This is a genomic window from Micromonospora sp. WMMA1949 (assembly GCF_027460145.1).
GTDB lineage: Bacteria > Actinomycetota > Actinomycetes > Mycobacteriales > Micromonosporaceae > Micromonospora.
Window position 1 is genome coordinate 5,937,533 of the sequence record NZ_JAPZBG010000001.1, and the last position, 111,024, is coordinate 6,048,556.

Here is a 111,024-nt window from a genome sequence, read left to right on the forward strand (position 1 = left end):
TTGCCTGCACCCCACCCTGACATCGAAGCTCGTCTACCTCATGCCCCCACGAGGAGCGTCATGCCCCGTTCCCGCAGGACACGCCCGCTCGCGGCGGTCGCCGGCGTCGTCGCCGCCGTGCTGGCCGTCTCGCCGGCACCCGCCGCACCACTGACGGCCCCGGCGGCCACCGGCAACACGTGGAGCGCCGACCTCACTGCCGTCGACTCCGACGACGTCAACGTCCGCTGGACCGGCACGGAACTCCGCCTCGCCGACCCGGCCCACCGACCCGCGGCCCGGCACGGCATCGCGGCCGAGGGCACGCTCGTCGTCACGCCGCACTCGCTCGCCGTACCGGCCAACCGGGTCCGCGCCGACATCGTCGCGAGCCCCGGCCCCGACGGCGCCGTCGAGGTGGCGGCGCGTGGCTGGCGGTCGGGCGGGTGGACCGAGTGGCGCTCCGCCGCCGGCGGCGCCGTCTTCGACCAGCCGGTCACCCGGGTGCAGATCCGCGTCGCGCTCACCGCCGGCCGGCCGGCCGCCGCGCCCGCCCTGCGCCGGGTGCGGCTCACCGCCGACTCGGTCGCCGCCGTCACGGCCGCCACCCCGGGCCTCACCTACCGGGTGTACGCCACCCGCGAGGGCCTGGTCGGCGGCACCACCGCCAACGGGCACGTGATCGTCTCCCGGGACCACTTCGTCGCGCTGCCCTCGTTCCGCGGCCTCGCGCCGAAGAACACCGGCGACTACACCGTGCGGGTCTGCACCACCACCCGCAGCCGCTGCGAGTACGCGCCGGTCTGGGACGTCGGACCGTGGAACACCAAGGACGACTACTGGAACCCCAGCAGCACCCGGGAGATGTGGAAGGACCTGCCGCAGGGCCGGCCCGAGGCGCAGGCGGCGTACCAGAGCGGCTACAACGGGGGCCGGGACCAGTTCGGGCGCGTGGTGGGCAGCCCGGCCGGCATCGACCTCGCCGACGGCACGTTCTGGGACGGCCTGCTGCTGACCGACAACGCCTGGGTCGACGTCGCCTACCTCTGGACCGGCACCGGCACCCGGGGCCGGATCGGCAGCGGGCCGCTCAACATCCGCTCCGGCCCGAGCACGAGCAACGCCGTCGTCGGCCTGGCCGCCACGTCCGCCAACGTGCCGATCGAGTGCTCCGTCACCGGTCAGACGGTGAGCGGACCGTACCGGACCACCAGCCAGTGGAACCGCCTCGCGTCAGGACACTTCGTCAGCCACGCGTACGTCTCCACGGTGACCGGCACCATCGTGCCCTGCTGAGGCCGGCTCGCCCGGGGCGGGCCGGCCTGCTGAGAACGGCCCGCCCGAGGTGCGCGCCGGTGTCGCGCCGCTGCGGGTGCGCTGGATGAGCACCACGCAGGCGAGCACCGCACCCGCCACCACCATCGCACCGGTCGTGACCGCCTCGCCGAGCAGCACCGCCGACCAGACCAGCGTGAGCACCGGCTGCACGAGCTGGATCTGGCCCACCTTGGCGATGCCGCCCCGGGCCAGCCCGGCGTACCAGGCGAAGAAGCTGAGGAACATCGACACCACGGTGAGGTAGCCGAACCCGGTCCAGGCGGCGGTGCCGCCCTGCGGCGGGTGGACGAGAGCGGCCACCACCGTGACCGGCACGGTGACCGGGAGCGACAGCAGCAGCGCCCAGCAGATCGTCCGGGCGCCGCCGAGTTCGCGGGCCAGCCGGCCGCCCTCGGCGTACCCGAGGCCGCAGAGCACCACGGCGGCGAGCAGGAACAGGTCGGCAAACGACAGCGTCCCGCGCATCGAGCCGCTCGCGGCGAGGAACGCGAGCACCAGCGCCAGCCCGGCGGCACCGGCGATCCAGAACAGCGGCGGCGGCCGTTCGCCCGCGCGCAGCACCGCGAACACGGCGGTCATCGCGGGCAGCACGGTGACGACCACGGCGCCGTGCGCCGATGTCTGTGTGGTGAGCGCCAGCGAGGTGAACAGCGGGAAGCCGACCACGACGCCGAGCGCGACGATCGACAGCCGTCGCCACTGGTCCCGGATGGGGCGCGGCGCACCGGTCAGCCGCAGGTAGGCCCACGCGAGCAGCGCCGCGCCGACCGCCCGTCCGAACGCGACGAACCAGGGGTCGAGTGTGTGCACCGCGACGCGGGTGGCCGGCAGCGACATGCTGAAGGCGAGCACACCCAGCGCGCCGAGGGCGACCCCGGCACCCGGTTTCGCCGTTACCGTCGTCGGTGCAGTAGCGCTACTCTGTCCCGTCATGAATGATGGTAGCGCTATCGACCGCGTCGTTCGGCACCTGGGTGCCCTGGCGGCCGACGCCGCGCCCGGCACCCGGCTGCCGTCGGTACGGGAGCTGACCGCGCACCATCACGTCTCCCCCGTGACGGTCGCCGAGGCGACCCGGCGGCTCGTCGCGGACGGGCTGGTCGAGACACGTCCGGGCCGCGGCGCGTACGTGGCCGCCCGGCGCACCGGAGCGCCACCGGCGGACCTGTCGTGGCAGACGGTCGCGCTGGGCTCGCGGCGGGGCGGCGAGGAGGAGATGCAGGCGCTACTGGCGCTACCGCCGTCGGGCGCGATTCCGCTGACCGGCGGCTACCTGGACCCGGATCTCCAGCCGGCTGCCGCGCTCGGTGCGGCGCTCGCCCGCGCGGCCCGGCAACCGGCCGCGTGGCAGCGCGGCCCGGTCGAGGGACGCGCCGACCTGCGCGCCTGGTTCGCCCGCGAGGCGGGTGGCGGCCTGCGCGCCGAGGACATGGTGATCTGCCCCGGCGGGCAGGCCGCGCTCTCCTCCACGCTGCGGGCACTCACGATGCCCGGGGACACGGTGCTGGTCGAGTCCCCCACCTACCTGGGCGCGCTCGCCGCCGCGCGCGCCGCCGGGTTGCGGGTGGTGCCGGTACCCGCCGACACCGACGGGGTACGCCCCGACCAGCTCGCCGCCGCGTTCGCCCGTACCGGCGCCCGCCTGTTCTACTGCCAGCCGCTGTACGCCAACCCGCACGGCGCGACGCTCTCCGCCGCCCGGCGCGCCGACGTCGCCGAGGCGGTCCGCGACGCGGACGCGTTCCTGGTCGAGGACGACTACGCCCGCGACCTCACCATCGACGGCGAGGCCCCGCCACCGCTGGCCGCCGACGACCCGGACGGGCACGTCGTCTACCTGCGCTCGCTCACCAAGTCCACAGCACCCGGCCTGCGGATCGCCGCGCTCGGCGCGCGCGGACCGGCCGGGGCGCGGCTGCGCGCCGCCCGGCTGCTCGACGACCTCTTCGTCGCCGGGCCGCTGCAACAAGCGGCGCTGGAGTTCCTCACCGCGCCGGCCTGGGACCGGCACCGCCGTACCCTGCGCCGGGAGCTGCGGGCCCGCCGGGAGGCGCTGCTCGCGGCGCTGGACCGGCACCTGCCGTCGGTGGCGCCGCGCGACGTGCCACGCGGCGGCCTGCACCTGTGGGTACGGCTGCCCGACGGCACCGACGACGTCGCGGTGACGGCGGCGGCCGCCGCGGCGGGCGTCACCGTCTTCCCCGGGCGCCCCTGGTACGCGGCCGAACCTCCCGCCCCGCACCTGCGCCTGACGTACGCCGCCGCCCCACCCGACCAGATGGACGAGGCGATCCGCCGCCTGTCCACCGCCCTCCCCCACTGACCGGCGGGCTCACACCTCCGTCGATCTTGGACTTGTGGTGCCACGTCTTGTCGGCTTCGCCCCGCTATCAGAGGCGCCACAACTCCAAGATCGCCGTTCGGCCCGGGGCCCCGCACCCATCCCGCTCCATCCCCGCGACGCTTCTATAGGTGGGCCGGTTCCGGGAGGGGTTGGTATCGGTAGGGTTCGACGTCGGTGATCGACGAGTGACTCATGCAAGATCTGGCCACCGCAGAAGGGTGTGCCGTGAAGCGCGACCTGTCCTCGTGGGTTGCCGGCGTCGGCCCGGCCCACCTTGCTGGCCTGATCAGAAGCCTGTCCGCGATTGGTGTCGCGTGACTCATCACAGATGTGCCGCCGGGTGATCGTCTCCCGGGCCGACGCCGTCCGAACGTCGTCCCGTGCAAGGGAGAACCGTCCGTGCCTTCCATCCTGGCAGATCGTCTGGCCGGCCGTGTTGACGCGGTCATCGGTGTGGATACCCATACCGATACGCACACCGCCGCGGTGACCACCCCGGTCGGGACAGTGCTGGCCGAGATCACCGTGCCGGCCACCGCCGACGGCGCCGCTGTTCTGCTGGCCTGGGCCGGGCGGCAGACGACCGGGCTGGGAACGGGCCGGCGGGCCTGGGCCCTGGACGGCGCCCGGTGTCACGGGGTCGGCCTGCTGCGTGTCCTGCGCGCCGCGGGTGAGGACGTCCTGGAAGCACCCAAACCCGCTGCCGGACGCCGTCGGCGAGGCGGCAAGTCCGACGCGTTGGACGCCGTGCACGCCGCTCGCGCGGTGCTGGCCGCCGACCACGTCGCCACGCCCCGCGCCGACGGCGACCGGGAAGCCCTGCGCCTGCTGCACGTCTGCCGCCGCCACTACAGCGACACCCGCACCGCCACCATCAACCTGTTCAAATCGCTGATCCTCACCGCCGACGACGATCTACGCACACAGATGCGCGGACTGAACACCCTGCGGCAGGTCCAACACGCCACCACCCTCACCACCGGCACCGGCAGCGGCAGCGGACTTGACCGACTGCGCCGCACTCAACTGGCAGCCCTGGCCGAGCAGATCCTGACCCTCGAGAAGCTCCTGAAAGCCAACCTCGCCGAGATCCGCACCCTGGTCGACAAGCTCTGCCCCACCCTGCTCGACCAACCCGGGATCGGCCCCGTCACCGCCGCGATCGCACTGACCGCCTGGTCACACCCCGGCCGGTTCCGCAACGAAGCCGCCTTCGCCTCACTCGCCGGCGCCAGCCCCGTCCCCGCCAACTCCGGACGCACCATCCGCCACCGCCTCAACCGAGGCGGCGACCGCACCCTCAACGCCGCCCTACACACCATCGCGAAAACCCGCCAACGATGCCACCAACCCACCAAGGACTACGTCGAACGCCGCACCACCGAAGGCCGCACCCCAGCCGAAATCACCCGCAGCCTCAAACGCTACATAGCCCGCCAAATCTGGCGCACCCTCGAAACCAACGCTTGACAAACACCTTCACAGATCTTGCAGTTGGGTGCCCCTCATACCGGGAGTAATCCGGCATCGCGGGGGCCGGAAGTGCAAGATCGCGGGGGCGGGAGGGGTGGGGCGGGGCGGGGTGGGCGGGGTCGGGTCAGTTGCGGGTGATGGTGAAGGTTGTTGTGGTGTTCTTGATGTCCTGGGCGTTGTCGGTCAGGCGGAGGTTGGTGAAGGTCGCCGCGCCGACCGCGGGGCCCTGACCTGGCTCGGGCATCTCGTTGACCCAGATGCCGAAGCCGGACTTCGCGTCGAACGCGTCACCGCTGCGCCGCGCGCCGGAGATCGACACGTTCGTCAGCACCGTGTCGGTGATCGGGTTCTCCGGCTGGCTGCCGTTGTACTTGGTCTGGAACATGATCCCCGAGTACGTCGGGTCGACGATGTCCACGTCGGTCACCCGGATGCCACGGAACTCCTTCGACGCGGAGAACAACCACATCGCCGGGAACGTCTGCGCGCCCCAGAAGTGGCCGCCGGACCGGATCAGGCAGATGTTCTCGAACCGGGTGGGCGGGCTGGCGCCGAACCCGACGAACGGGTAGCCGAAGTCCAGCGAGCTGATCGTGATGCCCGAGTACGTGAGCTGGTCGGCGATGTAGAGGTTGCGGAACACGTTGTCGTACCCGCCGTACACGGCCAGCCCGGCCGCCCGCCAGGTCAGCGTGGCGGTCAGGTTCTCGAACACGTTGCCGTGGTTGCCGCCGGAGCCGCCCTGGTCGGTGGCGGAGAACAACGCGAACGCGTCGTCGCCGTTGGAGCGGCCCTCCGAGTTGGTGACCAGGTTGTTGGTGCTGCCGTTCGTCATGTTCACGGCGTCGGCGAAGGTGTTGCGGAACCGGCTGTCCCGGATGGTCAGCCCGTCCACGCTCACCCCCCAGTACGCGCACACCGTGTGCTCCACCCAGACGCTGTCGAGCGTCAGGTCGTCCACGTCCTTCAGTTCGCCCCACACCTTGCCGGGCCCGTCGATCCGGTTGGTGTAGTTGCCGAAGAACGCCAGGTGGGCGAAGGTCGAGCCGCTCGCCGAGGACTCGACCCGGAAGCCGGCGTCGGTGTTCTGCTGGTTGCGCGGCGTCTGGAAGCGGGTGAACCACATGCCGGCGCCCACGACCTGCACCGCCTTGCCGTACACCTGGAACTTCTGCGCCGTCTCGTACGTGCCGGCGGGCAGGTAGACGCCGACCAGGGTGCCGGTGGTGTCCATCCGGACCGCGTCGAGCGCGTTCTGCACGTCGGCGTGGCTGAACCCGGTGGGCACCTTGTAGCGGGCCGGGTCGGGGTTGGCGCGCGGCGACACCAGTTCGGTGTCGACGAAGTCGATCGCGTACGTGGTGGTGTTCGCCGGGTCCTTCTGGAGCCGGATCCGGCTGCCCGCCGGGACCGTGCTGTCGAGCAGGACGTTCGCCTCGTCGTACAGGTGCCGGGGCGCCCCGGCGCTCGGCGAGTCGCTCGGCCCGGCCTCGGCGCCGTAGAGCCAGATGTGCTTGGAGGTGAGGCTCATCGGCTTGTGCAGCACGCCGTTGACGTAGACGTTGATCGTCGAGTCGATCCCGCCGCCGCCCGGGGCGTCCGGGATGGAGAAGCGGGCGACCAGCGCGTTCGCCGCCGAGCGGGTGGTCCACTCGACGTACGCGCCGGTGGTGTTGAGCGTGACCGCGCGGCGGCCGGACGCCTCCCCGGCGAGGTCGCCGATGGTGCGGTTCGGGCCGATCACCTGCGCGCCGCCGCCGGTCGTGCCGTCCTCGGCCTCGTAGGCGTCGTACGGCAGGTTCGCGCCGCGGCCGACGAACAGCGACCGGTCACTGGTGTTGTTCTGCCGCTTCACCGGCAGCTCGTTGGCGTCGTCGGCGAGCACCACCCGCACCGTGTACCGGCCGTTGGCGGCGGTCCAGGTACCGACCGACACCGGACCGGCGGTGGCCCCGGCCGCGATCGTGCCGCTGTACGAGCCGGTGAGCGTGCGGACCACCGCGCCGGACTGGTCGCGCACCGTCAGCGTGACGCCGTGCGCGCCGCTCGCCGACGCGATCGTGCCCTGGTTGCGCAGCGTCACCGCAAAGGAGACGGCCGCGCCCGCGCTCGGCGTGCCGGGCGACCAGGTGACGGCGGAGGCGACCAGGTCGGAGCTGGCGACCGGGCTGACGGTCAGCGGGGTCGGGCTGGTGTAGGAGTTGTTCGCCTCGTTCTGCTCGATCACCGCGTTCGCCTCGTCGACCTTCGCGGTGAGCAGGTAGCTGCCGGCGTCGCGTACGCCGATGTTGGCCGAGACCGTGCTCGACGCCCCTGCGGCGAGTGCGCCGACGGCGGCGGTGCCGACCTTCGTCGTACCCAGGTAGAGGGTGACGGCGGTGGCGGCGGAGGCCGCGGTGCCGGCGTTGCGCACGGTGGCGGACAGCGTGATCGCGTCGGTCTCCACCGGCGCGGATGGCGCGGCGGTGACGGCGGTGACGGTGAGGTCCGGGTTCGGCGCCGGCACGCCGATGACCTGGAGTTCGGCGACCTGGCCGTTGGAGGAGCCGGAGTTCGCGGTGAACTGGAGCCGCACGTCCGCGGCGGTCGCGGAGACCGGGACGGTCACCGTGTTCGCGCTGTTCGGGTTGAAGGAGTACGTGGCGGAGCCGACCAGGCTGGTGAACCCGGACGCGGACTGCTCCCGCCCGAGCACCTGGAACGTCTGGGTACGCGCGCCCCACGCCGGGTCCGGGTTGAGCTTCACCACGACGGCGCTGATGGCGGCGTTGGCGCCGAGCGCGACGGTGAGCGTGCTCGGGTACGCGCCGGGCGCACCCTCCCAGTAGGTGGTGACGTCGTTGTCGACGGCGTTAGCGGCGGCGAACACGTGCACCATCGACGACGCGGTGGCGGGCTTGCCGACCGCCAGGTTGGTGCCGCCGGTGCTGCTGCCGGTGCGGGTGACGGTGTTGCTGTTCGCCGACACGTTCCCGGCCGCGTCGCGGGCCCGCACGTGGTACGAGACGGTGGCGCTGTCCGGCTGGCTGTCGGTGTACGTGAGCGTGGAGCCGCTGACCGTGGTGCGCAGCGTCCCGTTGGCGTACACCTCGTAGCCGGTGACGCCGACGTTGTCCGTGGACGCGGTCCAGGTCAGCCGGATCTGTCCGCTCGCCGGCTGGGTGTGGGCCAGGTTGCCGGGCGCGGTGGGCGCGACGGTGTCCCCGGTGTTGCCGGTACGGGTCACCGTGTTGCTGTTCGCCGACACGTTCCCTGCCGCGTCACGCGCCCGCACGTAGTAGGAGACGGTGGTCCCGGCCGGCTGGGTGTCGGTGTACGTCAGCGTGGTGCCGCCGACGCTCGTGCGCAGCACCCCGTTGGCGTACACGTCGTAGCCGGTGACGCCCACGTTGTCGGTGGACGCGGTCCAGGTCAGCCGCACCTGGTCGGTGGCCGGCTCGGTGAACGCGAGGTTGCCGGGCGCGCTCGGCGCCTGGGTGTCACCGGTGGCCGGGCCGTAGACCTCCAACTCGGCGAGCTGACCGGCGGGCCAGCCGGTGTTCGCGGTGATCACGACCCGCAGGTAGCGGGCGTTCGTGGCGGTGAAGCCGAGCGTCGCGGTGTTGGCGGCGGCCGGGCTGAACGCGCGGGCGGCGGAGGCGACGACTGTGGTGAAGCCGCTGCCGTCGGCGCCGGCCTGCACCGACAGCGTCTGGCTGCGGGCCTCCCAGGCGGCCGGGAGCTTCAGCACCACCTGGTCGACGGCGCGGCTGGTGCCGAGGTCGACCTGGGCCCACTGGGGCAGCGCGCCGCTGCTCTCCCAGTAGCTGCCCTGGTTGCCGTCGGTCAGGTTGGCCGCGACGTAGGGGCCGTTGACGCTGCTGGCGGTGGCGGTGCGCCCGGCGGCGAGGTTCGGGCCGCCGGCGGCGAGGGCCGGTGGGGCGGGGGCCGCGGTGACGACCAGGCCGACCGCGGCGAGCGCCGCGACGATTCCGGTACGGAGTCTGGACATGGTGGACGGACACCTTCTTCCCGGGGGAGGTGGAGAGGCGTTCGGGGGTGGGGGTGCGGTGGCGCGGCGGGACCGGGGCGGCCCCGCCGCGCCGGGTCAGGAGGCGTACACCTCGAACTCGGACAGCTGGCCGGCCGGCCAGCCGGTGTTGCCGGTAAAGGTCAGCCGCACGTAGCGGCGGTCACCGGCGGGCAGCGCTATCGACACGCTGTTGCCGCCCGCCGGGTCGAACGTGTAGCCCGCCGCCGCCTTCAGCGTCGAGTACGACGAGCCGTCGGTGGAGCCGAGCACCGCCACGGTTTGGGTACGGGTCTGCCAGGCCGCCGACGGGGGCAGCTTCAGCACCACCCGGGCGACCGGCCGGGCGCTGCCCAGGTCGACTGTCACCGACTGGGGGAAGGCGTTGTTGGCGCTCTCCCAGTAGGTGGCGGCGTTGCCGTCCACGGTGTTTGCGGCGCCGTACACGTCGGCGTGGCTGGTCTCCGCGACGGGACGGCCCGCCGCCAGGTTCCCGGCCGGTGGCGCGGTGGTGGGTGGCGCAGTCGTGGCGGGCGGCGGCGTGGTGGTGCCGCCGCCGTACACCTCCAGTTCGGCGAGCTGGCCCGCCGGCCAGCCGGTGTTGCCGGTGACGGTGACCCGGACGAACCGCCGGTCGCCGGACGGCAGCGCGATCGACACGCTGTTGCCGGCCGCCGGGTCGAAGACGCGGCCCGCCGACGCGGCCAGCGTGCTGTACGAGGAGCCGTCGGTCGAGCCGAGCACCGACAGCGTCTGGGTACGCCGTTCCCAGCCGGGCGGGAGCTTCAGCACCACCCGGTCGACGGTCCGGGACGCGCCGAGGTCGACGGTGAGCGACTGCGGGAACGCGTTGTTGGCGCTCTCCCAGTAGCTGGCGGCGTTGCCGTCGACGGCGTTGGCGGCGGCGTACGTCTGGGTGGTGCTGGTGGCTGTCGCCGGCCGGCCCAGGGCCAGGTTCCCGCCGGCCGGCGGCGGCGTGGTCGGCGGCGCGGTGGTCGGCGGGGCCGTCGTCGGCGCTGCCGTGGTCGGCGCCGGGCTGGTCGGCGGCGGGCTGGACGGGCCGTTGCCCCACTGCGGCTGCGGCCACGGCCCGCAGTACGGGGTGGGCGTGTACCAGCCGGAGTTGCCGGTGCCCTGGGTGATCTGGAAGCCGCTGCCGACGCAGTTGTGGATCGGGTTGGACTGCGCGATGCCGGTGGCGCGCACGTTCGTGAACCGGACCTGGCTGGGCGCCTGCACCTGGAGCGCGTACGTGCCCGCGCCGTCGATGCGGACGTTGTCGAACGAGATGCCGCTGGTCTGGCCCTCGATCCAGTGCAGCGCCGCGTACGAGCTGTCCAGGATGTCGGTGTCGGTGACGGCGATCGTGGCGCCCTGGATCGGTTCGTTGAGCGCGGAGAACCAGATCGCGCCGACGCCGAACTGCCAGTTGTAGTCGGAGTTGCCGTTGCGGATCAGCGTGTTGCGGGCCACCGTGATCGTGCCGGCCACTGCTGTCGGCCCGGTGACGCCCGGATAGCGGTTCGCCACGTGGATGCCGCCGCCGTTCGTGACCGAGTCGGCGGTGACGTTGTCCGCAATGGTGATGTCCCGCCCGCCGTACGTGACCAGGTGGTTGGCCAGGATCGTCACGCCGATGGTGTTACGGGTGAAGGAGTTGCCGACGTTCGGCACGCTCTGGGCCCACATGGCCAGCGCGTCGTCGCCGGTGTTGCGGACGAACGTGTTGGTCACAGTGGAGTTGGTGACGCCCCAGTGGAAGTTCACCCCGTCGGCGGTCTGGTCGAGGATGCGGCTGTTGCGGATGGTGAAGTTGTCCATCGGCCCGTCCATCCAGGCGCCGACCTTGGTGTGCTGCAACCACAGGTTGTCCACCACCGAGTTGCTCATCGCGCCGCCGATGGCGTTGACCTGGTCCTCGTCGACGCGTTCCCGGATGTCGCCGATGATGGCGAAGTCCCGCAGCGTGACGTTGCGGCTCGGCCCGCCGGCCTCGTGCGGGCGGATCTCGCCCGAGTAGCCGCCGCCCGGAACGTACTTGCCGTAGATGCCGGCGGCGCGTTTACGGTCGGTCGGGTGCCGCCCGCCCAGCACCGAGTACCAGGGGCCGGCGCCGCGCAGCGTCACGCCGTCGACCACGACGTGGTCCCAGAGCGTGAACGTGCCGGCCGGGATCCACACCGCCCGGCCCTGCGCCTTGCCGGCGTCCACGGCGGCCTGGAACTTCGCCGTCGAGTCGGTGCCGCCGGTCGGGTCGGCGCCGAAGTCGGTCACCACGTCCAGCACGCCGGACGGCTTGGTGATCGGTGCGCCGACCAGCTCGAAGTCGGCCAGGTCGATGGTGAACGTGGGTGACTGGGCGGTCGAGGAGACCTGGAGGCGGATCTTCGTGCCGGCCGGGTACGTGGTGCCGAACATGGTGCGGGTCTCGTCGTAGAAGTGGTGCGGGTTGGTGTCGCCCGGGTTGTTGTTGAACGGGTAGCCGCCGTAGTACCAGCCGTACCGGGAGGTGACCGGCACCGCCTTGACCAGGGTGCCGTTGGCGCGCAGGTCGATGGTGGCGTCGCGGCCGGTGCCGGCGGCGTTGTCCGGCAGGCTGTACCGGAACGTGACAGCGTTGGCCGGGGCGGTGAGCGTGAACTCGACGTACTCGCCGACCGCGTCGAGCGTGACCGCCTCCCGGCCGGACGCCTCCGACGGCAGCGTGCCGTAGCGCCGGTCGGGGCCGATCTTCGTGCCGGTGTGGGCGGCCTGCTCGGCCTCCTGCTCCCGGAACGGCACTGTGGCGCCGCGTCCGGTGATGTCGAACGGGGACAGCCCGGCGGCGGACGCCGGGGTGGCGGTCGTGGTGAGCGCCACGACGACGAGTGTCGAGGCGGCGAGCGTGACGGCGGCGAGGGCGGCCACGCCGGTGCTGCGGTGGCGGTGCGCGGTGCGGTGCTCGGCCATGCGGGGTGTGCTCCCTTTCGTCGGTGGCCAGATCCCCCCGTGCGGCGTTGCCTCTCCTTCCTCCTCCCCAGGTGTGCGGCGTCTGTGGCGGCCGGGACGGGCCGCCGGGTGGTTCGGCGGCGCCGGCGGCGGGACGGGGCCGCCGGCGCCGCGGTCAGGCCGATCGGGTACGCAGCCAGACCGCGGTGTCCGGTGGCAGCCGGTCGTCGTCGAGTGGGCCGCTGGCGAGCAGCAGCTCGTCGTGCGCGGGCAGCGGCACAGCCGCGCCGCCGAGGTTGACCAGGCAGGTGAAGCCGGGTTCGCGGGCGAACGCGAGCACACCGTCCGGTGCGGGCAGCCAGGTCAGCGTGCCGTCGCCGAGCGCCGGTTCGGTGCGGCGCAGCGCCAGCGCGGCCCGGTACAGCTCCAGCATCGAGTGCGGGTCGCCGGTCTGGGCGCGGACCGTGCGGTCCTTCCAGTCGGCCGGTTGCGGCAGCCAGGGCGCGGTGGCCGCGCCGTCGGGGCTGAACCCGAACGGCGGGGTGTCGCCCTGCCAGGGCAGCGGCACCCGGCAGCCGTCGCGGCCCGGGTCGACCCGCCCGGACCGCTCCCACATCGGGTCCTGCCGCAGCTCGTACGGGATGTCCTCGACCTCCCAGAGGCCCAGTTCCTCACCCTGGTAGACGTAGGCGGCGCCGGGCAGCGCGAGGGACAGCAGCGCGGCGGCGCGGGCCCGGCGGGTGCCCAGTTCCAGGTCGGTGGGGATGCCCTCGCGTTTGGCGGCGAAGCTGAACCGGGTGTCGGCGCGGCCGTACCGGGTGACGTGGCGGGTGACGTCGTGGTTGGACAGCACCCAGGTGGCGGGCGCGCCGACCGGGGCGTGCGCGGCGAGCGTGCCGTCGATGCTCTCCCGCAGCGCGGTGGCGTCCCAGGCGCAGCCGAGGAAGTCGAAGTTGAACGCGGTGTGCAGCTCGTCCGGGCGCAGGTAGTTCGCGAACCGCTGCCGGTCGGGCAGCCACACCTCCCCCACCAGGGCCCGCTCGCCCGGGTACGAGTCGGCGATGCGCCGCCACGCGCGGTACACGTCGTGCACGCCGTCCTGGTCGCGGAACGGGTGTGGCCGGTCCGGGTGGACCTCCGGCAGGGTGCCGTCCTTGACGAGCAGACCGGCCGAGTCGATGCGGATGCCGTCCACGCCCCGCTCGAACCAGAACCGCAGGATGTCCTCGAACTCGGCGCGGACCCGGGGGTGGTCCCAGTTGAAGTCGGGTTGCTGCGGGGCGAACAGGTGCAGGTACCAGTCGCCGGGGGTGCCGTCCGGGTCGGTGGTGCGGGTCCAGGTCGGGCCGCCGAACTCGCCGGTCCAGTCGGTGGGCGGCAGGTCACCGCCCGGTCCCCGGCCGGGACGGAACCAGAACAGGTCCCGCTCCGGCGCGCCCGGCCCGCCGGCGAGCGCGGCCCGGAACCACTGGTGCGCGTCGGAGCAGTGGTTGGGCACCACGTCGACGATGCTGCGGATGCCGAGCGCGTGCGCCTCGGCGATCAGCGCCTCCACCTCGGCGAGCGTGCCGAAGACCGGATCGATGTCGCGGTAGTCGGCCACGTCGTAGCCGGCGTCGGCCATCGGCGACGGGTACCAGGGGCTGAACCAGATCGCGTCGACGCCGAGCGCGGCGAGGTGATCCAGGCGGGACCGGATGCCGGCGACGTCGCCGATCCCGTCGCCGTCGCCGTCGGCGAAGCTGCGCGGGTAGACCTGGTAGATCACCGCGGAGCGCCACCACGGGCTGTTGTCGGCCATGGACACGGGCACCTGCTTTCTGCGGGTTCGGTTCTGCGGCGGCGGGCTTGCGGCGGGCTTGTGGACGGCGGCGGCCGTGCGGCGGCGCCGGTCAGCCCTTGAGGCCGCCGGTGGTCAGGCCGGACATGATGTTGCGCTGGAAGATCAGGAACAGCACGACGGTGGGGATCGCGGCGATCACCGACGCGGCGATGACCACGTTCATCGGGGTGCCGCCGGCGAATGCGTAGATGCCGACGCTGACGGTCCGCGTCTCCGGTGACGGCATGACCAGCTTCGGCCAGAGGAAGTCCTTCCAGACCGCCGTCACCGCGAAGATCGCCACCACGCCGAGGATCGGCCGCGACATCGGCAGGACGATGGACCAGAGCGTGCGCAGCGGGGAGGCGCCGTCCATCATGGCGGCGGCCATCAGGTCCTCCGGGATCGAGTCGAAGAACCGTTTCAGCAGGAAGATGTTGAACGCGTTGGCCACCAGCGGCAGCCAGATCGCGAACGGCGAGTCGAGCAGGTTGACGTGCACGATCGGCAGGTCGATCACCGTGACGTACTGCGGGACGATGAGCACCATCGCCGGGATCATCAGCGTCGCCAGCATCATGCCGAGGATCAGCTTGCCCAGCACCGGGCGCAGCTTCGACAACGCGTACGCGGCGGCGGTGTCGAGGACGAGCTGGAACACCACCGCCCCGGTCGCGTAGTAGAACGTGTTGAACAGCAGCTTCGCGAGATCCAGGTTGGTCCAGGCGTCGACGTAGTTGCCCGGCTGCGGATCGCGCGGGAACAGCGTCGGCGGCGTCTGGGCGATCTCCTGGCCGGACTTCAGCGCGCCGGTGACCATCCAGTACAGCGGGCCGAGGAACACCAGCGTGAACCCGGCCACGACCGCGGAGAGCACGACCCAGTAGAGGACGCGGCCGCGACCGCGCCGCAGCTGCGCGTGCGAGATGAGGGTACGGGTGGTGGTGTCGGCGGCCATGTCCTAGTCCTGTCTCGCGGTCAGTCGCAGGTAGACGGCGGAGAACCCGGCCAGCACCACCAGCATGATCACGCCGAGCGCGGCGGCGCCGTTGAGGTCGTTCTGGAAGAACCCGTGCTGGTAGATCAGGTACGCCACCGAGGTCGCCGAGTCCTGCGTACCGGCGCCGTTGGCGAGGATCAGCGGCTCGATGAACAGCTGCATGGTGGCCACGATCTGGAGCATCGCCAGCAGCGCCAGGATCAGCCGGGTCTGCGGGATCGTCACGTGCCGGATGCGCCGCCACACCCCGGCGCCGTCGATCTCGGCGGCCTCGTACAGCTCGCCGGGGATGTTCTGCAACGCGGCCAGGTAGATCAGTACGGCGCCGCCCATGTTCATCCAGGTCGACGCGATCACCATGGCGGGCATCGTCATCGCCTGCGACTGCATCCACTCCGACGTGGGCAGTCCCAGCGCGGTGAGGATCGCGTTGAACAGCCCCGCCTCGCTCGGGTCGTACGCGTAGAACTTGAACAGGAACAGCGCTGAGGCCGGCGGCAGCATCACCGGCAGGTAGACCAGCACCCGCAGGTAGCCCTTGGCGTGGTGCAGCTCGTTGAGCAGGATCGCCACGAAGAACGGCACCAGGTAGCCGAGCACCAGCGCCAGGCCGGTGAAGACGAACGTGTTCTTCCAGGCGGTCCAGAAGCTCGGATCGGCGATGATCCGGCTGTAGTTTTCCCAGCCGACCCAGGTGGTCTCGCCCCGGCGGGTGCGCTGGAAGCTCATCACGACGCCGCGCACCATCGGGTACCAGGAGAAGACGGCGAAGCAGACGACAGCGCCGATGAGGAACGTGTGCCCGGTGACGTTGTCCCGGACCTTGCGGCCGAGGCCGGCGCGGCGTCCGGCGGTACGCGACGGCGGCGGCGCGACGGGGCCGGTACGGCGGGTGGCACCGGGGGCGGTGGTGAGCGCCAAGGCGACTCCTGCGGTGCTCGGGGAGGTGGGGCCGGTGCGCCGGCCCCACCTCCGGTCGGGTCAGCTCTGCGCGGCCAGCAGCTGGTTGACCTTGTCCTCGGCGGTCTTGAGCAGGGCGTCGATGTTCGCGTTCGGGTTGGTCAGCACCCCGGACATCGCGGCGTCGAGCACCGCGTAGATGGCCTGGGCGTTACGCGGCTCGCCCTTGATCGGCACCGGGTTCGCCTCGAAGACCGCGAAGTTCGTGGTGTCCACGTTGGCGTTGGCCTTGCGCAGCTCCAGTTCCTGCTTCTGCGCGTCGCTGCCGCCTGCGAACAGCAGCGGCTGGGGCAGGCCGACCGGGTAGTTCTGCGGCTTGGCACGCACGTAGTCGAACTGGCCCTTGCCGGGGGTGAGCTTCTGGTAGGCGAGCCACTTCAGACCGGCCTTGACCTGCTCGGGGCTCAGGCCCTTCTTGAAGAAGTAACCCTCGCCGCCGCCGAGCGTGGCCTTGGCGGGGCCGTCCTGGCCGGGCAGCGGGCCCATCGCCCAGTCCTGGTACTTGCCCTGGAACTGGCTGACGATCGCCTGGGTAGCGTCCGGCGCGCCGATGAACATGCCGACCTTGCCGGCGCCGGCGTTGGTGAGCAGGTCACCCCACTGGAGCAGCTGCCGGGCGCCCATGCTGTTGTCGCCGTACCGCATGTCCTTGAGGTTTTGCAGGACCTGCTTGCCCATCGCGTTGTTGAAGTCGGCCTTCTTGCCGTCGGCGCTGAGCACCTGGCCACCCTGGGAGTAGAGCAGCGAGGTGAAGTGCCAGCCGCCGGTGTTGCCGGCGCTGTACTCGGCGTACCCGGCGATGCCGTCGCCGAGCGCGGAGATCTTCTTGGCCGCGGCCCGCACCTCGGGCCAGGTCTTCGGCGGGTTGTTGACGTCGAGCCCGGCCCGCTGGAACAGCGCCTTGTTGTAGATCAGGCCCATCGAGTAGTTCTTCACCGGTACGGCGTAGAGCTTGCCGCCGTCGGTGAAGACCTCCTTGAGCGCGGGGTCGACGCTGTCCCAGGTGGGGATCGTGTCCTTCGTGGCGTACTGGCCGATGTCCATCGCCTGGCCGGAGTCCAGCACCTGCTGCAGGTCGGTCATGTAGCCGTAGAAGACGTCGGTGACGGTGCCGCCGGCGAGACGGGCGGTGAAGTCCGGCGGGTTGTTGCACTGCTCGCCGACGCTGACGCTCTTGACGACGATGTCCGGGTTCTGCCGCTGGAACTCGGCGACGTCGTCGTTCCAGTTCTTCAGCAGTTCCTTCTGCGCGCCGACCGGCTGGCAGTCGACGGTGATGGTGACCTTGCCGCCGGCGTCGCTGCTGTCGTCGCTCTTGGTGGAGCACGCCGCAAGGCTGAGCCCGAGGCCGGCCGCGAGCGCTACGGCCGCGACCTTCCGATACTGCGGTACGGACATCTGTCCATCCCTTCGGGAACGGGTGTATCCATGGCCTTCACTGATGTGCGGTGACCGCGCGGCTGCCTGTGGTGGTGGAACGGCAACCGGCGCGCGCCCTGCCTCCGGAAACCGCGCCCCGGGTCAGGTGTGAGTGGAGTCACTGTAGCGACGCCGACCGAGGCCAGCAAGATGCGAACTCAAGAACGCAAAAACACGACGGTACGGCGGAAGGCAGCGCGGTGACGGCAGACTGGAGCGCGGGAGCGCGACCATGGGGGCGCGGGTCGCCACCACCGGACCGGAGATGGCGCGGTGGGCGTGGTGGGCGGGCGGAGCCCGCCGGGGGTCAGCGGCGAGGGGCGGGTGCGGTGGAGCCGCGTACCACCAGCTCGGGCTCGAACAGCAGCTCGTCGTGCAGCACGCCGGCGCCCTCGATCTGGGTCACCAGCAGGTCCACGGCGGCCTGGCCCATCGTCTCGATCGGTTGCCGCACAGTGGTCAGCGGCGGGTCGGTGCAGGTCATGAACGCCGAGTCGTCGAAGCCGACCACCGAGACGTCGGCCGGCACGGCGCAGCCCAGGCGGCGGGCGGCCCGGATGGTGCCCAGCGCCAGCACGTCGCTGGCGCAGACGATCCCGGTGGCGCCGCGCTCGATCAGTTTCGTGGCCGCGACCCGGGCGCCCTCCATGGAGAAGCTGGACCGCTCCACCAGGGACCGGTCCTCGCCCCAGCCGGCGGCCCGGACCATCGCGTCGAGCTTGCGGCGCGAGGGCACGTGGTCGGCCGGGCCGAGCACCATGCCGATCCGCTCGTGGCCGAGGGAGCGCAGGTGCCCGTACGCCTGCTCGACGGCGACCGCGTCGTCGGTGGACACCCGCGGGAAGCCCAGCTCCTCGACGCCGGCGTTGACGAGCACCACCGGCAGGCCCCGGTCGGTCAGGCGCCGGTAGTGCTCGTGCGAGGCGTCGGCGAGGGCGTACGAGCCGCCGGCGAAGATGACGCCGCTGACCTGGTGGTCGAGCAGCATCTCCACGTACCCGGACTCCGGTACGCCGCCGATGGTGCGGGCACACAGCGCCGGGGTGAAGCCGCGCTGCGCGAGCGATCCGGTCACCACCTCGGCCAGCGCCGGGAAGATCGGGTTCTGCAGCTCCGGCAGCACCAGGCCGACCAGGCGGGCGCGCTCGCCGCGCAGCTTGCTCGGGCGCTCGTATCCGAGCACGTCAAGGGCGGTCAGCACGGCGGTCCGGGTCGCCTCGGACACGCCGCCGCGGCCGTTCAGCACCCGGCTCACCGTCGCCTCGCTGACGCCCGCCTTGCGGGCCACCTCGGTCAGGCGCTTCGTCACGGCGGCAATCGTACGTCGGATTCTTGCAAGAAATGAACAGCCGGAGCGGTCACGTCTTGCCGCTGACGGCCGCAGCTGGTCCGAAAGATACGAGCAGATTGATGCTTGAAAGGCGACAGAGCGCTGGAATAGCATGAGGAACCTTGTCGATGGCCTGCGCCGCCGGGGCCACCCGTCCCCCGAGAAAGTGGGTGCTCCGATGTCGCGGAGCGTGCCGAGGACCCTCGCGGCGGCGCTCGTCGCCGCCGCCCTGCTCGTCCCGCCCGGCGCCGCCACGGCGAGCCCGCCGCGCGGACCGGCTCCCGTGGTGACCCGCGCCGGGCTCGACCCCGCGCTGGTGGCCGGGCGCGGCGCGACAGTGGACTACGTCGAGCAGGAGGCCGAACACGGCCGGACCACCGGCACCGTGATCGGGCCGGACCGGTCGGCGTACACACTCGCCGGCGAGGCGTCCGGCCGCCGGGCCGTGCGCCTGCTGCCCGGCCAGTACGTCGAACTCACACTCCCCCGGCCCACGAACGCGCTGACCGTGCGCTACAGCATCCCGGACGCGCCGGGCGGCGGTGGGATCACCGCGCCGTTTCGGGTGACCGTCGGGCGCGCGCCCGCCCGCACCCTGACGCTGACCTCGCAGTACGCGTGGCTCTACAACCAGTACCCGTTCACCAACGACCCGGGCGCCGACCTGCTGCACCCGGACTGGTGGATCACCGAGTGCTCCTGCGTCCCGGCGGCCACCACGCCCGCACCGGTGATCACCAAACCGTTCCGGCCGCACCACTTCTACGACGAGCAGCGCCTGCTGCTCGGCCGTACCCATCGGGCCGGTGAGGTGGTCCGGCTGACCGCGCCGCGCGGCACGGCCGCCGCCTGGACGGTGATCGACCTGGTGGACGCGCACCTGGTCGCGCCGCCCCGCGTGGTCCCCCGCGCGGTGAACGCGCTGTCGTTCGGCGCCGACCCGACCGGCCGGCGGGAGTCCGCCGACGCGTTCGACCACGCGATCGCGTACGCCCGCCGGGTGGACCGCCCGCTCTACCTGCCACCGGGCACCTACCAGGTCAACCGGCACGTCGTCGTGGACGACGTGACGATCGCCGGGGCCGGGAGCTGGTACACGATCGTGCGGGGACGCGAGGTCGCCCTGGACACCCCCGCGCCCGACGGCTCGCGGCACACGGGCGTCGGCTTCTACGGCCGCGACGCCGCCGACGGCGGCAGCAGCAACGTGCACCTGTCCGGTTTCACGATCGAGGGCGACGTACGGGAGCGGATCGACACCGACCAGGTCAACGCCATCGGCGGGGCGCTCAGCCACAGCACGATCGACGGCCTATACCTGCACCACACGAAGGTCGGCATGTGGTTCGACGGGCCGATGACCGGCCTGCGGGTCACGAACACGGTGATCGCCGACCAGATCGCCGACGGGCTGAACTTCCACACCGGCGTCACGCACTCGTCGGTGACGAACTCGGTGGTCCGCAACAGCGGCGACGACGCGCTCGCCATGTGGTCGGAGGGCACGGCGAACGCGTCGAACACGTTCGCGTACAACACCGTGCAGTCGCCGGTGCTCGCCAACGGCATCGCGCTGTACGGCGGCACCGACCTGACCGTCGCGCACAACCTGATCGCCGACCCGGTACGCGAGGGCAGCGCGATCCAGGTGGGCTCCCGGTTCGGGGCCGAGCCGTTCACCGGCCGGCTACGGATCACCGGCAACACCACGGTGCGCGCCGGCACGTACGACCTGAACTGGAACATCGGTCTCGGCGCGATCTGGTTCTACGCGCTGGACCGCAGCATCGACGCCGCGGACATCGTGGTCAGCGGCGACGCGTACCTGGACAGCACGTACAACGCGATCATGCTGGTCAGCGACTGGCCGGTGAAGGACAGCGTCCGCATCGACAACGTGCGCTTCCGCGACATCCGGGTCGACGGCACCGGCACGTCGGTGGTCAGCGCGCGGACGGCGGGCGGGGCGCGCTTCGAGAACGTCGACGCCCGCCACGTGGGCGCGGTCGGTGTGAACAACTGCGGGTCGTTCCACTTCACCCCGGCCGGGTCGGAGTTCACAGTGACCGACCTCGGCGGCAACGACGGCGGGTGGCTCGCCCCGTGGCTGCTGCCCAACACCATCACCTGCGACGACCGGCCACCTGTGGTGCCGCCGCCCCCGCCCTCGCGCTGGTGACACACGATGCGACCCCCGCCGGCCGGGCCGGTGGGGGTCGCGTCCGGGTCGATCAGGCCTCGGTGAGCTGGCCGCGCAGCTTGGTCAGGGCACGGGCGAGCAGCCGGGACACGTGCATCTGGGAGACACCGACCCGGGCGGCGATCTCGCTCTGGGTCAGGTTGCCGTAGAAGCGGAGCGTGAGGATCTTCTGCTCCCGCTCGTCGAGCGTGGCGAGCGCCGGGCCCAGGGAGGCGCGCAGGTCGGCCAGCTCGTACTCGTTGTCCTCGGTGCCGAGCGTGTCGCCCAGCTCGGTGGCGCTGTCGCCGTCGCCGATCGGGGTGGACAGCGAGACCGCGTTGTACGCGCGGGCGCCCTCCAGGCCCTCGAGCACCTCTTCCTCGGTGACGTCGAGGTGGGCGGCGATGTCGGCGACGGTCGGCGCCCGGTTGAGCGTCTGGGTCAGCGTGCTGTTGGCCTCGGAGATGCGCAGCCGCAGCTCCTGGAGGCGGCGCGGGACCCGGATGTTCCAGGTGCGGTCGCGGAAGTGCCGCTTGATCTCGCCCAGGATGGTCGGGATGGCGAAGCCGGCGAAGTCGACACCGCGCGAGGCGTCGAACCGGTCCACCGCCTTGATCAGGCCGAGCGCCGCGGTCTGCGCCAGGTCGCCGGCCGGCTCGCCGCGACCGCTGTAGCGGGCGGCCAGGTGGTTCGCCAGCGGCAGCCACGCCTCGATGACCTGGTTGCGCAGGGCGGCCCGCTGCGGGTGGTCGGCGGGCAGGGCGGCGAGCGCCGCGATCAGCTCGCCGGCGCGGGTCTCCTCACCGGTCTGCGGCGCGCGATGCACCTCGGTGGCGGTCGATGCCATGGTCATCGTGGTCATGCTGCCCTTCCTGTCCTCGGAGAACGGGTGGCCCTCCCACACCGGTCGTGCCAGCCACACTAGACCAAAGGCCACGGCCAAATCAACCGAACGGACGATGGAGATTTTGTGTCATATCCGGACATAGAGCCGATACGGGCGTGTCAGCGAGGCAGCAGCGGCCGGTAGTCGGCGGCGGTGAGCGGCAGCGCGGACAGGCTCCCGTCCGCGCGCGGCACCTCCAGCGGCTGCCCGTCCCGGCGGAACGCCACGCTGTAGACGTCCGGCCGCTGAGTGAGGCTGCACACGATCTGCCCGAAGGCGAGCACCTCGTCGTTGCGGCCGGTCTCCTCCCCGGCCTGACGCACGTCGACGGTGGCCAGCGTGCCGGTCAGTGTCGCCCCGGCCACCGCCACCGTGCCGGGCAGCGCCGTGGCCAGCCCCTGGCGGCGCTCGCCGCCGTCCGGCCCGGCCAGCAGGTGCTGCAGGTGCGCGTCCACCCCCGGCAGTCCGTCCACCCGGCGCGTGACCACGACCAGCCCGTCGTCCCGGACGAAGCAGAACGGCTCGTCCACCCGCCCGTCCCCGTCCACCCTCGAGGACACCGCCGGCGTCGGGAACGCGCCCGGTGGCGTCTTCACCAGCCGGGGCTCGTCGTCCACCGGCACCCCGCAGCCGGCCAGCAGCACGACCGCGAGCAGGCCGGGCAGGAGCCGCCGCCGGCTCATCGCAGCGCTCCCGGCAGTTCGACGCGGAAGCGGGCGCCGGGTGCGCGGTCCAGCACGGCGGCCGTTCCGCCGTGCGCGGCGGCGTGCTGCGCCACCAGGGCGAGCCCGAGGCCGGTGCCGTCGGTGCCGGCCCGGTCGTGCGCCGCCCGCCCCCTGACGAACCGGTCGAAGATGATCTCCCGATCGGCGGGCGGCACGCCCGGCCCGCTGTCATCGACCTCCAGCACGCCCACGCCGTCGCGCCCGGCGAGACGTACGGCGACCGGCCCGCCGCCGTACCGCTCGGCGTTCTCGAGGAGGTTCAGCAGCGTCTGGGCGAACCGGCGCCGGTCGACCCACCACAGGCGCGGGGCGTCGCCGTCGAGAGCCACCAGGCTCTCCGGCAGCGACCGTTCCCGGCAGGTGGCGCGGGCCAGCTCCACCACGTCGACCGTCTCGCGGTGGGCCGGCTGCTCGGTGCGGGCCAGCTGGATGAGGTCGTCGACCAGGCGCTGGAAGCGGGTCACCTCGTCGGCGACCAGGCCCGCCGCGGTGGCGGTGCGCTCGTCCTGGTGCTCCCGGCGGCGGTGGAGCACGCTCGCGGCGGCGGCCAGGGTCTGCAGCGGCGAGCGCAGCTCGTGGCTCACGTCGGCGGCGAAGCGCCGGTCCCGCTCGATGCGGTGCACCAGCTTGTCGACCATCTCGTTGAACGAGCTGGACAGGCGGGTGAGGTCGGGATCGGTGGTCGGGTCGAGCCGGGTGGCGAAGTCGCCCGCCGCGATCCGCTCCGCCGCGTCGGCGACGGCGGTGAGCGGACGCAGACTGTGCCGGGTGGCGTACCAGCCGAGCGCCGCGCCCGCTCCGGCGACCATGATCGCCACGGCGATCAGCGCCAGCCCCACCACCTGGAACGTCTCCTCGACCTCCCGCAGCGACGTCAGCTCGTAGTAGCCGAGCGCCCCGGGCAGCGGCACGCCGACCAGCAGCGCGGGCTGCCCGTCGAGCCGGATCCGCTGCACCGCGGGCTTGCCGTCGGCCACCATGCGCTGCAACTCCACCGGCACCGAGCTGGCGCCCACGTCGGCGGTACGGGCGTACCAGCCGTCGGGCAGGTGCAGCAGCGGCCGGCGGGTGCTGCCGGTGTCGAGCGAGCGCAGCACGGCCACCACGTCCGGGGTGCCGGTGTCGAGGCCGGAGCGGACCACCGCGGCGTCGTAGTAGGCGGCCCGGATCGCGGTGCGCTCCCGCTCGTCGAGCAGCGAGCGCCGGGTCAGGTCGTACGAGAAGAGGGCCATCAGCGCCGACAGCAGCAACGCGCCGACGGCGAACGCCGCGGTGACCCGGGCGCGCAGGCCGGGGCGGGTCATCGCTGGAGCTTGTAGCCGAGGCCGCGCAGGGTGACCAGGTGGCGCGGGTTGGCCGGGTCGGATTCGATCTTCTGGCGCAGCCGGCCCACGTGCACGTCGACGAGCCGCTCGTCGCCGGTCTCGTAGCCCCAGACACGGCTGAGCAGCTGCTGGCGCGACAGCACCCGGCCGGCGTGCTCGGCCAGCTCGCAGAGCAGCCGGAACTCGGTGCGGGTCACCGGCACCGGCCGGCCCGAGCGCCGCACCTCGCCGGCCTCCGCGCTGATCTCCAGGTCGCCGAAGAACTGGGCGGGCACCGGCCCGGCCACCGTGCGTACGCGCCGGCGCAGCGCCCGCAGCCGGGCCGACAGCTCCTTGATCGCGACCGGCTTCACCACGTAGTCGTCGGCGCCGGCCTCCAGCGCGGCGACGATGTCGTGGGTGTCGTCGCGGGCGCTGATCACCACGACCGGCACGTCGTCGTCGCGGCGCAGCTGACGGATGCAGTCGAACCCGTTCATGCCGGGCAGCATGAGGTCGACGAGCACGTAGTCCGCCGGCTTCTCCCGCTGCCGGCGCAAGCCGTCCTCCGCGGTCGGCGCGCCGTACGCGTCGTAGCCCTCCTCCTCCAGGGCGAGCTGCAGCGCGAGCCGGATGCGGTCGTCGTCCTCGATCACCAGTACGGCCGTCATATGGGCATCATGACCGGCGTGCCACGGGGAGCCCAATCGCGTGGGCCGTTCGTGGTTTTTGTCATCGAACCGTCATACAACCGTCCGGGGACCTCCAAGATCCCTGCGCAGAGTGGGGTCTGACCTCGTCCCACCACGGAAGCGACCCGATGCCCGCAACCCTGCCGTCCCCGCCGGAGTCCGCCGTGCCGCACGTGCGCGTGGACATCACCGACGAGCTGGACCTCGCCGGGCTGCCCGAGGTCGCCCACGTGCTGGACCGCATCCTCGCGCTGCGGCCCCGCGAGCTGACGATCGACCTCGCCGCGTGCCGGCATGTGGACGCCGCCGCCGTCGCGCTGCTGCTGGACGTGCACCGACGGCTCGCGCGGCAGGGCGGCGTGCTCACGCTGAGCAATCCGCACCCGCGCATCCGGCGGATCCTGGAGACCTCCGGGCTGGGCGCCGTACCCGTCGTCGACACGCCCCGTCCGGCCGCGCGCGGCCGGGCCCGGGTCGCGTCCGAATCACGCTGAGGAGGAGTGGTGACCGGCAGCACGCTCGTCGGAGCGCTCGTGGTGGGCCTGGCAGTCGGCGGGCTGGGACGGCTCGTCCTGCCGGGGCGCAAGGCTGTCCCGGTCTGGCTGACACTCGCGCTCGGTGTGGCGGCCGCGCTGCTGGGCGCGATCGTGGTCGGGCTGGTGGACCGGCGCACCGACGGATCGCCGGTGCTGCCGCTGGTGGTGCAGTCCGGTTTCGCCGCCGTGGCGGTCGTGCTGGCGGTGGTCGCCGCGGGCCGGCCGGAGGCGGAGGGTCAGACGCCGCCCGCGCCGGGCGGCCGGCGGAAGGAGGAGGTGTGACTGTCGTACCAGCGGAGCACCTGATGATGCTCATCTGTGACGGCTGCGGCGACAGCGTCACCGGTACCGGCGCCACGCTTCCCGACGCCGAGGTGGTGTGGACGCTGGTGTTCGAGCACGACTGGGTCGGTTCCCCGTTCGCGTCCGGCCCGCACCACTGCCCCCGCTGCAGCACCCGGGCGGCCATCGCCGAGGACGGCCTGGGCCTGGACGACCTGGAACAGGTGGCGGGCACCCCGGCCGCGCACGACGTGGACCCGTCCGCGGCGGTACGCCGGGCCCTCGCCGAGCGCTCCCTGCGCGACGGGATGGAGCTGGTCGACCTGTCCGGGCTCGAGGTGATCGACTCCGCCGGGCTCAGCCTGCTGGTGCGCGCGCACCAGGACGCCCGGCGCGACGGCCGGCGGCTGGGCCTGGTGTCGCCGTCTCGGTTCGTGCTCACCGTGCTGCACACCATGCGGCTCGACGGCGTCTTCACCGTCGTCGACGGCCGCGCCCCGGCGCCGGGGCCCGCGTCCCGGCGACCGGTCCTGACCGAACAGAAGGAGACCTCCCCGTGGTGATGCCCTGGCCGTACCCCGAGTTCCCCTTCACCGGCGGCGGGCCGGAGCCCGACGACGCCGACACCCGGCTCGCGTCGCTTGTCGCGCAGCGGCTCAGCGCCGACTGGACCACCCGGCGGCAGCAGATCACCGTGACCGTGCAGAACCGGGTGGTCATCCTGGCCGGCCTGGTGGCCGACCCGCAGACGCGGCTGGTCGCCGCCGAGCTGGCCTGGGACGTACCGGGCGTGTTCGACGTGTGCAACGCGCTGCGGCTCTACGGCGGGCGGCGCGGCGGCCGCTGAGCCGCGACTGTTGCACGCATCGGCGTCCACCTCTACGCTCGGCCGTGGGAGCGCTCCCCCAGGCCGCCGCGTCGGGCTCACCGGGCAGGTTCACGACGGGCACCCGTCCGATCACCATCAAGCGATGGGACCTTCCCGCATGTTCTCGATTCCCCGCCCGTCCCGGCGGCACCTGCTCGTCGGCGGCGCGGTCGGCGCGCTCGCCCTCGCGGCGGCGGCCGTCCTGCCGTCGCCGAACGCGATGGCGGCGACCGGCTGCGCCGTCACCTACACCACCAACTCCTGGCCCGGCGGCTTCACCGCGAGCGTGGTGGTGCGCAACCTCGGTGACCCGGTGAGCAACTGGACGCTCGGCTTCACCTTCCCCGACGGTGGCCAGCGCGTCGTGCAGGGCTGGTCGGCCACCTGGCAGCAGAGCGGCTCGGCGGTCACCGCGCGCAGCCTGGACTACAACGGCGCGCTCGGCACCGGCGCGAGCACGACCGTCGGCTTCAACGGCTCGTGGACCGGCGCGAACCCGAACCCCACGTCGTTCACGCTCAACGGAACGGCCTGCACCGGCGGCACGAGCACCCCGCCGCCCGCGACCACGCCGCCACCGACCACTCCCCCGCCGACCACCCCGCCCCCCACCACCCCGCCGCCGACCGGCACCACGCCGGTCGCCATCAACGGCCAGCTCCAGGTGTGCGGCGTCAACCTCTGCAACCAGTACGGACGGCCGATCCAGCTGCGCGGCATGAGCACGCACGGGTTGCAGTGGTTCGCCAACTGCTACACCGACGCCTCACTGGACGTGCTGGCGAACGAGTGGCGCTCCGACCTGCTTCGCGTGTCGATGTACGTGCAGGAGCAGGGCTACGAGACCAACCCGGCCGGATTCACCGCCCAGGTGAACACGCTCGTGGACAAGGCCGAGGCCCGGGGCATGTACGCCCTGATCGACTTCCACACGCTCACCCCCGGCGACCCGATGTACAACCTGGACCGGGCCAAGACGTTCTTCGCCAACGTGTCGGCGCGCAACGCCGCGAAGAAGAACGTGATCTACGAGATCACCAACGAGCCCAACGGAGTGAGCTGGTCGACCATCCGCACCTACGCCGAGCAGGTCATCCCGGTGATCCGGGCCAACGACCCGGACGCGGTGATCATCGTCGGCACCCGCGGCTGGTCCTCGCTGGGCGTCTCCGACGGCAGCAACTCCGACGAGATCGTGAACAACCCGGTGCGGGCGCAGAACATCATGTACACGTTCCACTTCTACGCCGCGTCGCACCAGGACAACTACCGCAACGAGGTGCAGCGCGCGGCGAGCCGGCTCCCGCTGTTCGTCACCGAGTTCGGCACCGTCACCTACACCGGTGACGGCGCCGTCGACACCGCCAGCAGCAACGCCTGGCTCGACCTGCTCGACCGGCTGAAGATCAGCTACGCCAACTGGACGTTCTCCGACGCTCCCGAGGGCTCGGCGGCGCTCCGGCCGGGCACCTGCGCGTCCGGCTCGTTCAGCGGCACGTCGGTGCTCACCGAGTCCGGCGCGTACATGCGCGACCGGATCCGCACCGCCGACAACTTCCCCACCTCCTGACCGGGCGGCCGGCGGCGATCCTTTCCCCTTCGGGTCGCCGCCGGTCAGCCCTCCACCAGGCCGGCCCGGCGCCACAGCGCCCGGCCCGGACCGGCGACGAGGCCCAGGTCGGTCAGGTGGTCGGCGATCCGCTGCGCGGACCAGCGCAGCGTGGCCCGCCAGTGCGGATTCGCGCGCGCCGCGGCGCGGCCGGCCGCCGGGTCGATCCCCACCGCCGCGTACGCCCGCGGGTGCACCAGGCGCCGCGTGATCGAGTACGCGGCCCGGCCGATCACCAGCCGCGCGTACGCGAGCGCCACCGGTCCGGCGGCCTCGACCTGCCGGGTCAGCTCGTCGCGGGCGAAGCGCACGTGCCGCGCCTCCTCCACCACATGGATGCGCGACACCATCCGGATCAGGGGCTGCAACGACTCGTCGGCCATGATCTCGCGCTGGAACGAGTCGAGGATCTCCTCCGCGATCAGGATGGCCGCGTACATCTGCGGGCCGGTCGCGGTGGACTTGAGCCAGCGCCCGAGCAGGTGGTCGAACGGCTCGGCGCGGTAGACCGGGGCGCCCGCGGCCTCGATGAGCCGCCCGAACATGATGGAGTGCCGGCACTCGTCGGCGACCTCGGTGAGCGCGTACTGGGCGTGCCGGCTGGTCGGGTCCGCGTCGTAGTACTGCCGGATCAGCATCTGCATGAGGATCGTCTCGAACCAGATCCCGGCGCTGGCCGCGCTGGCGACCTCGTGCTTGGTCAGCTCGACCCGCTGCTCCTCGGTCAGCCCGTCCCACAGTGGAGTGCCGTAGAGGCTGCTGCGCGACGGCGGCAGCCAGTACGCGCCGGGCACCGGTGGCGCCGACCAGTCGATGTCGACCATCGGGTCGTAGCTGGTGCGCACCGAGGCGGAGAGCAGGCGGTCGGCGACCGCCTCGCGCGGGAATCCGGCCATGACCCCTCCATATTGACGTAACTTCGAGTAACTGTTACGAGTGGTAGCATGCGACGCACCACCACCGATGTCAATGGCCCCGACTCCCCCGGGGAGCCGGCCGCACCCCGCCCCGGCGGGCGGCGCGACCGCTGGGCCGACCACCGCGAGCAGCGGCGGCAGGAACTGATCGCCGCCGCCGTCCAGGCACTGCTGCGGCACGGCCCGAGCGTCGACATGGACCAGGTCGCCGCCACCGCCGGGGTCAGCAAGCCGGTGCTCTACCGCTACTTTGCCGACAAGGCACAGCTCTGGCTGGCGGTCAGCGAGATGGTCGCGGCGCGCGTGGTGGCCGCCATCGCGCCCGCCGTGGAGCAGGTACGCGAGGAGCGCGCGCTGGTCGAGGCGACGATCGACGCGTACCTGAGCGTGGTCGAGTACGAGCCGTCGCTCTACCGGTTCCTCGTGCACGAGTCCGGGCATCCCGGCATCCAGCAGGTGGTCACCGGCACCAGCCGGCAGGTGGCGACCGGGCTGGCCCGGGTCATCGGCGACCGGCTGCGCGCGCTCGGACTCGACGCCGGCCCGGCCGAGCCGTGGGCGTACGGGCTGGTCGGGTTCGTCCAGGCGGTCGGCGACTGGTGGACCACGCACGGGCAGCCGATCCACCGGGCCGCGCTCACCGAATACCTGACCACGCTGCTGTGGAGCGGCATCGAGGGGGTCCGCCGGGGCGCGGACCTGCCACCGGAGCTGACCCGCGCGCACGAACGGATCGACAGGTGACCTGGGAGGGCACGGCCCAGGTCGCCGGCACCACGGTACGGCTGCACGGCGGCGGCCGGTTCGAGCCGGTCGACGGCCGCTACCACTGGGCCGGGCGGGTCGAGCCGGAGCCGCGCCTGGTGCGGCTGCTGCGCTCCGGCCGCCGGGACGTGGAGGTCCGGATCGGCGAGCGGGTCACCAGGGCCCGGCTGGCCGAGGTGGACCCGTGGGGCGGTGTCCGCATCACCGGCGTCGGCACGCCACCCTGGCCGCCGGACGACGAGTGATCCGGGCCGTACCGTGAAGGGATGACGCCTCCCGCCACCGTGCTGCTGGTCTTCGGCCGCGGGGTGGTGGCCGGCGACGACGGCTACCGGCTCACCGCGGAGAGCGTCGCGCGCACCGAGGCCGCGGTGGCCTACGTCCGCGCGCACGCCGAGGCGTTCCGCCGCGCGCCGGACGCCCGCGTCGTGTTCACCGGCGGCTGGCCGCACAGCCGGGCCGGCGCGCCCGGCCCGCCCGCCGGATACCGGGAGGCGGAGCTGATGCGGGCGCTGGCGCGCGAGGCCGGCCTCGACGCGTACGCCCGGTCGGCGGCCGAGACCCGCTCCCGCACCACACTGCAGAACCTGGCGCACACCGTCCAGGACGGGCTGCTGGGCGCGGCGGAGTTCACCGCGCGGCACCCGCTCGGGCTGGTCTCCCACCCGTGGCACCTGCCCCGCGTCCGGATGCTGGCCGCACGCGTGCTCGGCCTGTCCGGCCCGGCGCTGACCGACGTGCCGGTGACCGCCCCCGACCCGGTGCCCGTCCGGCGGGAGCGGGCCGCCCGGGCACTGAGCCGGATCGGCCTCCTCGGTGTGCGTACCCCGGAGGCGTCGCTGCGCCGCGAGCGGGCGCTGACCCGCGCCGCCGACCGGATCGGACGCCTCACGCCCCGGCGGTGATTCACCACCGCGCGCCGGGGGTACGAGCGTCCTCGATCGACCCGGCGGGCCGTGCCGGCGGGCGAGTCCACCCGGGAGGTTCCGTGATCGTGCTCGTGCCGGTGTACCGGCCCGGTGACCGGCTGCCGCCGCTGGTCGGCGACCTGCGGGCGGCGCTGCCCGGCGCCGGGGTGCTCGTCGTCGACGACGGCAGCGGCCCGGCCGCCGACGGGGTGCTGCGCGCGGCCCGCGACCAGGGCGCGACGGTGCTGCGCCGCCGGGTCAACCGGGGCAAGGGCGTGGTGCTGCGCACCGGCTTCCGGTACGCCTCGACGCACCTCCCCGGGCGTGACGTGGTCTGTGTGGACGCCGACGGCCAGCACGGCGTGCCCGACGTGTGCGCGGTGGCCGAGCGGACGCGCGCCACCGGCGCGACGACGCTGGGCGTACGCGAGTTCGACGGCGAGGTCCCGGCGCGCAGCCGGTTCGGCAACGCGGCGACCCGGGTGGCGTTCCGGCTGGCGACCGGCCGGGACGTGCGGGACACCCAGACCGGGCTGCGCGCCCACCCGGCCGCCCTGCTCGGCTGGCTCACCACGATCCCCGGTGACCGCTTCGAGTACGAGATGAACGTGCTGCTGCGGGTGGTGCGCGCCGGGCTGCCGGTCGAACAGGTGGACATCGCCACCCGCTACCACGGCGACAACTCGGGGTCGCACTTCTCCGTGCTCGCCGACTCGGTACGGATCTACCGGCCGCTCGCCGCCTCCGCGCTCGCGCGTGTGACCGGGCGCTCCGAGGTGGACGGCCCCCCGGCCACCGCCGTCACGACGTCGCGTCCCACACCTGCGTCTCGAACTGCCTGAGCTGCTCGCGCAGCGACGGCGGATACGTGGTGCGGTACGGGTGCTCCCCGGCCGGGACCACCCGGACCATCTCGTCGATCATCTCCTGCGGATCGCGCTGGTGGCCGAGGTAGTCGCCGAAGTCGGGACGGGGCAGCAGGGCTCCGGACTCGTCCACCACTGGGACATGGTCTCCACGCCGGTGTCGTTGTACCCGGTCCGGTACGGGCCCGGGCTGATCACCGCGACGCGTACCCCGCGCGGTTCCAGCTCGCCCTTCATGGCCCAGGCCAGCGCCTCGATCGCGTGTTTGGTGGCGGCGTAGACGCCGATGAAGGGACGGGTCCGTACGCCCACCGCCGAGGACACCCAGACCACCTTTCCCGCGCCCCGGGCCAGCATCGGCGGCACCAGGTCCTGCGCCAGGTGCAGGTGGCCGAACACGTTCACCTCGAACGACCGGCGGACCCGCTCCATCGGGATCTCCACCACCGCGCCGGCCTCCTGCACGCCGGCGTTGAGCACCAGGATGTCCACCCGGTGCCGGGCCGCGGCGGCCCGGTCGGCCGGGTCGGTGACGTCCAGCTTGATCGCGTCCAGGGTGACGCCGGCCCGCTGCGCCTCGGCGCGCAGTTCGCGGACCTGGGGCCAGACCTGCGCGGCGGCGATCACGTGGTGGCCGTCGCGGGCCAGCCCGAGCGCGGTGCCCCGGCCGAGCCCGCTGCCGGCCCCGGTGATCAGGATGTCGGCCATCGAGCTCAGCCCTGCCGGGCCTTCTGCCGCCGGTCGGACTTGTTGAGGACGAACAGCTTGCCCCGGCGCCGGACCACGATCGAGTCGGCCTTGCGCTTGAGCGCGCGCAGGGAGCTTCGGACCTTCATATCCGCTCCTTCGGTTCCCGCCGGTGTCCGTCCGGCACGGGTACCCGCCGGCGCGGCGCTCATGCCCGAGCGGGGTGGTGGCGTCGCCGTGGCGGGACGCCACCACCTCGTCGTACGGGCGGATCAGGCGGTCGTGCAGGTGCTCCCGTTCAGCGTGAACGAGGCGGGCCGGCCGGTGTTGCCGGTGTGGGTGGCCTGGAAGCCGATGTCCACCGAGCCGCCCGGCGGGATCGACGCGTTGTAGGACACGTTGCGGGCGGTCACCGCGCCGCTGGACGGGCTGTACGTGGCGTTCCAGCCGCCGGTGATCGTCTGGCCGCCCGGCAACGTGAACGCGAGGTTCCAGCCGTTGATCGCCGTGGTGGACGTGTTGGTGATCGTCACCGCGGTGGTCAGGCCGTTGTTCCAGGCGTTCACCACGTACCCGACCCGGCAGGCGCCCGACGCCGGCGGCGTGGTCGGCGGCGTCGTGGTGGGCGGAGGCGGAGTGGTGGGCGGAGGCGTCGTCGGCGCAGGCGTCGTCGGCGCAGGCGTGGTGGGGACGGCCGTGGTGGGCGGCGGCGAACTGAAGTCCAGGCCGAAGAAGCGGATGACCTGCGCCGCGTCCACCGGCAGGTTGTGCGTGACGCCCTGCATGCTGATCGCCTCGACGGTCGCGGTGCCGCCGGTGCCGCCGTAGCGGGTACGGGTGTAGCCGGGCTGCGGACTGTCCGTGTAGTCGGGCGTCTGGCTCAACCCGTTGACGTTCGTCCACTGGTCGATCTGCTCGCCGAAGTTCGGGTAGCGCAGCGTCTCGTCGTTGGTGCCGTGCCAGATCTGCATCCGCGGGCGCGGACCGGTGTAGCCGGGGTAGGCGTTGCGCACCAGGTCACCCCACTGCTGCGGGGTCTTCAGCACCTGACCGTTGGCGCACTCGCTGTTCCACTCCGAGCCGTTCGTGGTGGCGAAACAGCCGAACGGCACACCGGCGAAGGCGGCGCCGGCGCGGAACACGTCCGGGTAGTCGCCGAGCAGGACGTTCGTCATCATCGCCCCGGACGAGGTGCCGGTGGTGAAGATTCGCTGCGAGTCGACCGGGTAGCGCTGGCGTACGTAGTCCACCATCGACTTGACGCCCACCGGGTCGCTGCCGCCGTCCCGACGCAGCGCCTGGGGCGAGGAGACGTCGAAGCACTTGCTGCTGCGGGTCACCGACGGGTAGATCACGATGTAGCCGTACCGGTCGGCGAGCGCCGCGAACTGGGTGCCCGAGTACATGGCCGGGCCGCTGCCGGTGCAGTAGTGGTTCACCACGAGCAGCCCGGGACGGGCCGCCACGGTGTCCGGGACGTACAGGTACATGCGCAGGTTGCTCGGGTTGGTGCCGAAGTTCGTCACCTCGGTCAGCGCGGCGGCCGAGGCCGGACCGGGGACGGCGAGCGCCGCCGCCACGGCGAGCCCGGCAGCGGCCAGCGCCGCGCCGAGCAGCCGGAGTCTGCTCTTTCTGGACAGCATGCTGTTCTCCTCGGTGGTGGGAACGCCGCGCGACGCGGCGTTCTCGCCGGCGAGGCGCCTGCGACGGGCGGCCCGGACCCTCGGAGACGAGATAGACAGTCGCGGATCGATGCGACTCGAATCGGAGTCTAGGCCCCGCCCGGCGGGCCGACAACCGCCGCGGTCACCCGGCGGGCGCGGTCGGGGTGGGTGAGCACGTCCACGCTGTCCACGTACTGGTCCACCGCGCCCACCGGCGGACGCTCGCGCAACTCCGGGTCGCTGATCGCGGCCCGCAGCGCCTCGACGAACCGGCAGGCGTGCAGCACGAGGAACGGCCGGTCGTGGAACGGCCGCGCCGCCGGGTCCACCGGCGGCGCCAGCGCGGCGTCGTTCGTCCAGCCGGCCACCGTCTCCAGCGCCCGGACCAGGCCGGGCTGCCGGGCCGCCCAGTCACCCGGGCCGAGCGCGGCGCCGAGCCCGTCTGCCACCGGCGCCGCGTCCGGCAGCGTCGCGAACACCGTGCCGAGCCATTTCGCGTACGGGGGCCAGCGCCGGTGCAGCAGTAGACCGAGGCGCATCAGGTCCCGGGCCAGCCCGGCGACCACGACCCGGCTGCCCAGGTCGTCGCCGACCTCGGCGCAGCGGCCGGCCAGGTGCTCGGCCTGGGCGACCCGCTGCCACCCGGAGGCCAGCACGTGCCGCCACACGTCGTCCGGATACCACGCGAGCCGGGCGCGGACACCGGTGAGCGCGCCGTCGAGCCCGTCGTGGAACACCGCTCCCCCGGTCAGCTCGGCCAGGCGCTGCGTCGGCGTCGCCAGCCAGTCCGCCACCGACATCCCGGCGCGCGGATCGGTGCCGAGCCGGTCGCGCAGCCAGCCGCCGAGTTCGTCCACCGTCACGCCGTGCCGGTCGCCGTCGGCGTGCACCGTGCCGAGCCGCGCCTCCGGCCCGCCGGCGTACCGGGTCGGCCAGCCGAGGAACCGCGCCGGCAACTCCGCGTCCAGCACCGCCCGTACCGGCGCCACGTCGTGCGTCCTGCCCACGAAGACCTGGGTACGCGGACCCCAGTCGTGGTCGGTGGAGCGGGGCGTGTCGAGGCCGAGCAGCTCGGAGCCGCCGTCGAGCAGACCGGCGGAGTACGGCAGGCCGGGCAGCCGCCGCGCCAGCAGCGGACCCACCACCTCGTCGTGGAACCGGCGGGCCAGGGTCAGGCCGGGTACGAAGCTCACCCCGCCAGTCTGCTCATGCCGCGCCCCGCGCGCGCCCGGGTTTCCGGCCCGGCGGTCGCCTCCCCCATCTCGTCACAGGGCTGTGGAAGGCTTGTCGCCGTGGCACACCGACAGCCGATCCTCCTGATCGACTCCCCCAGCCTCTACTTCCGCGCCTACTTCGGCATCCCCGAGTCGGCCGCGAAGACCGACAACGGCCAGCCGGTGAACGCCGTACGCGGCTTCCTCGACATGCTCGCCCAGCTCGTGCGCACCCGCCGGCCCGACCGCATGATCTGCGCGCTCGACCACGACTGGCGGCCGGCGTGGCGGGTCGAGCTGCTGCCGTCGTACAAGGCGCACCGGGTCGCGCCCGAGGGCGGCGAGGTCGTGCCGGACACGTTGTCCCCGCAGGTGCCGATGATCCTCGAGGTGCTGGATGCGCTCGGCATCCCCGCCGTGGGCGCCACCGGCTACGAGGCCGACGACGTGCTCGGCACGCTCTCGGTGACCCAGCCGGGCCCGGTCGAGGTGGTCTCCGGCGACCGCGACCTGTTTCAGCTCGTCGACGACGCGCACCCGGTGCGCCTGCTCTACGTCGGCCGGGGCGTGGCCAAGCTGGACGACTGCGACGACGCGGCGGTCCGCACCCGTTACGGCGTGCCCGCCGACCGGTACGCCGACTTCGCGGCGCTGCGCGGCGACCCCAGCGACGGCCTGCCCGGCGTCGCCGGGGTCGGCGAGAAGACCGCCGCCCGGCTGATCGACCGCTACGGCGGCCTCGACGGCATCCTGGCCGCGCTCGACGACCCGCGCTCCGGATTCGCGCCGGGGCTGCGGGCCAAGCTCGACGCCGCCCGCGACTACCTGGCGGTGGCGCCGAAGGTGGTCCGGGTCGCCACCGACGTGCCGCTGCCCGAGCTGGACCCGACACTGCCGACGGCGCCGAGAAATCCGGACCGGCTGCTGGAGCTGGCGCAGCGCTGGAACCTGGCCGGCTCGTGCCGCCGTCTGGTCGACGCCCTCGCGGGCGACCGATCGTGATCAGTTGATCACGGTCGGCGGTCGGTGCTCCGGCGCGACGGGAACTGAGCGCCGGGCTGCGCCAGCGTCGAGCGGGCCCGCAGGCCGACCGGGTCCGGCGCCGGCTCGGCGGGGGCAGCCGTGGACGGTCCGTCGTCGAGCCTCGAACTGATGTACGCGGCCCCGGCGCGGTCGTCGTCCGACGGCGCGGCGAGCAGCGCGTAGACCAGCCCGACCACGCCGAAGACCACGGCGAGCACGATCGGCACCAGCAGTCCGCTCACCTCGGTGCCGGAGGCCGGCCCGCGGCTCTCGTGCAGGTGCACCGACAGCGCGCTCATGCCGGTGAAGTGCATGCCGTTCACCGCGATGCCCATGACCAGCGCGGAAGCGGCGATGGCGAGCACCCGCCGGACGGTCATCGCCAGCCAGAGCGCCACGGTGGCGGCCACGATCGCGATGACCACGGAGAGCGTCACCCGCAGCGGGTCGTAGCCGAACGAGCCGTCCAGGCGCATCGCGGCCATGCCGGTGTAGTGCATGGCGGCCACCCCGGCGCCGGTGAAGAACCCGCCGGCCAGCAGCCGGGGCGCGGCGAGCCGGCCGGTGCCCACGATCCACAGCCCGATGCCGACCGACACCACCGCGATCACCGTGCTGGCGGCCGTCAGCGGCACGTCGTACCGGATACGGGTGCCGCTGACGGCGAACCCGAGCATCGCCATGAAGTGCATGGCCCAGATGGCGGTGCCGCCCAGCGCCCATGCCGCGAGCAGGCCCCACCAGGCACGCTGCCCGCCGCTGGTGGCGGTCCGGATCCGCCCGGCGCAGACCAGCCCGAGCGCCGAGCCGAGCACCGACAACGCGTAGCTGAGCGCGGGTGTGATCCACCCGTACTCGAAGTGATTGATCTCGCCCACGACGCCCTTCCCTCACCTCGGCCGAGCGCGAAGCACGGCACGCCCGGGGGCAATGATCGGGCAGGCCCTGATCAGGGCATGCATCGACCCCCCGAGAATTCGCGCAGTGGCAGCGTCGTGACGCAGCGATGCGTCGGTTTTCGGCCGCGCGTGACCGAAAGTGATCCTCAGGCCGAGGCGTGGTAGGCCAGCACACCCCGGTTGACCGCCGCGATGGCCTGGCGGGCCGTGCCACGCAGCTCGGCGGAGGCGCCACCGGAGTCGGCGACCTGGCCGAGCAGGTCGACCACCTGGCGCGCCCAGCGGACGAAGTCGCCCGCCGGCATCTCCCCGTCGATCTGGTGGCCGCTGGCCAGCACCTTCGCCAGCGCCTCGCCGCGCGCCCAGCGGTAGATCGGCCAGGCGAAGCCGAGATCCGGCTCCCTGGTCACGGCGAGGCCGCGCGCCGCCTCGTCCGCCTCGATGTCCCCCCACAGCTTGAGCGTCTCGTCGACCGCGTCGGCGACCGCGCCACGCGGCAGCGACGCCCGCTCGTCGACGTCCCGCCGGGCCTCGAAGACCACCACCGACACGGCGGCGGCCAGCTCGGCCGGGGACAGGCCGTCCCACACGCGGCGGCGCAGGCACTCGGCCACCAGCAGGTCGGCCTCGGTCCAGATCCGGGCCAGCATCCGCCCGGCGTCGGTGACCTCGCCGTCGGCGGCCAGGTAGCCGCGCGCGGTCAGCAGTGCGACGATCCGGTCGAAGGTCCGGGCCAGCGAGCCGGTCCGCCCGGACACCCGCTGACGCAGCTCCTCGGTGTCGCGTTCCAGCCGGCGCCGCCGCTCCGCCCAGCGGGCGTGCTCCTCCCGGTCCGGGCAGGCGTGGCACGGGTGCGCGCGCAGCTCGACGCGGAGCTGGCTGAGCCGGTGGTCCTCCCCCGCCGCCTGACGGGACCGGCCGCCCCGCCGCCCGCCGTGCCGGTCCAGGCCGGTGCCGCTGACCGCCGCGGCCAGATCCCGCCGGGCCGCGGGCGAACGGTGGTTGAAGTGCTTCGGCACCCGGATCCGGGTGAGCACCTCGGCCGGAGTGGTGAAGTCGCCGGGGGTGACCCGCCCGGCCCAGCGGTCCTGGGTGAGGACCAGCGGCCGGGGCTCGCCGAACCCGCCGGTGGCCGGGTCCAGCACCACCGCCAGGCCGGCTCGCCGCCCGGACGGCACCCGGATCACGTCACCGACCCGCAGCCGCTCCAGCGAGGCCACGGCCGCCGCCTTGCGCTGGGTCTGGCCCTGCCGGGCGATGGCGCGTTCCCGGTCGGCGATCGCCACCCGCAGCGCGAAGTACTCGTCGAAGTCGCCGTGGTGGCAGGCGGCCTCCGCGCCGTACGCCTCGATCGTCTCGGTGTTGCGCTGCACCTGCCGGGCCAGGCCGACCACCGACCGGTCGGCCTGGAACTGCGCGAACGAGGACTCCAGCAGTTCCCGGGCCGGCGCCGCGCCGACGCTGCCGACCAGGTTGACCGCCATGTTGTACGAGGGCCGGAAGCTGGAGCGCAGCGGATAGGTGCGCGTGGAGGCGAGCCCGGCGACGTGCCGGGGGTCGGTCTCCGGCGACCAGACCACCACCGCGTGGCCCTCCACGTCGATGCCCCGGCGGCCGGCCCGGCCGGTGAGCTGGGTGTACTCGCCGGGGGTGAGGTCGACGTGGGCCTCGCCGTTGAACTTGACCAGGCGTTCCAGCACCACGCAGCGGGCCGGCATGTTGATGCCCAGCGCGAGCGTCTCGGTGGCGAAGACGGCCTTGACCAGCCCGCGGACGAACAGCTCCTCGACGACCTCCTTGAACGCCGGGAGCATGCCGGCGTGGTGCGCGGCCAGGCCCCGCTCCAGCCCGTCCAGCCACTCCCAGTAGCCGAGCACGGACAGGTCCTCGCCGGGGATGGCGGTGACCCGCGACTCGACCACCCGGCGGATCTCGGCGCGTTCGTCCGGGGAGGTGAGGCGCAGCCCGGCGGCGAGGCACTGCTGCACGGCGGCGTCGCAGCCGGCGCGGCTGAAGATGAACAGGATGGCCGGGAGCAGCCCTTCCCGGTCGAGCCGGTCGACGATGTCCGGGCGCATCGGGCCACGCCAGCGGGGGCCGCGCCGCCCGCCGCCGGGGCCGGCGCTGCGGCCCTCGCCCAGTTCCAGGCGCCGCATCGTGTCGCGGGTGTAGCGCAGCAGCTCGGGGTGCACGTCGTGCTTGCGGGCGGCGTCGGCGTCGTGGAACAGGTCGAACATCCGCTTGCCGACGAGCATGTGCTGCCACAGCGGTACCGGGCGGTGCTCGGAGACCACCACGGCGGTCTCGCCGCGCACGGTGACCAGCCAGTCGGCGAACTCCTCGGCGTTGGAGACGGTGGCCGACAGCGACACCAGCGTGACCGACTCCGGCAGGTGGATGATCACCTCTTCCCAGACCCCGCCGCGGAACCGGTCGGCCAGGTAGTGGACCTCGTCCATCACCACGTACGCCAGGCCCTCGAGGGTGGCCGAGCCGGCGTAGAGCATGTTGCGCAGCACCTCGGTGGTCATCACCACCACCGGCGCGTCCCCGTTGATCGCGTTGTCGCCGGTGAGCAGGCCGACGTGCGCGGCGCCGTAGCGGTCCACCAGGTCGTGGTACTTCTGGTTGGACAGCGCCTTGATCGGCGTGGTGTAGAAGCACTTGCGCCGGGTCGCGGGCGCGTCGCCGCCGGGCCGGCCGCGCAGCGCCAGGTGCACCGCGAACTCGCCCACCACGGTCTTGCCGGCGCCGGTGGGGGCGCAGACCAGCACGCCGCTGCCCCGCTCCAGCGCCTCGCACGCCTCGCGCTGGAAGTCGTCGAGATCGAACCCGAGATCCAGGGAGAATTCGTCCAGGGCCGGGAAGGCGGAGGCCTGCGCGGCCCGGCGGCGCGCCGCGGCGTACCGCTCGGCGGGGCTCGACATGGATCCAAGATTAATCGGTGCCGCCGAGGAGTACCGGTCAAGGCCATCCGGCAGGACGGTCGGAGCGGTCGGTAGGGTGCACGACGTGCCGGACCGTACCGAACTGCCCCACGTCTCGAGCGGCGCCGACGACGCCGTCCGCCCGGGCCCGTCCCGCCGGCCCGTGGAGGCGGTGCTCTTCGACTTCCACGGCACCCTCGCCCAGGTGGAGGAGCCGCTGGACTGGGTGCTCGCCGCCGCGGCCGCCTGCGGCGTCGAACTGGACCGGATCCGGGCCACCTCGCTCGCCGACCGGCTGCTCACCGCCGGGCGTGCCGGTGGCCCGCTGCCGGCGCGGGTGCCGCCCCGGCTGGCCGAGCTGTGGGCCGACCGTGACCTGTACCCGCACGCGCACCGGGGCGCGTACACCGGGCTGGCCGAGACCGTGGACACCGGCATCGACGGGTTCGCCGACGCGCTCTACGAGCGGGTGCTGGTGCCCGAGGGCTGGGTGCCGTACCCGGATACGGCACCGGTGCTGGGTGCGCTGCGGTCCGCCGGGGTGAAGGTGGCAGTGGTCAGCAACATCGGCTTCGACCTGCGGCCGCTGTTCGCCGCCTGGGACCTCGACGCGCTCGTCGACGCGTACGCGCTGTCGTACGAGGTGGGGCGCTGCAAGCCGGACCCGGGCATCTTCCTGCGGGCCTGCGGGATGCTCGGCGTCGACCCGGAGCGCACCCTCATGGTGGGCGACACCCCGGCCGACGCGGGCGCGGTGGCGGCCGGGTGCGGGGTGCTGGTGCTGCCCTGCGCCGACGCGGGCCGCCCGAACGGACTCGGCGCGGTGCTGGACCTGGCCGGGGCCGTCTGAGAACACCCCCCAGCGGCGCAAACGCGTCGCGGCGCACCGGCTACCGTCAGGGGCATGACCGGTGCCCACCCCTTGCCGCCGCGTGCGCCGGGACGGCTCGGCGGGGTCGCGCTGGTGCTCGGCGGGGCCCTGTCGGTGCAGTTCGGCTCCGCGCTGGCCGCGCTGCTGTTCCCGCGTACCGGGGTGGCCGGGGCGGTGACGCTGCGGCTGACCATCGGCGCCCTGCTGATGCTCGTGGTCTGCCGCCCCCGGGTACGCGGGTACGGACGCCGCGACTGGGCCTCGGTGCTGGCGTTCGGGCTGGCCCTGGCCGGCATGAACTCGATCTTCTACCAGGCGATCGAGCGGATCCCGCTCGGCCCGGCCGTCACCCTGGAGGTGCTCGGGCCGCTGGCGCTTTCGGTGATCGCCGCGCGCCGGGTGGCCGCCTGGTGCTGGGCCGCGCTGGCACTGGCCGGGGTGGTCCTGCTCGGCCAGGGCGGGTTCGACCGGCTCGACCCGGCCGGCGCCGCGCTGGCCCTCACGGCGGGTGCCATGTGGGCCGCGTACATCGTCTGCTCGGCGCGCATCGGCGCGCGGTTCCCCGGCGCGGACGGGCTGGCCCTCGCGCTGACCGTCGCGGCGCTGCTGACGCTGCCGTTCGGGCTTGCGGACGGCGGTGGCCGGCTGGCCGACCCGGTGGTGCTGGGGCTCGGCACCGGGCTGGCGCTGCTCGCGTCGGTGCTGCCGTACAGCCTGGAGCTGGCCGCGTTGCGGCGGCTGCCGACGGCGACGTTCGCGGTGATGATGAGCCTCGGACCGGCGATCGCCGCGGTGGCCGGCTGGCTGGTGCTCGGGCAGGCACTGCGCCCGGTCGAGGTGCTCGCCATCGCGCTCGTGGTCGCCGCGAGCGCCGGCGCGGTCCGCGCCGCCGCCCCTCCAGCAGCGCCTCCGCCTCCGCCCGCCCCGCCTTCACCCGCGCCGCCGGCCGTTGCCGGCCCGCCGGGTGCCGCGGATGCGCCGGTGGTCAGCGCAGCAGCCGCAGCGCCGCCGGCACGGCAGTGACGGTCACCGGCAGGTCGAGGGAGCGCTCCCCGTCGGCGTACGTGGTGATGCCCTCGGCGGCCAGCTCCACCGTCCGCGCCCGGTAGACGCGCGCCAGCGGGTGCGTGACGTGGGTGCCCTGGTAGATCTGCGGCTTGACCCGCATCAGCGTGCGCCTGTCGAACCGCCCGCCCACCACCACGTCCAGCAGGCCGTCGTGCGGGTCGGCGTCCGGGCAGATCCGCATGCCGCCGCCGTAGCTGGCCGTGTTTCCCACCGCGACCAGCACCGCGTCGACCTCCTGCGCCTGTCCGTCGAGGACCAGCCGGTAGCGGCGTGGTCGCAGCCGGGCCAGCTCCACCACGATCGCCAGGTCGTACCGGCGGGGGCCGCGCGGCCAGCGCATCCGGTTGGCGCGTTCGTTGACGATCGCGTCGAAGCCGGCCGCGAGCACCGCCCCGAACCAGCGGTCGGCCTCGCCGGGCCGGGACAGCCGCGCCAGGTCGACCGGGCGGGAACGGCCGGCGGCGAGCGCCGCGGTGATCACCTCGACGGCGGCCATGGGGTCGGCCGGGAATCCGGTGTCCACGGCGAAGTCGTTGCCGGTGCCCGCCGGGACCGGCCCGAACGGCACGGCGGTGCCGGCGACCGCCTGCAACGCGCGGTGCATCGTGCCGTCGCCGCCCACCGCGACGAGCGCCCCGGCGCCGCCGGCGACCGCGGCGTGGCACGCCGCCTCCGCCTCCCCGGGGGTACGCGCGCGCAGCAGCTCGACCGGGCGGCCCGCTCCGGCGAGGCGCTCCAGGATGCCGGGCAGCAGACCGCGGTGCCGCCCCCGGCCCGCGGTCGGGTTGGCGAGCACGGCGACGGGGCCGGGCGGGACATGATCGTGCGCGGTCACGGCGAGCACCGTACGGCACAGGTCCCGCAGGTCACCAGAGCGACATCGCGGACATGCGGCCGGCGCACGCCGACGGCGCCCGGCAGGGGGTGCCGGGCGCCGTCGCGGGGGTGGTTCAGGGCAGGTCGATCGGGCGCAGCACCCGGTCCACCGCGTGGGCGATCTGCTTGTTGCCCTTGTTGATGTCGTACCGCACCACCTTGGCGTTGCGGTCGCTGGTGTCGGCGTCGACAAGGCGCACCTGCCGGCCGAACCAGTAGTGCTTCACGTCCACCTCGACGGTGGCGCCGAGCGCGGTGGTCAGGTCCGCGCCGTCGGCCTTCAGCGCCGCCTTGCGGTCGATCGTCGCGCCAGGCACGACGTGGTAGAGCAGGACATCCTCCACGGTGTCCACGCCCAGGCCGGCGACCGCGTCGAACGCGGCCTTCTCGCCCGGCAGCTTCTTCGCGGCGGTGATGTCCCGGACCAGCTCGCGGAACGCGTAGTCGTTCGGCACGAACGCGGTGAGCGCGACGTTGCCGTCGGTGAGCACCTTCACCGGCGAGTCCGGCTTGGCCTGCAGCACCGTCAGGACCGCCTTCGTGAGCACGTCGAAGTCCCACGGATTGCGGTCGAAGCCGCTCTTGTCGGCGGTGAGCACGGCGGCCAGCGACCGCGTACCCGGCTGCTTGGCACCGGCCTGGGCGGGCACGGCGACGGCGGTGGTGGCCACCGCCGCGGCCGTGGCGCCCACGGCCAGCCGGGCGGCGAGACGAGCGATGTTCATCGGGGAGCCTTTCGTCGAAGCGACCAGGTCCGTGACTGTCGTCACGACCATTGCTTCGCCCGCACCGTCCCCGGTGGATGCAGCCGGATCGACGCGTTTTCCCGGCCGCCTCAGCGCACCACCAGCCGCTTGCTCACCGACGGCACGCCGTCGCCCTTGACCTTCAGCGACCAGTCGCCGGCCGCGCCGAGCGTCACCACCGTCTCGGCAGTGCCGTTGGCCTCCGCCTTCATCTCGGCGACCCGCTTGCCGTCGGGGTTGAGCACGTACAGCGTCCGGGCTCCGGCGGTCTTGTTCGTCACCTTGAACGCGAGCTTCTCGCCGGGCTCGGCGATCAGGGCGTCCACACCGGTCATCGCGTCGTCGGTCAGCTCGATGGCCACCGACCGGTCGTAGGCCACCTCGGCCGCGGCGCTGGCAAGGTTGCCGTCGTCCGACACGGTGATCTTCGTGCGCACGCCGTCGCCCTGCCGGCCGGGCTTGCAGGCCACCTCGTACGTGCCGGTCTGCAGCGAGGCACGCAGGTCGCCGGTGCGGCCCGCCGGCACGTCCGCGACCTCGGCGATCACCTTGGTGAAGGCGTCACCCTCCCGGCCGTAGACGTAGACGCCGGTGGCCTGCTGACCCCGGTTGGTCACGGTGAAGGTGACGGTGCCCGGGGTGAACAGCGTGGTGGTGACCTCGCAACTGGTGTCGGTGGCGGTCACCGGCACCTGCTGGCCTTTCGGCGCGGGCTCGTCGTCACCGCAGGCGGTGAGCGCGGTGGCCGCGCAGAGGAGGGTCAGGACGGCGGCGGTACGGCTCTTCATCGGGTTCTCCGGTGCACAGGTCAGACGGGCTGACCGGAACGGGGCGCCGACGCACCCCGGCACACCGCCCGGGGGGCTCGGCGGAGTCAGCAGAGTCTAAGCGCGTACGGCGTCCCGGCAAGGCCCGAGGGCGACCCGATCTGCCCGCGCACCGGGCGATCCGCGCGACCGGCATGATGGCGGCATGCGGCTGGTCTCCCTGCTCCCCTCCGCCACCGAGATCGTGTACGCGCTCGGCCTCGGCGACGACCTCGTCGGCGTCACCTTCGAGTGCGAGGTGCCCCCGGCGTACCGGTCGGGCACCACTGTGGTCGTCGGCGGCCGGGACACCCGGGGCATGAGTCCCGGCGACATCGACGCGTACGTCAAGGCGCAGGTCGCGGCCGGCGCGGACCTCTACACGCTGCACTCCGGGGCGCTGGCCGGGCTGGACCCGGACCTGATCCTCACCCAGGACCTGTGCCGCGTCTGCGCGCTGCCGTCGGGCCGGGTCGCCGACGCGGTGGCGCACCTGGGGTGCCGGGCGGACGTGCTGTCGCTGGACCCGTACACCCTGGACGACGTGCTGGAGTCGATCCGGGCGGTGGGCGCGGCGGCCCGGGTGCCGGATCGCGCGGAGGCCCTCGTCGACGGCCTGCGGGCCCGGCTCGCGGCGGTCCGCGCGGCGGTGGCGGGCCGGCCCCGGCCACGGGTCGCGGTGGTCGAGTGGGTGGACCCGCCGTTCGGCGCCGGGCACTGGATCCCGGACCTGGTCGACGTGGCAGGCGGTGAGCCGGTGGGCACCCACCGCGGCGCCCGGTCCGGCCCGACCACCTGGGAGGCGCTGCGGGCGGCTCGCCCCGAGGTGGTGCTGGTGGCGCCGTGCGGGTTCCGTCTCGACGGCGCCGCCGAGCAGGCCTCCGCGGTGGCCGGGCACTTCCCCGGCGCACAGGTGTGGGCGCTGGACGCGGACGGGCTGATCGTGCGCGCCGGCCCCCGCCTGGTAGACGGCGCCGAAACGACAGCCGCCATCCTCCACCCCGACGCGCTCCCCGCCGCCCCGCCCGAAGTAGCCCGCCGCATCACCTGACCCCCGCCCCCGCCCCCGCCCCGGCCCCGGCCCAGGCCCGGCCCGGTGATCTTGCACTTCCTGCCCGGGCAAAGTGCGGAAACCGGTCATCCGAGGGGCAGCAAGTCCATGATCAACGTAAGGGCGGACCGTCGCGCGGGCATCGAGTTCAAGGGTCGGCGGAGGGCAGGGTGCCGGGTCCTCGGCGCGGCGGCGAGGGGCGGCTGCGGAAACGCGGACGCCGCCCCCGTGCGGTGGGGACGGCGTCCGGGTGAGCGGGGTCGGTCAGGTCATGTCGTCGAAGCGGCGCTCGATCGGCCTCGGGGCGGCGACCGGTTCGGGCGCGCCGATCGGCTCGGACGCCTCGATCCGGCCACCGGTGGGCACCGGCTCGGTCGACAGGTCCAGCGGTGACACCTCGTCGTCGGCGATGCCGGCGTAGGCCTCACGCCCGCGACCGCGCCGCCTGTCGTTGAGGAACGCCACCCCCACCGCGGCGAAGTAGAGCAAGCAGAGACAGATCGCCAGCGCCGTCATGCCGAACGGGTCGGGCGTCGGCGTGACCACCGCGGCGAACGCGAAGAACACGAACACCGCCACCCGCCACCAGCTCAGCAGCCGCTTGGCGCTGGCCAGGCCGACAAAGTTGAGCATCAGCACGATCAGCGGGAACTCGAACGCCACCCCGAACAGCAGGATCAGGTTCGTGACGAACGAGATGTAGCGGGTCACCTCGAGGTTGGTCGAGATGTCGTCGCCGGAGACGTTGAGCAGGAACTCCAGTCCCTTGGTGGTGACGAAGAACGCCAGCACCGCGCCGGCCGCGAACAGCGGGGCCGCCAGGGCGGTGAAGACGTACGCGTAGCGCCGCTCGTGCCGGTGCAGGCCGGGCGCGATGAACGCCCAGAGCTGGTAGAGCCAGATCGGCGCGGCGATGATCAGACCGACCCAGAGACCGATCTTGAGGTTCAGCAGGAAGACGTCGGCGACGCCGAGCTGCACGAACAGGCACTTGCCGGTTTCCGGATCGATCGACTGCGGCAGGTCGCAGTAGGGCTTCGACAGCAACGTCCGGACCGGCGTGGCCAGCCAGATGCCGAAGCCGAAGCCGACCAGGATCGCCAGCGACGCCCGGAACAGCCGATTACGTAGCTCACGGATGTGCTCCATGAGCGTCATCGAGCCGTCGGCGGCCCGCGCGAAGTTGCTCGGGCCGCGCTTCTTCAACCCGAAGGCCACGGTGGTTGGGGCCCTCTCGGATCAGTTCTCGCGGACGCGCTGCACCGGGTCGGCCGGCGGGGCCATGGGCTGCTGCGGCTGCGGGGCGTACGGCTGCTGCGTGTACTGCTGCTGGCCCGGGGCGTACGGCTGCCCCTGCACCGGCTGCTGCGGCGAAAGCGGCTGGTAGCCGGCCTGCGCGTCGGCCTTCTCGGCGAGGTCGCGGTCGTCGTCGTGCAGGCTCTTGGTCTCCGCCTTGATGATCCGCAGCGAACGGCCCAGCGAGCGGGCCGCGTCGGGGAGCCGCTTCGCGCCGAACAGCAGGATCAGCACGACCACGAGTACGGCGATGTGCCACGGCTTGAGGGCACCCATGGGAAGCTCCAGTCGCTCTGTGTCGGTGAGGGGTGGTCGTCGCCCATCGTACGTGTGTCGCAGCGGCTTGCCACCCCCGCGGGCCTGCCGGTGCGGGCCCGATCGGTGAAGTTTCGACCAACCCGAAGTGTCCCGTCAACCGTCCAGGTCCGCGCATTTCTGCGCGCAACCGCCCGGTTACGCGCAAACGACGCTCACCCGGGCCGACGGTCGTCGATCAGTCGCTGCGCTTGGCCTTGATCAACGCGATCCGCTCCTGCGCGAGCATCGACCGCTCCTGGAGCGACTCGGCCCGCGCCTGCAACTGCTCGGCGGCCGACCGCAGCGACTCCGCCTCGGCCGCCCGGCGCTGCAGTGCCAGCGCGGAACGGCGCAGACCGGGCAGGCGGCTCACCACCGGACGAATCGCCAGGGCCAGTACGACCAGCGCGAACAGCACGACCCCGAGCACGATCCACTTCACCACGGCGGTCAGCCTATCGGGTGACGCCGGCGGCCGCCGGGTCGGCGCTGCCGGTCGGGGTGGCGTACGCGTCGAGCGCGGCCACGGCCTGGGCGCGTACCTGCTCGGCCAGCTCGGCCGGCGCCACCACCGTCACCTCCGGGCCCAGCCCGAGCACGAACCGCCGGGCCCATCCGATGTCGGTGACGCGCAGCGACACCAGCCACTGCTCGCCGTCGGCCTCGACCCGCTCGCACGGGTAGTACTCGGTGATCCACCGCTCGCCCCGCCCGATCCGCAGCGTGATCAGCGGCAGGTCAGCCGACGGACGGAACACGCCGTCGCGCAGATCGTGCGGGCGGGCCTGCGGCGGCACCACCGCCTGCTCCGGCAGCTCGGTCACCGCGTCGATGCGGTCGGCCCGGAAGAGCCGCACGCCCTCGGCGCGGCGGCACCACGCCTCCACGTAGGCCCGGCCGCCGACCATCAGCATCCGCAGCGGGTCGATGGTGCGTTCGGTGGTCTCGTCCCGGGCCGCCGTGTAGTAGGTGATCCGCAGCGCCCGGCCGCGCTCGACGGCGGCGCGCAGCTCGCGTACCCGTGCGTTGTCTCCGGGCAGGCGGACCTCGACCGGCGCTCCGGCCAGGTCACCGGCGGCGTTCTCGATCTTGGCCAGCGCCCGCTCGACCGCTTCCCGGTTGGCCACGCCGGGCGTCTCGGCGATCATCCGCAGCGCCACCACCAGGGCCAGGGCCTCGTCCGGGGTGAGCCGCAGCGGCCGGTCGATGCCGGCGTCGTAGGTGATGGTCACCCGGTCGCCGTCGAACGCCATGTCGATCAGGTCGCCGGGGCCGTAGCCGGGCAGCCCGCACACCCAGAGCAGTTCCAGGTCCTCCCGGAGCTGCTTCTCGGTCACCCCGAGGTCGTGCGCCGCCTCGGCGATCTCGATGCCGGGGCGGGCCAGCAGGTAGGGCACCAGGTTGAGCAGCCGGGCCAGCCGGTCGGCGGAGGCACGGCCCGCGCGGGCCGCCGGGCGGGTCACCGGGCACCCCCGGTCACGGCCAGCTCGTCGTGGCGGGCGGCGACCTCCTTGAGCCGCTGGATGACCGCCTCCCGCACCTCCGGTGGTTCCAGCACGCGGACGTCCGGGCCGTAACCGACGATCTGGCCGGCCAGGTAGTCGGCGTCGGCGTACGGCAGCACCAGCCGGTCGCCGTCCGGACCGGCCTGGCACTCGACCGCCCAGCGGCGCAGCCCGGCGGCGCGCCCCGGAGCGGCCAGCACCGTCGCGCGGCCGGTGCGTTCCACCGGACCGGACCAGCGGGCCACGTGGCTGATCAGGTCGACCCCGGCCGGCGGCTCGTAGGCGCCCGGCTCGCCGGTGGCCCGGACGGCGCCGACCACCCGGGACAACCGGAAGCAGCGGGTCGCGTCGCGGTCCAGGTCGTGGCCGACGACGTACCACCGGCCGCGCCAGCAGACCACGCCCCACGGCTGGACCCGGCGGCGGGTGGGCGCGTCGCGGTCCGGCACGCGGTAGTCGAACCTGACCTCGCGCCGGTCCCGCGCGGCGGCGGTGAGCGGCGCGAACGCCGGGTCGACGGTGACCATCGGTTCCAGGCCCAGCGTGGCCTGCGGATCGACGTCGATGCCGGCGGCGCGCAGCTTCGCCAGCCCCGACGACGCGGCGGCGGCCAGCCCGGCGTGCTGCCACAGCCGGGCGGCGATGCCCACCGCTGCTGCTTCGTCCGGTTCGAGCGGGATGTCGGGCAACGCGTAGGCGCGTGGCGCGATCCGGTAGCCCGGCTCGGCGTCGAAGACGCTCGCCGTGCCGGTCTCCAGCGGCACCCCCAGCTCACGCAGCTCGGCCTTGTCGCGCTCGAACTTGCGCTGGAACGCCTCGTGGTCCTTGGCGTCGTCCGGGTCGTGCTCGTAGCCGGGCACGGTCGCGGCGATCTGCGCGGCGGTCAGGAACCGTCGCGTCGACAGCAGACAGATCACCAGGTTGACCAGGCGTTCGGTACGGGTCCGGGACACGTGCAAACGCTAGCAGCCCGCGCGTGGCGCGCGGGCACCCGCGCGGCGCGGCGCGGGGTGTCTTCCCGACCGGCGGGGGGCATCGACCGGTCATAGGGTGATCGCATGGCGGAACCGGAGGTCAAGACCGAGAGCGTCGGCACCGTCGTGGTGGCCGGCGCGGCGAACCTCGCCATCGCCGTCGCCAAGCTGGTCGCGGGCCTGCTCTCCGGCTCCGCGGCGATGCTGTCCGAGGCCGCGCACTCGCTCGCCGACACCACCACCGAGGTGCTGCTCTACCTGGCGCTGCGCCGGGGCGCACGGCCCGCCGACACCCGGCACCCCTTCGGGTACGGCAAGGAGAGCTACGTCTGGGCGTTCCTCGCCGCGCTGTTCACCTTCGTCGCCGGGGCGGGCTTCGCCGTCACCCACGGCGTCACCACCATCCTGGTGCACGAGCACAGCGGCGAGTACCTCGTCGCGTACGTGGTGCTGGCGGTCTCCTTCGCGATCGAGTCGGTGTCGCTGGCCCGGGCGGTCCGGCAGGTGCGCGGCGAGTCGCGCCGCTGGGGCACCACCCCGCGCCGCTACCTGCGCCTGACCGCCGACACCACCGTCAAGGCGGTCTTCCTGGAGGACAGCGCCGCGCTGATCGGCCTGCTGATCGCCGCCGGCGGGCTCACCCTGTCGCACCTGACCGGCGACGAGCTGTACGACGGGATCGCCTCGATCCTCATCGGCGTGCTGCTGCTGGTCGTCGCCGTCGTCCTGGCCCGCAGCAACATCTCGCTGCTGGTCGGCCGTTCCGTCTCCGACCGGCTGCACCGGCGCATCGAACGGGAGCTGGCGGACGTCCCGACCGTGGACCGGGTCGACACGCTGATGACCATGTTCCTCGGCCCCGACGACATCCTCGTCGCCGCCAAGGTCGACTTCCGGGACGACGCCACCGGCGCCGACATCGAGGCCGCCGCCGACGAGGCCGAACGCCGGCTCACCGGCCACTTCCCGGAGATCGGGTACGTCTTCCTCGACCCCACCCGGTCCCGTTCGGCCGGCCGGACCGCCCGCACCACCCAGGACGAGGCGGGCCGCCCGCTCGACGACCGGAACCCCTGACCCCGCCCGGGCGCCGTCGCGGCGGCGGCCGATACCGTGCACCGCATGGTGCGATGGCGGTCCGGCACGGTCACGGCGGTACGGCGACGGTGGGCCGGCGCTGCCGAACTCGACGTCGAGCTGCCCGACGGCGCCCGGATGCGCGCCCTGGCCTACCCGGCCCTGGTCGGTGAGCCGGAACCCGGCGACCGGGTGCTCCTCAACGCCGGTGCGCTGCTGATGGGCCTCGGCACCGGCGGCTACGCGCTGGTCGTGGCGCTGCCCGACCGGCTGCCCCCGGACCCGCCGCAGGCCGGCGACAGCCGCGACGCCGGGCACCTGGTGAAGGCCCGCTACACGCCGCTGCAGCCGATCCTGCTCGGCGTGGACGAGGAGGCGTCGCCGCACCACGACCGGCTCGCCGCCGCCGACTCGGTCGACGGCATGCCCGTGGTCACCGCCGATCTGCACTCCGCGCTGCCGGCGATCCTGGCCGGGGTACGCGCCGACGCGCCCGACGCCCGGGTCGCGTACGTGCTCACCGACGGCGGGGCGCTGCCGGCCTGGTTCTCCCGCACCCTGGCCGGCCTGGCCGGGCACCTCGCCGGCACGGTGAGCGTGGGCCAGGCGTTCGGCGGCGACCTGGAGGCGAGCACGCTGCACAGCGGCCTGCTCGCCGCGCGGCACGTGCTCGGCGCCGACCTGGCCATCGTCGCCCAGGGCCCCGGCAACCTCGGCACCGGCACCCGCTGGGGCTTCTCCGGCGTCGCCGTCGGCGAGGCGGTGAACGCGATCGCCACGCTGGGCGGGCGCCCGGTCGGCTCGCTGCGCATCTCCAACGCCGACGCCCGGCCCCGGCACCGTGGCGTCTCCCACCACAGCCTCACCGCGTACGGCCGGGTCGCGCTGGCCCCCGCGGAGCTGGTCGTGCCGGACGGTCTCGACCCCGGCCTGGCCGCGGAGGTCGCCGCGGCGCTGACGCCGCTGGCCGACCGCCACCGGATCGTCACCGTGCCCGCCGAGGGCCTCGACGCGGCGCTGCGGGCGAGCCCGGTCGGCCTGTCCACGATGGGCCGGGGCCTGGACGCCGACCACGCCTACTTCCTGGCCGCGGCCGCCGCCGGCCGGTACGCCGCCGGCCTGCTGACCTGACCGGCGCGCCCCGCCGCCAGGCGCGTGGCCGGCGTCGCGGGACCGGGCCGGCGCGGCGGTCAGCCGAGGAAGATGATCAGCCCGAGCCAGGCACCCACGATGAGCGCCAGCGCCGCCGCGAGCACCCAGGTCGGCACCGTGTAGTCGCCACGCCTGTTGCGCTCGATCTCGGCGCGGATCTTCTCCCGCCGACGGTCGATCCAGTTGAGCTTCTCGGTGCCGTCGCGGTCCGAGGACGTCTCGCGGCCGGGCCCACCGGCGGATTCGGAAGTGTTCATCGCGACGCCAGCGTACCCGTGGGCGGGCGGCCGGTGCCGCGCACCGGCCGCCCACACGATCACATGCTGGCGATCAGCCGTTCCACCCGCTCGTCGTAGGCCCGGAACGGGTCCTTGCACAGCACCGTGCGCTGCGCCTGGTCGTTCAGCTTCAGGTGCACCCAGTCCACGGTGAAGTCGCGCCGCTTCTCCTGGGCGTGCCGGATGAACTCACCGCGCAGCCGCGCCCGCGTCGTCTGCGGCGGCGTCTCCTTCGCCTCGAAGATCTCCGGGTCGGTGGCCACCCGGTCCACCTCGCGACGACGCTCCAGCAGCCCGTACAGGCCGCGGCCGCGCCGCAGGTCGTGGTAGGCCAGGTCCATCTGCGCCACCCGCGGGTGCGACAACGGCAGGTCGTGCTTGCGCTGGTAGCGCTCGATCAGCTTCAGCTTGGTGACCCAGTCGATCTCCCGGGCCACCGGGTCCAGATCGCCGGTCTCGACCGCGCGCAGCACCCGGCCCCACAGCTCGACCACCCGCTTCGCGGTCTGGTCGCCGCCCCGGCGCTCCACGAACTCCGTCGCCTTGGCCAGGTATTCCTGCTGGATCTCCAGCGCCGAGACCTCCTTGCCGGAGGCCAGCCGCACCTTGCGCCGGCCGGTGATGTCGTGCGACACCTCGCGGATGGCCCGGATCGGGTTCTCCAGCGTCAGGTCGCGCATCACCACGCCGGCCTCGATCATCCGCAGCACGATGTCGGCCGTGCCGACCTTCAGCAGCGTGGTGACCTCGTTCATGTTCGAGTCGCCGACGATCACGTGCAGCCGGCGGTAGCGCTCCGCGTCCGCGTGCGGCTCGTCCCGGGTGTTGATGATCGGCCGGCTGCGGGTGGTCGCCGAGGAGACGCCCTCCCAGATGTGCTCGGCCCGCTGGGACAGGCAGTAGACGGCGCCGCGCGGCGTCTGCAGCACCTTGCCCGCGCCGCAGATCAGCTGCCGGGTGACCAGGAACGGGATGAGCACGTCGGCCAGCCGGCCGAACTCGCCGTGCCGGGACACCAGGTAGTTCTCGTGGCAGCCGTACGAGTTGCCGGCCGAGTCGGTGTTGTTCTTGAACAGGTAGATCTCGCCCGCGATGCCCTCGTCGTGCAGCCGCTTCTCCGCATCGACGAGCAGCCCCTCCAGGATCCGCTCACCGGCCCGGTCGTGGGCCACCAGGTCGGTCACCGAGTCGCACTCCGGAGTCGCGTACTCCGGGTGCGAACCGACATCGAGATAGAGGCGGGCGCCGTTGCGGAGGAACACGTTGCTCGACCGGCCCCACGACACCACCCGCCGGAACAGGTACCGCGCGACCTCGTCGGGGGACAGTCGGCGTTGCCCGCGATAGGTGCAGGTGACGCCGTACTCGGTTTCGAGGCCGAAGATTCGCCGCTCCATGATGAGACATTAGCCGCCCGGAGCCTCCGATGGGCAGCGCCGGCGCTCGCCGCTTGCGATCTCCCTCGCGCGGGCCGGGGAGGCGGCGGGCTCCGTACGCGAAAGACCCCGCCACCTCGGCGAGGTGGCGGGGTCCGCGAGCGCGGATCTCACTCGGCGGGCTTGTCCTCCGCGTTGCCCTCCAGATCGGCCGAACCCGCCGACGTGGTCGGCTTCTTCGCCTCCTCCGTCGGCACGGCCGGCGTCTTCGCCCGGCCCGGCGCCGGGGCGGTGTCGGCCTCGGCGTCGCCGTCCAGCAGCGCGGTGAGCGCAGCGCCCGTCACCCGCCGGAACGTACGCCCCACCCGGCGCCGGTCCAGGACCGCCACCTCCAGCTGGTTCGCGGCGATCGTCCGGGCCGCCCCGCCCTCACCGCCGACGCTGCTCAGCGCCTTCATCGCGGCGCGGACCGCCTCGGACAGCGACATCTCCGGCCGGTGCTCGTTCTTCAGCACCCCGCTGATCGCCTCGGCCTGACCACCCATCGCCATCCGGCCCGGCTCGTCGTTCACCGAGCCGTCGTAGGTCACCCGGTAGAGGGAGTCGTCCTCGGCGGTGGCGCCCACCTCGGCCACGCAGATCTCCACCTCGAACGGCTTCGACTGCTCGGTGAAGATCGCGCCCAGCGTCTGCGCGTACGCGTTCGCAAGCGCCAGGCCGGTCACGTCCCGGCGGTCGTAGCTGAGCCCGTTGAGGTCGGCCATCCGCACGCCCGCGCGGCGCAGGTTCTCGAACTCGTTGTACCGGCCCACGGCGGCGAAGCCGATCCGGTCGTAGATCTCGCTGACCTTGTGCAGCGTGCTGGACAGGTTCTCGGCGACGAAGAGCACCCCGCCCGCGTAGCTCAGGACCACCGCGCTGCGGCCCCGGGCGATGCCCTTGCGGGCCAACTCGGAGCGGTCGCGCATGATCTGCTCGGGCGAGGCGTAGAACTGCATGGCCACGGCGGCGGTTCTCCTTCTGCGGGACTGCTGACTCGGTGGACGGTGCGGAGCGGCCTCAGCCGCCGGGGTTCTCCATCCGGCCGGACACCACGCTCTCCGCGATCGCCGCCGTCTCGGCGTCGGTGAGCCGGTGGGTGCCCTCGGCGGTAGCGGTCATCACGACCGGGTAGATCCGCCGGGTCAGGTCGGGGCCGCCGGTGGCGGTGTCGTCGTCCGCCGCGTCGTAGAGCGCCTCGACCGCCAGCCGCGTCGCGTCCTCGACCGACAGGCCGGCCCGGAACCGCTTCTTCAGCGCGGACTTGGCGAACAGCGAACCGGAGCCGATGGCGTCGTAACCGGTCTCCTCGTACGGGCCACCGGTCACGTCGAAGCTGAAGATCCGCCCGGCCCGCGCCGGGTCGCTCGCGGCCAGGTCGAAGCCGGCGAACAGCGGGATCACCGCGAGGCCCTGCATGGCCGCGCCCAGGTTGCCGCGGATCATCGACGCCAGCCGGTTGGCCTTGCCGTCGAGCGAGAGCATCGCGCCCTCGATCTTCTCGTAGTGCTCCAGCTCCACCTGGAACAGTCGCATCAGCTCGATGCCGATGCCGGCGGTGCCCGCGATGCCGACGAGCGAGTACGCGTCGGCCGGGTGCACCTTCTCGATGTCGCGCTGGGCGATCAGGTTGCCCATCGTGGCGCGCCGGTCGCCGGCCATGACCACGCCGCCGGCGGCCGAGATGGCCACGATGGTGGTCGCGTGCGGCGCCATGTCGGCGGCCATGCCGGGCGGCAGCGGCCGACGGCCGGGCAGCATCTCGGGGGCCACCTTGCTCAGGAACGCTGTGAAGGAGGACGTCCCCGCGTTGGTGAACACATCTGGAAGACGCCCGGATGGATCAAAACCCGCTGCCACGTGGTTCCTCTCAGGTACGTGATCGCCCCGGCCGGCCCCAAGGGAGCATCCCGGGACCGGCCAAGACCACCGTTGCAGTTGAAGCAGATTATCCCCCGCACCCGTCCGGTGCGATCATCGTGGTGCCGGCGGTTGACGGCCCGCCCGTCGCCCTGGCGGGCGAAACGGACATATGCCTCACTGGCCGCCCTTTTGTACATATCCCCGAACGAACTCCTCGGCGTTCTCCTCCAGGACGGAGTCGATCTCGTCGAGCAGGTCGTCCACGTCCTCGGTGATCTCGGCGTGCCGCTCGGCCACCTCGGGGTTGGCCTCAGCGGTGACCTCGTCGACCTCCTCGCGGGACTTGCCGGACTGGGTCTGCCCACCCTCTTGCGTCGCCATGGTGGTGCCTCCTCCACGATCGCCTGCGATCAACTTACCTCGCGGGAGCGACGAAAGGCCCGTCGCGTGCCCGTTTCCGGCACCCGGCGGGCCTTCCGGCATCGGGGTCACCCGCTGGTGAGCGTCTCCAGCAGATCCTTGGCGCTCTCGCAGCGGTCGAACAGCTCGCCGACGTGCGCGCGGGTGCCCCGCTCGGGCTCCATCATCGGCACCCGGACCAGCGACTCCCGGCCCACGTCGAAGATGACCGAGTCCCAGCTCGCGGCGACCACCTCGGAGGCGTACCGGTCCAGGCAGCGGCCGCGGAAGTAGGCCCGGGTGTCCTCCGGCGGCTCGGTCATCGCGGTGCGCGTCTGCTCGTCGGTGAGCAGCGTCTTCATCGAGCCGCGCTGCACCAGGCGGTGGTAGAGGCCCTTCTCCGGCCGCACGTCGGAGTACTGGAGGTCGACCAGTTGCAGCTTGTGCGAGCCCCAGCCGAGCTTCTCCCGCTCCCGGTAGCCCTCCAGCAGCCGCAGCTTGGCCACCCAGTCCAGCTCGTCGGCGCACTCGAACGCGTCCCGGCCGAGCCGGTCCAGCACGCTCTCCCAGCGGCGCAGCACGTCGGCGGTCTGCGCGTCGACGTCCTTGCCGTAGCGGTCGTCCACGAAGGAGCTGACCCGCTCCAGGTACGCCCACTGCACGTCCAGCGCGGTGAGCTTGCGGCCGTCGCGCATCCGCATCAGGTGCTTGAGCGACGGGTCGTGGCTGACCGCGCGCAGCTCGGCCACCGGGTCGGCGATGCCCAGGTCGGCGCCGAGGGCCTTCTCCTCGATCATGGCGAGGATCAGCGAGGTGGTGCCGACCTTGAGGAACGTGGAGATCTCGGAGAGGTTGGCGTCGCCGATGATGACGTGCAGCCGGCGGTACTTGTCGGCGTCGGCGTGCGGCTCGTCGCGGGTGTTGATGATGGGCCGCTTGAGCGTCGTCTCCAGCCCCACCTCGACCTCGAAGAAGTCGGCCCGCTGGGAGATCTGGAAGCCGCTCTGGCCGCCGTCCTGGCCGATGCCGACCCGTCCCGCGCCGCAGACGATCTGCCGGGTGACGAAGAACGGCGTCAGGTACGCCACGATGTCGGCGAAGGGCGTCTGCCGGCGCATCAGGTAGTTCTCGTGCGCGCCGTAGCTGGCGCCCTTGTTGTCGGTGTTGTTCTTGTACAGGTGGATCGGGTGGGTGCCCGGGATGGTCGCGGCGCGGCGGGCCGCCTCGGCCATCACCCGCTCCCCCGCCTTGTCCCACCGCACCACGTCGAGGGGGTTGGTGACCTCGGGTGTGGAGTACTCCGGGTGGGCGTGGTCGACGTAGAGCCGGGCGCCGTTGGTGAGTATGACGTTGGCGAGCCCGAGGTCCTCGTCGGCGAGCGCCTCCGCCGGGTCGTACGCGGCACCGGAGTAGGTGAACCCGCGGGCGTCGCGCAGTGGCGACTCCTCCTCGTAGTCCCAGCGGGCCCGGCCGCCCCGGTTGAGTTCCGGCCGCGCCCCGTAGGCGTTTACCACCTGGGAGGAGGTGACCATCGGGTTGGCTCCGGCCTGGCCGGGCACGGAGATGCCGTACTCGACCTCGGTGCCCATGATCCTTCTGACGCTCATCGACCTGCCCGCTCCGCTCGCCGTCCCGGTCCCCGTCATGTCGAGCGTAGTCGGCGTGACGCGCGCAGGGGGCGTGGCGGCAGCGCCGGGTCCGGTGTGGCGGCGTGCCTGAGGACGCGCGGAGGCCCGCGGCGCGTACGCCACGGGCCTCCGTCGAGCGGTCGGACTACAGGTATTGACCGGTGTTGCTGGCGGTCTCGATGGACCGGCCGGCCTCGGTGCCCTTGCCACCGGAGACGAGCGTGCGGATGTAGACGATCCGCTCGCCCTTCTTGCCGGAGATGCGGGCCCAGTCGTCGGGGTTGGTGGTGTTCGGGAGGTCCTCGTTCTCGCGGAACTCGTCGACGCAGGCGTCGAGCAGGTGCTGCAGGCGCAGACCCTTGCGCCCGGAGGTGAGGAACTCCTTGATGGCCATCTTCTTGCCCCGGTCGACGATGTTCTGGATCATCGCGCCGGAGTTGAAGTCCTTGAAGTAGAGGACTTCCTTGTCGCCGTTGGCGTAGGTGACCTCGAGGAAGCGGTTCTCCTCGGTCTCGGAGTACATCCGCAGGACCACCGCGTCGATCATCGCCGCGACGGTGGCCTGGGCGTCGCCGCCGTGTTCGGCCAGGTCGTCGGCGTGCAGGGGCAGGCCGGCGAGGATGTACTTGGAGAAGATGTCCTTCGCCGCCTCGGCGTCCGGCCGCTCGATCTTGATCTTCACGTCGAGCCGGCCGGGGCGCAGGATCGCCGGGTCGATCATGTCTTCCCGGTTGGAGGCGCCGATGACGATGACGTTCTCCAGGCCCTCCACGCCGTCGATCTCGCTGAGCAGCTGCGGGACGATGGTGTTCTCCACGTCGGAGGAGACGCCGGAGCCGCGGGTGCGGAAAACGGAGTCCATCTCGTCGAAGAACACGATCACCGGCGTGCCCTCACCGGCCTTCTCCCGCGCCCGCTGGAAGATCAGCCGGATGTGCCGCTCGGTCTCGCCGACGTACTTGTTGAGCAGCTCGGGGCCCTTGATGTTGAGGAAGAAGCTGGTGTGCCGGTCCTTCCCCTCCCGCTCGGCGATCTTCTTGGCCAGCGAGTTGGCCACCGCCTTGGCGATGAGCGTCTTGCCGCAGCCGGGTGGGCCGTAGAGCAGGATGCCCTTCGGCGGCCGGAGCTGGTGCTCGCGGAACAGGTCGGAGTGCAGGAAGGGCAGTTCCACCGCGTCGCGGATCTGCTCGATCTGCGAGTGGAGGCCACCGATGTCCTCGTAGTTGACGTCGGGCACCTCCTCGAGGACCAGTTCCTCGACCTCGCTCTTGGGGATCCGCTCGTACGCATACGCCGAGCGGGGCTCGATCATGAGCGAGTCACCGGCCCGGATCGCGCTGCCGATCAGGGTCTCGGCGAGGTGCACGATCCGCTCCTCGTCGGAGTGCGAGACCACGAGTGCCCGGTCACCCGGAGCGCCCTCGGGGCCCGCCAGGATCTCCTTGAGCATCACCACCTCGCCGACCCGCTCGTAACCGAACGCGTCGACGATGTTGAGCGCGTCGTTGAGCAGGACCTCCTGGCCACGGCGCAGCTCGTCGACCTCGAGCGACGGCGAGACGGCCACCCGGAGCTTGCGCCCGCCGGTGAACACGTCCACCGTGCCGTCGTCGTGCTTGGCCAGGAACACGCCGTAGCCACTCGGCGGCTGGGCGAGACGGTCGATCTCCTCCTTGAGCGTCACGATCTGCGCGCGAGCCTCCTTGAGGGTGCTCACGAGCCGTTCGTTGTTCTCGGTCAGCCGTGCCAACTGCGCCTGGGTGGCCGCCAGCCGCTCTTCGAGCTGCCGGACGTGTCGGGGGCTTTCGGTCAACTTGCGCCGCACCAGAGCGAGTTCCTCTTGCAGGAACGCGACCTGCGTGGAGAGATCGTGGGCTTCCTTTTCCCACCGTGCGGCGCGCGAGTCCGCGTCGTCGCTGCGTGCCACGTCCCACCTCCCCGGGGGGCTTGAACGTTCTGACCTAACACTAGCCGCTATGAGCCCGATTCGGTCCACAGCAACGCGCTCGTCACCGAAGCTTGATCGCGAAGGGCTGGTCGCGGGGTGGGTACGGGCGTTCGGGTACCGTCGGAGCGTGGGACGGGAGAACATGGGGGGTGCTTCGTGACCGACGTCGCGACCGACCAGTTGCAGGTCTGGGTGGATCAGGACCTCTGCACCGGTGACGGGCTCTGCGTGCAGTACGCGCCGGAGGTCTTCGAGTTCGACGTCGACGGCCTGGCGTACGTCAAGGGGCCGGACGGCGAGCTGCGGCAGGCCGCCGGTGCCCGGGTGGACGTGCCGGAACACCTGCGCCTCGAGGTGATCGACTCGGCGAAGGAGTGCCCGGGCGAGTGCATCCACGTCGTGCGCGGCAGCGACGGCGTCGAGGTGGCCGGCCCGGAGGCCGACGACTGAGGCGGAGACGGACACGACGGGCCGGGGACACACGTCCCCGGCCCGTCGTGCTTTCCGTGTCCAGGACCGGTCAGAGCAGGGGCCGGCCGACGACCGAGGCGACCAGCCGGGCGAACTCCTCCAGCCGGGCGATCTGCCCGGCACCGCCGTCGTCGAGGGTCTTGCCGAAGCGCAGCGCGTCGTGCCGGGGCGCGCCGATCGCCTCGTCGCTGGGCGGCGCCTCGTCCAGCGAGCTGAGCAGCAGGTACACGTCGATGCTGTCAACCCGTACGGTGCCGTTGTCGGCGCGCATGAGCCGCCGCCGGCAGCCGACCTCGGTGACGGTGGACAGCGGGACCACCCGCAGCGAGGAGGTCATCGCGCCGGGCGGCCCCTCCCCCGGCGGCACGTCCTCACCATGCCAGAGCACCAGCCGGCTGCCGTCGCAGACGACTACCTCCTGCCACACGCCGTTGACCTCGTTGACGAAGCGTTCCAGCGTGAAGCCGAGCACCGAGGCGCCGCGCAGCACGCCGTCGAGCGCCTCCAGCGCGATGTCCGGGTCACGCAGGTAAGCCCGGGCGGCCGACTCCAGGTCGGTGTAGGGCGACCAGTCCGGGAAGACTGCGGGCAGGTCGCCGTTGCCGTAACCGGGGTTGCTCACGCCGCCTCCCGCCGACCCGCGCCGCGGCGCCGCCATCGGTTTCGGTCACCGGCACGGGCGCGCCGCCCGACGCGCGCCCCGATCCGCTCGCTCATGCCACCGTCTCCACCCGCTCAGGTGTCGTCCCCACCGGCACACATGATCCGCCCGTGCGCGCGCGCCCGCGCGGCGGGGGTCAGGACTCCTCCGGCTCCGTCGCCGCGCGGGCCGCGGCGGCGGCGCGCAGGGCGTCACGGCGCTGCGCGTACGCCTCGGCGCCCTTGCTGGGCTTGCGCCGGCGCGGCGGCGCGGTGACCCCGGGGGCGAGCTTGCGCGCGGAGACCAGGAACGCGGTGTGGGCGATCATCCGGTGGTCCGGGCGGACGGCGAGCCCCTCGGCGTGCCAGTCGCGCACCAGCGACTCCCAGGCGCGCGGCTCGGTCCAGCCGCCGCGCTCGCGCAACGCCTCGACCAGCTCGGACAGCTGCGGGGTGGTGGCCACGTAGCCGACCAGCACGCCGCCGGGCACGAGCGCCCGCTCGACCATGTCGAGCATCTCCCACGGGGTGAGCATATCCAGGATGATCCGGTCGAACCCGGTCTCGGCGCAGTCGGCGACGTCGCCGACGTGCAGGTTCCAGGCCGGGTGCGGGCCGTTGAAGAACGCCTCGACGTTGCGGCGGGCGATCTGGGCGAAGTCGTCGCGTACCTCGAACGAGTGCAGCTCGCCCTCGGTGCCGACGGCCCGCAGCAGCGAGCAGGACAGCGCGCCGGATCCGGCGCCGGCCTCCAGCACCTTGGCGCCGGGGAAGATGTCGCCCATGGCGACGATCTGCGCCGAGTCCTTCGGGTAGATCACCTGGGCGCCGCGCGGCATGGACAGCACGTAGTCCGACAGCAGTGGCCGCAGCGCCAGGAACGCGGTGCCGCCGCCGGAGGTGGTGACCACGCTGCCGTCGGGCAGGCCGATCAGGGTGTCGTGCTTGAGGATCCCGCGGTGGGTGTGGAACTCCTTGCCGGGCTCCAGCGTCACGGTGTGCATCCGGCCCTTCGGGTCGGTGAGCTGGACCCGGTCGCCGGGCCGGAACGGCCCGCGGTGGACCGGGGGCAGCGCCGGGACGGTGGAGATCTCTGCGGTCACGTGTTCGTCTTCCGTTCGGGTTCCAGGAGCTGGGCGAGATCCGCGATGTGCAGCACGCCAACCACATCTTCGCCTGCCGTCACGACGTACTGCGCGCCCGGGTGGGTGCGCACCGTCTCCAGCACCCGCTCGCCGTCCGCCCCGGCCGGCAGGGCCGGCACGGCGGACAGGTCGCGGGCCACCTCGTCCACCGCGACCCACGGCCTTCGTTCCGGGGGTACGGCGGCGACGCGGGCCGGGTCGACCAGGGCGACGGTACGGCCGGCCGAGTCGACCACGCCGAGCGCCGCCCCGGTGGCGCCCGCCTCGTCGCGGCGGCACTGGGCCTCGGCCAGCGGTGTGCCGGTGGGCACGGCGAGCACCGGGCGGGCCAGCCGGGCCAGGTCGACCAGGTGCAGCCGCCGGCCGATGCGGGCCATCCGGATCGACTGACCGGCGCCGCGCCACAGCGTCAGCGCGACGAGCAGCAGCAGCGGCAGGGCCAGCGGGGCCAGTGCCCGGCGCATGGTGAGCACCACGACCAGCACCAGCGTGCCCAGCGCGACGGCCCGGCCCACCCAGCCGGCCACCTCGGTGCCGCGGTGCCGGTCGCGGGTGAGCGCCCACACCGCGGCGCGCAGCGCCCGCCCGCCGTCCAGCGGCAGCCCGGGCAGGCTGTTGAAGATCGCCACCACCACGTTGCTGACCGCGAGCTGAAAGGCGAGCTGGTGGCCGAGCGTGCCGGCGGGCAGGGCGAGGGTGGCGGCGACCGCGCCGGCGCCGAGCACCGCGGACACGGCCGGGCCGGCCAGGGAGATCAGCAGCTCGACCCGGGGGCTGGGGGCGTCGCGGTCCATCTCGGTGTACCCGCCGAGCAGCTCCAGCGTGATCCCCCGCACACCGATGCCGTACCGGCGGGCGGTCAGCGCGTGCCCCAGCTCGTGCAGCAGCACGGAGCCGAGCAGCGAGATCACGAACCCGAGGCCGACCAGGTAGCCGCCGAGCGGGCCGAGGTCGAGCTGGCGGCGGGCCAGCGCCGCGTACAGCACGGTGACCACGACGGTGAGCAGCAGCATCGAGGCGTCGACGCGCAGCGGTACCCCGAGGACCCGGCCGAGGCTGAGCCCCGGCCGGCGGGGTCCTCGGCTCCGCTGCTGCACCGGCTCGATGCTACGTGAGCGCGTGGACCGGGCCGCCTCGGCCGCGAACCGGGGATCCGATCATGCTCCGGTGCGGCGGCGCCGGCCCTGTCACACGCGTGCCCTAACCTTCCGGGCATGACGGCGGAACCGATGATCGACAGTCCCGGTGACCAGACGGCGGCAGCGGCGCCGGTCACGGTGCGGGCCTCGTTGTCACCGTCGCGGGCGGCCGACTTCAAGACCTGCCCGCTGCTCTACCGGTTCCGCAGCATCGACCGGCTGCCCGAGCGGCCCACAGTCGAGCAGGCCCGGGGCACGCTCGTGCACGCCGTGCTGGAGCGGCTGTTCGACCTGCCGGCCGCCGCGCGCACCCCGGAGTCGGCCGGTGATCTGGTCGCCCCGCAGTGGGACCGCCTGGTCACCGAGGAGCCGGAGCTGGCCACGCTGTTCGCCGACGGCGACGCCGTCGGGCCGCAGGAGTTCCTCCGGTCGGCCACGGCGCTGCTCGACGGCTACTTCGCGGTGGAGGATCCGCGCCGGCTGGAGCCGGCCGAGCGCGAGGCGCTGATCTCCGCGGTGGTGGACGACGAGTTGCTCATCCGGGGCTACCTCGACCGGCTCGACGTCGCGCCGGACGGCGCGCTGCGGGTGGTCGACTACAAGACCGGCGGGGCGCCGCGGGAGGCGTTCGAGGCGCGGGCGCTGTTCCAGCTCAAGTTCTACGCCCTGGTGCTGTGGCGCACCCGTGGCGTGGTGCCGCGGGTGCTGCGCCTGCTCTACCTCAAGGACGCCGAGGTGTGCGACTACGCGCCGGACGCCGAGGAGCTGGTGCGCTTCGAGCGCACCGTGGTGGCGCTGTGGCGGGCGATCGAGCAGGCCACCGCCCGGCAGGACTTCCGTCCCCGGCCGAGCCGCCTGTGCGACTGGTGCAACCACCAGGCGTTGTGCCCGAGCTACGGCGGAACGCCGCCGCCGTTCCCGACGCCCGCCGCCGCGCCCGACCCGCTGGTGGACGCCCGCTCCCGCCCGGCACCACCGGGCGCCGACGAGTAACCCCACCCCCACCCCCTCCTCCCCCACCGCAGTGCGGCACCGACGCGGTGATCATGAAGTTGACCGCCTCGGGAAGCGCTTTCCCACCGGCCAACCTCATGATCATCGAGCGATGGGGCGGCCGGGGCGGGGCGCGGCTCGGGCGGGTGCGGCCATCCTGCGGGAACGGGGTGGCCTGGCCGGGGTGCGGGCGGTCGCCGCCCTCTACCGTGGGTGCGGCCGATCCCGCGCCGGGTCTGCGCGGGTGTCCGGCCGGAGGGCCGCCCGGACGACGAGGGGGACGCATGACCGAGGGCGCCGTGTCCCGGCCGGTGCGGGTCCTGCTCGCCGACGACCAGCCGCTGCTGCGTACCGGATTCCGGATGGTGCTCGGCGCGGAGGACGACCTCGACGTGGTGGGCGAGGCCGGCGACGGCGCGGAGGCGGTGGAGCTGTCCCGGCGGCTGCTGCCCGACGTGGTGCTGATGGACATCCGGATGCCCCGTCTGGACGGCGTGGCCGCCACCCGGGCGATCGTGTCCGCCCGGCTGCCGGTACGCGTGCTCGTGCTCACCACGTTCGCGCAGGACGAACACGTCGTCGGATCGCTGCGTGCCGGGGCGAGCGGCTTCCTGACCAAGGACGTGCCGGCCGAGGACCTCGTCGCGGCGATCCGCACGGTGGCCGCCGGCGGCGCGGTGATGTCCCCGCGCGTCCTGCGCCGGCTGCTGGACCGCTTCGCCCCGATGCTGCCGGACCCGTCCGCCGCGCCGGCGCGGGCGCTGGAGCCGTTGACCGAGCGGGAACGCGAGGTGCTTACCCACATGGCGCGCGGACTGTCCAACGCGGAGATCGCCCGGGTGCTGTCGGTCAGCGAGACCACCGTGAAAACCCATGTCGGGCATGTGCTGACGAAGCTACGGTTACGCGACCGGGTGCAGGCCGTCGTGCTCGCGTACGAGACGGGTCTGGTCCGTCCCGGCGGGTGAGGTGGCGCGGGTCACCTACCGTGACCAGCGGCGGGGCTGATGTGTTGACCATCACGCCAGGTAAGGGCCTGACGTCGGCGCCGCCGACCGGTCAGGGGTCACCCTGAGCCCGGATGGGGGGCGACCCTCAGCGGAAGATCGGCGCGGATTCCACCCCAGGTCGGAGGGATTTCGGCCTCGCGACCTCGAGGATGGATTCCGCCGCACCGGCCAGCGGGGGCGGTGCGGCAGCAGAACGACCATACGGAAGAGGTAGATGACGTGACCGCGACGGTAGGCCGAGAGCAGGCCGCGGCCCGGGCGAACGATGTGTGGAAGGTGTACGGCAGCGGCGAGGCGCAGGTCGTCGCCCTGCGGGGGGTGAGCGCCGAGTTCGAGCGCGGCCGGTTCACCGCGATCATGGGGCCGTCGGGCTCCGGGAAGTCCACCCTGATGCACTGCCTCGCGGGTCTGGACACGGTGACCAAGGGCACCGTGATGATCGGCGACACCACCGTGACGGGTCTCAACGACGCGGGTCTGACGAAGCTGCGCCGCGACAAGGTGGGCTTCATCTTCCAGCAGTTCAACCTGCTGCCGACGCTCACCGCGCAGGAGAACATCCTGCTGCCCCTGTCGATCGCCGGGCGCAAGCCCGACCCGGCCTGGTACGACGTCGTGATCGACACGGTCGGCCTGCGGGAGCGGCTCGGGCACCGCCCGGCGCAGCTCTCCGGCGGCCAGCAGCAGCGCGTGGCGTGCGCCCGGGCGCTCGTGGCCCGTCCCGAGGTGATCTTCGCGGACGAGCCGACGGGCAACCTGGACTCCCGCTCCGGCGCCGAGGTGCTCAAGTTCCTGCGCAACTCGGTGCGCGAGCACGGCCAGACCATCGTCATGGTCACGCACGACCCGACCGCCGCCGCGTACGCCGACCGGGTGGTCTTCCTCGCCGACGGGCAGATCGTCTCGGAGCTGATCGAGCCGACCGCCGAGACGGTGCTGGACACGATGAAGAAGCTGGACGCCCCGGTCGAGGTGGGCAACTGATGCTGCGGGCAACGCTCAAGAGCCTGCTGGCGCGCAAGCTGCGCCTGCTTCTGTCCGGGCTGGCGGTGGTGCTCGGCGTCATGTTCGTCTCCGGCGCGTTCGTGCTCACCGACACGCTCGGGCGGTCCTTCGACGCGGTCTTCGCCGACGCGTACGCCGAGGTCGACGTGAGCGTCGAGGCGAAGCCGAAGATCGACGTCTCCACGGCCGAGGGGATGCCGCTGAGCACCCCGCTGCCGGCATCCGTGCTCGACCAGGTCAAGGCAGCGCCCGGCGTCGCCGACGCCAAGGGTGTGGTCGCCGCCGACGGCGCCCGCATGATCGGCAGCAACGGCAAGGTGGTCACCTCGTTCGGTCCGCCGCAGCTGGGCCAGAACTGGCTCGGTGAGAGCGACCTGGTGGAGATACGCGAGGGCCGCGCGCCGCAGGCCGACGACGAGATCGTGATCAACACCTCGCTCGCCGAGGCGGGCAAGGTCAAGGTCGGCGACCGGGTCGGTGTGCTGACGCTCGCCCCGAAGAAGGAGTTCACGCTCGTCGGCGTGTTCGGCTACAGCGGCGGCCGGGACTCGATCGGTGGCGCCAACGAGATCTACTTCACCACCCCGGTGGCGCAGCAGCTGATGCTGGGCAAGCCGGACATGTTCAGCAACATCAGCGTCCAGGCCGCCGACGGCACCACGCCGGCCGCGCTGCGCGACGAGCTGGCCCGCACGCTGGGCACCGGCTACCAGGTCAAGACCGGCGAGCAGCTCGCCGACGACGCCTCGGCCGGCCTCAAGGAAGGGCTGTCGTTCTTCAACAAGATCCTCCTCGGGTTCGCCGCGGTGGCGCTGCTGGTCGGCACGTTCCTGATCCTCAACACGTTCTCGATCATCGTGGCGCAGCGCACCCGTGAGCTGGCCCTGATGCGGGCCATCGGGGCCAGCGGCAGGCAGGTCATCGGCTCGGTGGTGCTGGAGGCGCTCGCGGTCGGCCTGATCGCCTCGGTGCTGGGGCTCGCCGCCGGCATCGGCGTGGGCGCGCTGCTGGCGTACCTGTTCGGTCAGCTCGCCGGGGGTCTGACCCTGGCCGGGCTGGGCGTGCCGGCCTCGGCGGTGATCGGCGCGTTCGCGGTCGGCATGCTGATCACGGTGATCGCCGCGCTCCTGCCGGCGCTGCGCGCCTCGCGCATCCCGCCGATCGCCGCGATGCAGGACGTCGCCACGCCGGACCGGCCGCTGACCAAGGTCACCATCGGCGGTGCGGTGGTCACCGGCATCGGCGCGGTGCTGCTGTTCCTCGGTCTCGGCGGGCACGCCGGCGACAGCACCCTGGCGACCATCCTCGGTGGCGTGCTGTTCGCGTTCATCGGGGTGGCGCTGCTGACCCCGGTGATCAGCCGGCCGGTGGTCTCGCTGCTCGGCACGCTGTTCTCCTGGTCGGTGCCGGGCAAGCTGGGCCGGCTCAACTCGGGCCGCAACCCGCGGCGCACCGCGATCACCGCGGCCGCGCTGATGGTGGGCATCGCCCTGGTCACCGGCGTGACGGTGATCCTGGACTCGGCCAAGGGCAGCATCGGCAAGCTGGCCGAGGACAACATCAAGGCGGAGCTGGTGATCTCCGGGTCCACGACCGGGCCGCGTCCGGCGAGCTTCGACCCGGCGGTGCTGGAGAAGGCCGCCGCGATTCCCGGCGTGCGGATGGTCTCCGGCGAGTACGGCGACATGGGCGTGGTCGGCGGCGAGCGGACCTGGGTGGCCGCGTCGAGCAACGTGGCCGCGCTCCAGCAGATCTTCGGGGCGAAGGCCGCCGCCGGTGACATCAGCACCCTCGCGCCGGACCAGATGCTGGTCAGCTCCGACACCGCGAAGGCACGCAACCTCTCCGTCGGCTCGACGGTGCCGGTGCAGCTGTCCCGCGGTGAGGCCCGCACCTACACGGTCAGCGGCATCTACGAGAGTTCGCAGCTGACCAACCCGGTGACGCTGCCGCCGCAGGCTGCGGCGGACTTCGCCATCCCGCAGCCCATCCAGGGCTTCCTGCAGCTCGCCCCCGGCACGTCGGTGGACGCGGTGCAGCCGCAGGTCGAGCGACTGCTGGCGGACAGCCCCGAGGTGTCGGTGGCGGACCGGGCCGCGTTCATCGAGCAGCAGACCGGGCAGCTGGACTCCCTGCTCCAGATGATCCAGATCCTGCTGGCGCTGGCCATCGTGATCGCGGTGCTGGGCATCATCAACACGCTCGCGCTGTCGGTGCTGGAACGGACCCGGGAGCTGGGCCTGCTGCGAGCCATCGGCCTGCGCCGCGCCCAGACCATGCGCATGATCACGGTCGAGGCGGTGGTGATCTCCATCTTCGGCGCGCTGCTGGGCGTGGTGGTCGGCACCGGTCTCGGCGCGGCGGTGGTCGAGGCGCTCAAGGACGAGGGCATCACCGACCTGGTCCTGCCGTGGGGTCAGATGGTGACGTTCCTGATCCTGGCCGCGATCATCGGCGTGGTCGCGGCGGTCCTGCCGGCGATCCGCGCCGCGCGGATCAACGTCCTGGGCGCCATCGCCCACGACTGACGTGAAAGGAAGGGCCCCTTCTTAACGCCTCGTGCATAAGAAGGGGCCCTTCCTAACGGTTGAGCAGGGCCGCGAGCAGCTCCAGGTCCGCCCCGAGCAGGCTCTCCATCTGGTGTACGCCGTCGGCGGGCGCCAGCGGCACCTCTGCCGGCACCGCCAGCACCGCCGCACCGGCGGCGAGCGCGCTCGCCACCCCGGTCGGTGAGTCCTCGATCGCCACGCACCGCTCGACCGGCACGCCCAGCAGACGCGCGGCGGTCAGGTACGGCTCCGGGTGCGGTTTGGCCGCGTCCACCTCGTCGCCGCAGACCACCGCGTCGAAGCTGTCCCGGCCCAGCGTGTCCAGAGCCACCTCGACCAGGGACCGGCCGCTGGAGGTGACCAGCGCGGTGGGGATGCCGGCGTCGCGTACCGCGCGCAGCAGCGCCAGCGCGCCCGGACGCCACTGCAGCCCGGTGCGGAACAGCTCCAGGATCCGGGCGCTGATCCAGTCGGCGCTGGCCTGGACGTCCCGCTCCGGCTGGCCCAGGTCGTCGTGCACGATACGCATCGCGTCGGCCATCCCGGTGCCGACGATCGCGCGGCGGGCGTCCCCGGACAGGACACCGCCGTACACGGCGGCCAGCTCCTGCAACGCGACGTCCCACAGCTTCTCGCTGTCGACCAGGGTGCCGTCCATGTCGAAGAGCACGGCGGCGGGGTGCTTGCTGCTCAGCGGGGGCCTCCTTCGGTACGCGTACCCCGCCGATCCTGCCAGCCACGCCCGATGCGCCCGGCACCGTCCCCGATCGGGGTGACCCGTGGCATCACCCGAGACCGCAGGCGCCGAGCGACTTCTCGTACCCCCGGAAGAACGATTCGCTGCGCTGCTCGGCGGTGCCGTGCGAGCCCTCGGCGAACCAGGGCTGGTCCGGGTCGTCGCCGACCGCCAGCAGCCCTTCGCGGAACTCCTCCAGGTCACCGTCCTCCAGCTCCAGCGCCCCGGACCGCACGCTGTCCCCGAGGTACGCCCCGGCCATGCAGTCGGCCTGCAGCTCCTGCTGGATGGTGAAGTTGTAGCGGATGCCCAGCCGCACCTGCATGCCGTGGGCGTACTCGTGGCCGAGCAGGTAGAACAGGAACGCGTCGCCGATCTGCCGGAACGCCGCCACCGACCAGTTCACGTCGTAGGCGATGAAGTCGCCGGCCGAGCAGTACACCGCGTTGTTGCGCGGCAGCCCCTGCCCGGCGCAGGCCACCTCGCCCTCGCGGCTGTAGGCCACGACCCGCCGGATCGGGGTGAACCGCTGGCCGGAGGCGCGGAACTGCTGCGCCCAGTACCGTTCGGCCAGCCGTACCGCGTCCTGGATGTCCTGCTGGAACTCGGCGACGCTGGTGGTGCCGTCCGCCCTGGTGGTCTGCGACTCGGGCTGCGCGCTGCTCCGGGGTGCGGGCTGCTGCGGCTCGCCCTGGTCGTAGCCGCCGGCCATGCAGCCGGCCGCGACCAGCGCGGCCACCACCAGTCCGGCGATCGGCCCACGCCCCTGACGTCCCGCCCTGTCCCCCACCATGACCTCCCGGCTGTCGCACCCGTGTCCCGCAGCAGTACCCCCGGCGGACGCCGGTGATGCTCACCGGCTCTCACGCACGGGCGTCGGGAAACGTTCACCGGGTCGCGGTGAGCTGGGGCGTCCTCCACCGGCGACGCCGCGGGGAGCCCTCGGGGGCACGAGCGGGGAAGCGGACCGGTGCGGTCAGTCCAGGCCGCGCATGATGTGCGGCTCGCCGTCGTCGTCGCCGAAGCAGCGGTGCAGCACCTGGGCACGTGCCCACAGGTCCAGGCTGCTCGGCGGCCCGACCGGGCCCGTGCCGGCGGGTGTCGTGGTCAGCACGGGAGCCGGTTCCGGCGGGACCTGCGACGTCACCTCGTCGGTCATGTCCGCCCCTTTCGTCGTACCCATGCTCGCCTCCGAGCGTTTCCGCCACGTCAACGCCGACGGCGGGGGCGTGGACGCGGCGCGCCTGACCCGCGCCGGCCCGTACTCCGGTGACGGTAGCCCGCCGAGCCCGCGAGCACAGCCGTATTCCCGACGTCGCCGCAGGTCGCGGCCGTTGATCACGCCGCGGCGCCGCGGCCGCCGACCGGGCCGCAGGTGGCGCAGCAGGTACCGCCACGCGATCACCGAGAGCCTGGCGAGCACCAGCCCGACCGGTGAGTGCGCGGCCTCGGTGCCACCGAGCGCGTGACCGAAACGGGACAGCGCCTGGGAGTGGTGCGGTGTCCGCGGCGTGACTGTACGGCGAGCGCTGTGCTCACGAGGCGAGGTATTGCCGCTTGCATCCGGTACCCGGGTACGGGCTTACCGTCGAGAGATGACCGACGACTCCTGGGTCCCCGGCACCTGCACGCTGCCGACCGCCGAACGGCCGCTGCGGGTGGCCGAGTTCGACGGACTGTTCCGCGACGCGCTGCGCGGCGTCGACCGGCGGTCCGACCGGAATCTGCGGCTGCACCTCGACCGCACCGCCGAAGCGGCTGCCCGGGACCTGATCGCCCGCGAGTCGGCCTGCTGCTCCTTCTTCACGTTCGACCTCGCCCGCCCCGACGGCGACACGCTGAGCCTCGACATCCGGGTGCCGGCGGCCCGCGTCCGCGTACTCGATGCCCTGGCCCTGCGGGCCACGGTCGCGCGGGGCCGGTGATGGGCGAGCCGGAGCTGCGCAGCGGCCGGCTCGCCGACGCGGCCGGCGTGTCCGTGCAGACCCTGCGCTACTACGAACGGCGCGGGCTGCTGGCCGCGCCCCGGCGGTCGCCGGGCGGGCACCGCCTCTACCCGCCCGAGACCGTCACCCTGCTGCGGGTGGTGAAGGCCGCGCAGCGTCTCGGCTTCACCCTCGACGAGGTCGCCGGCGTGCTGGGACGCGGCCGGGGCGCGGGCCTGCAGGGACACGCGCGGCGCAAGCTCGCCGAGGTGGAACGGCGGCTGGCGGACCTCACCGTCGTCCGCGACACGCTCCGGGCCGCCGTCGCGGCCGGCTGCGACGACCCGGTCGAGTGTGCCGGCAGCGCCTGCTGCCCCCTGCCGTTCGCCGAGGGCGCCGACCGGACTGCCCGGCCGGCCTCCGGCCCGGTGTCGCTACGGTCTGACACATGACGGTCGTCCGGTCCATCCTGCTGTTCCTGCTCGCCGCGCTCGCCGAGATCGGCGGCGCCTGGCTGGTCTGGCAGGGCTGGCGGGAGAACCGCGGGCTGCTCTGGGTCGCCGCCGGGGTGATCGCGCTCGGCGCCTACGGGTTCGTGGCCACCTTCCAGCCGGACCCGAACTTCGGTCGCATCCTCGCCGCCTACGGCGGCGTCTTCGTCGCCGGGTCGCTCGCCTGGGGCATGGTGGTCGACAGGTTCCGGCCCGACCGCTACGACCTCGTCGGCGCGGCCATCTGCCTGGTCGGCGTCGCCGTCATCATGTACGCGCCGCGGACGGGCTGACCGTCCGCCATCACTCGAACCGGGCGATGAAGTCCTCCGGACGCCAGCGGGCCCCATCGCTGAGGTAGTGGAAGTTGAGGGTCAACTCGGCCCCGCCGGCCCGCTCCGCCATCTCCCGCAGTGTCATGTCCAGGAAGTACCTGTTCAACGGGATGATCGCCTTCTCGCCCTCCGGATACGGCACGTGCAGCAGCGCGAGCGCGTGGCTCATCGGTGGGTGCGTGAGGCCGCGTTCGTCGGCACGGTAACTGCCGTAGGTGACCTCGGCGATCCAGGAGATCTCGCCGCCGACGGAGGCCAGGGGGTACCGGCGCAGGGCCTCTGCCAGCAGCGATCCGAGGGTGCGCTGGGGGCGTACGTCGAGAAGCACACGATGCGAGTCGACGTCGTCGCCCATGCACACGGAATCCCGGTCGATCGAGATCTTCATGAAGCGCACCGTAGTACCGCCTGTCACCTCCGGGAGCGGGCGGCGGTGATGAGTTTTCCCGCCCGTACCCGTCACATCTTCGACAGGCCACGACGAGGCGGGAGGATGACGTGATGGGTGCGGAGACGCGGCGGGCGGAGCCGGACGTACGCGAGCTGGCTGAGGTCGGCGAGCCGGCGTTCGCCGCGCTGGCGCAGCGGCACCGGCGGGAGCTGCACGTGCACTGCTACCGGATGCTCGGATCGTTCGAGGACGCCGAGGACACCGTGCAGGAGACGTTCCTGCGCGCCTGGCGACGGCGGGAGACGTTCGCGGGACGATCGACATTCCGGGCCTGGCTGTACCGGATCGCCACGAACGCCTGCCTGGACCGGCTCTCCGCGTACCGGCCCGAGCCCGCGACCGGCGGCGAGGTGCGGTGGCTGCAGCCGTACCCGGACCGGCTGCTCGACGAGCTGCCCGCCGCCGGCGCCGACGAGCCGGAGGCCGTCGCGGTGGCCCGCGAGACGATCGAACTGGCGTACCTGGTCGCGGTGCAGCACCTCGCGCCGCGCCCGCGCGCCGTGCTGATCCTGCGCGACGTGCTCGGCTGGCCCGCCAAGGAGGTCGCGGAACTGCTCGGTGACTCGGTCAACTCGGTGAACAGCGCGTTGCAGCGCGCCCGCGCCGGCATGCGGGAACACCTGCCCGCGCAGCGGCAGGACTGGACCGGCGACGAGACGGACACCCGGACCCGCGAGCTGGTACGCCGCTTCACCGACGCCGCCGTCGCCAAGGACGTCGGCGCGCTCGCCGCCATGCTGCGCGACGACGTGCGCTGCTCGATGCCGCCCACGCCCGGCCTGCAGATCGGCCGCGACGCCGTGGTGAACGACTGGATCGCGGACGGCTTCGAGAGCCTGGGCAGCATGCGGGCCCTGCCCACCGCCGTGAACCGGCAGCCCGCCGTCGCGTTCTACCTGTGGCAGGAGAGCGACGGCGCGTACCTGCCGCTCACCGTCGACGCCCTGCGCATCACCGGCGGGGAGATCACCGAGATCGTCACGTTCCACGCCGACCGGTTCCCTCAGCTCGGGCTGCCGGAGCGCCTGCCGGCCGACCGTACGCCGTAGTGCCGGTGCGGACGCCCGCGCTGCCCGGCGGCGCACGCGTCGCGGTGGTCGCGACCTCACCCTCATGACGACGCTCGGAGGAACGACATGATCAGCAGTACCGACACCGGCGTGGGTTCTCGCCGTTCGCACAGCTTCCCGCGGCTCGCCGTCACCGGCCTGGTCGCCACCCTCGGCGCGATGGCGGTCACCACGTTCGCGGCGACGCTCGCCCGGGCCGCCGGTGTGGACTTCGAGATCCCGGACGGCGGCCGCGAGACGATCCCGTTGGGCGGGTTCGCCGTCGTGACCGGATTCTTCTCGCTCGTCGGCGTCGTCGTCGCCGCCGTCCTGCTGCGGTTCAGCGCACACCCCGTGCGGCGGTTCGTGTGGACGGCGGTGTCGCTGACCGCGCTGTCGATGATCCCGCCGTTGATCGCCGGGGGCGATGCCGCCACTACTGTCACGCTGGTCGGGTTGCACCTGGTCGCGGCGGCGGTGATGATCCCCGCCCTGGCGTGGAGCCTGCGCGCGAGGAAGGGCGACCGGGGGTAGCTCCACCTCGACGTTCAGCCGTGGTCGGGCGGAGCATCCGGTTACTCGGCCGTGGCTCCGCGACGACGCAGGGCCACCTTGGTGCCGCCGAACGCCACGAGCCAGGGCAACACCAGGAATCCGCCGCAACCGATCACGATCAGCCACAGCGTCTCACTCGGTTTTCCCTGGTGCTCCAGTTCGGGCCAGGTGAAGGCACTGCCGAGCAACGACAACGCGTAGAACAGGACGACCGCGATCGCGGAAGCCCTACCGATCCGGCGGCTGAGCCCAACGCCCGCAGCGCAGAGAAACCCGAGTCCGGACATGAGAACCGGAGCGAAGTACATACCGGACAGGACGACGAAGGTGGAGTACATCGCGCCCGGGTCGAGATCCGACTCCGCCAACGGTGGCAAGCCGGCTCCGACCGCGTGGACGACAGCGGACAGGGCGGAGTTCACCACTTCGGCCTCCTCGCGCCGGGACGCTCGCACGCCATCGGGATCGATCCCTCAGTTCGACGGATCGGAGCTGTGGACCCGCTCCGGAGAATTTCCTGCGATCTACAGGATTCGATCAGGAACACTCGGGCACTTCGATACGGACCATACGCCGGGCACCGCCAGTCGGCGCCCGGCGCCACGTACGACCGAGAGGTGACACCATGACCTTCCGCGCCAGGCTCGTCGGAGCCGCACTCGCCGGGACTCTCGCCGCCGGTGCATCGGCACTGGCTGGGGCGTCCGCGGCCAGCGCGCAGGCCGAACCCTGTGTTCAGCGCATCGCCGTGGTGAACAACGCCGCCTTCGTGATGTCCTTCAGTGTTCAGGCGAGCAACGGCCTGGAGACGGCGAACACCGACACCTACCCGATCAACCAGTCGCGGACGATCGATCTCACCACCACCGCACTTCCCGTCGGGTCCGATGTCCGGCCGGTGGTGGACGCGGTGGCCGGAGCGACGCGCACGCCGAGCAGCTTCGTGTCGTACTGCGAGAACGGGCAGACCGCCACGTACTCGGTGACCGGGACGACGTACGACTACTCGGTCACGCTGATCGGCTGACCGGCACGTCGACGCTTCGGGGCGTCCGCCTACGCGGCGGGCGCCCCGCGCTCGTACGCTACGTTGATCGAGTGCCCGTACCCCGGCTGATTCCCATCGCGCACGAGCCCGGCCACCGGACGGACACGATCGGCCGCTACGACGAAGGGCTGTTCCTCGCCTCGGCGTGGGACCACCACGCGTACGTGCACCGCTTCGACCACGACGGGACGTACCGGGACTCGACCATCACGCGGGTTCCGCATCGAGGCGCGCTGAGCGAGGCACTCGACGGGCTGCTCGCGAGCCTGCCCGGCAAGGCGTACGGCGACATCGCCGTACGCCTGTTCCAGACCCGTCAGGACGGTGTCGTGTTCGGTCTGGTCGACGAGTCCGGCGACCGGGCCGGCGACGGCAGCCACGTCGGCTGGGTCGAGTTGTATCCGGATCGCCTCGGGTTCCACGAGCCGTGGGACGGGCTCTACGACACGTGACGGCCGGCGTTGTGGTCCTCACCGGCCGGAGCTCCGCCAACCGCTGGTTGACGGAGCCCGACACGTTCGTATCGGTCAGGATGCGAGGGAGAAGTCCGCCACGACACCCTTGTGGTCCGAGTTGGTGTCCCCGACGATGCGGTAGTCGGTCATCCACATCACCTGGGAGCTCTCGATCCGCTTCCAGAAGTAGATGTAGTCGATGTGCCGGTTCCCGTGCGTGCCGGTCCCCTTCTCACCGTAGAGGTTGTAGACGGAGCGGAGGTTCGGCAGCTCGTTGGCCTCGAAGACCTTCCACGGGAACTTCTCGTACCCGCGGGCCTTGTCGGCGCTGAAGTCGACGTTGAGGTCGCCGCTGACGATGACCTGGCCCTCCGCCTTCTTCTCGCGGGCCAGCTCCTTGACCTCAGCGAACTGCTGCTCCGCGCACCTGGTACGCGGAAGGTCTTCCGGCGAGCCGTTGTTGTCGATACCGGCGACGGCGTGGAAGTTGATGTGGAACACGTATCGTCCGGTCGCCTTGTGCCGGTACTTGACCCAGTTGTTGTAGCGCGGCGGCGGTGGCTCGTCGGGGTTGGTGTCGCACACGAACTTCGACCCCTTGTCGACCACTTCGAACATGCTCTTCTTCGCCAGCAGAGCTTCACCGGCAGCGTGCACCGAAGTGGTCGGGGCGTAGAACGTCCATCCGTTGTCGGCGGCCCAGTCCACCAGGAAGGCCCTGCGGGGGCCCACCTCGTTGAGCGCGACCATGTCCGCCTTCGAGGTGATGAGGTTCAGGTCGTGGAGGAACTTCTCGTGGGTGAGGCCGTTGTAGATGTTCAGGTGGCCGGCCTGGAAGGTCGACGCCGCCGCGGCCGGAGAGACCGGCAGGAGGAGGGTCGCCACCGTGAGTGTGGCGCCCAGGGCGACGGCTCGCCGGACAGCTCGCAGGGTTCTTCTCATGAATGATCCTTCCCGTTTGAGGACACACCGGGCCGGCGCCGCCACTGTGGTGGCGGTCGCCGTCCGGTGACAAATCGTTAGAGCTCCACCTTGAAGTCGGCGTTGGCGCCGGAGCCCGTGATGACGAGACGCCCGGTCCGGCTCTTCCGCCCCGAGCTGTCGTCGGCGAGGTAGTTCCACGTCACCCACGGCTTGCCGTCCCGGGCCTCGTAGACGTCCATCGCGCCCGGCCCACGCTTGTTACCCGGCAACGAGTACTTGCGCATGGTGTCGGGCAGGTGGGCCGCCGGACCCGAATAGGAGAACCAGGCCCGATTCGGTCCGGGCATCGGCGAACACAGGCCGTCGTCGATCCGGTCGCCGCAGAAGGCGACGCCGGTCGAGTAGTAGTTCTCCCGCCAGGCGTTGCCGGAGTAGAAGAGATACCAGGAACCGTTGTGGTGGAACGCGCTCGGATTCTCGATGACGGCGACCCCGCCGGTGTCCCGGTACGTGACCCAGCTCAGATTGTCGCTGCGGAAGATGACGACCGGATCGCTGTCGCGGTCGACGGTGCCGTTCGGGTTGAACTTCAACCTCATGACGGAGAGCGCCGACTCCGCCCCTTCGGCCCGCTGCCCGTCCCGCCAGGTCATCCAGATCGCACCCGCGGGACCGGCTACGACGTCCGCGTCGAGTGCCCACCGATCGCCCTTGTCCGGGCAGGCGATCGGCGTGTCCTCGGCGTTGAACGGCCCGTACGGGTTCTGGGAGCGAGCCACGCCGATGCACTTGCGCCCGCCGTCGTTCTTCCTGCTGGCGGTGTAGAAGAGGTAGTAGCGGCCGACCCCGTCCTTGACGTGGTAGTGCGCCCCCGGGGTCCAGATCCCGGAGCCGGATTCGACCCACGCCCCACCGCCGCTCGGCATGGCGTCGCCGGCCACTGTCGGCGAGGTTCCCACGACATTCCCGGAGCCCGAAATGGCGTACGGCACCTTCTTGCCGCCGGTGCTGGCACCGTAGGTGATGTACTTGTTGGAGCCGTCGCGCAGCGCGATGGTATCGGCGCCAGGGAACGGGAAGTCCTGCGACTCGTCGGCCGGGTCGACGACGGCGGCGCCGGCGGAGGGTGCGGCGGCGACGCCGGTCGTAGCCGCGAGGGCCACTGCCAGCCCTGCCACGAACGCGCGGATGGTGACTCGCATGAGGCTCCTCTGAATCCGGGTCAGATCCTGAGCACAGATCAAAGCATGTGAATACAACGATTACCAGAGCCGCGCGGAGCCGGCGGACCACGCCCACTTGCGACTGGGGCACCCGTGGCCGACCTGCCCCGGTACGACTCGGCGCGCGGGCGCCGATCTCCGCGCGGATGTCCGTCATCCCTCACTAGCTGCCTGATCATCCGATCAGCCTTCGGGGCGTGGGAGCCGCGAGGACCGCACCCGCAGGGCTTCGATGCCGCTCTTGGGTACGACTCGACCGGGCCGGCGGCCCGGCAGCGGACCAACCGGGTGTCGTGAACTTGTCAGCTCAGGCTGGGCGACGGCGTCACTTGGCGTTGAAGTAGTTCGCCTCCGGGTGGTGCACCACGATCGCGTCGGTGGCCTGCTCCGGCACCAACTGGAACTCCTCGGACAACTGCACCCCGATCCGCTCCGCGCCCAGCAGCTCCACGATCTTCGCCCGGTCCTCCAGGTCCGGGCAGGCCGGGTAGCCGAACGCGTACCGGCAGCCCCGGTAGTCGGTGCGCAGCAGACCGGCCAGGTCGGCCGGGTCGTCGTCGGCCACGGTGCCGCCGCCGGGCAGCACCAGCTCGGCCCGGATCCGCCGGTGCCAGTACTCCGCGAGGGCCTCGGTGAGCTGCACGGACAGGCCGTGCACCTCCAGGTAGTCGCGGTACTCGTTGCCGGCGAACATCTTCGCCGTGTACTCGCTGATCGGCTGCCCGACGGTGACCAGTTGCAACGCCACCACGTCGAGCTGGTCGCCCTTGGGCCGGAAGAAGTCGGCCAGGCACAGCCGCCGCTCCTGCCGCTGCCGGGGGAAGGAGAACCGGGCCCGCTCGCTGTGCCCGTTCTCGTCCAGCACCACCAGGTCGTTGCCCTCGGAGTACGCCGGGAAGTAGCCGTACACCACGGCCGCCTCCAGCACCTGGTCGGAGATCAGGCGGTCCAGCCAGTACCGCAGCCGGGGCCGGCCCTCGGTCTCCACCAGTTCCTCGTACGACGGGCCCTTGCCGCCGCGGGCGCCGCGCAGCCCCCACTGACCCAGGAACGTGGCCCGCTCGTCCAGCAGCGCCGCGTAGTCGGCCAGCGGCACGCCCTTGACCACCCGGGTGCCGAAGAACGGCGGGTTCGGCACCGCCACGTCGGCCGCCACGTCGGAGCGGACCGACGCGTCGTCCAGTTCGGGCAGCGCCTCGCGCACCTGCGCCCGCTGCCGCTCGCGGCGCTCCCGGCGGGCCGCCAGCGCCGCCTCCCGCTCCGGGTCGATCACCGGCGCGCCGCCGCGCTTGGCCGCCATCACGCGGTCCATCAGGGACAGCCCTTCGAACGCGTCGCGGGCGTAGTGCACCTGACCGGGGTAGATCGACCGCAGGTCGTCCTCCACGTACGCGCGGGTCAGCGCCGCGCCGCCGAGCAGCACCGGCCAGCGCTCGGCCACGCCCCGGGAGGCCATCTCGGCCAGGTTCTCCTTCATGATGACTGTGCTCTTGACCAGCAGACCGGACATGCCGATCGCGTCCGCCCGGTGCTCCTCGGCCGCGTCGAGGATCGCGTTGATCGGCTGCTTGATGCCGATGTTCACCACGTCGTAGCCGTTGTTGGACAGGATGATGTCGACCAGGTTCTTGCCGATGTCGTGCACATCGCCCTTCACCGTGGCGAGCACGATGCGGCCCTTGCCGTCGTCGTCCGTCTTCTCCATGTGCGGCTCCAGATACGCCACCGCGGTCTTCATCACCTCGGCGGACTGGAGCACGAACGGCAGCTGCATCTGGCCGGAGCCGAACAGCTCGCCGACCACCTTCATGCCGTCCAGCAGCAGGTCGTTGATGATGGACAGCGGCGTACGCCCCTGCGCCATCGCGGTGTCCAGGTCGGCCTCCAGGCCGTTGCGCTCGCCGTCGATGATCCGCCGCTTGAGCCGCTCGTCCAGCGGCAGCGCGGCCAGTTCCTCGGCCCGGGTGGCGCGCGCCGAGGCCGCGTCCACGCCCTCGAACGCCTCGATGAACCGCTGCACCGGGTCGTAGCCCTCGCGGCGGCGGTCGTACACCAGGTCGAGCGCCACCTCGCGCTGCTCGTCCGGGATCCGCGCCATCGGCAGGATCTTGCTGGCGTGCACGATCGCCGAGGTCAGCCCGGCCTGCGCGCACTCGTGCAGGAACACCGAGTTGAGCACCTGCCGGGCCGCCGGGTTGAGGCCGAACGAGACGTTCGAGATGCCGGCGGTGAAGTTGACGCCCGGGTAGCGCGCGGCGATCTCCCGGATCGCCTCGATCGTCTCGATGCCGTCGCGGCGGGTCTCCTCCTGCCCGGTGGCGATCGGGAACGTCAGCGCGTCGATGAGGATGTCCTCCCGGCGCATCCCCCACCGGCCGGTCAGGTCGTCGATCAGCCGGGAGGCCACCCGTACCTTCCATTCGCGGGTGCGGGCCTGGCCCTCCTCGTCGATGAGCAGCGCCACGACGGCGGCGCCGTGCTCCTTGACCACCGGCATGACCCGCGCGTAGCGGGAGTCGGGGCCGTCGCCGTCCTCGAAGTTGACCGAGTTGACCACGCACCGGCCGCCGAGCATCTCCAGCCCGGCCTCGATCACGGCCGGCTCGGTGGAGTCCAGCACGATCGGCAGCGTCGAGGCGGTGGCGAACCGGCCCGCCAGCTCCCGCATGTCCTGCATGCCGTCGCGGCCCACGTAGTCGACGCAGAGGTCGAGCAGGTGCGAGCCGTCGCGGGCCTGGCTGCGGGCCACCTCCACGCAGGCCTGCCAGTCCCCGGCGAGCATCGACTCGCGGAACGCCTTCGAGCCGTTGGCGTTGGTGCGCTCCCCCACCATCAGGATGCTGGCGTCCTGGGCGAACGGCACGTGGTGGTAGATCGAGGAGACCCCGGCCTCCGGCTTCGGCTCCCGCGCCACCGGCGCCCGCCCGCCGAGGCGCTCCACCAGCACCCGGATGTGCTCCGGGGTGGTGCCGCAGCAGCCACCGATCAGGCCCACGCCGTAGTCGGTGACGAACTGCTCCAGCGCGTCGGCCAGCTCGTCCGGGCTGAGCGGGAAGTACGCCCCGTCGGCCGTCAGCACCGGCAGGCCCGCGTTCGGCATGACCGAGATCGGGATACGCGAGTGCTGTGCCAGGTAGCGCAGGTGCTCGCCCATCTCCGCCGGGCCGGTGGAGCAGTTCAGCCCGATCAGGTCGACGTCGAGCGGCTCGATCGCGGTCAGCGCGGCGCCGATCTCACTGCCCAGCAGCATGGTGCCGGTGGTCTCCACCGCGACCTGGCAGATGATCGGCACGTCCCGGCCCGCCTCGGCGCGCGCCCGCTTCGACCCGACCACCGCCGCCTTGACCTGGAGCAGATCCTGGCAGGTCTCGATGATCAGCGCGTCCGCCCCGCCGGCGATCAGGCCGGCGGCGTTCTCCTGGTACGCGTCGCGCAGCGAGGCGTAGCTGGCGTGCCCGAGGGTGGGCAGCTTGGTGCCCGGCCCCATCGAGCCGAGCACGAACCGGGGGTGCTCCGGCGTCGCGTACGCGTCGGCTGCCTCCCGCGCGATCCGCGCGCCCGCCTCGGACAGCTCCCGGATGCGGCCGGGGATGCCGTACTCGGCGAGGTTGGGCAGGTTGGCGCCGAAAGTGTTGGTCTCCACGCAGTCCGCGCCGGCGGCGAGGTAGGCGTCGTGCACGCCGCGGACCACGTCCGGCCGGGTCACGTTGAGGATCTCGTTGCAGCCTTCGAGGCCGTCGAAGTCGTCGAGGGTGAGATCGGCGGCCTGGAGCATTGTTCCCATCGCGCCGTCCGCGATCAGGATCCGATCGGCCAGCAGGTCACGCAACGAGATAGACACATGCTCCAGGGTAGTGCGCCCGGCTGCGCCAGAGTTATCCGATCCGGCCCTTCTCACATACTGCCCACCGGGCCCCGCGTACCCCTTTCCTCCGGTTCGCCCGGGTGGTCCGGCCCGGCGACCGGCGCGGCCGACGGGCCGGCCCCGGCGGCGGCACGTAGGCTGACGGACGTGAAGGACAACAGGGGTGCGACCGTGCGACGGGGCGGCGCCGCGCCCGACGAGCAGGGTGAGGTGACGGCGTGACCGAGTTCGACGGGCTGCCGGTACTGCGCTCGCCGGTCGCCATCGCGGCCTTCGAGGGCTGGAACGACGCCGCCGACGCCTCCACCGCCGCCGTGGAACACCTGGAGCAGGTCTGGCAGGCCCGGCAGGTGACCGAGCTGGACCCGGAGGACTTCTACGACTTCCAGGTGAGCCGCCCGACGATCACCATGGCCGACGGGGAGACCCGGCGCGTCGAGTGGCCCACCACGCGGTTCATGGTGGCCAGCCCGGAGGGCACCGAGCGGGACGTGGTGCTGATCCGCGGCATCGAACCGAGCATGCGCTGGCGGACGTTCTGCGAGCAGGTGCTGGAGATCTGCCACAGCCTGGAGGTCGAGCGGGTGGTGCTGCTCGGCGCGCTGCTGGCCGACGTGCCGTACACCCGGCCGCTGCCGATCAGCGGCAGCGCGTCGGACGCCGACGCCGCCAAGCGCTACCAGCTCACCCCCACCCGGTACGACGGGCCGACCGGCATCGTCGGCGTGTTGCACGACGCGTGCACCCGGGCCGAGGTCGACGCGGTGTCGTTCTGGGTGCACGTGCCGCACTACGCCAACAACCCGCCCTGCCCGAAGGCCACCCTCGCCCTGCTGCACCGGGTCGAGGAGGTGCTCGACCTGCCGGTGCCGATGGCCGACCTGGCCGAGGAGGCAGCCGAGTGGGAGCAGCGGGTACGCAGCGCCGCCGAGCAGGACGCCGAACTCGGCGAATACGTGCGTGAGCTGGAGGAACGGGTCGGCGACGCCGGCATCACCCCGTTGACCGGGGACGAGATCGCCCAGGAGTTCGAGAAGTACCTGCGTCGCCGCGGTGGTTCCGCCGGGCCGACAGCGGGTTCCTGGTAGCACTTTTCCGTCGAAGCCGGGCTCCCTGATCGGGCCCGGCTTCTTCGTGTCCGGGGTGGCGCGGTCACACCCGCTAGGGCATCCTAGGAACCTAGCTGTTCCGAGGAGGCCCGGATGCAGATCAACCCCGGCGCGGCCGAGTTCCCGCACCGGCAGATCGCCGCGCAGCTCAAAGCCCAGGTGCGCCGCGGCGACTGGGGCCCGGGCGAGCGACTGCCGTCCATCCCGGCCATCGCCGAGATGTTCGGCGTCGCGAAGCAGACCGTGCAGCGCGCCGTCGACCAGCTGCGGGTCGAGGGCATCCTGATCACCAAACCCGGCTCCGGTACGTACGTCCGGGGCACCCGGCGCCGCCTCAACCGCCTGTCCCGGGGCCGGTACGGCGGCTTCCGCGGCTACCACACCGACCTGGCCGCCCGGTACCGCCAGCAGCTCGTCTCGGTCGGCCGCTCCCCCGCCCCGGCCGAGGTGGCCGACGCGTTCGGCGTCGCCGACGGCACCGAGCTGCTCTGCCGGCGGCACCTGGTACGCACCGACGACTCACCGGTCGAGGTCGGCGCGTCGTGGTTCCTGCCCGCCGACGCGGTGGGCACCTCGCTGGAGCGGGCCGAGGCGTTCGGGCGCCCGCTCTACCAGGAGGCCGAGGAGGTCACCGGCCGGCGGTACGTGACCGCCACCGACACGATCAGCGCGCGCCAGCCCAGCCGGGAGGAGGCGGAGATCCTCCAGATCCGCCCGGACACCCCGGTGCTGCACCTGCTGCACGTGGCGTACGACGAGCGACGCAAGCCGATCGAGGTCGCCCAGGCCACCTGGCCCGGCCCGATGACCACGCTCACCGAGGAGTACAAGATCCCCGCGCCCGCCCCCGACCAGGACCCCGACCCCGGCCTGGTCCTGGGCTGATCCCGCCCCGGCTCCCCTCGATCTGTGAGTGGGGGTTGTCAAGTGGTGCGGTGGTGGTTGGTGATGGTGCGGTAGATCTGTCGGGCGATGTAGCGCTTGAGGCAGCGGGTGATTTCTTTGGTGGTGCGGCCTTCGGTGCGGCGTCGGGTGATGTAGTCGCGGGTTTCGGGGTGGATGCGGCGGCGGGTGAGGGCGATGGTGTGTAGGGCGCTGTTGAGGGTTCTGTCGCCGCCGCGGTTGAGGCGGTGGCGGTTGGTGCGGCCGCTGGCTGCGGGGATGGGGGCGGTGCCGGCGAGGGTGGCGTAGGCGGCTTCTGATCGGACGCGGCCGGGGTGGGACCAGGCGGTGAGGGCGATCGCGGCGGTGACGGGTCCGATGCCGGGTTGGTCGAGCAGGGGTGGGCACAGGTGTGTGACGAGGGTTCGGAGGCGCCGGTGGTTGTCGGCGAGGGTGGCGTCGAGGGTTTGGATGTGCCGGGCGAGGGTGGTCAGTTCGCGGCGGCGGGTGTGTTCCTCGCAGGGCAGGTCGGTGGTTTCGGGTAGGTCGAGGGCGGCCAGGCGGGCGATCTGGGTGGTGGTGGACAGCCCGCGTAGCGCCTCGCGCAGGGTGTCGTCGGCGGTCAGGATCAACGCTTTGACCAGGTTGATCGTGGCGGTGCGGGTGTCGCTGTGGTGTCGGCGGCAGATCAGCAGCAGACGCAGTGCCTCGCGTGGTCCGTCGCTTCGGGGCACGGCGATGCGCTCAGCGGGCAGGGCAAGCACCGTATGGGCGGCGGCGACCGCATCCAGGTGGTCGGACTTGCCGCCCCGCCGGCGTGACGCGGCGGCGGGTTTGGGTGCCTCGCTGACCGCTTCACCGGCAGCGGTCAGCACCCGGCACAGCCCTTGACCGTGCGCCCGGGTTCCTTCCACCGCCCACAACCGGCGCCCCTGCGGTGGGGTGTGCGCGACGGCGAAGGCCAGCAGCCGGGCCAACCCGTCCGGGTCGGTGGGCACGGTGACCTGCGCCAGCACGGCGCCGAGACGGTCGACCACGGCGGCGGTGTGCGTGTCGGTGTGAGTATCGACCCCTACCACCACGTCGTAGCGATCCGCGACTCGCTCTACGATCCTTGTCATCTCGGATTGTTGCTCCTTAGCCAGCGACGACCGGGACAGTCGGCGTCGGCTCGGGAAGCAGTCACCACGGCGGCAGATCTGTGATGGGCCACGTGTGCTCGCACGGGCAGGCTTCTGATCAGGCCAGCAGGGTGGGCCGGGCCGGCGCCGACGATCACCCGGGGACAGGTCTTGCACAAGGCACACCCACACCACGGGCAGCCGGATCGACGAAGAGTCACCCAAGTGATCATCGATGCCGAACCCTAACGGCAACCAGCCGAACCGATCACCACACACATAGAAGCGTCTTGCACTTCGCGCCCCGGCAAACGGAACATTCACGACACCCTCGGGGCCACAACCGCAAGATCGCCGGCTGGGCACGCCGAGTGGAACACCACGGGTGTCAAACGGCCCTCGACACACCCATCACGTTCCACCCGCCCTCAAGGCTCGCGCGATCTTGCGGTTGCAGCCCCCGCAAACCGTGCGAAAGGGGCGAGATGCGGGCCGTAAGTGCAAGATCGACGCGCGGGAGGGGCGGGGCGGCGGGAGGGCGGGGTTACAGGGCGATGCCGAGGAGGGCGTCCACGGTGTCGGCGAACAGCTTCGGGGCGGCCGGGTCCTCGGTGACGCCGTCAAGGGCTCCGTCGGCCCAGCGGTCGGCCGCCGCCAGGGCACCCGGCGTGTCCAGGTCGTCGGCCAGGCGCTCGCGTACCTCGGCCAGCAACGCCGCCCCCGACGGCCCGGCCGGTGCGGCGGCGGCCCGCCGCCAGCGGCCCAGCCGCTCCTGCGCCTCGGTGAGCAGCTCGTCGGTCCAGGAGCGGTCGCTGCGGTAGTGCCCGCTCATCAGCGCCAGCCGCACCGCCATCGGGTCCACCTTGTCGGCCCGCAGCCGGGAGACGAAGACCAGGTTGCCCTGGGACTTCGACATCTTCTCCCCGTCCAGGCCGATCATGCCGGCGTGCACGTAGTGGTCGGCGAACGGCGCCTCGCCGGTCAGCCGCTCGGCGTGCGCGGCGGAACACTCGTGGTGCGGGAAGATCAGGTCGTTGCCGCCGCCCTGCACGTCGATCCGGTCGCCGAGCAGGTTCAACGCGATGACCGTGCACTCGATGTGCCAGCCGGGACGGCCCGCGCCCAGCTCGCCGCCGGGCCAGGACGGCTCGCCCTCGCGGGCGCCGCGCCACAGCAGCGGGTCGAGCGGGTCGCGCTTGCCGGCACGCTCCGGGTCGCCGCCGCGCTCGGCGAACAGCTCGATCATCTGCTCGCGGGACAGGTTCGACTCGTAGCCGAACCGGGGCGCGGCGGCGATGTCGAAGTAGACGTCGCCGGTGCCGTCGTCGAGGCGGTACGCCGCGCCGTCCTTCAGCAGCACCAGCACCTTCTCGGCGATGTCCGGGATCGACTCGACGGCGCCGACGTAGTGCGCCGGCGGGATCATCCGCAGCGCCTCCATGTCCTCGCGGAACAGCGCGGTCTCCCGCATGGCCAGGACCTTCCAGTCCTCGCCGTCGCGCTCGGCGCGCTCCAGCAGCGGGTCGTCGATGTCGGTGACGTTCTGCACGTACCGCACGTCGAGGCCGGCGTCGCGCCACATCCGCTGCACCAGGTCGAACGTGATCATGGTGGCGGCGTGCCCGAGGTGCGTCGCGTCGTACGGGGTGATGCCGCAGACGTACATCGAGGCCGCGCCCTCGGGCCGGCTGGGATGGGCGCCCTGCCGTGCCGAGTCGTACAACCGCAGCGGCACGCCCTCACCCGGCAGCCGTGGCACCTCGTGTCCCGCCCAAGACTCCATGACCGCCAGCCTAACGATCCGTCAGGCGCTCAGGTGCCGCCCCACGGGTGATCAACGCGACAACGGCTCACATCGGTGGCCAGGGCATCGCCGGCCACTCCTGCGGCGGCAGCGGGAACCGGCCGGACTCGCGCAGCCGCCGGACCCGTTCCGCCAGCGCGGTCAGCTCCCCGATCGTCAGGTGCTCGGCCAGTTCCTCGCCCAGCGGGCCGGCCAGCTGCCCGGCGAGGCCGTCGAGCATCTCCACCGCGTCCGGCGGCAGCTCGCGGCCGGCCCAGCCCCACAGCACCGTCCGCAGCTTCTCCTCGACGTGGAAGCTCACGCCGTGGTCGACGCCGTAGATGCGGTCGTCCGGGCCGACGAGCACGTGCCCGCCCTTGCGGTCGGCGTTGTTGATCACCGCGTCGAGCACGACGAGCCGGGCCAGGCGGGGGTCGTCGGCGTGCGCCAGCGCGTACGCCGCCCCGTCGTCGTCACGGGCCGCGGCCACCGGGAACCAGCGCGGCGGAACCTCCCGCGCCGGCACGAACCCGACGAGCGGCTCGGCGTCGTCCGGCTCGTCGATCCAGAGCTGGCACGAGCCGGGACCGAACGGGCCGTCGCGCAGCACGGTGGGCGGCACCAGGTCCCAGCCGGTGGCCCGGGACACCAGGTACGCGGACACCTCCCGGCCGGCGAGCGTGCCGTCCGGGAAGTCCCAGAGCGGGCGCTCGCCGCGTACCGGCTTGTAGACGCAGTGCGCGGTCACGTCGCCGAGGGCGATGACACCGCGCAGCGTCGCGTTGGAGGCGTCGACGAGCCGCCCCTGGAGGGTCAGCTCACCGTCGGCGAGCAGCCGCAGCGCCTCGGCGCCGTCCTGTCGGGGCTGCAGTTCCGACGAGGTCACCGGTGATAGCCGTTGTGCCGGGGGCAGAGGTGACCGGCCGGGTCGAGCGGCTGGCCGCACAGCGGGCAGGGAGGCCGGCCGGCGTTCACGACACGCTTGGCCCGCTCGATGAACTCGCGGGTCGCCTCCGGGGTCAGCCGGACCCGCAGGCGGTCGAGGTCGTCGTCCGGTTCGTCCGGGTCCTCGTCGGCGTCGTCGTCCGCGTCGCCCAGCTCGACCTCGACCTCCGCCTCACCGACGGCGATCGCCTCGATCACCACGGTGGCGGTGTCCACGTCGAAGGCCAGGCCCAGCGTGCCGACCCGGAACTCCTCGTCCACGGGCGTGTCGAGCGGCTCGTTGTCACCGGTCGCCGCGGCGGCCGTCTCCGGCAGCTTCACGCCGAACCGGCGCTGCGCCTCGGTGAGCAGCTCCTCGAGCTTCTCGGCGAGCAACGACACCTGGACCTTCTCCAGCGACACGCTGACCAGCCGGCCGCCGCCGCGCGCCTGGAGGAAGAACGTGCGCTCCCCCGGCGGGCCGACCGTACCGGCGACGAACCGCTCCGGCGGCTCGAAGGCGTGCACCTGGTGCGTCATACCCACGACCCTATCCGGCGTGTGGAAGCACCGCGCAGCCCACCGACGCCGAATCCGCCCAGAGCGAACGCGCCGCGTACGCCGGGCTCACCCGGCCGCGCCCGCGCCCCCGCCGACCGCCGCATCGGACTCCGCCGGTCGCGCCGCGCGCCGACGGCGCTTGCGCGGCGGCGGGACCAGCGCCGACAGGTCGCCGCCGGTGTCGTTGAGCCGGACCAGGAACGGCCGGAACGGGGTGTAGCGGATCGCCGTGACCGACGCCGGGTCGGCCACGATCCGCTGGAAAAGATCAAGGTGTACGCCGAGCGCGTCCGCCACGATCGCCTTGATCACGTCGCCGTGGCTGCACGCCAGCCAGATCGCCTCCGGCCCGTGCTCGGCGGTGACCCGCGCGTCCCACGCCCGTACCGCGGCCACGGCGCGCGCGGACATCGCCGCCATGGACTCGCCCTGCGGGAACGCGGCGGCGCTCGGGTGCTGCTGGACCACCGGCCAGAGCGGCTCCTTCGCCAGCTTCTTCAGCGACTGCCCCTCCCAGTCGCCGTACCCGCACTCGATCAACCCGTCGTCCACCACCGGTTCCACGCCCGGCAGGGCCAGATCGAGGGTCTGCCGGCAGCGGATGAGCGGGCTGGTCACCACCGCCGCCAGCGGCAGCCCGGCGAGGCGCGCGCCGACCGCAGCCGCCTGCGCGCGGCCGGTGTCGTCGAGCTCGACCGGTTGCCGCCCGGCCAGGCCGCCGTCGGCGTTCGCGGTGGTCCGGCCGTGTCGCAGAAGTAGAAGGGTCGCCACGCTGACCACCCTAGGCGGTACGCCCCTCGGATGATCGTCCCGCCACGACAGGCCGCGTTCCGGTGGTGCGGCCCCTACTCCCGGTACACCCATCTGCGGAACCTGTCGGCCGCGTCCGACGCGCCGTCGGGCTCCGCCAGGGACCGCAGGGACCGCAGCGATGCCCGGTGCCGCCGGACCAGGAGCGCGACCCAGACGACCACCACCGCCCACAGCACCAGAGAGATGCTGCGGTACCGCCTGACCGCCGCGTCGGTCCGTGCCTCGGCCTCCGCCCTGACCTGGAACGCGTCGTAGATCACGGTGCCGTCGACGACGAAGGTCTCGGCTGTGACCCGGTAGGTCGCGTAGTCGTACAACCGTGCGCGCTCCAGGTCCGGCCGGGGATCCCTGCTCATCTCGAATCGGACCGGCGTGCCGGGCATCAGTTCCTCGCGAGGCACCTCTCGTACGCTGAACTCGACCCGGGGGTGCTCGCGGAGCAGCACCCGATGGACCACGGCGCCGAGGTTTCTGCTTCCCCCCGTCGTCTTTTCCAAGGTCTCCCGTACCGAGTCGACGGTGCCCGTCACCACGAACATCTCCGCCGGCAGTTCCGGCTCGTCGAAGGGCTCTGCCAGGTTCCAGACAAAGGCCGCCAGAATGGCGATCATCACCGGAGCGCCGTACAGCGGTCTGAGGCGGAAGCGCGACATGCGGGTGAGAGTAGCCACCCCCGGCCACCGGGCCGCGCCGTCGCACACGCCGCGCGGCCCTACGTGGCCGGGTGGGCGACGAAGCCGAAGGCCGGCCACCTCGGACATCGGGGTGGCCGGCCTCTCGCACGACGACGTCAGGTGGCGCTGATCGTGCCGGTCGCCAGCAGGCAGATCACCAGGCTGCCCAGCGCCACCCGGTACAGCACGAAGACGTACAGCGTGTGGTGGGCGACGTAGCGCAGCAGCCACGCGATGGCCGCGTACCCGACGGCGAACGCGATGAGCGTCGCGATCACCATCTGCGCCACGCTCGGCGCGGCGGTGCCCGGCGCGGACGGCTCGAACACGTCCGGCAGGCTGAACAAGCCGGAGATCACCACGGCCGGGATGGCCAGCAGGAACGAGTAGCGGGCCGCGGTCTCCCGGGTGAGGTTGAGCAGCAGGCCCGCGGTCAGGGTGCCGCCGGACCGGGAGACGCCGGGCACCAGCGCCGCGGCCTGGGCGAAGCCCATCACCACGCCGTCGCGCATCCGGAAGTTCTCCAGCGTACGGGTCTGCCGGCCCCAGTACTCGGCGAAGGCCAGCAGCATCGCGCCGAGGATCAGCGTGCAGGAGATCAGCCAGAGGTTGCGGCCGGCGGTGCGGATCTGGTCCTTGAAGATCAGCCCGAAGATGCCGATCGGGATGGTGCCGACGATGACGTACCAGCCCATCCGGTAGTCGAGGCTGGACCGCACCGAGCGGTCGACCAGGCCCACGAACCAGGTGCGGACGATCCGCCCGATGTCCTTGGCGAAGTAGATCAGCACGGCGGCCTCGGTGCCGAGCTGGGTCACCGCGGTGAACGACGCGCCCGCGTCCCGGTCGAAGAACAGGGCCGAGGTGATCCGCAGGTGCCCCGACGAGGACACCGGAAGGAACTCGGTCAGCCCCTGGACCAGGCCCAGGACGATGGCCTCGATCCAGGTCACTCCCCGACTCCGGACAGCTCCAGGGCCTCGGCGACGGTACGCAGGGTCTGCACCCCGCTCTCCCGGTCGGCCACGAACAGCGACACCGACAGCGTGGTCACGCCCGCGGCGGCGTACTCCCGCATCCGCTCGGCGATGCGCTCCTTCGGGCCGAGCAGCGAGGTGCGGTCGATGAACTCCATCGGTACGGCGGCGGCCGCGTCGCGCTGCCGCTTGGCCAGGTAGAGGTCCTGCACCTCGCGGGCCGCGTCGCCGTAGCCCATCCGGGTGGCGAGCTGGTTGTAGAAGTTCTGCTTGCGGCTGCCCATCCCGCCCACGTACAGCGCGGCGTACCAGCGCACCAGCTCGGCGCAGGTGGCGACGTCGTCGCCGACCACGACCGGCACGGACGGCACCACGTCGAAGCCGGCCAGCTCCTTGCCCGCCGCGGCGCGCCCGGCGCGCACCGAGGCGAGGTGCTCCTCGGCGAACTCCGGGGAGTAGAAGACGGCCAGCCAGCCGTCGGCGATCTCGCCGGCCAGTTCCAGGTTCTTCGGGCCGACGGCGGCCAGGTAGATCGGGATGTGGTCGCGCGGCGGGTGGAAGCCCAGCCGCAGCGCCTTGCCCGGGCCGTCCGGCAGCGGCAGCGTGTAGTGCTCGCCGTCGTACGCGACCTCCTTGCGGGCCACCGCCAGCTTGACGATGTCGACGTACTCCCGGGTGCGGGCCAGCGGCTTGGCGAACCGCACGCCGTGCCAGCCCTCGGAGACCTGCGGGCCGGACACGCCCAGGCCGAGCCGGAACCGGCCGCCGGAGAGCGTGTCGATGGTCGCGGCGGTCATCGCGGTCATGGCGGGCGTCCGGGCCGGGATCTGCATGACCGCGGAGCCCACGTCGATGCGCTCCGTCTGACCGGCGATCCAGGCCAGCATGCTCGGCGAGTCCGAGCCGTACGCCTCCGCGGCCCACACGACCGAGTAGCCGAGCCGGTCCGCCTCCTGGGCCAACGCCAGGTGGTCGAACGGCGTGCTCCACGCCGTCTGGTATCCGAGGTTGAGCCCGAGTCGCACTGATCCTCCCACCGTCCGCACCACAGGTCGCATCAGGTTACGCAATGAGCGTGGCACCCTCGACGTCCGGCTCACCCCGAACATGTCACACCGGGTAAAGGTCGCGCGGGAACTTGACTGCGGCGAGGATATCCGTGACGCCAGGTTCGAAATAAGGTTCACGCATGCAACAGCGACCGCTCGGCCGAAGCGGGCTGGCGGTATCGCGGCTCGCGCTCGGCACCATGACCTGGGGACGGGACACCGACGCCGACGACGCGGCCGCCCAGCTGAAGAGTTACCTGGACGCGGGCGGCAACCTCGTCGACACCGCCGACGTGTACGCCGACGGCGACGCCGAGTCGGTGATCGGTTCGCTGCTGGGCAGCCTGGTGGACCGCGACGAGCTGCTGATCGCCACCAAGGCGGGCCTGCGGCCGGGCAGCCGCCGCCGGGACGGCTCGCGCGGGCACCTGCTGCGGACGCTCGACGCCTCGCTGCGCCGGCTCGGCACCGACCACGTCGACCTGTGGCAGGTGCACGGGTACGACCCGCACACCCCGCTGGAGGAGACGCTCTCGGCCCTGGACCACGCGGTGTCCAGCGGCAAGGCCCGCTACGTGGGTGTGTCGAACTTCTCCGGCTGGCAGACCGCCCGGGCCGCCGCCTGGCAGGCCGCCTGGCCCGGGCGCGCCCCGGTGGTCGCCGCCCAGGTGGAGTACTCGCTGCTGGAGCGCGGCGTGGAGCGGGAGGTGCTGCCCGCCTGCGCGGGGATGGGGCTGGGCGTGCTGCCCTGGTCGCCGCTGGGCCGGGGCGTGCTCACCGGCAAGTACCGCAACGGCCGCCCGGCCGACTCGCGGGCGGTGTCGCCGCACTTCGAGCGGTTCGTCGCGACGTACCTGGAGCCGCGCTGCTCCAGCATCGTGGAGGCGGTCGCCATCGCGGCCGGCGGGCTCGGCGTGTCGCCGCTGGAGGTGGCGCTGGCCTGGGTGCGGGACCGGCCGGGCGTGACCGCGCCGATCCTCGGCGCGCGCACCGTCGGGCAGCTGCTCGGCGCGTTGCAGGTGGAGCGGATGACGCTGCCGGAGGAGATCGTCACCGCGCTGGACGACGTGTCCGCGGTGCCGGTGGGCTACCCGGAGCGCGACGGCTGAGCCGCGCCGGGCGATCCGGGTCACCCGCAGGGGGTGGCGGAGGGCCCCCGACCTGGGCAGCATAGGGGCATGGACTACGAATACGCGCCGCTGCGGTTGCCCTCGAACGTCGATCGGCTGACCGCCGCGGCGCAGCTGGCGATCCAGGCCGAGTTCTCCGGCTGGGAGCTGGCCCGGGTGCGGCTCTACCGGGACGGCACGCGGCAGGTGGTGCTGCGGCGCCGCCTGGTCAACCAGTCGCAGCCGGGCCTGTCGTACTGACGGGCCCGTCCCCGGGGCCGCGCGACGCGGCGCCGCCCCGGGGACGCGCACGGCCTAGTGCGCGTGGTCGTGCTCCTCGTCGAGCTCCATGAACGGGTGCTCGTCGAGCCGGCCGACCAGCCGGTCGTCGGCGGCCGGCTGGAACGGGCCGACCGGGTCGTCGTCGTCGAACGACTCCAGGTCGACAGGGGTGCCGACCTCGCTGACCATCACCACACCGTCCAGCGGCTCCAGCTCCGGCACGTCGAGCGCGGACAGCGAACCGTCGCCGCTCTGCAGCAGCTCCAGCACCGCCTCGCCGACCCCCTCGACCGGCGCCGGCTCGTCCTCCTCCGGGGTGCCCTCCCGGCGGGCCGCCTCGGCCGCGCGCAGCAGCGCGGCGACGCTCGGCACCCGGTAGTCGCGCCGCTGCCGCACCGAGATCACCCGCGGGTGCGGGTCGGTGGGCTCGCCGCCCTCCACGGCGCCGAAGCGCTCGTCGGCCTCGTCCGGGTCGATCGACTCCACGTCCCAGGGCGTCACCTCGCCGAACGCGTCGAGCAGCTGCTCGTCGTAGGCGAACGAGGCGTTGTTCAACGCGACGTACGCCTGCCAGACGGCGTCGTCGTCGATCCGGCCCTGGGCGGCCCGGACGGCGGCCAGGTGGGCGCGGGCCGCGTCGATCACCCGCTCGAGGGCGGCGTCCAGCTCACCGTGCTGGTCGGTCATGTGTGGCAGTCCCTTCGCGATGGGGGGAGGTTCCGCGCCGGCGGCGCCGCGGCGGGCGCGGTCAGCAGGTACGGAGGAAGCGGTCCAGAACCCGCACGCCGAACTGTAGTCCGTCCAGCGGGACCCGCTCGTCGATGCCGTGGAACAGGCCGGAGAAATTGAGGTCGGCGGGCAGCCGCAGCGGCGCGAAACCGAAGCAGCGGATGCCGAGCTGGGAGAACGCCTTGGCGTCGGTGCCGCCGGAGAGCATGTAGGGCACCGGGTGCGCGCCCGGGTCCTCGGCGCGCAACGCCTCCGACATGTGCGCCACCAGGTCACCGTCGAACGTGGTCTCCAGGGCCGGCTGGCGCTGGACGTACTCGATGGCGATGTCCGGCCCGACCAGCTCGCGCAGCTGCCGCTCCAGTTCCTCGCTCTGCCCGGGCAGGCTGCGGCAGTCGATGGTGGCGGTGGCCCGGCCGGGGATGACGTTGTCCTTGTAGCCGGCGGCCAGCCGGGTCGGGTTGGCGGTGTTGCGGATGGTCGCGCCGATGATGTTCGCGATCGGACCGAGCTTGGCGATCGCGGTCTCCGGGTCGTCCGGGTCGATCTCGATGCCGAGCACGTCGGACACCTCGGCCAGGAACGCCCGCACGGTGTCGGTCATCACCACCGGGAAACGGTGCCGGCCGATCCGGGCGACCGCCTCGGCGAGCGCGGTGACCGCGTTGTCGTCGTGCACCATCGAGCCGTGGCCGGGGCGGCCCTTGGCGTGCAGGCGCAGCCAGTCGACGCCCTTCTCGGCGGTCTCGATCAGGTAGAGGCGACGCTGCTCGTCGACCGAGTAGGAGAAGCCGCCGACCTCGCCGATCGCCTCGGTGCAGCCGTCGAACAGGTCGCGGTGCTGCCGGGTGAGGAAGTGCGCGCCGTAGTCGCTGCCGGCCTCCTCGTCGGCGGTGAACGCGAGGACGACGTCGCGCCGGGGGCGGACGCCGGTGCGCTGCCAGTCGCGGACCACGGCGAGCACCATCGCGTCGAAGTCCTTCATGTCGATCGCGCCGCGGCCCCACAGGTAGCCGTCGCGGATCTCGCCGGAGAACGGGTGCACCGACCACTCGTCCGGGTCGGCGGGCACCACGTCGAGGTGGCCGTGCACGAGCAGCGCGTCGCGGCCGGAATCGGTGCCGGGGATCCGGGCCACCAGGTTGGCCCGGCCGGGCGCGGACTCGTGGATCTCGGCGTCGACGCCGACCTCGGCGAGCTTCTCCGCGACGTACTCGGCGGCGCGCCGCTCCCCCACGCTGGTGTCGTTGTCGCCGGTGTTCGTGGTGTCGATGCGCAGCAGGTCGCGGCAGAGGTCGACGACCTCGTCGGTGGCGTCGGATCGGGTAGGGGCGGCGTCGCTCGTCATCGCTTCCTTATACCAGCAGGTGAGGTGGGCGCGGGCCGCCGGTGCTCCGGCGGCGGTTTCGCGGATCGCCCGGCCGGGTACCGCCGGACCGCCCGGACATCGACTCCGGCCGTCACGAGGAGGGCACCATGACCGTCCCCCTGCCGCCGCTGCCGCCGGCCGCGGACGACGCGTACCGGCCGGGCGGGCGAAGCGTCGCCGACCTCGTGGACACCGAGCACCGGGCGCTGCTGGGGCTGGCCGACCGGGCCACCGACCCGGCGCTGGACGCCGCCGCCCGGCGCGAGGTGCTCGACGTCCTGACCGCCGCGGTGTCCCGGCACCTGTCCGCCGAGGAGCAGTACCTGTTCCCGGCGGCCCGCGCCGCCATGCCGGACGCCGCCGAGCTGGTGGAGCGGGAGATCGAGGCCGACGCCGGGCTGCTGACCGCGCTCAAGGAACTGTCCGGCGCCGACGATCCGGCGGTCGCCGACGTGGCCGAGCGGGTACGCCGGCACGTCAGCCGCGTCGCGGCGCTGGTCACGCCGCTGCGGGAGGTGGCCAGCGACGCCGAGCTGATCCGGCTGGGCAACCGGTGGGAGATCGCGGAGGAGGCGGCGCCGACCCGGCCGCACCCCGGTACGCCCGCCACCCCGCCCTGGAACAAGATCGTCGAACCGGCGGTCGGGGTGCTGGACAAGGTGCGCGACGCGGTCACCGGACGGCGTACCCGACTGAGTGACCTGGAACACCGCCGGCAGGGCTGAGCCGATCGACCCTTTCGCGTATCGATTAGTGGTCCTACCGTCACGGTATGGATCTGGAGCTGCGACACCTGCGTGTGGTCTGCGCGATCGCGGAGACGGGGAGCGTCACGAAGGCCGCCTCGGCGCTCGGCCTGGCCCAGCCGGCGTTGACAGCCCAGCTTCAGCGGATCGAACGGGCGCTGGGCGGTCCACTGTTCGAACGGGACCGCCGCGGCGCCCGTCCCACCGCGCTGGGCGAGCTGGTGCTGGACCGGGCCCGGGTCCTGCTGCCGGCGATGAAGGGCCTGCGGGACGAGGCGGCCCGGATGGCCGGTGCGGGCGATCCGCTGCGCCGGTACCGATTCGGCGGGGTGAACAGCCCCATCCTGGGCCGGCTGGTGCACCGGCTCGCCGCCGAGCGGCCGGACGCGCAGATCACCACGTACGGCTCCTGGTCGGTGGACGAGCTGGCGCAGATGGTCGCCGGTGGCCGCCTCGACTTCGCGCTGACCGGTGTGTGCGGCGACTCGACACCGTCGGCCGGGTTCGGGCTGAGCTGGCGGGAGGTGGCGGTCGAGCCGATCTGCGTGCTGCTGCCGCAGACCCACCCGCTCGCCGCCCACGACGAGGTCGACCTGGTCGACCTGCGGCGCGAGCAGTGGGTGGCCGCGCCGGGCGACGGCTGCTTCGGCGACTGCTTCGCCGCCGCCTGCGCCCGCTCCGGCTTCACCCCGAAGAAGGTGTACGAGGCGGACGTGCGGGCCGCGCTGGACCTGGTGGACGCGGGTGAGGCGGTGGCGTTGTGCCAGGCCACGTTCCGTCCGGTGGCCGGGCTGGTGACCCGCCGGCTGGCCGGTACGCCGCTGCGCTGGCGGCTGCTGCTGGGCTGGCATCCGGACGTGCCGGCCGCGGCGGTGGCCGAGCCGGTGCTGGCGGCGGCGGTCGCGGCGTACACCGACGCGCTGGCGAACCACCCCGACTACCTGGGCTGGCTGCTGGCGCACCCGGAGTTCGGTGTGCAGCCCAGCGGCTCGGGCGGGGTGCGAATCGCCTGAACCCGGGTAACACCGGCGACATGACTGATCTGTATCCGGCCGCCGACCAGCGGGAACTGCTGCGCCAGGCGGCCACCGCGCACACCACCGCCGCGGCCGAGGTGGAGGCGTTCCTGCGCCGGTTGCCGGAGGTGCCGGGCCCGGCCGACGTGACCGAGTACGCCAACCTGCTCAGCCGCGAGGAACGCGCCCGCGCCGACCGGCAGGCCGCGGCGGACGCGGCCGGGCTGCAACTGCCCAGCCTGGAGTCGGAGTAGCCGGCGGCGCCCGGGCGGGGTGATCCGCCCGGGCGCCGCCGGCTTTCGGCTCAGCGTTCGACGAGGACGTCGTGCCCGAGGTCGAGCAGGGCGTGGCGCCACTCGTCGTCGGCGTTGCCCCGGCGTGGCCGCTGCGCGGTCAGCTCCCGGATGCGGCTGATCGCCTCCCGCATCACCTCGATGTCCTCCGGCGTGAGGTCCACCTTGCGCTTGCGCAGCACGGCGAGGATCTGCCGGCCCGGCTCGGGCAGGTCGAGGTCCGGGTCCGGACCGAACGCCTCCTCCCCCGAGCCACGGGTGAGCAGCCACTGCCGCAGCGTCTCGGAGGACACGTTCACCTCGGCGTGGAAGTCGTCCCAGATCACCTCGACCTCGGGGTCGAGTCGCGCCTCGCGTACCATCACGCCTCCTCTCCCGGCGGCGGCCCGGATGCCGGCTCGCCCTCGTTCGGTGTGTGCTGATTCAGACCCTCCGCCGGCACCCGCACCCGGGACGGGTTCGCCGTCGGGGTCGCCTCGATCGGCTCGCCGGCAGCGATGTCGTCGTCCGGGGTCTCCTCGGGTTCGGTCATGTCCGCCCTCCGGTCCTTCGGTGGCGGCCCGTCCCGGCGCGGCCGGGACGGGCGCCGGCCGGTCATCGGGGATGGGACGTGGTGGCCGGTGTGTAGCCCCGCTCACCGGCGGTGACGTCGAAGACGAGCTGGTCGTCGCGGGTGTCGACGGTGACCTTCTGCCCCGGGGAGATCTCGTTCTCCAGCAGCATCCGGGACAGCCGGTTGTCGACCTCGCGCTGGATCACCCGGCGCAGCGGGCGGGCGCCGAACTCCGGCTGGTAGCCGTGCTCGGCGAGCCAGTCGACGCCGGCGGTGCTGAAGTCGACCTGGATGTCCTGGGCGTGCATGCGGCGGCGGGTCTCCTCCAGCAGCAGCCCGGTGATCTGGCGCAGCTGCTCGGCCTCCAGCCGCTGGAAGATGATCACCTCGTCGATGCGGTTGAGGAACTCCGGGCGGAAGTTCTCCTGGAGCCGGCGCATCAGCCGCTCCCGCAGCTCGTCGCTCTCCTGCGCGCCGGGCGCGCCGCTGGCGAAGCCGACGGTGCGCTGGGTGCCGGTGATCAGCTCCGAGCCGAGATTGCTGGTCATGATCAGGACGGTGTTCTTGAAGTTCACGGTGCGGCCCTGGCTGTCGGTGAGCCGCCCGTCGTCGAGCACCTGGAGCAGGATGTTGAACACGTCCGGGTGCGCCTTTTCGATCTCGTCCAGCAGCACCACCGCGTACGGGCGGCGCCGGACCGCCTCGGTGAGCTGACCGGCCTCCTCGTAGCCGACGTACCCGGGCGGGGCGCCGACCAGCCGGCTGACCGTGTGCCGCTCCTGGAACTCGCTCATGTCGACCCGGACCATCCGGTCCGCCTCGCCGAACAGCGCCTCGGCCAGCGCGCGGGCCAGCTCGGTCTTGCCGACGCCGGTCGGGCCGAGGAACAGGAAGCTGCCCATCGGGCGGTCCGGGTCGGCCAGCCCGGTACGGGACCGCCGTACCGCCTCGGCGACGGCGCTGACCGCGTCGTCCTGGCCGATGATCTTCTCGTGCAGGTGCCCCTCCAGGCGCAGCAGCCGGTCGCGTTCCTCCTCGGTGAGCTGGGTGACCGGGATGCCGGTGGCCCGGGAGACCACCTCGGCGATCTCGGTCGGCCCCACCTCGGGCACGTGGTTGGGTCCCTCGTCGCCGCGGGCGCGGCGGACCTGGTCCTCCAGTTCGGCGAGCCGGTCGCGCAGCGCGGAGGCCCGCTCGTACTGCTCGTCGGAGACCGCCTGCTCCTTGTCCCGGCGCGTCTCGTCGAGCTGCTGCTCCAGCTCGCGCACGTCCTCGGCGGGGGTACGGGTCCGCAGCCGCACCCGGGCGCCGGCCTGGTCGATCAGGTCGATCGCCTTGTCCGGCAGGAACCGGTCGGTGACGTACCGGTCGGACAGCTCACCGGCGGCGATCAGTGCCTCGTCGGTGAACCGGACCTGGTGGTGCGCCTCGTACCTGTCGCGCAGGCCGCGCAGGATGGCGATGGTGTCGTCGACGCTCGGCTCGGGCACGAGCACCGGCTGGAACCGGCGGGCCAGCGCGGCGTCCTTCTCGATGCTGCGCCGGTACTCGTCGAGCGTGGTCGCGCCGATCACCCGCAGCTCGCCGCGCGCCAGGGCCGGCTTGAGCATGTTCGACGCGTCCATCCCGCCCTCGCTGCCGGCACCGCCCGCGCCGACCAGCGTGTGGATCTCGTCCAGGAAGATGATCAGCTCCTCGCGGTGGGCGCGGATCTCGTCGATCACCTTCTTCAGCCGCTCCTCGAAGTCACCCCGGTAGCGGGTGCCGGCGACCAGGCCGGACAGGTCCAGCTGGATCACCCGCTTGCCGATCAGCGTCTGCGGCACGTCGCCGTCGCAGATCCGCTCGGCCAGGCCCTCGACGATCGCGGTCTTGCCGACACCGGCCTCACCGATGAGCACCGGGTTGTTCTTGGTCCGCCGGGACAGGATCTCCACCGCCTGCTCGATCTCGTCGGCCCGGCCGATCACCGGGTCGATCTGGTCCATCCGGGCCAGCTCGGTGAGGTCCTGGCCGTACTGGTCGAGCGTCGGGGTGCCCCGGTCCGGGCGCGGGGCGTTCGCCGCGCCGCGCTCGGCGCTGGCCGCCTGCAGCGACTCGGGCTGGATCCGGCCGGCGGCGAGCATCCGGCCGGCCGGGGACTCGGGGTTCAGCGGCAACGCCATCAGGATGTGCTCGGGACCGATGTAGTTGGCGCCCATCGCGCGGGAGAGCTGGTGGGCGTCGAGCAACGCCCGCTTCGCCGCCGGGGTCAGCGACAGGTTCGGGGGCACCTCGCCCCGCGGCGCACCCTCGCCGGGCCCGCCCAGCGCGCCCAGCAGCGACTCCGGGTCGGCGCCGGCCCGGCGCACCAGGTCGCGCAGCGGCTCGCGCTGCAACGCCGCCCAGAGCAGGTGGTCGGTGTCCAGGTCGTTGCTGTGCTTCTGGGCGGCGCGGCGGGCCGCGTCGGCGAGCATCTCCCGGGCGTCGGCGGTCATCAGCCGCGTGATGTCGACCCGGTGCGCCGGCCGGCGTCCCCCCTCGCCCCGGCCGAAGTATCGGGCCAGGAACTCGTCCCAGGGGTCGTTGCCGAAGTCACCCGGTCCCATCATCTCGTCCTCCGCAGTCAGTCGGCACGACCGGCACCCGGCACGCGCGGCACGGTCGGCGGTGGCTACCCGGCGGTCGGCGCGACAAACGCGACCGGATGGCAGGCTGGGGGCATGGAGAGCAGACCGCTACTGGTCGTCGACGGCGCGAACGTGGTGGGCTCGCGCCCGGACGGCTGGTGGCGGGACCGGGCCGGCGCGGCGGCCCGGCTGCGCGACGCGCTGGCGCCCGTCGGCGAGGCGGGCGTGCCGCCGGAGCTGCCGCCACCGGTGCAGGTGGTGCTGGTGGTGGAGGGCGCGGCCCGGCACGTGCCACCCGCACCCGGTGTGGAGGTGGTCTCCGCGCCCGGCTCCGGCGACGACACGGTGGTCGAGCTGGTCGCCGCCGCACCGGACCGGCGCCGGGTGGTGGTCACCGCCGACCGGGAGCTGCGCGAGCGGGTGACCGCGCTCGGCGCGGAGGTGCGCGGCCCGCGCTGGCTGGGCCGTTAGCGCCACCGGTCCCGCGAACGGGACCACCGCGTCCGCCGGCGGGACCACCGGGCGCCGGGTGCCGGGGTCTTCGCGCACGTCAGGGCCGGAACCGGACACGCGGGCGGCAACCACGCCAGGGTGGATGTTCGTCCACTCGTTCCGATGGGTTGTAATGGAGATCTCTTTTGCCCCCAGGAGGTCCCCGTGGCGAGCGTCGCCGAGCTGAAGGCCGCCATCGATGTCGCTCTCCAGCAGATCGGTGACGGCCAGACAGCGGTGCAGGCCGCCGGCGAGAAACTGGCCGAGGCGCAGCAGACACTCGCCGGCGCGCTGGAGGGCAGCGGCCACGAGACGGTCGAGGCGGCCCAGGCCTCGCTGACACAGGCGGGCCAGGAGTTGGAGGAGTGTCTGGCCGCGACACTGGTCGCGGTGGAACAGGCACAGCTCTACGTCGCGACGCTCTGAGGCCCGGCCGTGTCCATCGTCGAGGACATCGGCGCGCAGGTGCGCGCCGCCGCCGAGGAACTGCCCCTCGCCCAGCTCGCCGCCGCGCTGGAGAAGCTCGGCCAGGCGCAGGAACGGCTGCGCTGGGTACGCCAGGAGTCGTCCGACCCGATGGGGGTGCCGGAGCTGTCCTCGGCCACCGAGCACGCGGAGACCGCCGGCTACGCGCTGCGCGTCGCGCAGGAGCAGCTCACCGCGTACCTGGCCGCGATCGGGCTGGCCCCCGACGGCGCGCGGCCGGCGCCGCCCGGCGAGCGCCCGCCCCGGCACGACACACCCCGCGGCGAGGGCCCGCCCGCACCCGGCCCGGCCGCCGAGCCGGGCGAGCAGCCGGCGGTACGGCGCTGGTGGGCGGTGCGGGTGGCGGAGCTGACCGGCGGCCGGGAGGGCGCGCCGGACGATCCGGACGAACGCGTCGGGGACTCCCACGAGCTGCTGCGCCGGGTGGCCGCCGGGGTCCGCTCCGGCGACCGGGACCGGCTGCACCGCGAGCTGCGCCGGGCGCACGCCGACGTGGGGCTGGGGCTGGCCGCGATCACCCCGCCGCTGCTGCGCGAGCTGGCCGGTGAGCTGCTCGGCCATCCGCCCCGCGCGGACGACCTGCCCCGGCTGCGCGGCGCGCTGGACTCCCGGGTCCGTGACCTGCTGCCCGGACTGCCGCCGCCGGTGCTGGACACGCTGCTGACCCGGGTGTGCCGGATGCCCCCGCCGCGCCGCGACGACGACGCGGAGCAGCCGCACGCGGCCGACCCGGCGGTCACCGCGGGAGTGCTCACCGGCGTACTGCTCGACCGGCTCGGCCGGGACCTGCCCGAGGACACCGACGAACGGGAGCCGTCCCGTGGCTGACGTCCGCGCACAACTGGTGACGCGGGTCCGGGGGATGCTCTCCGAGGCCCTGGGCGCCACCCGTACCCGGCTCGCCACCGCCGAGGCCGACCTGGTCGCGAGCCGGGAGCGGCTGGCGCGTACCCGCCGGGCCGCCGCGGCCGTGCCCGGCCGGGTGGGTGCCGCCCGCGACCGCCGCCTGGCCGAGATCGACGCCCGGCACACCGCCCGCCTCGCCGAGCTGGCCCGGCGGGCCGCCGCCGCGGCGCAGCGGGAGGCGCCCGGCGCGGCGTCCGCGCCCTGGGACCGCTGGCAGGCCACGCCCGCCGGCCGGTCCGAGCCGCCGGGGGCCCTGCGGGTCGGCACGGTACGCCTCGACGGCGCCGAGCCGGTGCCGGCGCTGGTCCCGCTGCTCGACGCCGGGCACGCGCACCTGGCCGGCGGTGACCGTGCCGGGCTGGCCGCCGTGGTGCCCGCGCTGCTGCTGCGCTCGGTCGGCCGGGCCGACCCGGGCGCGGTGCGGCTGTACGGGTACGACCCGGAGCACCTGGGCGGCGGGCTGGCCGGGTTCGCGCCGCTGGGCACGGCCGGGCTGCTCACGTTCGTCGGGCCGGGCGGCCTGGGCCGGCTGCTGGACGACCTGGTGGAGCAGATCCGCCGGATCAACGCCACGGTGCTGGCCGGCGAGTACGGCTCGCTGCGCGAGCTGGCCGCCGCCACCGGACGCCGCCCCGAGCCGTGGCGGGTCGCGGTGCTGCTCGGCGGCGACGAGCTGTCCCGGCACGAACGCGGCCAGCTCGACCGGGTGGTGCGCACCGGGGCGGCCTGCGGCGTGCACCTGGTGGTCCGCGGCATCGAGCTACCAGACGACCCGACAGTCACGCGGATCACCGTGGAACCGGACGACGCCCGGGTGGCCGGGCTGCCGGTGGTGCTCGACGCGCCGCCGCCGCCCGCCCTGGTCACCGAGACCTGCCGCACCGTCGCGTCCCGGGTGGCCGCCGGCCCGCCGCCGACACCGTTCACCGACCTGCTCCCGCCGCCGGAGGAGTACTGGCGGGAGGACTCGGCGCACGGGCTCAGCGCGCCCGTCGGCGAGGGCTCGCACGGGCGGCAGGTGCTGCTCACACTCGGCGACTACCCGCCGCACGCGCTGATCGGCGGCCCGTCCGGCACCGGCAAGACCAACCTGATCTTCGCCTGGATCGGTGCGCTCGCCGCCCGCTACTCCCCCGCCGAGCTGGAGTTCTATCTGCTCGACTTCAAGGAGGGCGTGTCCTTCGCCCGGTTCGCGCAGGGCCGGCGCGACCCGAGCTGGCTGCCGCACATGCGGCTGGTCGGCATCAACGTCAACACCGACCGGGAGTTCGGCCTGGGCCTGCTGCGGTTCCTCGCCGAGGAGCTGCGCCGGCGCGCCGACGCGGCGAAGAAGCACGAGGTCACCAAGCTGGCCGAGCTGCGCGCGGTGGACCCGGACGGGCACTGGCCGCGCATCGTGGCGGTGGTCGACGAGTTCCAGGCGCTGCTGGCCGGCCGGGACGTGGTCGCCCGGGAGGCCGCCGACCTGCTGGAGGACCTCGCCCGGCGCGGCCGGTCGCAGGGCATCCACCTGGTGCTCGCCTCGCAGGACGTGCGCGGCATCGAGGCGCTGTGGGGGCGGCCCGCGCTCGTCGCCCAGTTCACGCTGCGGATCGCCCTGCCGAAGGCGCTGCGCATCCTGGCCGAGCGCAACGACGCGGCGCAGTCGCTGCCCCGCCACCACGCGGTCATCAACGCCGAGTCGGGCCTGGCCGAGGGGAACGAGGTGGCCCGCATCCCGTCGGCCAGCGACTGGGAGACGTGGAGCGAGCTTCAGCACCGGCTGTGGCGGATGCGCCCGCAGGACGCCGCGCCGGCCCGGCTGTTCGACGGCGACGCGATCCCGAAGCTCGCCGACGCGCCCGACTTCCGCGCGCTGACCGCACCGGAGCAGGGCGTGCCGCGCAGCCCGGTGGCGCTGCTCGGCGAGATCATCGACGTGCAGGCCCGCTCGGCGGCGCTGCGGCTGCCCCGCGCGCCGGGCCGCAACCTGGCGGTGCTGGGCACCCGGGTGGACGAGGCGTGCGCGGTGCTCGACGCCGCCGCCCGGTCACTGGCGCGGCAGTACCGGCCCGGCACCGCCCGGTTCTCCATCGCCTGCCTGGACCCGGACGCCGACCCGGCCGCCCGCGCCCTCTACGACGACCTGGAAGGCGACGCCTCCTGGTACGACGAGGAGACGGTGCCGGAGCTGATGGCCGAGGTGGGCGACGGACTCGGCGCGCCGGGTACGCCGCGTACCCCGCACTTCCTGCTGCTGTACGCGGTGGACGCGGCGGCAGCGGCGCTCGCCGGCAAGGCCGGTACGCGCACCGGGCTGGAGCAGCTGCGCCGGATCCTGCACGACGGGCCGGAACGGCGTACGCACGTGCTGGCGTGGTGGCGTGGCGTGGCCCGGATGCGCGTGGACCTGGGCGGCGCGGGTGCCCGCACCGATCAGATCGGCGCCTGGGTGGCGCTGGACGTGCAGGGCGGTGAGCTGGGTTCCTCGCTGTATCCGGGCAGCGGCGGGCCGGACTGGTATCCCCGGCCGTGGCGGGGTCTCTACTTCGACCGGGCGGTGCACCGCACCGGACAGGTGATCATCCCTTATGGTCCCTCCCGATGAACGAACCGGTTGCCAGTGAGACGTACAGCGCACAGATCCGCCGGCTCGCCGAGCTGACCGCCCGGGTGTCCGCCCAGCGGGCCGAGGCGCACACCTGGTACGACCAGCAGGTGACTGCCGCCGACCGGGCGGTGGCGGAGGCGGCCGAGGCGGTGCGGCAGGCCGAGGCGGAGGTGGCCGAGGCGTCCCGGCTGGTGGAGCGCGTCGACGGCGAGGTCACTCACCTGTGGACGCAGTTGCGGGCCCGGCTCGGCGTGAGCGCCCGGCGGCTGGGCGACCCGCCCGGCCCGGTTCGCGGCGCCGCCGGTGACCCGGTGCCGCTGCTGCGGGCGGTCCGGGAGCTGCTGGAGCGGACCGGGGCGCCGGGCGAGCTGCCCGGTTCGGTGAACCCGCTGCTCGTCGCGTGCGGGATCGGCGGGGCGCTGGTGGCGTACGCGCTGGGGGTGGCGGCGCGGGCGCTGGGCGCCGGTTCCAGCGGTGATCTGGCGGTGGGCCTGCCGGTGCTGGCGCTGGTGGTGACGCTGCTCGGCCCGGTGATCGGGCTGGCGCCGGCCCGGCTGCTGGCCGACCGCCGCCACGCGGTGCTGACCCCCCGCCCGATGATCCTGGTGGCCGCTTCCGGCCTGGTCACGACGCTGCTCCTGCTGACGGTGACCTACACCCGATGACCGCCGCCCTCCGCCGCCGGCTCCCAAGCCGTCGATCATGAGGTTGGCGGCGCGACACGCCGTCACGCCGCCGGTCAACCTCATGATCGTGCCGTCAGGCGGGGGTCAGGACGGCCTCCTTCAGCAGGCGGCGGGTCAGGGTCAGGCGGTCGGCGTCGTCGTCCAGGCCGGGCAGGTCGCCGACCCTCGTCACTTCGCCGGTGAGCAGCGCGCGCAGCGCGGCCTCGCAGGTGCCGGGCAGCGTGAGCGTCCGGTCCGGCACGCGCAGCGTGACCCGTCCGTCGGCGGCCGGGGTGAGCTGCCAGCGCAGGCCGCCGCGCACCGCGACCTCGCTGTCCGCGCTCAGCCGGGCCAGCGCCTGCGCCTGGGCCAGTGGCCGGATCGGTGCCGGGCGGGCGGCCGGCCACACCCGGGCACGCAGCCGGCCGGCCACCGCCGCCGGGTCGGCGCGCAGCAGCCAGTCGCGCAGCGCCTCGACGGTCTCGGTCAGCTCCGGTTCGATCGCGTCCGGGTCGGCCAGGTCGAGCCCGAACGGCAGGCTCGCGCGCAGCCGCGCGTCCTCGGCGGCGAGCGCGAGCAGCTCCTCGACCACGGCGTACCGGGTCAGCGCCCGGATGCCCACGGTCAGGTGCAGCGAGCTGGACTCCTGCGCCTGGGCGCTGTGCAGCCAGCCGCGCGGCAGGTAGAGCGCGTCGCCCGGTTCCAGCACCACGTCCAGTTCGGGGCGGCCCTCGGCGGTCGCGGAGACCTCGTCGGCCCGGCCGCCCCAGGGCTGGCGCTCCAGCGGGTCGGTCAGCACCGGTGGGTGGATCCGCCAGTGCTTGCGTCCGTCCACCTGGAGCACGAACACGTCGTGGGTGTCGTAGTGGGTGGCGAACCCCTGGCTGCCGGCCGGGGTCAGGTAGGCGTTCACCTGAAGCGGCTGGGCCAGCGCGGTGCCGAGGTCGCGGGCGAAGTCGACGACCGCCGGCCAGGTGCGGTGCAGGCCCTGCAGCACCAGCGTCGCGCCGTCGGCGTAGAGCGCCAGCACCTTCTCGTCGAGGACCTGGTCGCCGATCTCGGCGCCCGCGCCACCGCCGCCGGTGTAGCGCGCCGCCGGCACCAGCTGGCCGTCCTTCGCGACCCGCAGGAACGGGGTACGCAGGCCGCGGCGGCTGAGCAGGTCGTCGGCGTCGGCCGGGCTGAGCAGGTCGGTGAAGCCGTCCGGGTTGGGTAGTTCGGCGGCGCGGGACAGCAGCGGGCTGCGCCCCCAGTGGTCGGCGGCGAACTTGGCCGGCTCCACTGCCACGCACCGGGCCAGCGCCTCGGTGGCGGAGAGCGGAACCGCCGGGCGGCCGTGGCCACCCGGCGGGTCGACGTGCGTGGTGCTCATGTGTCAGGCGCTGCCGTCGGCGCCGCCGTCGTGCTGGCCGGGGGTCGCGCCACCGTCGGCCGGACCCTCGGCGCTGCCGTCCGCGCCACCGTCGTGCTGACCCGGGGTCGCACCGCCGTCGGCCGGACCCTCGGCGCCGCCGTCCGCGCCACCGTCGTGCTGACCCGGGGTCGCACCGCCGTCGGCGGGACCCTCGGCGCCGCCGTCCGCGCCACCGTCGTGCTGACCCGGGGTCGCACCGCCGTCGGCCGGGCCCTCGAGGCCGCTGCCGCCGCTGCTCTGGATGTCGTCGTCGTTCAATGCCATGGGTGCTCCCTCGGTGTGCCGCCCCGCGTGGTGCCGGGGTCCGTGTGCAGCGGGTGGTACCCCACGCCTGATCTTCTCTAACCACACCGTAGACGCCCGGACGCCGTCGTACGGACGGTTCGCCGGGCAAGCGGCCGGACCGGGCGGATGCCAGGATGGCGGGAGGACGACGCGAGGAGACGCACGTGACGCAGCCGGAGCCGCTCACCCCGCTGACCGAGGACTGGCAGCGGGCGCTCGCCGTGGTGGCCCACCCCGACGACCTGGAGTTCGGCGCCGCCGCCGCGGTGGCACGGTGGACCGGGCAGGGCAAGGAGGTCGTGTACTGCCTGCTCACCAGCGGCGAGGCGGGCATCGACGGGATGACACCGGAGCGCGCCCGGGTGGTGCGCGAGGAGGAGCAACGCGCCTCCGCCGCCGTGGTCGGGGTGTCGCGGGTCGAGTTCCTCGGCCTGCCCGACGGGCTGCTGGAGTACGGCGTGCCGCTGCGCCGCGCGATCGCCGCTGTGGTGCGCCGGCACCGGCCGGACGTCGTGCTGACGAACAACTTCCGGGAGACCTGGGACGGGGCGTACGCCCTGAACCAGGCCGACCACATCGCCTGCGGCCGGGCCACGCTGGACGCGGTCCGCGACGCCGGCAACCGGTGGATCTTCCCGGAGCAGCTCACCGACGGCACGCAGCCGTGGTCGCGGGTCCGCGAGGTGTGGGCGGCCGGGTCGCCGGTGGCCCGGCACGGGGTGGACGTGACGGACACGTTCGACAGGGGCGTCGCGTCGCTGCGGGCGCACGGGGCGTACCTGAGCGGCCTCGGCGACGGCAGCTTCGACGCCGAGGAGTTCCTGGAGGGCATGGCCCGGCCGGCGGGCAGCCGGCTCGGCGCGCGGTTCGGCGCCACGTTCGAGATCTTCCCGATCAACCTTCAGTAGGGCACGGCGATGTTCCTGGTCGGCACGTCGGGCTGGCAGTACCGGGACTGGCGGGAACGGTTCTACCCGGCCGGGCTGCCACAGCGGCGCTGGCTGGAGCACTTCGCCGCGCGGTTCGCCACGGTCGAGGTGAACAACGCGTTCTACCGGCTGCCGGAGCGGGACACGTTCGTCGCGTGGCGGGAGCGTACGCCCGGCGACTTCTGCGTGGCGGTGAAGATGAGCCGCTACCTGACGCACATCAAGCGGCTGCGCGACCCGGCCGAGCCGGTGGCCCGGTTCCTGGACCGCGCGTCCGGGCTCGGCGACCGGCTCGGGCCGGTGCTGGTGCAGCTCCCGCCGACGCTGCGGGCCGACCCGGACGCGCTGGCCGGCGTGCTGCGCCGGTTCCCCGCCGACGTGCGGGTGGCCGTCGAGCCGCGACATCAGTCGTGGTGGACCGACGACACGAGGCGGGTGCTGGAGCGGCACCGGGCGGCGCTGGTCTGGGCGGACCGCCTCAGCCGGCCGATCACCCCGCTGTGGCGGACCACCGACTTCGGGTACCTGCGGCTGCACGAGGGGCGGGCCCGGCCGTGGCCGCGCTACGGGCGGGCCGCGCTGGCCGGCTGGGTGCGCCGGCTGGCCGGGGAGTTCGGTGACGGCGACCCGGCGTACGTCTACTTCAACAACGACCCGGGCGGCGCGGCGATCGTCGACGCGGTCGCGTTCGCCGGGCTGGCCCGGCGGGCCGGGCTGCCGGTGTCCCGGACGCCGCCGGCCCGCCCCGCCGAGGGGGCGGGACGGGCCGGTCCGGTGCCGGATCAGGGAATCATCTGACGCAGGTCACCCGGCATGGTGGCCTTCACGTCCTCCCACTCGCCCTGGGTGACGTGCCGGCGCAACGTGTCCAGCACGACCTGCACCACCCGCTGCGCGCCGCCCTCCACGTCGTACGGGAAGCCCTGGCGCACCTCGTACAGGAAGTCGTCGCGGTTGAGCTTGATCGGCACGTTCTCCGGCTGCCAGCCGTCGAAGTAGATCCCGCGCACCAGCACCGGCAACTGCTGGGCGAACTCGGCGCTCTCCTGCACCGGCAGCCGGTCCCGCAGCAGGTGCAGGACGGTACGCAACGCGGCGTAGGACTGGTTGCGCCGTTCCTTCGGCCAGCCGTACGCGGACTCGATCTCCTTCAGGATCACATTCGTCTTGTCCAGCGAGGACTCGAACGCGGACAACAGCTGTTCGGCCATCGGGCTCACCCCCGTGCTTCGGTCTCCCAGCGTCGGTCGTCGGCGCGGCGCGGCGGGCCGCTGGGGCCCCGCCACAGCCGGGTCGGGCTGAACCGGCCGGGCCGTTCACCCCGCCGTGCCGCCTCGGAGCTGCCGACCACGTGCAGTACGCCCCCGCGGCGTCGGTCCGCCACCACCCGTACCGTCATGACCCACCTCCTCGTCGCGGCGCCCGAGCCGGCGCCCACTGTCCATGCTGCGGCCCGGGCGGGTGAGCGGGCCTCACCCGGAGCGGGTGAGACGCTCAGGCGTCCAGCAGGCCGGCGAGTGTGGTGGCGTTGCGCTGCGCGTAATCCTGGTAGCAGTTGTTCATCAGCACGTGTGTCTGCCCGGCCTCGCCGGCCAGCTCGCGCAGCTTCGGCGCCCAGTCGCGCAGCTCCCGCTCGGAGTAGTCGTAGCCGAACTTCTCGTGGATGTCCTTGCTGGTCCACTTGTCGCTGTGGCCGTGGAACCGGACCACCGCGAGGTCCGCGGTGGCCGCCAGCACCGGCGGTACGGACGACTTGTGTCCCTGCGGCATGTCCACGCAGACGAACGGCAGGTCGTGTTCGCGCAGGAAGCCCAGCGTCTCCTCGGCGTTGTCGCCGTCGAACCAGGAGGCGTGCCGGAACTCGAAGGCCGGGCGCAGCGGCGCGCACCGCCGCGCCACCTCCAGCAGGTACTGCTTGTTCGCGCGCTTGATGGTGAACCAGGGCGGGAACTGGAACAGCAGCGCGCCCAGCCTGCCGGCCTCGACGAGCGGGTCGAGGGCGGACAGGAACCGCGTCCAAACCTCCTCGTACGCCTGCGCGGGCAGGTCGTCGGGGTAGACGTTGCGCTTGTCCGTGTCCGGGCGCAGATCCTTGTAGAGCGCGGAGACGCGGGTGGGGTGGCCGGTCAGCAGGCTGAACGCCTTGACGTTGAACGTGAACCCGGCCGGCGTGCGTTCGGCCCACAGCCGGGCGGTCCGCTCGGCCGGCGGCGAGTAGTAGGTGGCGTCCACCTCGACCAGCGGGAACTGCCGGGCGTAGTAGGACAGCCGCTTCTCCGGCGTGTCGGCGCTCGCCGGGTACCAGCCGGAGTCGAGCAGGGTCCGGTCGGTCCACGAGGCGGTGCCCACCTTGATCTCACCCATGGTGGGAGTTCACCGCGTCGAGAACCGACCGGCAACCCGGACGGCGTTCAGGCCGCCCGCCGCTCCCGGGTCTGCTTGCAGGCCACACAGGAGGTCGCGGACGGGAAGATCTCCAGCCGCTCCACCGGGATGGGCGCCGTGCAGCCCTCGCAGAACCCGTACGTGCCCTCGTCCAGGCGGGTCAGCGCGTGCTCGAACTGCGCGCGCCGGTCCAGGATGGTGCGCAGCAGCGACTGCGCGGTGTCGCGCTCGGCGGTCTTCGTACCGCTGTCGGCCTGGTCGTCGCCGGCGGTGTCGCCGACCTCCACCAGCCGCAGCACCTGGCTCTGCGCCATGGTGTGCTCGTACTCGGCGGTCAGCTCGTCGTACCGCGACCGCAGGGACTGCCGGATCTGGTCGACCTCCGCCTGGGAGCGGCCGGTGGCTGTCGTGTCGTGGACGAGCATCGCTGCCTGCCTTTCCTACGTCCTCATACCGGTCCGGGGCGGCCAGCGCCCCGGACCTGGTCCGACTGTGAAAGCGCGGGCGACGAGATCACCCGTGCTCTGTGAGCCGGGCGATTACCCCCGCCTCCGGCGGGGCAAACCGCCTTCTTCCTGAGTGTTTCCGGTGAGTCCGCAGCCGCTGGTCAGGCGGCCTCGACGAGCGCCGGGCGGCGCGGGTCGTCGGCCCGGACCACCACGTCGGCGAAGGACGCGGGGACGACCTCGTCGGCGTAGCGGGCGAAGGCGGGCAGCGTCCAGCGCAGCGCCGGATCGGTACGCCGGTGCAGGGCCGCCGGGGACAGCACGAGATGGACCGTGACGTCGAACGGCAGCGCGCCGCCGAGCAGCAGCGCACCGCTGACCAGGACCACGCCGCCGGGCGGCAGATCCACGTACGCGGCCCGGCTGGCCCGGTCGGCGGCGGCGTCCCACAGCGACGGCAGCAGCCGGCCCGAGCCGTCCGGACCGGCCGGGTCGAGGACCTCGCGGCGCAGCCCCGGTTCGTCGAGCCAGCCCTCGTAGTAGGCGTCCGGGTTGGTGCGGCCGTGCTCGAGGCGTACCGAGGCGGGGCGGAGGAAGTCGTCGGCGCGGACGTGCAGCACCGGCCGGCCGGCGGCGCGCAGCGGGTCGACGAGCGCGTCGGCGAGCGCGGCCGGACCGGCGGCGGGCGGACCGTCCACGGCGACCCGCAGCCGGCCGGGCGTCCCGGTGCGGGCGAGACGCTCGGCCAGCTCGGTGACGAGCAGGTCGGGGCTGATCGGGCGCACGCGCATCGGACCATCCTGCCGCGCGGGCGGGCGGGCCACCACATGATCGCTCCGGGCGGTCGGGGCTCCGTCCGGCGGCGGTCGTCGGGTGGTGGTCCCGGTCGTCAGCCGGTGCGGTCGATGGTGACCCGGGCGTCGTCGGCGAGCCGGTAACCGACGCCGTAGACGGTGGTGACGAGCGGGACGTCCACGCCGACCTTGCCGCGCAGGCGGCGTACGTGCACGTCGACG

The 111,024-nt window shown here is 73.0% G+C and carries 113 protein-coding genes (1 of these 113 running past the window's edge); 45 read left to right on the top strand and 68 right to left on the bottom strand.

Annotated features, from left to right (window positions below; genetic code table 11):
- Positions 1–60 precede the first annotated feature (60 nt).
- Positions 61–1,275, top strand: coding sequence for a hypothetical protein (locus tag O7607_RS27760; protein ID WP_269706398.1), 1,215 nt, complete (start codon positions 61–63; stop codon positions 1,273–1,275).
- Here O7607_RS27760 and O7607_RS27765 read toward each other — a convergent pair.
- A complete protein-coding gene (locus tag O7607_RS27765; RefSeq protein WP_269706399.1) occupies positions 1,213–2,250 on the bottom strand; it encodes a DMT family transporter in 1,038 nt (345 codons plus the stop codon). The two genes, O7607_RS27760 and O7607_RS27765, sit on opposite strands and share 63 nt — an antisense overlap.
- On the opposite strand from O7607_RS27765, the gene O7607_RS27770 reads away from it, so the two are divergent.
- Both O7607_RS27770 and O7607_RS27775 read left to right on the top strand, forming a co-directional pair.
- The gene (locus O7607_RS27770; protein WP_269706400.1) at positions 2,249–3,640 is read left to right on the top strand and encodes an aminotransferase-like domain-containing protein; all 1,392 of its coding nucleotides are present in this window, start codon (positions 2,249–2,251) and stop codon (positions 3,638–3,640) included. The two genes, O7607_RS27765 and O7607_RS27770, sit on opposite strands and share 2 nt — an antisense overlap.
- 507 nt (positions 3,641–4,147) lie before the next feature.
- Positions 4,148–5,131 (top strand): transposase, encoded by a 984-nt coding sequence (locus O7607_RS27775; RefSeq protein WP_269701746.1) that lies wholly within the window; start codon positions 4,148–4,150, stop codon positions 5,129–5,131.
- Between the two features lie 127 nt (positions 5,132–5,258).
- On the opposite strand, the gene O7607_RS27780 is transcribed toward O7607_RS27775, so the two are convergent.
- The 7 genes from O7607_RS27780 to O7607_RS27810 all read right to left on the bottom strand — a co-directional run bounded on the left by O7607_RS27780 (position 5,259) and on the right by O7607_RS27810 (position 18,581).
- Positions 5,259–9,125 carry a discoidin domain-containing protein gene (locus O7607_RS27780; protein WP_269706401.1) on the bottom strand — a complete coding sequence of 1,289 codons (3,867 nt, stop codon included), beginning with the start codon at positions 9,123–9,125 and terminating at the stop codon, positions 5,259–5,261.
- A gap of 96 nt (positions 9,126–9,221) precedes the next feature.
- Positions 9,222–12,092 carry a discoidin domain-containing protein gene (locus tag O7607_RS27785; RefSeq protein ID WP_269706402.1) on the bottom strand — a complete coding sequence of 957 codons (2,871 nt, stop codon included), beginning with the start codon at positions 12,090–12,092 and terminating at the stop codon, positions 9,222–9,224.
- Between the two features lie 154 nt (positions 12,093–12,246).
- On the bottom strand, positions 12,247–13,872 hold the full coding sequence (locus tag O7607_RS27790; protein ID WP_269707091.1) for a glycoside hydrolase family 13 protein: 1,626 nt from the start codon (positions 13,870–13,872) through the stop codon (positions 12,247–12,249).
- A gap of 91 nt (positions 13,873–13,963) precedes the next feature.
- Entirely contained in the window at positions 13,964–14,851 is an 888-nt protein-coding gene (locus tag O7607_RS27795; protein ID WP_269706403.1) for a carbohydrate ABC transporter permease, read from the bottom strand.
- Between the two features lie 3 nt (positions 14,852–14,854).
- The gene (locus tag O7607_RS27800; RefSeq protein ID WP_269706404.1) at positions 14,855–15,814 is read right to left on the bottom strand and encodes a carbohydrate ABC transporter permease; all 960 of its coding nucleotides are present in this window, start codon (positions 15,812–15,814) and stop codon (positions 14,855–14,857) included.
- Between the two features lie 60 nt (positions 15,815–15,874).
- A complete protein-coding gene (locus O7607_RS27805; protein WP_269706405.1) occupies positions 15,875–17,251 on the bottom strand; it encodes an ABC transporter substrate-binding protein in 1,377 nt (458 codons plus the stop codon).
- A gap of 328 nt (positions 17,252–17,579) precedes the next feature.
- Complete coding sequence (locus tag O7607_RS27810; RefSeq protein WP_194801556.1) at positions 17,580–18,581, bottom strand: LacI family DNA-binding transcriptional regulator; 1,002 nt, start codon at positions 18,579–18,581, stop codon at positions 17,580–17,582.
- Between the two features lie 199 nt (positions 18,582–18,780).
- Between O7607_RS27810 and O7607_RS27815 the strand changes: the two genes are divergently transcribed.
- Positions 18,781–20,781, top strand: a complete 2,001-nt coding sequence (locus O7607_RS27815) for a glycosyl hydrolase family 28-related protein (protein WP_269706406.1) — start codon at positions 18,781–18,783, stop codon at positions 20,779–20,781.
- Between the two features lie 52 nt (positions 20,782–20,833).
- Here O7607_RS27815 and O7607_RS27820 read toward each other — a convergent pair whose 3' ends face one another.
- The 4 genes from O7607_RS27820 to O7607_RS27835 all read right to left on the bottom strand — a co-directional run bounded on the left by O7607_RS27820 (position 20,834) and on the right by O7607_RS27835 (position 24,367).
- On the bottom strand, positions 20,834–21,643 hold the full coding sequence (locus O7607_RS27820) for a SigB/SigF/SigG family RNA polymerase sigma factor (protein WP_269706407.1): 810 nt from the start codon (positions 21,641–21,643) through the stop codon (positions 20,834–20,836).
- A gap of 143 nt (positions 21,644–21,786) precedes the next feature.
- Positions 21,787–22,350 carry a GerMN domain-containing protein gene (locus tag O7607_RS27825; protein WP_269706408.1) on the bottom strand — a complete coding sequence of 188 codons (564 nt, stop codon included), beginning with the start codon at positions 22,348–22,350 and terminating at the stop codon, positions 21,787–21,789.
- The gene (locus tag O7607_RS27830; protein WP_269706410.1) at positions 22,347–23,696 is read right to left on the bottom strand and encodes a sensor histidine kinase; all 1,350 of its coding nucleotides are present in this window, start codon (positions 23,694–23,696) and stop codon (positions 22,347–22,349) included. The genes O7607_RS27825 and O7607_RS27830 overlap by 4 nt, the downstream gene beginning before the upstream one ends.
- Positions 23,693–24,367: a response regulator transcription factor gene (locus O7607_RS27835; protein ID WP_269706411.1), complete on the bottom strand. Its 675-nt coding sequence runs from the start codon at positions 24,365–24,367 to the stop codon at positions 23,693–23,695. Before O7607_RS27835 ends, O7607_RS27830 begins: the two co-directional genes overlap by 4 nt.
- A gap of 149 nt (positions 24,368–24,516) precedes the next feature.
- Here O7607_RS27835 and O7607_RS27840 point away from each other — a divergent pair, with 149 nt between their 5' ends.
- From O7607_RS27840 to O7607_RS27860, 5 genes are all read left to right on the top strand, one after another.
- Positions 24,517–24,882: an STAS domain-containing protein gene (locus tag O7607_RS27840; protein ID WP_269706412.1), complete on the top strand. Its 366-nt coding sequence runs from the start codon at positions 24,517–24,519 to the stop codon at positions 24,880–24,882.
- A gap of 9 nt (positions 24,883–24,891) precedes the next feature.
- Positions 24,892–25,206, top strand: a complete 315-nt coding sequence (locus O7607_RS27845) for a hypothetical protein (protein WP_269706413.1) — start codon at positions 24,892–24,894, stop codon at positions 25,204–25,206.
- On the top strand, positions 25,203–25,769 hold the full coding sequence (locus tag O7607_RS27850; RefSeq protein ID WP_269706414.1) for an STAS domain-containing protein: 567 nt from the start codon (positions 25,203–25,205) through the stop codon (positions 25,767–25,769). Before O7607_RS27845 ends, O7607_RS27850 begins: the two co-directional genes overlap by 4 nt.
- On the top strand, positions 25,763–26,053 hold the full coding sequence (locus tag O7607_RS27855; RefSeq protein ID WP_433495969.1) for a BON domain-containing protein: 291 nt from the start codon (positions 25,763–25,765) through the stop codon (positions 26,051–26,053). Before O7607_RS27850 ends, O7607_RS27855 begins: the two co-directional genes overlap by 7 nt.
- A 139-nt stretch (positions 26,054–26,192) precedes the next feature.
- Positions 26,193–27,644: a cellulase family glycosylhydrolase gene (locus O7607_RS27860; protein WP_269707093.1), complete on the top strand. Its 1,452-nt coding sequence runs from the start codon at positions 26,193–26,195 to the stop codon at positions 27,642–27,644.
- 44 nt (positions 27,645–27,688) lie between these two features.
- Here the strand turns inward: O7607_RS27860 and O7607_RS27865 are convergent, their stop codons facing one another.
- The gene (locus O7607_RS27865) at positions 27,689–28,579 is read right to left on the bottom strand and encodes an AurF N-oxygenase family protein (protein ID WP_269706415.1); all 891 of its coding nucleotides are present in this window, start codon (positions 28,577–28,579) and stop codon (positions 27,689–27,691) included.
- Between the two features lie 48 nt (positions 28,580–28,627).
- On the opposite strand from O7607_RS27865, the gene O7607_RS27870 reads away from it, so the two are divergent.
- The 4 genes from O7607_RS27870 to O7607_RS27885 all read left to right on the top strand — a co-directional run bounded on the left by O7607_RS27870 (position 28,628) and on the right by O7607_RS27885 (position 31,115).
- Positions 28,628–29,344, top strand: coding sequence for a TetR/AcrR family transcriptional regulator (locus tag O7607_RS27870; protein WP_269706416.1), 717 nt, complete (start codon positions 28,628–28,630; stop codon positions 29,342–29,344).
- Positions 29,341–29,610, top strand: a complete 270-nt coding sequence (locus O7607_RS27875) for a DUF4873 domain-containing protein (protein WP_269706417.1) — start codon at positions 29,341–29,343, stop codon at positions 29,608–29,610. The genes O7607_RS27870 and O7607_RS27875 overlap by 4 nt, the downstream gene beginning before the upstream one ends.
- Positions 29,611–29,631: 21 nt before the next feature.
- The gene (locus O7607_RS27880; protein ID WP_269706418.1) at positions 29,632–30,270 is read left to right on the top strand and encodes a YdcF family protein; all 639 of its coding nucleotides are present in this window, start codon (positions 29,632–29,634) and stop codon (positions 30,268–30,270) included.
- Positions 30,271–30,353: 83 nt separating this feature from the next.
- Positions 30,354–31,115, top strand: coding sequence for a glycosyltransferase family 2 protein (locus O7607_RS27885; RefSeq protein WP_269706419.1), 762 nt, complete (start codon positions 30,354–30,356; stop codon positions 31,113–31,115).
- Here the strand turns inward: O7607_RS27885 and O7607_RS27890 are convergent.
- The 5 genes from O7607_RS27890 to O7607_RS27910 all read right to left on the bottom strand — a co-directional run bounded on the left by O7607_RS27890 (position 31,075) and on the right by O7607_RS27910 (position 34,683).
- Positions 31,075–31,272, bottom strand: a complete 198-nt coding sequence (locus O7607_RS27890; RefSeq protein ID WP_269706420.1) for a hypothetical protein — start codon at positions 31,270–31,272, stop codon at positions 31,075–31,077. The two genes, O7607_RS27885 and O7607_RS27890, sit on opposite strands and share 41 nt — an antisense overlap.
- Positions 31,194–31,847 carry an SDR family oxidoreductase gene (locus tag O7607_RS27895; RefSeq protein ID WP_269706421.1) on the bottom strand — a complete coding sequence of 218 codons (654 nt, stop codon included), beginning with the start codon at positions 31,845–31,847 and terminating at the stop codon, positions 31,194–31,196. The genes O7607_RS27890 and O7607_RS27895 overlap by 79 nt, the downstream gene beginning before the upstream one ends.
- Before the next feature lie 5 nt (positions 31,848–31,852).
- A complete protein-coding gene (locus O7607_RS27900; protein ID WP_043324353.1) occupies positions 31,853–31,975 on the bottom strand; it encodes a ribosomal protein bL36 in 123 nt (40 codons plus the stop codon).
- Between the two features lie 123 nt (positions 31,976–32,098).
- On the bottom strand, positions 32,099–33,469 hold the full coding sequence (locus tag O7607_RS27905) for an extracellular catalytic domain type 1 short-chain-length polyhydroxyalkanoate depolymerase (protein WP_269706422.1): 1,371 nt from the start codon (positions 33,467–33,469) through the stop codon (positions 32,099–32,101).
- Positions 33,470–33,597: 128 nt separating this feature from the next.
- Positions 33,598–34,683, bottom strand: coding sequence for a DUF4037 domain-containing protein (locus O7607_RS27910; RefSeq protein ID WP_269706423.1), 1,086 nt, complete (start codon positions 34,681–34,683; stop codon positions 33,598–33,600).
- 99 nt (positions 34,684–34,782) lie between these two features.
- Between O7607_RS27910 and O7607_RS27915 the strand changes: the two genes are divergently transcribed.
- Entirely contained in the window at positions 34,783–35,706 is a 924-nt protein-coding gene (locus O7607_RS27915; RefSeq protein ID WP_269706424.1) for a 5'-3' exonuclease, read from the top strand.
- A gap of 8 nt (positions 35,707–35,714) precedes the next feature.
- On the opposite strand, the gene O7607_RS27920 is transcribed toward O7607_RS27915, so the two are convergent.
- Both O7607_RS27920 and O7607_RS27925 read right to left on the bottom strand, forming a co-directional pair.
- Positions 35,715–36,605 (bottom strand): MHYT domain-containing protein, encoded by an 891-nt coding sequence (locus tag O7607_RS27920; RefSeq protein ID WP_269706425.1) that lies wholly within the window; start codon positions 36,603–36,605, stop codon positions 35,715–35,717.
- A 167-nt stretch (positions 36,606–36,772) separates the two neighbouring features.
- On the bottom strand, positions 36,773–39,553 hold the full coding sequence (locus tag O7607_RS27925) for a DEAD/DEAH box helicase (RefSeq protein WP_269706426.1): 2,781 nt from the start codon (positions 39,551–39,553) through the stop codon (positions 36,773–36,775).
- 85 nt (positions 39,554–39,638) lie between these two features.
- Here O7607_RS27925 and O7607_RS27930 point away from each other — a divergent pair, with 85 nt between their 5' ends.
- Together O7607_RS27930 and O7607_RS27935 are read left to right on the top strand one after the other, a co-directional pair.
- A complete protein-coding gene (locus O7607_RS27930) occupies positions 39,639–40,403 on the top strand; it encodes an HAD family hydrolase (RefSeq protein WP_442929504.1) in 765 nt (254 codons plus the stop codon).
- Between the two features lie 54 nt (positions 40,404–40,457).
- Complete coding sequence (locus tag O7607_RS27935; protein WP_269706427.1) at positions 40,458–41,447, top strand: EamA family transporter; 990 nt, start codon at positions 40,458–40,460, stop codon at positions 41,445–41,447.
- Here O7607_RS27935 and O7607_RS27940 read toward each other — a convergent pair.
- The 3 genes from O7607_RS27940 to O7607_RS27950 all read right to left on the bottom strand — a co-directional run bounded on the left by O7607_RS27940 (position 41,410) and on the right by O7607_RS27950 (position 43,902).
- On the bottom strand, positions 41,410–42,336 hold the full coding sequence (locus tag O7607_RS27940; protein ID WP_269706428.1) for a diacylglycerol kinase family protein: 927 nt from the start codon (positions 42,334–42,336) through the stop codon (positions 41,410–41,412). The genes O7607_RS27935 and O7607_RS27940 overlap by 38 nt on opposite strands.
- 106 nt (positions 42,337–42,442) lie before the next feature.
- Complete coding sequence (locus O7607_RS27945) at positions 42,443–43,144, bottom strand: fasciclin domain-containing protein (protein ID WP_269706429.1); 702 nt, start codon at positions 43,142–43,144, stop codon at positions 42,443–42,445.
- Positions 43,145–43,203: 59 nt separating this feature from the next.
- Positions 43,204–43,902: a hypothetical protein gene (locus O7607_RS27950; RefSeq protein ID WP_269706430.1), complete on the bottom strand. Its 699-nt coding sequence runs from the start codon at positions 43,900–43,902 to the stop codon at positions 43,204–43,206.
- A gap of 184 nt (positions 43,903–44,086) precedes the next feature.
- Between O7607_RS27950 and O7607_RS27955 the strand changes: the two genes are divergently transcribed.
- Positions 44,087–44,971: an ABC transporter substrate-binding protein gene (locus O7607_RS27955; protein WP_269706431.1), complete on the top strand. Its 885-nt coding sequence runs from the start codon at positions 44,087–44,089 to the stop codon at positions 44,969–44,971.
- A gap of 264 nt (positions 44,972–45,235) precedes the next feature.
- On the opposite strand, the gene tatC is transcribed toward O7607_RS27955, so the two are convergent.
- The 5 genes from tatC to O7607_RS27980 form a co-directional block, all read right to left on the bottom strand.
- A complete protein-coding gene (gene tatC / locus O7607_RS27960; protein WP_269706433.1) occupies positions 45,236–46,189 on the bottom strand; it encodes a twin-arginine translocase subunit TatC in 954 nt (317 codons plus the stop codon).
- Between the two features lie 21 nt (positions 46,190–46,210).
- Positions 46,211–46,543 carry a Sec-independent protein translocase subunit TatA gene (tatA, locus tag O7607_RS27965; protein ID WP_269706435.1) on the bottom strand — a complete coding sequence of 111 codons (333 nt, stop codon included), beginning with the start codon at positions 46,541–46,543 and terminating at the stop codon, positions 46,211–46,213.
- Between the two features lie 217 nt (positions 46,544–46,760).
- Positions 46,761–47,009 carry a hypothetical protein gene (locus O7607_RS27970; RefSeq protein WP_269706436.1) on the bottom strand — a complete coding sequence of 83 codons (249 nt, stop codon included), beginning with the start codon at positions 47,007–47,009 and terminating at the stop codon, positions 46,761–46,763.
- Positions 47,010–47,019: 10 nt separating this feature from the next.
- Positions 47,020–48,027 carry a helix-turn-helix transcriptional regulator gene (locus tag O7607_RS27975; RefSeq protein WP_269706437.1) on the bottom strand — a complete coding sequence of 336 codons (1,008 nt, stop codon included), beginning with the start codon at positions 48,025–48,027 and terminating at the stop codon, positions 47,020–47,022.
- Positions 48,024–49,022 carry a helix-turn-helix transcriptional regulator gene (locus tag O7607_RS27980; protein WP_269706439.1) on the bottom strand — a complete coding sequence of 333 codons (999 nt, stop codon included), beginning with the start codon at positions 49,020–49,022 and terminating at the stop codon, positions 48,024–48,026. Before O7607_RS27980 ends, O7607_RS27975 begins: the two co-directional genes overlap by 4 nt.
- A gap of 105 nt (positions 49,023–49,127) precedes the next feature.
- On the opposite strand from O7607_RS27980, the gene O7607_RS27985 reads away from it, so the two are divergent.
- Together O7607_RS27985 and O7607_RS27990 are read left to right on the top strand one after the other, a co-directional pair.
- On the top strand, positions 49,128–50,120 hold the full coding sequence (locus O7607_RS27985; protein ID WP_269706441.1) for a cation diffusion facilitator family transporter: 993 nt from the start codon (positions 49,128–49,130) through the stop codon (positions 50,118–50,120).
- A 45-nt stretch (positions 50,121–50,165) separates the two neighbouring features.
- Positions 50,166–51,251 carry a DUF3866 family protein gene (locus tag O7607_RS27990; RefSeq protein WP_269706442.1) on the top strand — a complete coding sequence of 362 codons (1,086 nt, stop codon included), beginning with the start codon at positions 50,166–50,168 and terminating at the stop codon, positions 51,249–51,251.
- Positions 51,252–51,310: 59 nt separating this feature from the next.
- Here O7607_RS27990 and O7607_RS27995 read toward each other — a convergent pair whose 3' ends face one another.
- The 8 genes from O7607_RS27995 to arc all read right to left on the bottom strand — a co-directional run bounded on the left by O7607_RS27995 (position 51,311) and on the right by arc (position 58,782).
- On the bottom strand, positions 51,311–51,529 hold the full coding sequence (locus tag O7607_RS27995) for a hypothetical protein (protein ID WP_269706443.1): 219 nt from the start codon (positions 51,527–51,529) through the stop codon (positions 51,311–51,313).
- Positions 51,530–51,588: 59 nt separating this feature from the next.
- Entirely contained in the window at positions 51,589–52,947 is a 1,359-nt protein-coding gene (gene pafA, locus O7607_RS28000; protein WP_269706444.1) for a Pup--protein ligase, read from the bottom strand.
- Positions 52,948–53,096: 149 nt separating this feature from the next.
- A complete protein-coding gene (gene prcA / locus O7607_RS28005; protein WP_269706445.1) occupies positions 53,097–53,930 on the bottom strand; it encodes a proteasome subunit alpha in 834 nt (277 codons plus the stop codon).
- 55 nt (positions 53,931–53,985) lie between these two features.
- Positions 53,986–54,825, bottom strand: coding sequence for a proteasome subunit beta (gene prcB, locus O7607_RS28010; RefSeq protein WP_181726645.1), 840 nt, complete (start codon positions 54,823–54,825; stop codon positions 53,986–53,988).
- Positions 54,744–55,025 carry an endonuclease domain-containing protein gene (locus O7607_RS28015; RefSeq protein WP_269706446.1) on the bottom strand — a complete coding sequence of 94 codons (282 nt, stop codon included), beginning with the start codon at positions 55,023–55,025 and terminating at the stop codon, positions 54,744–54,746. The genes prcB and O7607_RS28015 overlap by 82 nt, the downstream gene beginning before the upstream one ends.
- Complete coding sequence (locus O7607_RS28020; RefSeq protein WP_030504127.1) at positions 55,003–55,209, bottom strand: ubiquitin-like protein Pup; 207 nt, start codon at positions 55,207–55,209, stop codon at positions 55,003–55,005. Before O7607_RS28020 ends, O7607_RS28015 begins: the two co-directional genes overlap by 23 nt.
- 107 nt (positions 55,210–55,316) lie before the next feature.
- Positions 55,317–56,834 (bottom strand): depupylase/deamidase Dop, encoded by a 1,518-nt coding sequence (gene dop / locus O7607_RS28025; protein WP_348650995.1) that lies wholly within the window; start codon positions 56,832–56,834, stop codon positions 55,317–55,319.
- Between the two features lie 166 nt (positions 56,835–57,000).
- Positions 57,001–58,782 (bottom strand): proteasome ATPase, encoded by a 1,782-nt coding sequence (gene arc, locus O7607_RS28030; protein WP_269706447.1) that lies wholly within the window; start codon positions 58,780–58,782, stop codon positions 57,001–57,003.
- Positions 58,783–58,959: 177 nt separating this feature from the next.
- On the opposite strand from arc, the gene O7607_RS28035 reads away from it, so the two are divergent.
- Positions 58,960–59,253, top strand: a complete 294-nt coding sequence (locus tag O7607_RS28035) for a ferredoxin (protein ID WP_269706448.1) — start codon at positions 58,960–58,962, stop codon at positions 59,251–59,253.
- A 70-nt stretch (positions 59,254–59,323) separates the two neighbouring features.
- Here O7607_RS28035 and O7607_RS28040 read toward each other — a convergent pair whose 3' ends face one another.
- From O7607_RS28040 to O7607_RS28050, 3 genes are all read right to left on the bottom strand, one after another.
- The gene (locus O7607_RS28040; protein ID WP_013476950.1) at positions 59,324–59,896 is read right to left on the bottom strand and encodes a hypothetical protein; all 573 of its coding nucleotides are present in this window, start codon (positions 59,894–59,896) and stop codon (positions 59,324–59,326) included.
- A gap of 175 nt (positions 59,897–60,071) precedes the next feature.
- On the bottom strand, positions 60,072–61,016 hold the full coding sequence (locus O7607_RS28045; protein WP_269706449.1) for a tRNA (adenine-N1)-methyltransferase: 945 nt from the start codon (positions 61,014–61,016) through the stop codon (positions 60,072–60,074).
- Positions 61,013–62,071 carry a M50 family metallopeptidase gene (locus O7607_RS28050; RefSeq protein ID WP_269707096.1) on the bottom strand — a complete coding sequence of 353 codons (1,059 nt, stop codon included), beginning with the start codon at positions 62,069–62,071 and terminating at the stop codon, positions 61,013–61,015. Before O7607_RS28050 ends, O7607_RS28045 begins: the two co-directional genes overlap by 4 nt.
- 201 nt (positions 62,072–62,272) lie before the next feature.
- On the opposite strand from O7607_RS28050, the gene O7607_RS28055 reads away from it, so the two are divergent.
- From O7607_RS28055 to O7607_RS28070, 4 genes are all read left to right on the top strand, one after another.
- A complete protein-coding gene (locus O7607_RS28055) occupies positions 62,273–63,190 on the top strand; it encodes a RecB family exonuclease (protein WP_433495954.1) in 918 nt (305 codons plus the stop codon).
- Between the two features lie 284 nt (positions 63,191–63,474).
- Complete coding sequence (locus tag O7607_RS28060; RefSeq protein WP_269706450.1) at positions 63,475–64,158, top strand: response regulator; 684 nt, start codon at positions 63,475–63,477, stop codon at positions 64,156–64,158.
- A gap of 261 nt (positions 64,159–64,419) precedes the next feature.
- On the top strand, positions 64,420–65,184 hold the full coding sequence (locus tag O7607_RS28065; RefSeq protein WP_269706451.1) for an ABC transporter ATP-binding protein: 765 nt from the start codon (positions 64,420–64,422) through the stop codon (positions 65,182–65,184).
- Entirely contained in the window at positions 65,184–67,733 is a 2,550-nt protein-coding gene (locus O7607_RS28070) for an ABC transporter permease (protein ID WP_269706452.1), read from the top strand. The genes O7607_RS28065 and O7607_RS28070 overlap by 1 nt, the downstream gene beginning before the upstream one ends.
- Positions 67,734–67,785: 52 nt before the next feature.
- Here O7607_RS28070 and O7607_RS28075 read toward each other — a convergent pair whose 3' ends face one another.
- The 3 genes from O7607_RS28075 to O7607_RS28085 form a co-directional block, all read right to left on the bottom strand.
- The gene (locus O7607_RS28075; RefSeq protein WP_269706453.1) at positions 67,786–68,424 is read right to left on the bottom strand and encodes an HAD family hydrolase; all 639 of its coding nucleotides are present in this window, start codon (positions 68,422–68,424) and stop codon (positions 67,786–67,788) included.
- 115 nt (positions 68,425–68,539) lie between these two features.
- On the bottom strand, positions 68,540–69,280 hold the full coding sequence (locus O7607_RS28080; protein ID WP_269707098.1) for a neutral zinc metallopeptidase: 741 nt from the start codon (positions 69,278–69,280) through the stop codon (positions 68,540–68,542).
- A gap of 186 nt (positions 69,281–69,466) precedes the next feature.
- Positions 69,467–69,649 (bottom strand): hypothetical protein, encoded by a 183-nt coding sequence (locus O7607_RS28085; RefSeq protein WP_013286093.1) that lies wholly within the window; start codon positions 69,647–69,649, stop codon positions 69,467–69,469.
- Positions 69,650–70,085: 436 nt separating this feature from the next.
- Between O7607_RS28085 and O7607_RS28090 the strand changes: the two genes are divergently transcribed.
- Genes O7607_RS28090 through O7607_RS28100 form a run of 3 tightly spaced genes read left to right on the top strand, consistent with a single transcriptional unit; the run spans position 70,086 to position 71,199 of the window.
- Entirely contained in the window at positions 70,086–70,415 is a 330-nt protein-coding gene (locus O7607_RS28090) for a hypothetical protein (protein ID WP_269706454.1), read from the top strand.
- Positions 70,415–70,867 carry a MerR family transcriptional regulator gene (locus O7607_RS28095; RefSeq protein WP_269706455.1) on the top strand — a complete coding sequence of 151 codons (453 nt, stop codon included), beginning with the start codon at positions 70,415–70,417 and terminating at the stop codon, positions 70,865–70,867. Before O7607_RS28090 ends, O7607_RS28095 begins: the two co-directional genes overlap by 1 nt.
- A complete protein-coding gene (locus tag O7607_RS28100; protein ID WP_269706456.1) occupies positions 70,864–71,199 on the top strand; it encodes a YnfA family protein in 336 nt (111 codons plus the stop codon). Before O7607_RS28095 ends, O7607_RS28100 begins: the two co-directional genes overlap by 4 nt.
- Positions 71,200–71,209: 10 nt before the next feature.
- Here the strand turns inward: O7607_RS28100 and O7607_RS28105 are convergent, their stop codons facing one another.
- Complete coding sequence (locus O7607_RS28105; RefSeq protein ID WP_269706457.1) at positions 71,210–71,629, bottom strand: hypothetical protein; 420 nt, start codon at positions 71,627–71,629, stop codon at positions 71,210–71,212.
- Positions 71,630–71,742: 113 nt separating this feature from the next.
- On the opposite strand from O7607_RS28105, the gene O7607_RS28110 reads away from it, so the two are divergent.
- Positions 71,743–72,741, top strand: a complete 999-nt coding sequence (locus tag O7607_RS28110; RefSeq protein ID WP_269706458.1) for an RNA polymerase subunit sigma-70 — start codon at positions 71,743–71,745, stop codon at positions 72,739–72,741.
- 87 nt (positions 72,742–72,828) lie between these two features.
- Positions 72,829–73,275, top strand: a complete 447-nt coding sequence (locus O7607_RS28115; RefSeq protein WP_269706459.1) for a DUF6069 family protein — start codon at positions 72,829–72,831, stop codon at positions 73,273–73,275.
- A gap of 41 nt (positions 73,276–73,316) precedes the next feature.
- Here O7607_RS28115 and O7607_RS28120 read toward each other — a convergent pair whose 3' ends face one another.
- Positions 73,317–73,718 (bottom strand): hypothetical protein, encoded by a 402-nt coding sequence (locus O7607_RS28120; protein WP_269706460.1) that lies wholly within the window; start codon positions 73,716–73,718, stop codon positions 73,317–73,319.
- A gap of 203 nt (positions 73,719–73,921) precedes the next feature.
- On the opposite strand from O7607_RS28120, the gene O7607_RS28125 reads away from it, so the two are divergent.
- Together O7607_RS28125 and O7607_RS28130 are read left to right on the top strand one after the other, a co-directional pair.
- On the top strand, positions 73,922–74,323 hold the full coding sequence (locus O7607_RS28125; protein WP_269706461.1) for a hypothetical protein: 402 nt from the start codon (positions 73,922–73,924) through the stop codon (positions 74,321–74,323).
- Positions 74,324–74,394: 71 nt separating this feature from the next.
- Positions 74,395–74,796: a hypothetical protein gene (locus O7607_RS28130; RefSeq protein ID WP_269706462.1), complete on the top strand. Its 402-nt coding sequence runs from the start codon at positions 74,395–74,397 to the stop codon at positions 74,794–74,796.
- Positions 74,797–74,871: 75 nt separating this feature from the next.
- Here O7607_RS28130 and O7607_RS28135 read toward each other — a convergent pair whose 3' ends face one another.
- The 3 genes from O7607_RS28135 to metH form a co-directional block, all read right to left on the bottom strand.
- Complete coding sequence (locus tag O7607_RS28135) at positions 74,872–75,741, bottom strand: endonuclease/exonuclease/phosphatase family protein (protein ID WP_269706463.1); 870 nt, start codon at positions 75,739–75,741, stop codon at positions 74,872–74,874.
- 77 nt (positions 75,742–75,818) lie between these two features.
- A complete protein-coding gene (locus O7607_RS28140; RefSeq protein WP_269706464.1) occupies positions 75,819–76,925 on the bottom strand; it encodes a family 43 glycosylhydrolase in 1,107 nt (368 codons plus the stop codon).
- A 346-nt stretch (positions 76,926–77,271) separates the two neighbouring features.
- Entirely contained in the window at positions 77,272–80,787 is a 3,516-nt protein-coding gene (metH, locus tag O7607_RS28145; protein ID WP_269706465.1) for a methionine synthase, read from the bottom strand.
- Positions 80,788–81,029: 242 nt separating this feature from the next.
- On the opposite strand from metH, the gene O7607_RS28150 reads away from it, so the two are divergent.
- Positions 81,030–81,899: a PAC2 family protein gene (locus tag O7607_RS28150; protein WP_030504102.1), complete on the top strand. Its 870-nt coding sequence runs from the start codon at positions 81,030–81,032 to the stop codon at positions 81,897–81,899.
- A gap of 114 nt (positions 81,900–82,013) precedes the next feature.
- A complete protein-coding gene (locus O7607_RS28155) occupies positions 82,014–82,805 on the top strand; it encodes a GntR family transcriptional regulator (protein WP_269706466.1) in 792 nt (263 codons plus the stop codon).
- A gap of 38 nt (positions 82,806–82,843) precedes the next feature.
- On the opposite strand, the gene O7607_RS28160 is transcribed toward O7607_RS28155, so the two are convergent.
- From O7607_RS28160 to O7607_RS28195, 8 genes are all read right to left on the bottom strand, one after another.
- Positions 82,844–83,923 (bottom strand): IS110 family transposase, encoded by a 1,080-nt coding sequence (locus tag O7607_RS28160; RefSeq protein ID WP_269702002.1) that lies wholly within the window; start codon positions 83,921–83,923, stop codon positions 82,844–82,846.
- Positions 83,924–84,467: 544 nt separating this feature from the next.
- Positions 84,468–85,706 carry a cysteine--1-D-myo-inosityl 2-amino-2-deoxy-alpha-D-glucopyranoside ligase gene (gene mshC / locus O7607_RS28165; RefSeq protein ID WP_269706467.1) on the bottom strand — a complete coding sequence of 413 codons (1,239 nt, stop codon included), beginning with the start codon at positions 85,704–85,706 and terminating at the stop codon, positions 84,468–84,470.
- 67 nt (positions 85,707–85,773) lie between these two features.
- Positions 85,774–86,592, bottom strand: a complete 819-nt coding sequence (locus O7607_RS28170) for an SCO1664 family protein (protein ID WP_269706468.1) — start codon at positions 86,590–86,592, stop codon at positions 85,774–85,776.
- Positions 86,589–87,170: a DUF3090 domain-containing protein gene (locus tag O7607_RS28175; RefSeq protein ID WP_269706469.1), complete on the bottom strand. Its 582-nt coding sequence runs from the start codon at positions 87,168–87,170 to the stop codon at positions 86,589–86,591. The genes O7607_RS28170 and O7607_RS28175 overlap by 4 nt, the downstream gene beginning before the upstream one ends.
- Before the next feature lie 87 nt (positions 87,171–87,257).
- Complete coding sequence (locus O7607_RS28180; RefSeq protein WP_269706470.1) at positions 87,258–87,971, bottom strand: histidine phosphatase family protein; 714 nt, start codon at positions 87,969–87,971, stop codon at positions 87,258–87,260.
- Positions 87,972–88,036: 65 nt separating this feature from the next.
- Positions 88,037–88,657 (bottom strand): hypothetical protein, encoded by a 621-nt coding sequence (locus O7607_RS28185; protein WP_269706471.1) that lies wholly within the window; start codon positions 88,655–88,657, stop codon positions 88,037–88,039.
- A 137-nt stretch (positions 88,658–88,794) separates the two neighbouring features.
- Complete coding sequence (locus tag O7607_RS28190) at positions 88,795–89,631, bottom strand: undecaprenyl-diphosphate phosphatase (RefSeq protein WP_269706472.1); 837 nt, start codon at positions 89,629–89,631, stop codon at positions 88,795–88,797.
- A complete protein-coding gene (locus O7607_RS28195; RefSeq protein WP_269706473.1) occupies positions 89,628–90,680 on the bottom strand; it encodes an LLM class F420-dependent oxidoreductase in 1,053 nt (350 codons plus the stop codon). Before O7607_RS28195 ends, O7607_RS28190 begins: the two co-directional genes overlap by 4 nt.
- A 164-nt stretch (positions 90,681–90,844) precedes the next feature.
- Here O7607_RS28195 and O7607_RS28200 point away from each other — a divergent pair, with 164 nt between their 5' ends.
- Together O7607_RS28200 and O7607_RS28205 are read left to right on the top strand one after the other, a co-directional pair.
- Positions 90,845–91,813 (top strand): aldo/keto reductase, encoded by a 969-nt coding sequence (locus O7607_RS28200; protein WP_269706474.1) that lies wholly within the window; start codon positions 90,845–90,847, stop codon positions 91,811–91,813.
- Positions 91,814–91,882: 69 nt separating this feature from the next.
- Complete coding sequence (locus tag O7607_RS28205; RefSeq protein ID WP_030274256.1) at positions 91,883–92,074, top strand: DUF5703 family protein; 192 nt, start codon at positions 91,883–91,885, stop codon at positions 92,072–92,074.
- Positions 92,075–92,128: 54 nt separating this feature from the next.
- On the opposite strand, the gene O7607_RS28210 is transcribed toward O7607_RS28205, so the two are convergent.
- Positions 92,129–92,782, bottom strand: coding sequence for a hypothetical protein (locus tag O7607_RS28210; RefSeq protein WP_013286069.1), 654 nt, complete (start codon positions 92,780–92,782; stop codon positions 92,129–92,131).
- Between the two features lie 61 nt (positions 92,783–92,843).
- Complete coding sequence (locus O7607_RS28215) at positions 92,844–94,172, bottom strand: M20/M25/M40 family metallo-hydrolase (protein ID WP_269706475.1); 1,329 nt, start codon at positions 94,170–94,172, stop codon at positions 92,844–92,846.
- A 128-nt stretch (positions 94,173–94,300) separates the two neighbouring features.
- Here O7607_RS28215 and O7607_RS28220 point away from each other — a divergent pair, with 128 nt between their 5' ends.
- Genes O7607_RS28220 through O7607_RS28230 form a run of 3 tightly spaced genes read left to right on the top strand, consistent with a single transcriptional unit; the run spans position 94,301 to position 96,209 of the window.
- Positions 94,301–94,918: a hemerythrin domain-containing protein gene (locus O7607_RS28220; protein ID WP_269706476.1), complete on the top strand. Its 618-nt coding sequence runs from the start codon at positions 94,301–94,303 to the stop codon at positions 94,916–94,918.
- Positions 94,919–94,965: 47 nt separating this feature from the next.
- Positions 94,966–95,952: a LysR family transcriptional regulator gene (locus O7607_RS28225; RefSeq protein ID WP_269706477.1), complete on the top strand. Its 987-nt coding sequence runs from the start codon at positions 94,966–94,968 to the stop codon at positions 95,950–95,952.
- A gap of 20 nt (positions 95,953–95,972) precedes the next feature.
- Positions 95,973–96,209, top strand: coding sequence for a hypothetical protein (locus tag O7607_RS28230; RefSeq protein ID WP_269706478.1), 237 nt, complete (start codon positions 95,973–95,975; stop codon positions 96,207–96,209).
- A 50-nt stretch (positions 96,210–96,259) separates the two neighbouring features.
- Here O7607_RS28230 and O7607_RS28235 read toward each other — a convergent pair whose 3' ends face one another.
- The 3 genes from O7607_RS28235 to O7607_RS28245 form a co-directional block, all read right to left on the bottom strand.
- On the bottom strand, positions 96,260–96,610 hold the full coding sequence (locus tag O7607_RS28235) for a DUF3140 domain-containing protein (RefSeq protein WP_269706479.1): 351 nt from the start codon (positions 96,608–96,610) through the stop codon (positions 96,260–96,262).
- Entirely contained in the window at positions 96,610–96,780 is a 171-nt protein-coding gene (locus O7607_RS28240; RefSeq protein ID WP_269706480.1) for a hypothetical protein, read from the bottom strand. Before O7607_RS28240 ends, O7607_RS28235 begins: the two co-directional genes overlap by 1 nt.
- Positions 96,781–96,842: 62 nt before the next feature.
- The gene (locus O7607_RS28245) at positions 96,843–99,392 is read right to left on the bottom strand and encodes an ATP-dependent Clp protease ATP-binding subunit (protein ID WP_269706481.1); all 2,550 of its coding nucleotides are present in this window, start codon (positions 99,390–99,392) and stop codon (positions 96,843–96,845) included.
- A gap of 111 nt (positions 99,393–99,503) precedes the next feature.
- Here O7607_RS28245 and O7607_RS28250 point away from each other — a divergent pair, with 111 nt between their 5' ends.
- From O7607_RS28250 to O7607_RS28270, 5 genes are all read left to right on the top strand, one after another.
- A complete protein-coding gene (locus O7607_RS28250) occupies positions 99,504–99,881 on the top strand; it encodes a hypothetical protein (protein WP_269706482.1) in 378 nt (125 codons plus the stop codon).
- A 186-nt stretch (positions 99,882–100,067) separates the two neighbouring features.
- Positions 100,068–100,328: a hypothetical protein gene (locus O7607_RS28255; protein WP_013286060.1), complete on the top strand. Its 261-nt coding sequence runs from the start codon at positions 100,068–100,070 to the stop codon at positions 100,326–100,328.
- 9 nt (positions 100,329–100,337) lie between these two features.
- Complete coding sequence (locus O7607_RS28260) at positions 100,338–101,216, top strand: hypothetical protein (protein ID WP_269706483.1); 879 nt, start codon at positions 100,338–100,340, stop codon at positions 101,214–101,216.
- Positions 101,209–103,881, top strand: a complete 2,673-nt coding sequence (locus O7607_RS28265; protein ID WP_269706484.1) for an FtsK/SpoIIIE domain-containing protein — start codon at positions 101,209–101,211, stop codon at positions 103,879–103,881. Before O7607_RS28260 ends, O7607_RS28265 begins: the two co-directional genes overlap by 8 nt.
- Complete coding sequence (locus O7607_RS28270) at positions 103,878–104,549, top strand: hypothetical protein (RefSeq protein WP_269706485.1); 672 nt, start codon at positions 103,878–103,880, stop codon at positions 104,547–104,549. Before O7607_RS28265 ends, O7607_RS28270 begins: the two co-directional genes overlap by 4 nt.
- Before the next feature lie 94 nt (positions 104,550–104,643).
- Here O7607_RS28270 and O7607_RS28275 read toward each other — a convergent pair whose 3' ends face one another.
- Together O7607_RS28275 and O7607_RS28280 are read right to left on the bottom strand one after the other, a co-directional pair.
- Entirely contained in the window at positions 104,644–105,921 is a 1,278-nt protein-coding gene (locus tag O7607_RS28275) for a cupin domain-containing protein (protein ID WP_269706486.1), read from the bottom strand.
- Between the two features lie 3 nt (positions 105,922–105,924).
- The gene (locus O7607_RS28280; protein WP_026268594.1) at positions 105,925–106,227 is read right to left on the bottom strand and encodes a hypothetical protein; all 303 of its coding nucleotides are present in this window, start codon (positions 106,225–106,227) and stop codon (positions 105,925–105,927) included.
- A 185-nt stretch (positions 106,228–106,412) separates the two neighbouring features.
- On the opposite strand from O7607_RS28280, the gene O7607_RS28285 reads away from it, so the two are divergent.
- A complete protein-coding gene (locus O7607_RS28285) occupies positions 106,413–107,156 on the top strand; it encodes a PIG-L deacetylase family protein (RefSeq protein WP_269706487.1) in 744 nt (247 codons plus the stop codon).
- Between the two features lie 9 nt (positions 107,157–107,165).
- Positions 107,166–107,975, top strand: coding sequence for a DUF72 domain-containing protein (locus O7607_RS28290; protein ID WP_269706488.1), 810 nt, complete (start codon positions 107,166–107,168; stop codon positions 107,973–107,975).
- Here O7607_RS28290 and O7607_RS28295 read toward each other — a convergent pair.
- From O7607_RS28295 to O7607_RS28320, 6 genes are all read right to left on the bottom strand, one after another.
- Positions 107,960–108,388: a DUF2267 domain-containing protein gene (locus O7607_RS28295; RefSeq protein WP_269706489.1), complete on the bottom strand. Its 429-nt coding sequence runs from the start codon at positions 108,386–108,388 to the stop codon at positions 107,960–107,962. The genes O7607_RS28290 and O7607_RS28295 overlap by 16 nt on opposite strands.
- Before the next feature lie 5 nt (positions 108,389–108,393).
- Positions 108,394–108,576, bottom strand: a complete 183-nt coding sequence (locus O7607_RS28300) for a hypothetical protein (protein ID WP_013476990.1) — start codon at positions 108,574–108,576, stop codon at positions 108,394–108,396.
- 95 nt (positions 108,577–108,671) lie between these two features.
- Positions 108,672–109,541, bottom strand: a complete 870-nt coding sequence (locus O7607_RS28305) for a DUF72 domain-containing protein (RefSeq protein ID WP_269706491.1) — start codon at positions 109,539–109,541, stop codon at positions 108,672–108,674.
- A gap of 47 nt (positions 109,542–109,588) precedes the next feature.
- Complete coding sequence (locus O7607_RS28310) at positions 109,589–109,987, bottom strand: TraR/DksA family transcriptional regulator (RefSeq protein ID WP_269706492.1); 399 nt, start codon at positions 109,985–109,987, stop codon at positions 109,589–109,591.
- Positions 109,988–110,169: 182 nt separating this feature from the next.
- Positions 110,170–110,799 (bottom strand): uridine kinase, encoded by a 630-nt coding sequence (locus O7607_RS28315; RefSeq protein ID WP_269706493.1) that lies wholly within the window; start codon positions 110,797–110,799, stop codon positions 110,170–110,172.
- A 98-nt stretch (positions 110,800–110,897) separates the two neighbouring features.
- Positions 110,898–111,024: the 3' portion of a winged helix-turn-helix domain-containing protein gene (locus tag O7607_RS28320; RefSeq protein WP_269706494.1), read on the bottom strand. Its footprint extends 482 nt past the window's final position; the window shows 127 of its 609 coding nt (coding positions 483–609); its start codon lies beyond the right edge, outside the window; it ends in the stop codon at positions 110,898–110,900.

Coding starts and splice junctions, on each gene's coding strand:
- O7607_RS28050 (WP_269707096.1), bottom strand. CDS start 62,071: ATGCTGCTGCTCACCGTCGTGGTCACCGTGCTGTACGCGGCGCTGGCC.
- O7607_RS27785 (WP_269706402.1), bottom strand. CDS start 12,092: ATGGCCGAGCACCGCACCGCGCACCGCCACCGCAGCACCGGCGTGGCC.
- O7607_RS28085 (WP_013286093.1), bottom strand. CDS start 69,649: ATGACCGACGAGGTGACGTCGCAGGTCCCGCCGGAACCGGCTCCCGTG.
- O7607_RS28315 (WP_269706493.1), bottom strand. CDS start 110,799: ATGCGCGTGCGCCCGATCAGCCCCGACCTGCTCGTCACCGAGCTGGCC.
- O7607_RS28160 (WP_269702002.1), bottom strand. CDS start 83,923: ATGACAAGGATCGTAGAGCGAGTCGCGGATCGCTACGACGTGGTGGTA.
- O7607_RS28105 (WP_269706457.1), bottom strand. CDS start 71,629: ATGAAGATCTCGATCGACCGGGATTCCGTGTGCATGGGCGACGACGTC.
- O7607_RS28060 (WP_269706450.1), top strand. CDS start 63,475: ATGACCGAGGGCGCCGTGTCCCGGCCGGTGCGGGTCCTGCTCGCCGAC.
- O7607_RS28015 (WP_269706446.1), bottom strand. CDS start 55,025: ATGTACAAAAGGGCGGCCAGTGAGGCATATGTCCGTTTCGCCCGCCAG.
- O7607_RS28115 (WP_269706459.1), top strand. CDS start 72,829: ATGATCAGCAGTACCGACACCGGCGTGGGTTCTCGCCGTTCGCACAGC.
- O7607_RS28230 (WP_269706478.1), top strand. CDS start 95,973: ATGACTGATCTGTATCCGGCCGCCGACCAGCGGGAACTGCTGCGCCAG.
- O7607_RS28295 (WP_269706489.1), bottom strand. CDS start 108,388: ATGGCCGAACAGCTGTTGTCCGCGTTCGAGTCCTCGCTGGACAAGACG.
- O7607_RS27840 (WP_269706412.1), top strand. CDS start 24,517: ATGCCCGCAACCCTGCCGTCCCCGCCGGAGTCCGCCGTGCCGCACGTG.
- tatA (WP_269706435.1), bottom strand. CDS start 46,543: ATGGGTGCCCTCAAGCCGTGGCACATCGCCGTACTCGTGGTCGTGCTG.
- O7607_RS27770 (WP_269706400.1), top strand. CDS start 2,249: ATGAATGATGGTAGCGCTATCGACCGCGTCGTTCGGCACCTGGGTGCC.
- O7607_RS28310 (WP_269706492.1), bottom strand. CDS start 109,987: ATGCTCGTCCACGACACGACAGCCACCGGCCGCTCCCAGGCGGAGGTC.
- O7607_RS27990 (WP_269706442.1), top strand. CDS start 50,166: ATGGTGCGATGGCGGTCCGGCACGGTCACGGCGGTACGGCGACGGTGG.
- O7607_RS27870 (WP_269706416.1), top strand. CDS start 28,628: ATGCGACGCACCACCACCGATGTCAATGGCCCCGACTCCCCCGGGGAG.
- O7607_RS28090 (WP_269706454.1), top strand. CDS start 70,086: ATGACCGACGACTCCTGGGTCCCCGGCACCTGCACGCTGCCGACCGCC.
- dop (WP_348650995.1), bottom strand. CDS start 56,834: ATGAGCGTCAGAAGGATCATGGGCACCGAGGTCGAGTACGGCATCTCC.
- O7607_RS27835 (WP_269706411.1), bottom strand. CDS start 24,367: ATGACGGCCGTACTGGTGATCGAGGACGACGACCGCATCCGGCTCGCG.
- O7607_RS28205 (WP_030274256.1), top strand. CDS start 91,883: ATGGACTACGAATACGCGCCGCTGCGGTTGCCCTCGAACGTCGATCGG.
- O7607_RS27860 (WP_269707093.1), top strand. CDS start 26,193: ATGTTCTCGATTCCCCGCCCGTCCCGGCGGCACCTGCTCGTCGGCGGC.
- O7607_RS27760 (WP_269706398.1), top strand. CDS start 61: ATGCCCCGTTCCCGCAGGACACGCCCGCTCGCGGCGGTCGCCGGCGTC.
- O7607_RS27795 (WP_269706403.1), bottom strand. CDS start 14,851: ATGGCCGCCGACACCACCACCCGTACCCTCATCTCGCACGCGCAGCTG.
- O7607_RS27935 (WP_269706427.1), top strand. CDS start 40,458: ATGACCGGTGCCCACCCCTTGCCGCCGCGTGCGCCGGGACGGCTCGGC.
- O7607_RS27985 (WP_269706441.1), top strand. CDS start 49,128: ATGGCGGAACCGGAGGTCAAGACCGAGAGCGTCGGCACCGTCGTGGTG.
- O7607_RS28140 (WP_269706464.1), bottom strand. CDS start 76,925: ATGCGAGTCACCATCCGCGCGTTCGTGGCAGGGCTGGCAGTGGCCCTC.
- O7607_RS28200 (WP_269706474.1), top strand. CDS start 90,845: ATGCAACAGCGACCGCTCGGCCGAAGCGGGCTGGCGGTATCGCGGCTC.
- O7607_RS28175 (WP_269706469.1), bottom strand. CDS start 87,170: ATGACGCACCAGGTGCACGCCTTCGAGCCGCCGGAGCGGTTCGTCGCC.
- O7607_RS28305 (WP_269706491.1), bottom strand. CDS start 109,541: ATGGGTGAGATCAAGGTGGGCACCGCCTCGTGGACCGACCGGACCCTG.
- O7607_RS27815 (WP_269706406.1), top strand. CDS start 18,781: ATGTCGCGGAGCGTGCCGAGGACCCTCGCGGCGGCGCTCGTCGCCGCC.
- O7607_RS28225 (WP_269706477.1), top strand. CDS start 94,966: ATGGATCTGGAGCTGCGACACCTGCGTGTGGTCTGCGCGATCGCGGAG.
- O7607_RS28070 (WP_269706452.1), top strand. CDS start 65,184: ATGCTGCGGGCAACGCTCAAGAGCCTGCTGGCGCGCAAGCTGCGCCTG.
- O7607_RS28110 (WP_269706458.1), top strand. CDS start 71,743: ATGGGTGCGGAGACGCGGCGGGCGGAGCCGGACGTACGCGAGCTGGCT.
- O7607_RS28290 (WP_269706488.1), top strand. CDS start 107,166: ATGTTCCTGGTCGGCACGTCGGGCTGGCAGTACCGGGACTGGCGGGAA.
- O7607_RS28055 (WP_433495954.1), top strand. CDS start 62,273: ATGACGGCGGAACCGATGATCGACAGTCCCGGTGACCAGACGGCGGCA.
- O7607_RS27865 (WP_269706415.1), bottom strand. CDS start 28,579: ATGGCCGGATTCCCGCGCGAGGCGGTCGCCGACCGCCTGCTCTCCGCC.
- O7607_RS28020 (WP_030504127.1), bottom strand. CDS start 55,209: ATGGCGACGCAAGAGGGTGGGCAGACCCAGTCCGGCAAGTCCCGCGAG.
- O7607_RS28270 (WP_269706485.1), top strand. CDS start 103,878: ATGAACGAACCGGTTGCCAGTGAGACGTACAGCGCACAGATCCGCCGG.
- O7607_RS27790 (WP_269707091.1), bottom strand. CDS start 13,872: ATGGCCGACAACAGCCCGTGGTGGCGCTCCGCGGTGATCTACCAGGTC.
- O7607_RS28275 (WP_269706486.1), bottom strand. CDS start 105,921: ATGAGCACCACGCACGTCGACCCGCCGGGTGGCCACGGCCGCCCGGCG.
- O7607_RS27765 (WP_269706399.1), bottom strand. CDS start 2,250: ATGACGGGACAGAGTAGCGCTACTGCACCGACGACGGTAACGGCGAAA.
- O7607_RS28185 (WP_269706471.1), bottom strand. CDS start 88,657: ATGTCGCGCTTCCGCCTCAGACCGCTGTACGGCGCTCCGGTGATGATC.
- O7607_RS28220 (WP_269706476.1), top strand. CDS start 94,301: ATGACCGTCCCCCTGCCGCCGCTGCCGCCGGCCGCGGACGACGCGTAC.
- O7607_RS28155 (WP_269706466.1), top strand. CDS start 82,014: ATGCAGATCAACCCCGGCGCGGCCGAGTTCCCGCACCGGCAGATCGCC.
- O7607_RS28100 (WP_269706456.1), top strand. CDS start 70,864: ATGACGGTCGTCCGGTCCATCCTGCTGTTCCTGCTCGCCGCGCTCGCC.
- O7607_RS27900 (WP_043324353.1), bottom strand. CDS start 31,975: ATGAAGGTCCGAAGCTCCCTGCGCGCGCTCAAGCGCAAGGCCGACTCG.
- O7607_RS28095 (WP_269706455.1), top strand. CDS start 70,415: ATGGGCGAGCCGGAGCTGCGCAGCGGCCGGCTCGCCGACGCGGCCGGC.
- O7607_RS28250 (WP_269706482.1), top strand. CDS start 99,504: ATGGAGAGCAGACCGCTACTGGTCGTCGACGGCGCGAACGTGGTGGGC.
- O7607_RS28210 (WP_013286069.1), bottom strand. CDS start 92,782: ATGACCGACCAGCACGGTGAGCTGGACGCCGCCCTCGAGCGGGTGATC.
- O7607_RS28240 (WP_269706480.1), bottom strand. CDS start 96,780: ATGACCGAACCCGAGGAGACCCCGGACGACGACATCGCTGCCGGCGAG.
- O7607_RS27805 (WP_269706405.1), bottom strand. CDS start 17,251: ATGTCCGTACCGCAGTATCGGAAGGTCGCGGCCGTAGCGCTCGCGGCC.
- O7607_RS27955 (WP_269706431.1), top strand. CDS start 44,087: ATGCGGCTGGTCTCCCTGCTCCCCTCCGCCACCGAGATCGTGTACGCG.
- O7607_RS27945 (WP_269706429.1), bottom strand. CDS start 43,144: ATGGTCGTGACGACAGTCACGGACCTGGTCGCTTCGACGAAAGGCTCC.
- mshC (WP_269706467.1), bottom strand. CDS start 85,706: ATGGAGTCTTGGGCGGGACACGAGGTGCCACGGCTGCCGGGTGAGGGC.
- O7607_RS27905 (WP_269706422.1), bottom strand. CDS start 33,469: ATGCTGTCCAGAAAGAGCAGACTCCGGCTGCTCGGCGCGGCGCTGGCC.
- O7607_RS28245 (WP_269706481.1), bottom strand. CDS start 99,392: ATGATGGGACCGGGTGACTTCGGCAACGACCCCTGGGACGAGTTCCTG.
- O7607_RS27830 (WP_269706410.1), bottom strand. CDS start 23,696: ATGACCCGCCCCGGCCTGCGCGCCCGGGTCACCGCGGCGTTCGCCGTC.
- O7607_RS27925 (WP_269706426.1), bottom strand. CDS start 39,553: ATGTCGAGCCCCGCCGAGCGGTACGCCGCGGCGCGCCGCCGGGCCGCG.
- O7607_RS28280 (WP_026268594.1), bottom strand. CDS start 106,227: ATGGCATTGAACGACGACGACATCCAGAGCAGCGGCGGCAGCGGCCTC.
- O7607_RS28300 (WP_013476990.1), bottom strand. CDS start 108,576: ATGACGGTACGGGTGGTGGCGGACCGACGCCGCGGGGGCGTACTGCAC.
- O7607_RS27780 (WP_269706401.1), bottom strand. CDS start 9,125: ATGTCCAGACTCCGTACCGGAATCGTCGCGGCGCTCGCCGCGGTCGGC.
- O7607_RS27820 (WP_269706407.1), bottom strand. CDS start 21,643: ATGACCACGATGACCATGGCATCGACCGCCACCGAGGTGCATCGCGCG.
- O7607_RS27880 (WP_269706418.1), top strand. CDS start 29,632: ATGACGCCTCCCGCCACCGTGCTGCTGGTCTTCGGCCGCGGGGTGGTG.
- O7607_RS27825 (WP_269706408.1), bottom strand. CDS start 22,350: ATGAGCCGGCGGCGGCTCCTGCCCGGCCTGCTCGCGGTCGTGCTGCTG.
- O7607_RS27995 (WP_269706443.1), bottom strand. CDS start 51,529: ATGAACACTTCCGAATCCGCCGGTGGGCCCGGCCGCGAGACGTCCTCG.
- O7607_RS28125 (WP_269706461.1), top strand. CDS start 73,922: ATGACCTTCCGCGCCAGGCTCGTCGGAGCCGCACTCGCCGGGACTCTC.
- O7607_RS28235 (WP_269706479.1), bottom strand. CDS start 96,610: ATGGTACGCGAGGCGCGACTCGACCCCGAGGTCGAGGTGATCTGGGAC.
- O7607_RS27950 (WP_269706430.1), bottom strand. CDS start 43,902: ATGAAGAGCCGTACCGCCGCCGTCCTGACCCTCCTCTGCGCGGCCACC.
- O7607_RS28135 (WP_269706463.1), bottom strand. CDS start 75,741: ATGAGAAGAACCCTGCGAGCTGTCCGGCGAGCCGTCGCCCTGGGCGCC.
- O7607_RS28215 (WP_269706475.1), bottom strand. CDS start 94,172: ATGACGAGCGACGCCGCCCCTACCCGATCCGACGCCACCGACGAGGTC.
- pafA (WP_269706444.1), bottom strand. CDS start 52,947: ATGGAGCGGCGAATCTTCGGCCTCGAAACCGAGTACGGCGTCACCTGC.
- O7607_RS27895 (WP_269706421.1), bottom strand. CDS start 31,847: ATGGCCGACATCCTGATCACCGGGGCCGGCAGCGGGCTCGGCCGGGGC.